The organism is Pseudoalteromonas sp. SaAl2 (assembly GCF_052947895.1).
This window is the reverse complement of the sequence record NZ_CM129605.1, coordinates 346,028-461,370: the sequence shown is the minus strand read 5'-3', so window position 1 is coordinate 461,370 and position 115,343 is coordinate 346,028. Positions and strand designations below refer to the sequence as shown.

Genomic DNA, 115,343 nt, shown 5'->3' with positions numbered 1-115,343 from the left:
TGATGTCAGGCCTTTTAAGCGCCCACTTATACGCCATAAAAAGCCACCACTCACTAACAAGGTTAGCGGTATAAGTGCCACTAACCAGTTAATAAATGAGTTTTGTAATGCCTTTAGTTGCTGTTGATTATCGGTTATTTTTTTTCATTTTGGTCACGTAGCCATAATGTCTGCTGTGCGATAAGCTCACTGACAGGTATAAATAGCTGGGCATCTTGTAAGTTTTCAGTTACCAGCTTTTTGGTGAGCGGTGGTGAGTACATCATACAATTTTTTCCATTGCTGCTTATCGTTTTTTGCTACGCTTAAAAAGATTAACTCATCGACACTTTGTAACGACGATTGCCACTTATCAATTATTAACTCATCTAATGATGCACTTTTAAGCACCCAATTTTGGCGAGTAGCACGTTCGAGGCTATTAAGGTCTTGTTTAAGATCATTAAAAGATTTAGATATTTGGTAGTTATCACTCACTATTTGTTGGGTCACAGCGAGTTGTTTATTAAGCGCATTCAAAAATACGATAACAACTAGCGATAAAGGGAGAAGTGAAAGCAAGGTACTGAATAAAAACTGCCCTATCAAGTTTGGTCGCCACGCTAAAATTGCTTTATATTTTTGTCCAAACGAGGCTGGCATAATTACTCCTAAATTCTAATCTCATCATTATTAACTAGCCTACTTATACACTAGCTGAATCAATATACCCAAGCCATGACAACCTGTCAGTTGCATTGAACTTGACTATAAACATATTGAATAAAGCGATACTGAACCGCTCTATAAGCAATGCCGCTAAATTGAGACAAGCTAATATATTGTTTTTTTTAGTAAAAGCTCCGCTTACCTTCACTGCTGTTGCAAAAAAGACACACAACTAAGTAGATTTTTCTTGCCTACTTCCCTCTAAACAAACTAAACCACTGATTTTAAAGGGCTATAAATTTTGGCACTGATCTTGTTATATCTTAATCAGAGACATTATTAATAAGGAAATCAAATGAAAGTTATTACATCACTAGGAATATATTTAAGTGCATTAATTTGCTGCAATGTATTTGCATTAGACGCACAGGCCACATTTGCAGAGCTAGATAAGGATGGCAATGGTACGTTGAGTGAAAGTGAAGCCTCTGAAGACGCTGTGTTACATGAAAGCTTTGAGCAAATAGATAAAGACCAAAATGGTCAGATTTCATTCGCCGAATTTAAACAATTTCTTCAATAAGGAAAGTTTTATGAAACAAATACTTGCTGCTTTTTCGTTGCTCCTTTTAGCCATCAGTGCTTCAGTCTTAGCGTCTCAATTAAATGTGAGATTCGCACAACTTGATACTGATTCCGATGGTGTAATCTCATTACTTGAAGCTAAACAAAATGATGATTTATTTAAAAAGTTTAGTGATCTTGATGAAAACCAAGATGAAGTACTTTCTGAAAAAGAGTTTACTCAGTTTAAAATTTAAACCGCATTAAAGTATTTGCCATAATCCCGGAGGGAGTGTGTAAATGGATTTATTGTTGGGACTTAAATTATGGCAAATGCTTTACTCTTATTGCTTTACAGCTCAATTAAAGGAATTAATTATGAAAAACATGATGGTTTTTTGTAGTTTGCTAGTAGGGTTCAGCTTCAACGCTTTGGCACTTGACGTGAAGCAAAGGTTTGATCACTTAGATAAAAATAAGGATGGCTTTTTAACACATGCAGAGCTAGAACCTCAGCCGCAACTACTTAACAGCTACTCTAATTGGGATAAAGATCGCGATAACCGAATTTCCTTACTTGAGTTTAAACAATTTTTAACTAACAACTTATATTAACCGCATGAATAATTTTAAATACACTCTTTTAATAGCATTACTCACGACCAGTTGTGGCAGTTTTGCAACAAGTAACCGTATAGCCGAACAATTTAAAGCATTGGACAGAAATGGAGATGGTTTATTAACTCGTTCTGAGTCAGCCAAAGATCCAGCCCTGTGGTCACGGTTTAAAAACTATGATTCAGATAAAGACAACCGACTTTCACTAGCTGAATTTACTGTTTACCTAAACCAATAACACATTTGTTCAAAATAAAGATAACCCACAAAGCAAAAAACTCAGTGGGTTAATCTAGCTTTAACTTAATTTAAAGTATTCCACCTGCTCTAATACAGACTGACTTTGCTGTGCGGTTTTAGTACTTGTTTCTGCTGTTTGCTGAGATATCTCTGCGGTTTGCTCTGTCAATGTATGAATAGTATGCATATTTTGGCTAATATCCGCAGCTACCGCAGATTGCTCTTCTGCAGCAGTAGCAATTTGTTGTGTTTGATCATTTACTTGGTTAATCATTTCCATGATTTCTTTAAGTAAACTATTACTTTCATCCACTTTATCTTCGGCTTGTGCCGCAACACGTGTACTATCAGCCATCATAGTAACTGCATTTTGACTGGCTGAACGTAACTGCCCTAGCATGGTTTCTATTTCATTAACTGAGCTGTGAGAGCGCTGCGCTAAAGTTCGTACTTCATCGGCCACTACCGCAAATCCACGCCCTTGCTCACCAGCTCTAGCCGCTTCGATGGCCGCATTTAGAGCAAGCAAGTTAGTTTGCTCTGAAATATTACGTATTACATCCAAAATGGTTTCAATTTTGCTGGATTCACTTTGTAGTTTATCAACCACTTCTGATGTGTCATTTAAGGTGCCAAGTAAATGACTGACCGCTTCTTTAGTTTGTTCTGATGCCTCTAAGCCACTGCTAGCAAGTTTCATCATGCCATCAGAAGCAGTTGCAGACTCAGCCGTATTAACCGCTATACTTTTACTCGTTACTGATAACTCCTCTATCGCAGTTACCGCTTGAGTTGTATGGTCAGAAACTTCAGATGTAGCGCTTTGAATTTGCGTATTTGCGGTGAGTAACTCACTGCTGTGATTATTTACCTCTCCAACGCTGTGGTAAATACTGATCAAAGTGGTATTTAAATGAGCAATTGTTGCATCAAGTGTTCGACTCAAATCAGCCACCTCATCTTCACCGGCAACCGCTGAGTACTGATCTAACTCACCGCGTTGCAAAGCATGGGCGCTTTGACTTACGACGGTTAAACCTTGCACAACTTTTTGCGACAAAATATGACTAAATAAAGTAGCTAACCCGATAGCAATTACAATTGATAGGTAAAATATATTATTGGCAAAACTAATAGAATCTTGCGCCGCCTGCTGCGACTGATGAACTTGTGCAGTGTTGGCTTGTTCAAAGCGTTCGAAAAATTCAGTCAAAGCTAAATGCGAATCAACAAATTCACGATAAATTGAGTATTCAGCCTTATTATCTGACGATGACTCCATTGCCTGTTTAAAGTTCAGAGCGGCGGCTTCATAGCGTTTTGAATGACTTTTTAATTTCAACAGTAAGCTATGGTCACCTGTATAGGCCTGGCTTACTTTCTCGATTAAAGGCGCGGTTTTCGCAATATTGTTGTCTATGCTAATCAACATTTCGGGGGCTTGCTCGTGTAGCCCTAGTAAATAAATAACTTGTAAACCACGTACTCCAGCTATAACCCCATCTTGGGCTTGCTTTAGCTCTGCGCTGAGCTTAGTCACTTTAAAGTTATGTTGATAAAAACTATCAAACCCATCCGCAATTTGGTTATTAGCAACCTTAATAAATATCATTGCAACTATAAAAATAATGCAAATTATGGCAGATAACAAAATAAATTTACTACGCATTGCCAGTTCGTTGAGTTTCATGCTAGTTCCGACTTATTCATTATTTTAACGTTAATTCATAAGCATAGCTGAAAGATATGAATGTTATATAATAATTTATTAAATATTTTGCTGGTTGTTCATTCTCTGATAGTGTTTATAAATCACTCGTTAAAAAGATAATTAACAATGAAGCACTTACTTGCAATAGTACTTTTTACTCCTCTGTTTGCTTTGGCTGATACGACGGTAATTTATAACGCAAATGGCTATACTCCGACCTACAAAGGTAAATTAAAACAATTTAGTACGCTTGTAATAAAAGATGGCAAGGTTGTTAAAACAGGTAACGATGAACTAAAAAATAGCTTTCCTCGCGCCCGCACGTTTGATGCACAGCAAAAAACATTACTGCCAGGTCTGATAGATGCACATGGCCATGTTATTGGTCTTGGGAAAAACTTGTCGCAACTCGATTTACGCGGTATTGATTCAATTAAAAGTGTTCAAACTAAATTAGCAAGCTTTGCCAAAAATAAGCAAGGCTGGATTATCGGTCGTGGTTGGAATCAAGAACTATGGCTTAACAAGCAATTTCCGACGGCTACTGATTTAGATCAAATAGTTAAAGACAAACCCGTTATACTTTCTCGCGTTGACGGGCACGCAATATGGGTTAATAGTAAAGCCATGGAGCTTGCTGGCATAACAGCTAAGACACTGACACCTGAAGGCGGCGAAATTATCAAAACAGCCACAGGAACGCCAAGTGGTATTTTTATTGATAAAGCTGAAAGTTTAATCAATATAGTCATTCCAAAAAGCTCCGTGCAAGCTACCAATCAAGCCCTAGACATGGCTGGGGAGCACCTTTTAAGCTTAGGTATTACCTCTACTCATGATGCGGGCATCGATAAGCAGACATGGCAGATTTATAAACAACGAGCTGAGCAAGGCACCTTACCACTACGTATTGTGGCTATGTTAAGTGCGGCTTCCCCTGAGCTTGAAACCATGCTTAAAGCTGGACGCTACAAAGACTTGCATGATTACATGTCAATTCGTAGTGTAAAAATATACGCTGATGGCGCCCTTGGTAGCCGGGGTGCGGCGCTACTTACTGATTATGCCGATAGAAAAAACCATCAAGGTTTGATGCTAGAAGATCAAAAAAAAATTAGAGCAGCTTTTTACCTTGAGCTTTGAAAGTGGTTTTAGCGCAAATACCCATGCGATTGGCGACAAGGCGAATCAAATTGTGTTAAATGCCTACGAAAATGTATTTAAAAAAACCGGCGGTATTTTATTACGAAACCGAATTGAGCACGCACAAATAGTGGACCCAACTGATATTCCACGCTTTAAAACACTAAAGATTATCCCTTCAATGCAACCTGTGCATGCCACCTCTGACATGCATATGGCAGAGCAACGGCTAACTGACTCACAACTGGCTGGCGCCTATGCGTGGCGAACTTTTTTAGAAACAGGGCTCTGTAGTCGCCGCTGGCTCAGACTACCCTGTTGAGTTAGCAAACCCGTTTAATGGGCTATATTCAGCTATAACTAGAATGGATCATAATCAATTACCTAAAAATGGTTGGCGTGCAGACGAAACAATAACACGTGAAGAAGCACTTAATGCTTTTACATTAGGTGCTGCATACGCTGCGCATCAAGAATTTAAATTAGGAAGCTTAGAGCAAGGAAAGTGGGCTGACTTTATTTTAATCGATAAAGATTACTTTAAAGTACCGATTGAAGATATATTTAAAATTGAGGTTGATCAAACCTGGATTGCCGGCGAGCTGAAATACAAAAAAACCGATTCAGCAGAATAAAAACTACTCTGCAGGTTTTGACTTTTTGCTGACTCAACTTAACTAAATGGTAAATATTAACAAAAGTAAGTACACCATTTGTAATTGCCACCGGCCAAGCCGAAATCACAATACCGTAAAAAGTAAATGCAACACAGCCAGCTAAATTAAACCAGCGTAGCTTTTACAACATCGCTCATAGTAAGAGAGGCAACAAGCAAAGCCGAGGCAATATAACCTAAATATTCCCAACTCATTTGTTCTCTCCAATACTTTAGGTTAGCATTATAGGTAATGCTATTTTACACTCTATGAAACAGTGTAATCGCGGCATAAAAAAGCTAACTTACTCAAAACCCAAAGTAACCTCAAAAGGCTTACTTTAATAATCATTACACGGGATATAAAGGTATCAAACCTATTTTGGTCATAATGACTCAAAACAGGTTAGTAAGTTAGCGTAAATTCTTAGAGTCTTAATGCTACCGTCATTAAGGTGTAATAAATAGGACAATTGTCCGAAGAGCATACTTGATGTTTCAATATCATTTTTCTAGTTATTTGGTTGATCAACTTTTAACATTTGCAGGTAGTCGCTATCAGCAATCAAAAAAAGAAGTACTGATCCATCAAGATCAACCTCTGAGCAAATTAGTTTTGGTCAGAAGCGGGACTATATCGTTTAGCTACGATGTGGGTAATGGTCGGCGCCTATTATTAGGCCAACTAGATTGTAACAATACTTTGATTGGTGAAATTGAAGCACTGAATAATAATCCATGTATCTATACAGTTACGTGTTTTAGTGATGTTAGCTACAACTTAATTGAGCTTAAACACTGGCGAGCATTGTTGCTCGATAAACCAGAGCTAAGTTTATATACAGCACAAACTATTGCCGCTAAATTTCAAGAAAATCAGAAGATAAACCTTGATAAACTGTTACTACCGCTAGGCTATAATATTGCTAAAGACTGTTTATTACGCGCAGAAAACAATAACCCAACACTACTTAGGGCATACCCTACGGTTAATGCTGAAGCTGAGCGATTTGCCACAACTGAGCGAGCATATCGACGAGTTGTTTCAGAGCTGGTTGAAAAAGGGTTAGTTGAAAGAGCAAATGGCGGTTTAAAAGTAGTAGACCTAGACAAACTAAGTGATTACGTAGAGAGTTTTTCACAAATTTGAGAAAGCTAACTCTTCTTTTATCAAAAAAGGAACGCTTTTTAGCTTAGCTTTTTTAGCTCTACATAGTTTTGCAACATTTATATATCAAAATGGCGATGTTAAGTTTTACATGGTATGCGATTTACATTAGCATATACTTATACGGCGCATAGCAATCGATAACATCGCTATTGCATAGATCAGATTTAAAATAGCGCCGGTTACAAATTTTTTATTTATTTAATGAAAGTATATATAATGTTCACTTGACGTATATATAATGTGCGCTTATCCTTCATTAACTAATTATTGTATCATAGCAAGAGTACCATTTTCAGGAACTTTGAGTGATACATTTAGAACTGCAATTAAGTCTGTTTACTTTAAAGAGAAAGGAAAGAAAGGTAACGATTATGGGAAATAATAAATTCAAGCTAACCAAGCTAGCGCTAGCTCTTGGCCTAACAGCGAGCTTAACAGCTTGTTTCAGTGACAACGATAACAATGATTATGTTGAGCCAGTAATACCTACACCAACACAAGATGTGGCATTACCTCCAACTGACCAAGTTGTTGCACAACAACCAGGTTCATTAACTGTTGTGGTTAGAGATATCAAAGGGGAGCCAGTCGGTACTGAGGAAGCACCTGTAACTATTACACTTTCAGGTAGTAGTTCTGATGTTTTACTTGGCCTGGATGGTGAAGCATTACCAGAATCTCTAACAATTTCTAATGGCTCAGGCTTATTTGCCGCAGCAGTCACTGACATTTCTTCAGAGCTAACTTACAAAGTTAATGTTAAAGCGCCTGGCTACTTTACAAACAATACTGTAATCGTTGTGAATGATGAAGAATCTAATGTAAATGCAACAGTTAAACTTACTCCTCGTGATCTAAATTTAGGTGATGTTGATATTGCTGTTGTTTCTGCTGAAGAAGAACTAACAAGCCTTGCGGCAGATGGAGTAGAAGTAAACTACACTGATGGTACGATTCAAACATCAGACAACATGCCTCTTACATTTACTCGCACTGTCGATAAAGAAGAAGCTAATACAGATGCTGGTGGTGTAACCGTTTCTATTCCTAGTGGTTCTCAAATGCTTGATGCTAATAATGAACCTCTTACTTCAGCTCCTAAACTAGCTGTTAGTTTCTTTAGTAATGAAGCTACAACAACTGCAACGGCAGGAACTTCTGGTGTTGACTCTACTCTTGATTATTTCCCTGGCGGTTTAAACCTAGCTGTTCCGGTTGATGGAAATACAACTCAAGGTGCTTTCACAACAGGCGGTTTTGTTGCAATTGAATTAACTGATGAAGATGGCAACAAAGTTAAGAAGTTTGGTGATGGCAATAGCATTGAAGTAACAATGCAAGTTGACAAAAACACCAATAACGTTTGTCCAATGGTTTACACTGGCGATTTAGAAGACGTTGAAGCATTTGCCACTGCAAGTGCTAATGCTACAAATGGTGCATACTTTCAAGACGGCGCTTGTGTTGCTTCTTCAGCTACTAAATATTCAACTGTTCAAATAGACGAAAATCATATAATTCCAGTTTGGAGTTATGATGAAGATTTAGATGAGTGGACATTTGAAAGTTATGGTGTTACTAAAGAAAATGCCGACAACCCTAAGGTTTGGGATGTTGTAGTAAGTGTTAATCACTTATCATACTGGAACTTGGATTATTTTAACTGGCGTGAGCCTAATTTCGGACAATGTGCTAATAACAAAGCTACTTTTGATATTAAATTTAATGACGGCACATCTAATACGATCCCATTTGACTTGTTAGTTGAATCACAAGCTGGTGGCTACCGTGTATTGAAATCTGGCTATGAGTTTTCATTTTACGATACAAATACCATATATAACCCGCCTGCATTTGCTGTAAATATGCAATTCTTAAATGATGGTGAAAATATTATTGATGGTATTGAAGGCGATGCAAATAATCTTGTAGATAATGAAACATCAACTTTAAAAATTGATGATATTTGCGCACTTGAAGGTAAAACGATTGTTTTAAACACAGCACCTATTTTACCTGTAGCTCAGCCAGTTAAAACTAGCTTAGTATGTAATAACGAAGAAGCTGACGTGTTGCCTGCACCTACAGCAACATCTTCTATCGTTTATTTCTACCAATCTGGTGCTTATAAAGGCTATGCATACACTGATTCAAGCGGTAACGCGTCTAAGAACTTATTACCTGGTGATTACACAGCCAGCGCTTATAACTTCACTACTGGTCAATATAGCAATTTAGATTTTACAGCCTCAGCTTCTGAGACTGTAAATATTGAGTTCCCAGTTACCTGTGAGGTTGTTGAGCAACCAATCACAGGTTCTGGTTCTGGTTCTTAATACAAAATCTGATTAAACAAAAACCGCGCTTTGTCGCGGTTTTTTATTGCCATAATTTGCATTCTACTTCCTGTTCTAAAAGTTTCTTGTTACATTATGAATATTGTGCTCTATGGATTTAAAGCTATGCATTTAAACTACTTGGTTGATAACGTGATAAACAATAAAACAGCTTTCGCAACGGTTTGCGTACTTTCTTCAACTTCATTATTTGCTACAGAGCAAAATATTACTCATGGAGTAGCCTATAATGGATTTACAGGTCTATTTAACACCCCGTCTGCTGAGGTTTTAAAAGCTGGTGAAGCCAATATTGGCTATACTAACCAATTAGAGAAGAGAGGCAGTTATAATGATGGGCATAATTTCACTTTTGCGGCTGGTTTACTGCAAAATTTAGAAGTTGCGGGCAGAATTACTGCTTCGAGTATGAATGACAATTTATTTAGCTATGAAAATAAAGGTCAAATTCGGGATCTTTCTTTTAATGCTAAATATCAAGTGCCCTATATCCCTAAAAACTGGTTTAGTATTGCCCTAGGAGCTAAAGATATTGGAGGGGCAGCAAACAATTATGAGGCCTACTACCTTGTTGCATCTAAAGAATGGTGGGATTTTCGTTTTAGTGCTGGGATTGGTCAGTCAGATACACTAACAGGGCAGCTAGACGGGGCATTTGCAGGTATTGAATATCAGCCTTTGTCTTGGCTAAGTATTTTAGCGGAGCATGATGCTGAAGCATTTAATATGGGCGCCAGAATAACTATTCCTAAAGAATACCTTTACAACTTTGCTTCAATTTCAATAAATAGCCGGTTGTATTCAAATACAGACCTCTCTGAAAAAGACAACTATTGGGGAATTAATATCAATATCCCACTTAGTGATGAAGCGCAAGCAAACTATACTAATCCAAAACCAGCACCAGAGCCCGTGCAAGATATACCTGCAGCTTCTGCAAACATTAAAAGTAAAGCAACTATAACAAAACTACCTTCTAATATAAACGCATCGCCAACACAACAAATACCTTCAGCAAATCAAGTTAACAATTCGAAGCATGTCACAAAATCGATTTCAAACGAGAGTAATAAAAACTATCAACTTCATAGTCTTAAAAATAACTTAATAAATGATGGTTTCGAAAATATTCGTGTCGGGATCAGCGAGACAGATAAAGTTATTGTTGAATTCGAAAACTCTGTATTTAATCGCAATGAAATAGACGCTATTGGTTTAGTTATTGGTCGAATTACTGAACATTTCGCTGAACAAGATAATGAGTTTATTGTTCGTTTATCTAAACTCGATACTGCATTACTTCAAGTCAGGGGTAAAGTAGATAATTATCAACGCTTCTTAGAAGAAAATATTACCCCTGATTTACAAATAAGTAACCAGTTCTCTATTAAAGAAGAAACAAACATCATATGGGCTGAATCAACAGAAAACTCTAGCCCATACCTAGTACCTAGAGTAACATTTTCCCCTTCTTATGCTGCACACTATGCCACAGAGCTTGGCGTATGGGATTATTCACTCGCACTACAAGCTGATTTAAACATACCTATTTGGAAAGGTGCAGGGATCAACTTAACTGGACAAATACATGTTACTGATAGTGATGATTTTGAAGAAGGGGAAGCTTTCAGCTCTCGTAGGAAGGAAACTGGACTGACAAGAGCGATAGCGTACCAAACTTTCGCTCTACCTTATGGCTTCTATAATCAAACTCAGTTCGGGCTATTTCAAGATTACTTCGACTACATAGGTTTAACTAATGAAACTGCTTGGTTGAGCCCAACGGGCCGCCATAAGCTTAAAGCCAAGTTCGCTGTTTTAGAATATAAAGATTATGATACGCGCAAGCGCGACTATGCACTTGCTAGTTACCGCTATTTATGGGCTGAAAAAGATGTTTCATTTCATGTAACAGGTGGCCGATTCTGGAATGATGACAGCGGTTATAAACTTGAAGCTAAATTTTGGTTTGGTGATGCAAACCTATCACTAATATACAGCAATACCGACGTTCAGAAAGTTGGGCTTGGCTTTAGTATTCCGCTAGCTCCTCGCAAGGATATGACTGCCGGTAATTGGCAAATAAAAGGGGATAATAGCTGGAGTCAAACTGTAAGCACCGTAGTTGGGAATGATGTAAACCTGATTAACACTGCAAGTGCAACAACACCGGCTTCTTCTATTGACCTTGATAAAACTTTCTTAAACCAAGATCGTATGTCTAGTAGCTATGTTTATGCTCATCTTGCACGCTTAAAAGAAGCGTTTGAAACTTATAAGTAATAGCGAGTAAGTTTGCTAACTCATAAGTAATAAAAAGGCCTTAACAGGCCTTTTTATTACTTACTCGAGATTCAACCCTAGTTCACGATAGAACGAGCTTAATTTGTAAATGTATTAGAATTACTTATCGAGCAATATGTCATGAATCTTTGCAAGATCAGTCTTACCTTCGATGATCTCATCAGGCGTTAGCCCTGAAAGCTCATGCGGGAATACCAACCACTCATCTGATTCATGAATGTAGTAATCAGGTTTCATATCAACCTTGGTATTCTTAGGCTTATAGTATGGGCATGCAACACGAATATCTTTAGGTAAGTTTAAACGCATAAGCTCAGAAAGCTTTTCTTTCAGAGCGAAAATACTACGGCCTGAATCAAAAACATCATCAACAATCAGTAAAGAATCACCCGCATTAGCTTTTTCAATAATGTAATGTAAGCCATGAACTTTGATTTCTTTTGACTGTTGATTAATACCGTAATACGAAGAAGTACGCACTGCAATATGATCCGTTTCTATACCTTTGTAGTCATAGTATTCTTGCACCGCAATACCAATTGGTGCGCCACCACGCCAAATACCAATTATAAAATCAGGACGGAAACCGTCTTGGTAAACTTGCGCAGCAACGCGAAAAGAATCTTCAAGTAATTGTTGCGCCGTGATGTAAGTCTTATCAGACATAATAGAAACCCCAGTGTAAGTAGTTAAATCAAGTGTAGTCTAAGCAAGACAAAGTTAACCACCTGAAAAGCTGTGGGGCGAGATTTTATACTAATTTGAGCGCAAAATCTTGCTTCTGAATAATTTAATCACTATTAACAGGCTTGGCTTGACCCGTAAGTGATTTAAGTTAGGATAGATTCAAAAGGTTATGAGGGAATCACAATGGATGCATGTATAAATCAACTCACTCAGCAATTACAGCAGCACCAAATACAAGCCATTGTTGATGACTTTCCTAAGTTATCTGCGCAGCAGCAAAGCATGCAACTGCTTCACTTATATCAAAGCGCACAAAGAATGGATGTAAAATATACCTACTTACAAAATATTGCGACCCATATTTTAACTCAACACCCTATTCCAACTTTATTAATAAACCAGTTTAAAGAAACAGATCAGCTAAGCTTTTTTACTCCTGGGCTTAAATTCAATAATGGCTTTGCCCTACAAAATGATTCAAGAAATAATGTCATACACAGTTTATTTAGCCGCTGTGATGCTGAAAAACTGCCATTTAATTATGTGCGCTCGCTCATGTTATTTGAAAGTAACGAGACTCTACTATTGGCATTAACGCAGTATAATAATCAAGCACTGACACCGGTGGCTAGTTATATAACCTGTAACCTTAGCCAAACTAATTTGCCTAAGCATGAATTTTCAGCGCTGCTCGCTTTAATGGAAGTAGAGTTAACACAAAATAAAGAGGTCAACACCACTGCTTTTCTAAAAGCCTTAGTCGCGCTAAAAACCACGTTGCATAACACACTCAATGAATACACTATTTTACTGGCAAGTGCTTATTTACGTTGTAAAACGCAGCAGCTCGAAAGCTATTTAGTCCGATAAATAGTATTCAATAGTGGTTACCACTCGTACTTTTTTAAGTTGTGGTGTGTTTGAATCTCTATTTGAAATACTAAACTGACCTTGTCGAGCTGATTTAATTTTGCCTAATTTAGATTGTGAATCTTTTGCAAATTTAATTGCTACTTCCCGTGCCTTTTCAGTGGCTTCTTGCACCATTGCAGGCTTAACATCATTGAGCCCAGTAAATAAGTATTCAATACGAGTCTCGTAACTATCTTGAACTATCGCGATGCCTTGTTTAGCTAATTGCCCTACATGTGCAAGCGCATTTTGTACTTTACTAGGTTGTGATGAGTAGACGGTTATATTAGCACGGGCAATATAACGAAACTGCTGATTATCACTGGAGTATTCACGAGCTTGTTTATCAACAATCGATTGTGCACCGCGACTTATTTCATCGTCATCAAAACCATGTAACTTTAGAAATGCAGTAACAGCATTATTTTTTCGCTCAATACGCTCAACCAACTTTTCAAGGTTATTGTCTGCATCACTAAATTGCAGCGGCCAAATGACAGTATCTGCAGGCACTTCCATTTCAGCAAGCCCCTTCACTTCAACTGTCCGCTCCATGCTTTTCACATCAAGCGCAGCACTTTTAAGGATCAAACCTAACCCGAGTAGGCCAATCGATATGGCTATCGCAGCGATTACGATATGGGAAGCTTTTGTGTTGATCATGTTTATTCCTTGATATAGATCTACTTAAGTACTCGAAAACTAGTACTAATAAGTGTTAGATTGAAATTTAAATGGTAGAGTTTAAGTGTTTCACCTTAACCGCCACTTTACAGCGAAGGAAAAGCCATGAGTGTAAAGCGCATTAGTCAATTTTTTAACCCTACTTCAGTTGCCGTTATAGGTGCATCAAATAATCCCTCTCGCGCAGGCTTTATTGTAATGCGAAACTTACTCCAAGGTGGTTTTAACGGCCCTATCATGCCCGTCAGCCCAACACATAAAGCGGTGCATGGCGTATTAGCTTACCCCTCTATAACAGCCTTACCTAAAGTGCCTGATTTAGCTGTAATTTGCACCAACAAACATACTGTTACATCAATAATTAAGGAATTGGGCGAATTTGGTTGCAAAAATGCTGTAGTCATCGCTGCAGGACTCAATGTAGAACAAAAAAACGCACTGCAACACGCAGCTAAAGAAGCAAATGTGTCATTACTTGGACCAAACTGCCTAGGTTTGTTAATCCCTCATATTGGCTTGAACGCCAGCTTTTCTCATACGGTAACAACACCTGGAAAAATAGCCTTTGTATCTCAGTCAGCTGCAGTGTGCTCAACTATACTAGACTGGGCGAAAAACAAAGAAATTGGCTTTTCTTATTTTATCTCAGTGGGTGACTGTTTAGATATCGGTTTTGCTGAACTACTGGACTTTTTAGGACGCGATGCCAAAACCAAAGCGATTTTATTGTATATAGATAATATCGAGAATATTCGCAATTTTATATCAGCCGCGCGTGCCGCTGCATTTAGCAAACCTGTCATTGCAATAAAAACAGGAAAAACTGCCGCTGGCGCACTCGCCGCAGAAATTCACACTGGTGGTAAGCAAAGCTCCGACGCTGTTTACGACGCCTTATTTCAGCGTGCGGGTATGCTGAGGGTAAGTGATTTAACGGAGTTATTTGCTGCAACTCAAACGCTAGCAATGCACCCTAAACTACTACAAGTAGAACAACTGACTATCTTAACTAATGGTGGCGGCCCAGGAGTTATGGCTGTAGACAGCTTATTGCAAAGCTCTGGTAAATTAGCACAACTTAGTGACGAAACGCGCGCTGCGCTTAATAAAGTTATTCCGCAATCAGATATGACTTCAAATCCGGTTGATATTTTTGGCGATTCATCGCCAGCACGCTATAAGCAAGCACTCGAAATATTACTGCACGCTAAAGAAGTTAAAAACTTACTAATCATTCATACTCCCTCTGCGATTGCACCGAGTGAAGAATATGCACACATTATAGCGCAAACACTCAGTAAACTCCCTAAGATGGCGCGCCCTTATGTAATTACCAACTTCATGGGGGAAGATGCAGCTTATGCGGCTAGAAAACTTTGTAGCAACTTTGCTATTCCAACTTATCGCACTCCCGAAGGCGCTGTCAGAGCATTTATGCATTTAGTGAGTTACCGTAGAAATCAAAAGCATCTAACACAAACGCCAGAGTCAAATACTGATGATGCAAAAATTAATAAACTTAGCGCTAAAGAACTTGTTAATGAGTTTTTAGCCGAGCAACAAAGCTATCTTTCAACTCATCAAGCGAGCCAGATCCTGACTCATTACGGTATTGAGTGTATTCAAACCGAAGTAGCATACACCCCGACAGAAGCAAAAGAGCAAGCTATTGAGTTAGGGTTTCCGGTTGCGCTTAAATTGATTAGCCCAAGCATTCCTTCTAAATCAGAGGTTGGTGGCGTTGTATTAAACCTCAATGATGCACAAGAAGTTGAGCAAACAGCATTTGCTATGTTGCTACGAATTAAAAATACCTACCCAGATGCGGTAATTGAAGGGTTTTCGCTGCAAAAAATGGCACCGCGCGCAGGAGCTAATGAGCTACGTATCGCCATTAAAACCGAACCAAATTTTGGTCCTGTTATCTTGCTCGGTGAAGCTGGAACGGGGCTTGAATTTGCTCAATCAGCTGTAGCCCTACCGCCATTAAATATGAACTTAGCTAAATACCTAGTTGCTGCAGCGCATGATAAAGGCGTATTAAAAGACCGTGTTTTGCCAGAAAAAGTTGATAAATACCGTCTATGCGCTTTATTAACTCGGATCTCACAGTTAGTTATTGATCAACCGGATATTACATCTGTTGAGCTAAACCCAATACTGGCGAGTAACGGGCAATTTTTGGTACTTGATGCCACTATGACCCTAAGCCGTTATCAAATTCAAAGTAACCGCAAACGTTTATCAATTCGCCCTTATCCTATCGAGCTTGTGAAAAGCGTAACACTAAAAGATAAAAGTCTCGCTATTTTAAGACCAATTAAGCCTGAGGATGAACAAGCACACAAAGCATTTGATCAATCACTCACAAAAGAAGACCGCTACAAACGATTTTTTGGTGAGCTACCTCAGTTTAACCATGATCAGCTTGCTAAAATGACGCAAATTGATTATGACCGTGAAATGGCATTTATCGTGACCCAAGAGCAACAGGATCAACAGCTTACTTTGGGGGTTTCTAGAGTGTTGATGGATCCAGATAAAACCCGTGCAGAATTTGCCATTGTTGTACGCTCTAATTGCCAAGGCCTCGGGCTAGGCGGTATGTTAATGCGTGCTGCTATCGAGTATTGCCAAAGCCAAGGAGTGCAATTTATTGAAGGGATCACCTTACCTGAAAATACCGGTATGATAGAGCTTGCTCGTAAATTAGGTTTTAAAATTAGCCGCGACTTCGAAGAAGGTAGTATAAACATGCTACTTAAATTAACCAAATAGACTTAATACGGATACGACTTTGACTACCTTAAGAAAACGTACAGCTCTACTACTTGAAGGACATGGAGAGTACACCAAAGCCGGACACATTCTAGATATATTTTTAATCACATTAATTATGGTAAACGTAGTTGCTATTGTGCTGGAATCCATCGCGAGCCTTGCGCAAACTTATACTTACGAATTTTTAATGTTGGAAATCGTATCGGTCAGTATTTTTGCTATTGAATATATCCTGCGCTTATGGTCTTGTGTTGATCGCGCTGAGTACAAAAGCATAAAAACGGGGAACCTAAAACGCCGTCTGAAATATATGTTTTCTCCTTTAGCGCTAATCGACTTACTTGCTATCTTGCCGACTCTTTTAATGTTCTTTATTGCTTTTGATTTACGCTTCTTAAGAGTATTCAGATTGCTACGCGTATTCAAATTAACTCGTTACTCCCGCGCAATGCAATTGTTACTAAAATCGTTTCGGGACGAAAGTAGCTCCCTGATGGCTGCTTTTTTTATAATGGCTGTAGTACTTATTTTAGCTTCCTGTGGCATTTACCTCATCGAACATGATATTCAACCAGATAAGTTTGGCTCCATTCCTGCGGCCATGTGGTGGGCGATGGCTACACTCACCACGGTAGGTTATGGCGATGTTGTACCCGTAACCCCCCCTCGGGCGTTTCTTTGGTGGAGTGATCACGTTACTAAGTATGGGCATGGTGGCTATTCCTACTGGTTTACTCGCCTCTAGCTTCTCTGAACAATTACGCAAACGCCGTTTACATTTTAACGATGCGGTTCACGAAAACCTTCATGATGGGCTATTAGAGGACGATCAGCTCGAGCACTTAGAAACTCTGCGAATTAAATTAGGCTTAAATAAGCAAGAAGCGAATAAAATAATTAAAAAGCAACTAAACGCCCGCAGCCAGTACTTATATTGTCGTCATTGTGGCGCTAGGCAAGATTAGGGGCTAGCTAGATTTAATAAGTAAGGGTCATAACGCTATGATAATTTTTTATATCGTTTAGTCACTATCTAAAACAGCGCTCCAATCCTTCGCCAATAATGCAGTTACGTCATCACCTGGGATAGGCTTACTAAATAGATACCCTTGGAACATATTACACCCAAGTGCACGTAGAAAAGTAAGCTGTTGTTTAGTCTCGACGCCTTCTGCAACACACTCCTTCCCTAAACTCTTTGCCAATGTCAAAGTGGATTCGATAATCGCTTCATCGCCATTATCAACCCCGATGTCAGTGACAAAACTTCGATCTATTTTCAATACATCAATAGGGAAACGTTTTAAATAAGTAAAAGACGCATAACCAGTGCCAAAGTCATCCATATAGAGCCGACAACCAAGCTGTTTTAATCTCGCCATACTCTTTAATGCGTACGCGGAGTCATCCATTAGTACCGACTCAGTGATCTCAAACACCACAGTGTTAGGGCGCACTCCCGCAGTGCGCAAAGCTGTATTTATCTCTTCAACTAGCCCTTGATACTCAAAATCTAATGCTGAGAGGTTGATTGATACATATAAATCAGGCGTAATTAGCTGCCACTGCTTCAACTCTATTAATGCTCGTGACAATGTTTGTAGCATAATTTTTGTGATTAAACCTATGCTTTCAGCAACTAATGCAAATTCTTGAGGGTTGTTTACCGTGTTATCCGGCCAACGCAATAACACTTCGAATCCTTCTACTTTTTGCTCTTTTGCATTCACTATGGGCTGATAATGGTTGCAAAACTCATGCTCTTTATAAGCCTTATTTATTTGAGATTCTAAGTGTAGAGCCCGTTGTACATGTTGATTCATTTCTTGTTTATAAAACTGGTAACTGCCCTCTGCACTCTTTTTAGCATGGTATAAAGCAACATCAGCTGCTTTAACTAGGCTTGTGCTTGTCGATGCATCATCCGGGTAAAGCGCCACACCGATGCTTAGGCTGACATTAACAGTTTGCTGAGTCAGTATAATCCCTTCACTAACGCTGTTCATTATTTTGGCACACAGCAATACAACTTCTTCAATCTGCCCTACATCCTCGACCAACAACATAAACTCATCACCATTGAACCGAGCAATGCTGTCATTTGTACGTAACCGTGACTTAATTCGTTTTGCGACCATTTTAATAATGGTATCTGCAGCTTCGTGACCAAGTGAGTCATTAAAGTATTTAAAACGTTTAATATTAATATTTAATAATGCAACTTTGCTGCTATGAGACTCTGCTTGCTCTAGTGCATGTACAACACGGTCATTAAATAGGGTTTTATTAGGTAACCCAGTAAGGCCATCGTAATTAGCCAATAAAAACAACTCACTCTCAGCCATTTTTTGTGCATGAATATCCGTTAGAATGACCACGTAACTTTCGAGTCGGTTATCATTTCCTGCTACCGCGCTTATTTTTATCAGTACATGACGTAATTCACCATTTGCTAATCGCACCGTATCCTGTGCACTATAATGTTCACCGACTTGTTGATTTCTCATAATACGTAGATAGTTCATACGTGCTGTACGACTCATTCCGAGCTTAAGTGAACGACTCGAATGAAACTCAGCGGCAAAATTAAAGGCCGTTTGCAAAGATTGATTTGTAGCTAAAATACGTAAGTTTTTATCGAGTATAAACACCCAGTCACGAGTTTGCTCAAAAGCCGCACCAAATAAACGCGCATGCTCTTCAAAAACTAGTTCTCGGGTCATATTGGTGTATGTGCCCGCGACTTTCTCTGGCGTTCCTCCTTGCCAAGCAACAACTTTGCCAAAGTCTTTATACCAGCGCCAATTCCCGGCTTTATGCCGTAAACGGTAGGTACAATTGAAGTAACCTTTCTCTGTTGATAAAAACTCAAGCCACTCTAGGCGGAATTTTTGCTTGTCTTGAGGATGTATTTTTGCAAGGTAATCATCTAAATTAACCGTATCAACATCATAGCCCAACTCATTTTTTAATCGTGGCTGATAAATGATTGGACTTGATGACTGCCAATCCCATACCCCTGAATGACTTCCTTCTAACGCGAGCTTTAATCTAGCTTCACTTTCTTGGCTTTCTCTATGGGCTGCCAGCAATATTTGCTGTATTCGATTTCGACGCATCACCCACACAGTCACAATAGCCACAAATAGCAATACGTAAAGCACCATAAATATTGGAGAGCGCCAAAGCGGGTATTTTACTTCTATATCTAGCGTTGCGGGGTGAGTAAAGTCACCTGTTAACGGATCTTTTGCCCAAATTTTTAACTGGTATTCTCCTGGGTTCAACTTAGGAAAGAGTACGCGATTATTATTGCGGGTGTAGGATTTTTGTCCATCTGATAGCTGATATTCATAAATAATCCGTTCTTGATAATTGAATGCCATAGCTGAAAAAGCAACTTCAAGTCCAATATCATCGTGCTCTAAAATCACTCTCTCAATTGGCTGTTTTAAATCAACCGCTAATTCACGAGACATAATATCGATACTGGTTACATTTACATGCTTGATGAGGCCATGCTTAGGGCTATTATCTTCAGGGTAAAAATAAGTAAACCCTTTTAGTGTGCCATAAACAATTTGGCCTGTTTCTAAACGGGTAAACGCGCCACTATTGAACTCAGTTGATACAACACCTTCGGAGGTAGTAAATTGCTGAAAATGCTTGTTTTCAGGGTTTAAACGCCAAATTCCTTTATGGCTACTCATCCAAATCATACCAGATTCATCAAGTACCATGTCGTAAAGCAATGTCCCTAATTTATTTTTATCTAAATCAATAGTATGTAGAAGTTTATAGTTGGTTGCATCAAGACCTATCAGTCCAAAGTTAGATAACGAAATCCATAATACATTATTTTTATCAACGACATACGACATTACGTTAACCGCTACATTTTCATGTTGCTCTGGCACAGTATAAATTTTAGTTAAAGCATAAGTATCAGGATTAACGTGATAAAGCACACCTGAATTATAAAATAATGGTGAATCGGGCATGGTCGATAAAGGAGGTAAAAAGCCGTACGCTAAAAATGGCTCGAATTGCTCAAACTCACCAACTAAAGGCGTAATCATTTGTGTATCGATGTTGTAAATAAACATGCCATATTCTGGATGGACATAAAACAGTTGTCCATTTGGCATCAACACCGAGCCATGTACCCAACCATCAATTAGATGTTGCTGACCCGGGTCTCGAACCTTGGCAGGTAATACCTCATAACTATGTGGGTCAAAGCTAAACACCCCGCGATTAGTATGCAACCAAAGCTTATTTTTATACGGTGTTATTTTATAAATACTAAATTCAGTGGTAAATAAATCAACTTGATAATCTTTTAAAAACACCTCACCTTCAAGTGTTGTTAAATCAACGGCAGTGAGGCCGTTATGTGTTGCCAACCAAACACGTTCTTCAAACTCGGTGATCCCCCAAATAGATGGGTGCGACAATCCATCACCAATTATTTTACTCGCATCCAGATTTTCAAAGTGATAATTATCAAGTGGCAAATAAAATGCACCATCGCTTTTGGTCGCAACCCACATAGCTCCATTTTTATCTTTTACTATATCGATAATACTGGTATCTGAGAGTGCATATTCACTTTCTTGGATACGGGTATTTTTAACTAGTTCCCCTGTAGTTGCATCATACTTAAACAGCCCCTTATCCGTCCCTATATTATAAATGCCTTGTTCATTAATAATTTTCCAAATATTTAAATCCGGTAATAAAGTAGTATTTTTGAAGGGTGTATCTGGTCGTTCGAACATACTTGGTAAATTACTTATATCAACTTCATACAAACCACGTACGGCACCAACAAGCAGTTTATTATTATCGCCGAGGGCAAATGACTTAATATAGTTTTGATATATATGTTCAGGTTCAGTACTAAGATGTTCAAGCGGTCTATATTGCCCAGTACTCACATGATAAACATAGGCACCACTACTTGTAGCAATAAAAATATACCCTTGATGATAAAACAAATCTCTAATGACGGTGCTTCGAGTGCGCTCTGGCAACTCAAAAATGGTTTCGATGGCGCCACTTTCGATATCTAAGCGAGCAAAATCCCAGCCTCGACCTATCCAAAGTGATTTATCGTCCGAGGCCACCATACTGAACACAGATTGACTCAGAATCTGCTCTTCACTGGTTGGTTTTGATAAAAATTGCTTGTAGCTATCAGTAACAGGATCATAACGAAATAAACCCGCTAATAACGATGCTATCCATATATAGCCTTCGGGGTCTTGGTAAATGCGATCTATTATGACTTCATCAAGCTCACCATTAGGCCCAGAAATGTGTAGTACTTGATACCCGTCATACCGATTTAAGCCACCTTCTGTAGCCAACCAAAGGTAGCCATTATTATCAATTAACATTTTACTGACGTAACTTTGCGATAAACCTTCACTTGGTGATAAGCGCTTTACTTTGGCATTTATCTGAGCAGTTATTACAGTGCAGCTGGCTAACACCGCAAAAATAAAAATTCTTAACCAGTTACCCATGTAATATCCCAATTATTATTTTGTGTATTCAGGCAGACACTGTAAAGCGACGATATTCCGCCGCTTATAGACTCTAAAAAGTGTCGATATAGGTAGCGGTAATGTTAACACATAGTTAAACCCAATCGAGCGATAAAAATCAATTAAACCTTGGTATGCAAAAGTAAAAACAGCCTCTTGCTGCTTTGATAAGAGCAATAGTAATAACTTTTTAGCAATCCCTTGCTTTCGCCAGCGAGGGGCAACCAATAATGTAGATAAAAATAAATAGCCATCACGGCGTTGAATACGACACGCAGCAATCATTTCTAACTCAGCATAAACTACCCATATAATATCTTGTTTAGTTGCACGCCCTCTCGCCCCATACTTATTGTAAAACTTATTTACTAAAGGCGTTTTAATAGGCTCTAAACACACTATTCGAATCACAAATTAGCTCTGCATTAATGCAAGATACTGTTCAAATTGTTGTTTCAAAAATGCTTGCTCTGCAACAGGACGACTATTAATAGTGCTGTACACGTTCTCACGCGTATTTTTACCACGCTTGATTTGGTATGCCCAAAATGAGGCTTCATAATCGAGTTGAATTTGATATTTTTGCTCACGAGGCAGTGAGCATAAGTTGTATGACATAACTTCCAACTATTTCCAGAACAATACATTAGTCTTAAGTATATCAAACATTTTGTTTTTGTAAGTAAAGTAGTCCCTACTACCCTTGCACTATGTATGATTTATAAGTAAATTAGAGACAATTTCAAGTCCCGTTTTGGAAACAAACTATTGAATAAACTGCTTCTTATTCTTCTTATGACAAGCTTACTACTACCGGTAACTAGTAAGGCAAGCAATCAACATTTACTGTTTAACCGACCTGCTGATACTCCGCAAGCAAGATATGTTATCGATTTAATGTCAATGGCTTACAACCAACTTGGCTACAAGGTGCATATCATAGACTTTAATCATCAAAGTGCATTGGCGGCTGCAAATAACGGTATTTTGGATGGTCAATTAGGTCGTGTTAGCTCAATAACAGAACAATATAAAAATTTAACCATGGTCAACTTTCCATTGTTTGAATTTAATTTAATTTTACTAAAAAATTGCCTCCAATGTAGTTTTGAGCAGTTAGACAGTATCGCAATACAAACAGGTTATCCTGCGGCACAAGAATATTTAGATAATAACCCCTTCATTGGCAATGTTGTTAGGGTAAAGAGCGTCACAGCACAACTAAATTTGCTAACGCAACAAAAAGTAAGTGGTTTAGTATTACTCGATTTTATATTACAGACTAAGCACCCTAGCTTTGATATATCAGCATTTCAAACAGAAATATTAACAGCTATACAAAGCTTTCATTTTTTACATAAACGCCATAGCGCATTAATACCAAAATTAGAAGCTGAACTTATACGATTACACGAAAATGGTACTGTGCAGTTTTTAAGGGAAAAATACCATCTAGATTAAAAATCAAATCCACCTTGCTCTGAATGCTGAGGTTTATTAGTTACAGTATGCTGTTTTTGTAAATATCGTTTATAGCGCTGTTGGCAAAGGCTTAATACCTTCTTTTTTTCTGCGTTTGAAAATGAATTCCAGGCAAAACGCTCTTCGCGGCTGCGATAGCAACCTTTACAATATCCCCGATTATTTACTTCGCATATACTTTTGCAGGGGCTAGGAATTTCAAATATTTCAATTTGTTGCATTAATACTACGCTATTTACTCAACACTACTTTGAGTATAGCCCGTTTTTTCGACAAAAAAAAAGCCGCAATCAATGCGACTTTATTTAAAACACTTTTATCTCAACTTTCATCACTATGTATTTCAGCTTTACGATGAAATGGTTTTGCATACATAGCAGTGACTAAAGGCTTAAGCTCCGGTGGAACATTAGCCATGCGCTGTTCAAATGCTTTAGCATCTTTTTTATCAATCACCGCTTGCTTACAGCCACCAGCAATATAATTTCCTGGGTGCAAAAAGAATGAGTCAACAATTTGCTGATCTATTGTCTTTGCTAACTGCTCAGGTGAATCACATCCAGATTCAATCGGTTGGCCAAAAGCTAAATGTACATGCCCTTTCGCGGCACTAAAACCTTCCACAATACTGGCAATGTCTTCCCCTGCTGACTTCACATATTTACCATGCTGTTGCTTGTGGTAAAGCTCTTTCGCCTTTGCTAAAGCGCAAGGCTCGTACTGGTACGAAATCGACACAGGTACAATTTTTAATTCCCTAACATAGTCAGAAAACTCTTTCTTTTGCTTACGTCCTTGCAGCTGCAACATTTTTAATAAAGCCGGATCTGTTTGGTCAAAGCCATCTTTAGCACGTCCTTCTTTTTGCGCAATCCAAATTGGGTTCCCTTCAATTAATGAGTCATAAATGTAAGCAGATAACTGTGAAAGCGCTTTAAACATTTCTTTAGGTGCTTTAGCTGATCGCTTAACAATAAAGCTTTTATTCAAACGCATTAGCTCTGTAATGTATGGAATTTGCAATAAGTTATCACCAATAGCAATTCGCACAGTTTTCATCTTATGACTAAAGAGACCCCAATTCACTAATGCAGGATCAAGCACAATATCTCGGTGATTAGAAATAAATAAATAAGCTTGATTAGGATCTAGTTGATCAAGCCCTGAAAACGTAACTTCTGATGTAGTACGCTTTACTAACAAGCTAAGGTATTTAGCAACTTCTTGCTGAACTTGTTCAACCGAGCTGATATTCCCCCACTTTTTTTGTAATTGATGTCTGACTAAAAAGCGCGAAAAAAATGGGATGGCGGATATAAATCGCGGTAAGTTATATTTAGCTAACACATCTATAAATGCATTATCATTAATTAAGCGCGTAACCGAAGCGGCTACTTCATCGTCATTATAAGGTCTTATATCGGCGTACTTATCCACTAATTCACTCATTACTGCATCTATAAAGTTAAAAAAACGGCACGTAAAGTACGTACCGTTTATATTCTATCGCCGATTATAACTCAGGCGAGCAAAAATGCGAACTAAGTAGATGAAGTGAAAGCGTTACTTAATGTACATACCATTAAAAAAACACAACTATAACATTACATTACGCAATGCTCTTACCAGTTACTACAGTTCTGCCCCGCACTGCGATGATAACCAAACGTAGCATTAATGCCATTAAAATTAGCCCACAAATCATACTAAACCAATATGGCAGTATCTCATGCTCTTCACCCATTAAAGGACTAACAACAAAACCAAACTCAGCGACTAGAAAATCAGTTAAAAACCCGAACGCTATTGCCACTCCTATCACTGAAGTTAAATAGGCAAACACCGCCCGTTTACCAAGCTCTTTGGCAACAACCCCCAAGGTTGCAATATTCGTAGCAGGCCCAGCGAGCATAAACACTAGTACAGCACCTGGAGCCACGCCACTGAGTAATAAACCTGCCGCGATTGGCGTCGACGCTGTAGCACAAATATACATAGGGATACTTATTAAAATAACTACTGTCATCGCTAAAATGCCACTGCCCCACTGCGTTAAGAACGACTCAGGTACATAAGTTTGTACTAGGGCAGCAAAGAATAAACCAATCATCAGCCACACCATAGTATCTGAAAGTAACTTATTACAGCTAAACGTAACCGCCTGTTGTACTTTTTGCCATTGGGTAGGCTTTTCAAGTTGTTCACTCGCGCAGCAGCTAGCCGATTTAGTTGTTTCAGATTTAACATCAGAACTGCACGCGGTCTTATTAGGCTGTTGTTTTTCATTTTCAGTTGAGCAACAGCTTTCTTCAGCTGCTAAAGGGGGAGTTTCATTAGCGCAGCATGATGTTGCAGCAATTTCGACCTCATCGGCAGAGCAACAACTAGTCTTTTGATGTTGTGATAACTTTGCATCTTCATGTTTATTATCACTTTTAAGAGCGTCGCGCCCAACTAAAACTCCAGCAACAATGGCACTAGAAATTGCTGCAATAGGCCGAATGATAGCCATAAATGGTCCTAGAAGTACATATGACACAGATACAGAGTCGACGCCTGTTTCAGGGGTTGATACTAAAAATGCAGTAGTTGCACTTTTTGAAGCACCTGCTCGGCGTAGCCCTATGGCAGCAGGTATTACTCCACACGAGCACAAAGGCATGGGAGCGCCTATTAAGGCTGCTTTTACTGTGGTCCAAAATCCTTCTTTACCTAAATGTTTATTTAAAAAATTGGCGGGCAAATACACATTTAATAACCCAGCGATTAATAAGCCAAGCATCAACCAAGGAGCAGAAAGTAAAAATAGCTGCCAAAAATTATTGAGTAAGTCCATCTATATCCTCCAGGGTCGTTAAAATAGAACAGTTATCAGCAAGCTCTTCACCACCACAACATTTTTCAGCTAATACTGACAATGATTGATGAAAGCGAGTAAGTTCAGCGACTCTCTGAGCCACCAAATTACGTTTTTGTATAGTTAAGCTTTTAACTTCGTGACATGAATGCTGATGCTTATAAAGTTTTATAGCCAGTAGATCTTTAATTTCGGTCAAGCTAAAACCGACATCCTTAGCACGTAAGATAAACTGCATTTGTTTTAAATCTGACAAACTATAATCTCTATACCCTGCCTCTGTTCGTCTCGAAGGCATTAACAAACCATGCTTTTCATAGTAACGTAAGGTATCTGTAGATACACCAAGTTGAGCTGCAATTTCACCTATTTTCATTATGCTCTCCGATGAGTGTTTGTTAACTGATGCCCAGTATAAACCTTAGAGTACACACCAAGGTCAAGCATTTAAATTTAATTAAGGAAATACATGAACATTACCCTGCTCGATTCAGCCACTTTGGCAAACACTTCATTAGCGCCTTTTGAACAACTTGGTAACTTTAAACACTACACTTTGACTAATGCAGACCAAGTACTTTCCCATAGCAAAGATGCTCAAGTATTAATTACCAATAAAGTCATTTTAAACCGTACTACGCTAACACAATTACCTCAATTAAAACTTATCTGTGTAGCGGCTACCGGCACTAATAATATTGACCTCAAAGCCGCAAAAGAACTCGGTATTGCTGTGACTAATGTGGCTGACTATTCCACAGCTTCTGTTGTTCAACATACTTTCACACTAATAACAAACTTACTTGGCAACACGCATCATTATATTAAGGACGCTCAGCAAGGTATGTGGCAAAAAAGTGCTATGTTTTGCAGGCTTGATTACACCATTAACGAAATTGCAGGTAAAAACTTTGCCATCATTGGCTATGGCTCTCTAGGGAAAGCAGTTGCAGATGTAGCAAAGGCATTTGGCGCTAATGTGATCCTATGTGAACGCAAAGGCCAAGTTCCACGAGAAGGTAGAACTGAATTTACTGATGCAATCGAACAAGCTGACATTATCAGTATTCATTGCCCACTAACAGATGAAAGTCATGATCTGATTGGCACTACCGAGTTAGAACAAATGAAATCAACGGCTATTTTAATAAACACCGCTCGTGGCGGGATCGTTAATGAAGCGCAATTGGCTCAAGCTTTGAGTCAGAATCAGATTGCTGGAGCTGGATTTGATGTTTTAACAAAAGAAACCGGCAGCTGAAGATAACCCGCTTGTGAATTATTCCGGTGCTAACTTAATTTTAACTCCCCATATAGCCTGGGCGAGTGAAGAGTCGATCAACCGTTTAGTTAACCAAGTAAGCTTAAATATCAAAGCGTTTGCTCAAGGTGAGAGTCGAAACAGGTTGGTTTAATTTGCAACTTTTTGGTTATTAACACTAAAACCAGAGTGAAATTAATAACCAGAAAACCTTAAAAAATATAAACCATTGATTATAAACACTTAAAAAACTGGCCAACTATTTGCTATTACTAAACTAATAATTTCACAATTCATTAGAACTTAGGAATAATAAAATGAAAAAATTGATGTTGATTGCAGCACTTAGCACGCCCTTTCTTACTGGTTGTGTCATAGCCGTATCAGATGGTGAAGCGCAAACTCATTGGGCTGGTGACTCATCAACGAGTTGGCAAAAAAAACACAAAAATAATCGCGAAACGATTGCTAATTTAGCGTTAGATACCAATTACCAAGTTGTGTTAAATCGCTTGCAGACGCCTAACTTTACTGAGTTACTAAAAAAAGATGGTAATGTATACCAAGTCCTATTTTACGCGACTCACAGTATTCACTCTGATGGCAAAATGACTAAGGATGAATGTACACCCTTAGTATTTGAAAATGATAAACTAGTTGGTATCGGTGATACCATCTATCTATCACTCAGAGATCAGTAAAGCTCATTACCTTGACACAGACACTGTACGGGCGACGATTTGATCTCGCCCTGAGTCTTTAGCCTGGTATAACCCCAAATCAGCTTCTTCAAGTAACACTTGCTCAGCATAAATCTGCCCAGTTTCAGTCGTTGCAATGCCTAAGCTTATCGTTACATGTTCCGCATTCAGTGATGCTTTATGAGGAATATATAGCGAATTTACTGCATCACGTAACTTATTAGCAAATGCCAATGCTTCTTGCTTGCCCATACCAGGTAATACCGCAGCAAATTCTTCTCCGCCATAACGGGCTACAAAATCACACCCACGCTGACATTCCCCAACTAATGCATGAGCAACGCGCTTTAAACAGTCATCTCCCGCTCTATGCCCGTAGCAATCGTTGTAACGCTTGAAGTGGTCAATATCCATAAGAATAACTGACAATGGTGTTGAGCTTCGACGGCTTCGACGCCACTCTCTTGATAAGTTTTCGTCAAGATAACGTCTATTAGGAATCTCAGTTAAGCCATCTATAGAAGCAAGCATCTCAAGTAAGTCATTTTTCTGCTTAATTAATAATTGATTACGAACCCTTGCTCGTACAATTACCGTACTAAAAGGTTTCGCTATGTAGTCCATCGCGCCCAAATCAAAACCTTTTGCTTCATCATCATGGCTAGTGTTTGCAGAAATAAAAATAACCGGAATGGTTTGTGTAACAGGGTTTTCTTTGAGCTGTACTAAAACTTCATAACCATTAATGCCTGGCATAACTATATCAAGGATGATTAGATCAACTGTTGTCGTTTTTAAAAATGTTAGCGCTTTTTCACCGCTCTCAACGAGGAAAACTTCATGTTCATCGGCTAACGTTTTTTCAAGTACTAATCTGTTTAATGGATCATCATCTACGATCAGTACTTTCGCTTTCTTCAACATCTGCTGGTTCCTTGTATTTGAATAAAAGCAATAACTTGCTCTAATTCAATTATAAGTTGGTTAAAAAGTTGCGGTGCTATATTTTTCGAGCTGCGTATTGCAACCTCGAGCTGTTGTGCAATTAAGGATAGTCTAATAAAACCAAGGTTGCCTGATACACCTTTAATACTATGCACTAAGCGTTCCACAGTTTCAGGCTGCTGTTCTACTTTTAACTTATCACGCTGTGTTACACATAATTCAGCGAATTTACCAACCATTACTAATAGCAAATTATTATCACCTGCAAATTGGGATAATGCAAAGGTTCGATCAAAGAAAGCCGGAGTAATAATTTCAATCTCATTAATTGCTTGTAATAGAGTGTGTGCTACGATCGGTTTTGTCAGATGTTTATTCATCCCGGCAGCAAGCGAGCGCTCTTCATCTTCTTTCTCACAATGAGCGGTAAGCGCAAAAATCGGAAGCTGTTTTGAGCTATATTTCTTTCTCAATATCTTAGCAGCTTGTAGGCCATCGACTTCAGGCATTTGTATATCCATTAAAATTAAATCAGGCATAATTTTTTCAATTAAATTAATTCCCTTCATTGCGCTGTTCGCTACTAACGCATTAATACCAGCTTGAGCCAGCACGTTGCACATAATATCCAGATTAAGCTGGTTATCATCTATTACCAGTACCAATAAGCCACCTAAATCAGTCTTTGGTTGCGTAATAACTTGACTTTGTTGTTGTGTATTATTGGCTTCAATTAATAAACGCTGCGCTAATGCGGACCTACTAACGTAGCTAATATTCAAATTATTAATGTGCTCATTCAAAGCAGCATTGTTAGTTTTGATAACAAATATTTTTGTTTGGCACTTATTTAGAATGTCTTTTGTAGTTTTCTCTGACAGTAATAGATCCAAATCACTGTCATTTACAATAAAGTTATTATGGGGTGCTTCATTGATCCATGGGATCATTTGCGCAACGGTTCTGAATCTAGGCTTTGCCATAACCACACGCATAGTTGGTTCAAGTTGCTTTTGTTCAGCTTCTGATGCAATAACAATAGTGTTTCGCCAATCAAAATCATGTTCTTTTTTATCGCTTACTTCACTAAATGAGATAGTAAAGTAAAACTCGCTCCCCTTATTTTTTCTACTTATCAGCTCTATCTCGGATCCCATTAAATCAAGCTCGTACTTGACGATTGCTAGTCCAAGCCCGACTCCCTGATGCTTACGTGTTAACGATTCATCACCTTGAGTAAAGGCATCAAACAAACGTTTTTGATCATTTCTTTCAATACCAATTCCCGTATCAATAATACGAAAAGTAATAGCCTCAGAATCGTTTTCTGCGTGTTGCGATTTTTCAATTTTTAGGGTGACACCACCGCACTCTGTAAACTTCACTGCGTTTGTCAGTAAATTACCAATCACTTGCTGTAAGCGTATGAAATCTCCGGCTAGGTAGACTGAAATAGTGGGATCGACTTCAATATTAAACCACAAGCCTTTATGTGGGCATAAACCCAATAACAGACTCTCACAGCTATCAACCAGATCCACTAAACTAAAATCGACTAACTCAAGCTGAACTTGATTGCTTTCTATACGAGCAAAATCCAGCATTCGATTAAGCATAGTCAATAAATTTTGGGCAGATTGCTTTGCTTGAGATGCATGAAGCCCCTGCTGTGGCGATAGACCTTGTTGGGCGATCATATCAATTAAGCCCGTTACTGCATTAAGTGGTGTGCGTATTTCGTGGCTTAAATTAGCAATAAAGCGGCTTTTCGCTTGTGTTGCTCTTTCAGCATTCTGTTTAGCTTGCGTTAATGCACTTACATCTTGAATATGAAAAACATAATAGTAAGGTGCTTGTTGCTCATCCCACACTAACGATACACTTAACTGCCACCAGCAATTTGACTGCTGCTGAGCAAGCGTAAGATGATACACCTTTTGTTTTTCTGTTAATAATAGCCCAAGTAATGACTCTACCTCTTGCCACTGTGTAGGTGAAAAAAACGAACTAAACAATTGCGAATGTTGATGTTTATCAATATTAAAAAGATGCCTTGCCGCTTTGTTTAATTGTAAAACAGTATACTTTAACGACAACAACACCACGGCATTTGCAGCATACTCGATGGCGCTACGAAACTTTGACTCTGACGCTTTTAATGCCGTTAAGGCCTCCTGCTGTAGGGTAATATCGCGGCCTACTCCCATGGTACCAAGTAAGTGGTTTTGCTCATTATAAAAAGGGGCTATTGACAGGCGAAATAGTTTTTCACCGCTTTCTATACGCAACTCCGCTTTTGAGCGGCTTTTTAAAACTTGGCGTTCCAGCTCTGCAAGATGACTACTATCATCACTAATATCGCACAACTGCAATCCAACTAACTGCCCTTGCTCAACACCAATATATTGCTCGTAAGCACGATTACAGCCTAAAAAAGAGCCATCAATATTTTTAAAATAGATCAAATCAGGAACACTGTTTAGCATAGTATTTAACAGGGCTAAATGACGCTCTTTTGCTTCATAACTTCGAGCTAATTCTTTGGTTTTAATTTTAACTTGGTTATCAAGTGCTAAGTTAGACTGTTGCAATGAATTAACTAGCTGCTTATTTTTATTAAACACTGTTTTTATTCGGCTAAACCAAGGCTGCCAATTAACAGGTATTTGATAATCTAAAGAGTCAGAATAATACTCATCGTTCTGTTCAAGGTACGCCATTAAGTGTGTGATAGGTTTGACAAAAATGCGGCGGCTTAGCCAAAAAATGCCGCTAAACATCATAATTAAAAATACGCTCAAAAATATAAATTCAATAAAAACTTCATAGCGAATAGGAGATACTAACTGCTGCTGAGACTCATAAAAACCGGCATACACAGGTTGACGTTCAGGGGATTGAAAAATCACTAAGCTATCATCATCCAAGCCCATATTACCTGTGATAGACATGGGCCAGTATTGTTTGAGTTGAGAATATTTATTAATCGCTCCAGATGAGCTGGCAATGACTTGCTGTGAATCGGTTACAAAAATATACTCTCCACTATCTAACGATATTTTTTCTAACCAAGCAGACACGGCCTGCAAATCATATATCAAAATCACATAATCTCGGCTGGTGACACTTCGGCGCTGACCAAGTGCTAAATAATCTTTTCCTTCGAGTTTCACTACATTACTAGAAGCAAGTATGTCACCTCTAAATTTAGGTTCGAACCGATTATCCAAAATTTGCGTAAGAAACAAACTTGCGGTTTCATCGCGGCGTTTAACGTAAGCAAAACCTTGCTCATTAACGTAAGCGACTGCTGATAGCGATTTGATTAAAGAAAGTGCAGTATTAAAAGCAGGCCCTAATGCAATGACTTGCTGCCATTGAGCAATAGCTTGTGGAGTAGAAGAAAATCGTCCTTGGCCTACTATCTCCCCCCTTGCTGAGGGATTTTACGATAGTAATAGTCATTAAATTGATTAACATCATTTAGCCATTGTTGGTCAAAGTGATAATACAAAGGTTGTTCGTACTGTGCTAACAGCGTTTTTACTAAGCTTTCAGCAGCCTCCATTCGAAAGCTCAGTTGTGCGGCTAGATTATCAAAATCAGCATGATGCTTGGTAATTGTGCGCTCTAGTTTAATATTATACAGGTGCAAGCAAAGCACAAAAGCGACCAATAAGGGAACTATCAGTGCAACCGTTAGGGAGCGGTAATAATGCTTTAAAGGTAAAAAGTCCAACCTATGTTCCGTTGTATGGCTCGATAATCTTTTCTTAGACTATCGAGTCATGTAAATTGACGCAAGTTATAAATTTTCCTCAGCAAATGAAGCTAAACGACTGCGTACCACGCCATTTAAATTAACCGTTGCACTGCCTTCAAAATCTTTAAAACGCTCTACGATATAGGTTAAGCCTGATGTAACAGGGGTTAAGTAATTACTGTCTATTTGCGCCAAGTTACCTGAGCAAATAAGTTTAGTACCTTCACCGCAGCGGGTGATAATAGTTTTAAGCTGTGATGCTGTTAAGTTTTGGCTTTCATCGAGAATAACCACCGCATTTTGAATGCTTCGCCCCCGCATAAAGTTAACCGACTTAAACTGCACGTTTGCCTTTTCCATAATATAATTACGGCTTGATATTGGGTTTTCGTCCCCTTTATGTAATACCTCTAAGGTATCTGTTATTGCAGCCAGCCACGGCGCCATTTTCTCTTCTTCCGTACCAGGCAAAAAAGCCTATAGACTCAGCGATTTCGGGGGTATTACGAGTCACAATGACTTTATCGTAAATGCCTTTTTCTATGATCATTTCAAGGGCACTGGCAAGCGCTAGTAGGGTTTTACCACACCCTGCAGGGCCTGTTAGAATAACTAACTCAATGCTGGGGTCGAGTAATGCATCAAGCGCCATACCTTGGTAAATGTTTTTAGGCTTAACCCCCATGCTGATTGATGCATTAAACGCTCAACCCCCATGTCTTTAAGCATGATATTATCATCATCGTAGGATTTAACACGCGCAGCAAAATGACCGCCACTATCCAATAAATATTCATTACAAAATACGTCAGGTATTAAACTCTTTGCTACTTTGTGAAAAGTATCTCGGCCTTGCTGCTGTGTTTCACATTCACCAACATGTTGCCAAAAATCTCCTTCTATTTTTTTATAGCCACTACTTAATAACGCGATATCATCAATAAGCTGATCAGTCCGATAATCTTCAACAAACTTAAGCCCTGCACCTTTAGCCTTTAAACGCATATTTATGTCTTTGGTCACGAGTACAACTTTGGCATCACTGTGCTGTTTTTGTAGATGAACGGCGCAGTTGATTATGCGATGGTCGTTTTCATTTCCAGGTAATCCCGAAATAGAATCTGCAAATAAATGATCATTTACAATAATTAAAGTACCTGTCGAAGATGCCTTTGCCTTTTTATTACTTGGTAATGCCACCCCTTGTAACATTTGCTCTGGTGTTGCGTCTTTAAGAACCTCATCTAAACCACGTATAGCAACTCGTGCATCACGGCTAACGTCGTGTTTACGGTCTTTAATATGGTCTAATTCTTCTAATACCGTCATAGGGATAACAACGTCATGTTCTTGAAAAGATAAATAAGCGAGGGGCTCGTGGAGTAATACATTGGTATCTAGCACATACATTTTACTATCAAGGTTCGAAGCTTTTTCCATAGCACTTTCCTTACGTTTTATGATTTTTATGCTATACCAAACTAATCAAATAAAACGGGCTGATCACTCGCCCTGTAAAATTTGATTGTTAAGGTATATTCTAAGTTTAGCTTAGATGTCATAAAAGTCTGTTTTATGACAAACCTTTTTTTGTTTTGAATTAGTCTTCACAGCAATCGCTGAAATAAGAATAATTCACAGTTATAAAATTAATTAAAAGTGAGCTAGTTAGCGCCTTGCAGTGGTGTTAGGTAACAGGTAACATAGCCGCCTTTTTCTTCATAGACGAGACATACATGAATTTTTCCTTAGGTCAGCGTTGGATCAGTGATACAGAGTCAGATTTAGGATTAGGCACAGTCGTTGCCCTTGAAGGCCGTCAGGTCAGCATATTATTCCCCGCCAGTGGCGAAAACCGCGTTTACTCAATGACTGAAGCGCCGGTTACTCGCGTGGCATTTAATCCTGGCGATGTGATCAAAAGCGTTGAAGAATGGGAACTTGAAGTCGAATCTATTGAAGTTCAAGGTGAACTACTGTGTTATCACGGCACCCGTGTTGATAACGGTGAACAAGCACAATTAAAAGAAACCTTTCTTGATCACTTTATCAAGTTTAACAAACCACAAGACCGCCTTTTTGCAGGCCAGGTAGACCGCTTTGATCGTTACACATTACGTTACCAAACGTGGCAGCATCAGTTTGAACGCCAACAATCGCCCATTAAAGGCTTAATTGGTCAACGTGCTAGCCTTATTCCTCATCAGTTATACATAGCTCAAGAGGTGGGTAAACGTTTCGCCCCTCGTGTATTACTTTCTGATGAGGTTGGCTTAGGTAAAACCATTGAAGCAGGTATGATATTGCACCAACAAATTATCAGCGGCCGCGCCAGCCGTGTTTTAATTGTGGTACCTGAAAACCTACAACATCAGTGGTTAGTTGAAATGCTACGCCGCTTTAACTTACATTTTTCTATTTTTGATGAAGAGCGTTGTGATGAAGCCTTTGCCGACTCGCCAAATGTATTTGAAACAGAGCAGTTAGTGCTTACCAGCCTTGAGTTTATCACCAAGAAAAAACGCTGGTTTGAACAAGCAACACTTGCCGATTGGGACTTATTAATCGTAGATGAAGCGCATCATTTAAGTATCAACAATGGTAAACCAAGTACTGAATACCAACGTATGGCCGAGCTTAGCCAAGATATTCCAGGGCTTATTTTATTAACCGCAACGCCAGACCAGCTTGGTCATCGCAGCCATTTTGCTCGGCTACAGTTACTCGACCCTGATCGTTTTTATGATTACGATGCATTTGTTGAAGAAGAAAGTAATTATAAACAGGTGGCTGAAGCTGCTAACCAGTTGTTACAACATCAAGCTCTTGATGACAGCGCCAAAGCAACCCTTATTGAATTACTAAAAGAAACCGATATTAGCGCTGTCCTTGAGCAAGCTCAAAATGGTGATGACGCAGCGCGCAAAGAAATTCTATCTATGCTGCTTGACCGTCATGGTACTGGTCGTATTTTATTTAGAAATAGCCGCAGCGGTATTGATGGCTACCCAAGCCGTAAATTACACGCCTATTCAATGACAATGCCAAAGCAGTATAAAACGGCTATCTCGGTACTGGGTAATATGAGCGGTATTCAAAGTGCTGAATTAAGTGCACAACGCGCTTTATTTCCAGAAAAAATATTCCAAGAGTTCGAAGGCGAAAGTGCCAGCTGGGGCGCATTTGATCCGCGTGTTGATTGGCTAATTGACACACTTAAAACGCTTAAGCATGAAAAAGTATTATTAATCTGTGCTAAAGCAGAAACTGCGATTAGTCTTGAGCAAATCCTGCGCGAGCGTGAAGCGATTAAAGCCTCTGTATTCCACGAAGGTATGTCAATTATAGAACGCGACCGCGCAGCTGCATTCTTTGCCGACGAATATGACAACGCTCAAATTCTACTTTGCTCTGAAATTGGCTCAGAAGGACGTAACTTCCAGTTTGCTCACCACTTAGTGTTATTTGATTTACCACTTAACCCGGATTTATTAGAACAACGTATCGGTCGTTTAGACCGTATTGGTCAAACGCAAGATGTGAACATTCATGTGCCATACTTTGAAAACACAGCACAAGAAGTACTGCTGCGTTGGTACAATGAAGGCCTAGACGCATTTGAAACAACCTCGACCACAGGGCAATTGCTATATAAAGAATTTAGCGAAGACTTACTTGAATTTATTGCCGCTCATAACTGTGATGAAGACGAGCTAGATCCACTGCTTGAGCAAGTTGCTAGCCAGAATACGAAGTTGCGTAAGCAAATGGAAAGCGGTCGTGACCGTCTACTTGAGCTTCATTCATCAGGTCAAGGCGCAGCGGATTCATTAGTCACTGATATTGAAAAGCTTGATAATCAGTTTGAATTACCAAGCTACATGATCAACGTATTCGATACGTTCGGCGTAAGCCAAGAAGATAAAGGCGAAAACACCATTATTTTGAAGCCAACGGAGCACATGCTAAACCCATCGTTCCCAAGCTTAAAAGATGATGGCATCACCGTTACTTTTGACCGTGACACCGCGCTTTCACAAGAAGACGTGCATTTTATCAGTTGGGATCACCCAATGGTTCAAGGCACGCTCGATATGATTTGCGATGATGACTTTGGTACAGCCTCTGTCGCACTGTTGAAAAACAAAAAGCTACCTGCAGGTACTTTCTTTGTTGAGCTTATTTTTGTTGGTGAAGCCATGGCGCCTAAATCTTTACAGATTGGCCGTTTCTTGCCTCCTACCCCGATCCGCATCTTGCTTGATAAAGCGAGCAATAACCTAGGTGATAATGTCGGTTTTGATGGCTTTAATCAGCAACTTTCAGCGGTGGGGCGTCAAACGGCAAGTAAACTTGCGGGTGCACTGCAAAGCGCGATTCACCCAATGATTAAATCAGCACAAGAGATGGCGCAAGCTAAATTAGAAGTTATTCGCACCGAAGCCCTTGAGCAAATGCAACAGTCGTTAGCACAAGAGCAAGCCCGCTTAGCAGCCTTGAAGCAAATTAACCCTAATATTCGTGAAGAAGAACTGACTTTTTACGATAAGCAGCGCAGTGAATTAACCACGCATATTGAAAAAGCCCAGTTAAAACTCGATGCGATTCGCTTAATTGTGGTATCACACTAGAGGTGTAGCCGTCAGCTATAAGCTTTCAGCCGTTAGTTAGATATTATTAAAAAGCGCGGTATAAACACCGCGCTTTTTATATTTAACTCTTCAATTTGTCTCAAATAATAGAATTACAACCATTCATCAGTATCTTGGCCGCCTAATATTGCCATGATTTCAACATCAGTTTCTTTAATTTTGTAATAAATGCTGTCTGAGCAACAAACAGCGCGCCGATAGCCTGTACGTATATGATCAACTGATTGGTAGGAGTAAGGATTTGCAGCTAGTTTTTCAAACATAGAAAAGAAACTGTAAAAATAAGTATCCGCTTGTTGCTGTGAAAACTCTTGGCAACCGTATTGATAAATACGACGTAAGTCTTCTTTCGCATCAGTTGATAGCTTAAATGTTCGCATTACTTAGTATTTGATTTGAATTCAGCTAACATTTCGTCGGCGGATTGAGCGCTAAAGCCACTTTGTTCTGACTTAGCAAGCTTACTATTTATCGCCTCAGCTCTTCTTGCACGGCGTATTAAATCATTCACAAGTTCACTTTTATTTGCGTAGTCACCGATATTTTCTACCTGATTACGTAGCCATAAATCATTTTTTTCAGTAAGTGAAATACTTTGTCTTGCCATAATAAATTCCTGCAACTTTAACTTGGTGTAATTTTACACCAGATTAAAAAGCATGCAATTAAACTTTTATCTTTTCCCTTGAGCCTAATGTCTCTCTCAACTAAAATACCGCACTTGTGAATCACTAAGGTCTGCCGTGTTAATTAATTACAATCCCCCGCTCGATCCGTATTTAACCATTTTGTATCAAGATGATGATTTATTGATTGTAAATAAACCCAGTGAATTATTAACCGTACCCGGTAAAGATCCGAAACACGCGGATTGTTTAATTGCACGTGTGAATCGTGTTTTTCCTACAGCTAAAATTGTTCACCGTTTAGATATGGCAACCTCAGGAATTATTTGCTTAGCTATGAATAAAGCTGCGCATCGCCACTTAAGTATGCAGTTTCAAGATCGCCAAACTGCAAAACGCTACATTGCGCGCGTTTATGGTAAGTTAGAACAAACAACGGGCTCTGTTGATTTACCGCTTATTTGTGACTGGCCTAATCGCCCAAAACAAATGGTTGATCACGAAAACGGCAAGCCTTCCCTAACGCACTTTAAAGTACTTGAATATGAAAAAAATGCCACTCGTTTAGAGCTAACACCTATTACTGGACGCTCACACCAGTTAAGAGTGCATATGTTGTCGTTAGGCCACCCTATTTTAGGCGATAGACTTTATGCTCACCCTGATGCACTAGCTGGCGCACCGCGCTTACAACTGCATGCACAAATGCTAAAGCTGTCACACCCTAGCAGCGAGCAATCAATGACCTTTGAAGCAGAGCCAGATTTTTAGGCTCTGCAAAATACATTAAACTTTTAGCTCGTATAGCCGATAACTAACTATTAGTTTTTATCGGTGTTATTGTTTATGGTTTTAGCTGCTTTAATTAAGCAACGAACACGCTTAGCTTTATCAATCAGCTTATTGGGTGTTTTACTCATTAGCCAGCAAGCGCGTGCGGCTGAGCATATAGCACCGACTCCTTGGTCAACAATTACAAGTAGCGACATATCTCGTCTAACCCCCCATGGAGAAATAAAACCGCTGCAAGTCGGTGAAGATGAGTTTATTAGCCTATACCGCGAGTATATGAGCGCCGAGCAGCGTGGCGTAGTTCTAATTATTCCAGATTGGCAAAATTTACCAACAAATAACGCTGGGATTAACTTTTTACGCACTCATTTAACTGATTTTGGTTACACAACTATCGCTATGACAGTGCCTGATATCAACTGGCAAGCAAGTACAGAACAAAGAAACCAGCTGAAGATGGTAATAACACTGAAGTGGCTACGGATGAGCAAAAAGAGGTAGCCCCCGAATCAAATTCTGAAGCAGAGAAAGAAGCCGCAGAGACCCAAACTGATACGAGCGAAAACGCGGTTACGCCGAAACACGTTGATGCACTTGCATATATCAATGATGATGTAATAGATGATTATAAAGAAAACTTAGTGGCTCGTTTTGAAGCCCTATACCAAAGCGCGCTTGATGAAGGTGGTAAAATAGTACTTATAGCTCAAGGAGCGAGTGCAGGCGTACTACTGGAGCATTATGCGAGCTTTCCAAATAACAACATTGATGCATTCATTAGTTTGAGTAGCTATTTACCCAACTATGAAAGAAATCAGCAACTAAACACTCTAGTCTCGACCATTAGTCCGCCGCTATTAGATGTTTTTTACAGTAATGATAATCCTGATTTGTTACTTAGTGTGGCAGATAGAAAACGTTGGGTTAAGCGCCACAGTAAATATGATTACCGCCAGCGCGAATTATTTGGCCTACGCTCAGAGCCTCAGCAACATGAGCGCTTAAGTAAGGAGATAGACGGCTTTTTACGCCGCCTTTTTTAAAAACTCGTAGGCTGATTGGATATCTTGGCTCTTTTTAACAGCCAACTCCATCATATGTTTTGGTAACCCTTGAGAAACGAGCTTATCAGGATGATGCTGAGCCATAAGCTTACGGTACGCTACTTTTATATCTCGTGCGCTGGCTTCATTATTGAGCCCTAACAATGCCAATGCTTGAGTGCGATTCATACCATTGTTATTTGGTGGAACATGATGTCCTGAACCTTCTCGATAGCTACTACTTTGTCCTTGTTGGCGCTGCTGTTGCTGCTGGTAACGTTGTTGTTGCTGGCGAAAGTTAAACTCTGCCTGATAACGTTTTAATACAAATGCAAAGTGGGTTTTAGAAATCCCTAACTGCTTACTCACTTCTTGCAATAGCTCTTTTTCTTGAGCTGCTAATACGCCGTCAGAAAAAGCCATTTGAATTTGAATTTCTAAAAATAACTGCAATAAATCATGGCGACGTGCAAATCGCTCTTTAAAATCATATACAGTTTCTTTTAATGAGAAGTCTGCTTCTTTGCCCGCCTTGAATGCATCTTGTGCTTCTTTGCGGTTTTCACCCGACAAGCCCATTTCATCCATAAATAAGCTAGCTGCGCGAATATGTGTTTCACTCACTCGCCCATTTGATTTAGCAATATGCCCCATTACAGCAAAGCAGCTGGTAAAAAACAGCGCTTGGCGTTGGTCAATATCATCATCACCATTAAATAAACTTGAAAAACCACCCGCTTTATCAAAATTTTGCTTGAGGCTTTTATCAAACATATGACCTAGATAAAGACCGATAAATAAACCTATAATTCGGCCAAACATAAAGCCAAAACAGGCCCCTAAAATCTTACCCCACATGAGGCGCTCCTTTTAGTGTTTCGGTTAACTGCTCATTTAACTGTGTTAAACGCTCAGGCGTTCCAATGTCATTCCACATACCAATGTAGAGTTCAGTTGACACATCGGCCGAAGCTAAACGCTCACGTAGAAGAGGCCCCAACGGTAATACACCATCTGGTATGCCTTGGAAAAACGATGCTTTAAACCGGCTGATCCCAGAAAACGTATATTTTTGGCTTTGTGGCCCTAAGTGACGCAACGTGAAGTCACCATTTGGATTATGCCCTGGATTTTCCACAAGGACGATATGCCCTTCTCCCTCATTTAAATGCAGCATTTTTAAAGCACTCACATCATAATCGGTAAATACATCACCATTAATGACAATAAAGTCATCACCTAAAAATGGTAACGCACGAATTATCCCACCGGCAGTTTCAAGGCCTTGCTCGGGCTCTTGGCTATAATAAATATTAACGCCAAATGCTTGGCCATCAGCAAAGTACTCGGTTATCTTGTTTCCGTACCACGCAAGATTTATAACTATTTCTGTAATACCTGCCGCTTTTAACCGTTCAATATGGTATTCAATTAATGGCTTGTCCATTATTGTTAACATAGGTTTAGGCATTGATGCGGTCAATGGCATCATTCGTTGTCCACGTCCAGCTGCTAAAATTATCGCCTTCATGTTAATTGCCTACATGTTCTTTAACAGCAATAAGCGTGGCTGGAATAATTTCTTGCTCTATCCAACAACCCAGTTCAGCCAACGTAGTATGTTCTTTTGAAACATCCACTATATAACGTAGTGTTGGTAATACATTATTCATATAACCAAGTTTGCCATCACGTAAATTAAGTCGACAGAAGATCCCTGCTGCTTTTAAGTGGCGTTGCACGCCAGTTAAATCAAACCACTGGGTAAACTTTGAGAAGCTGACATCACTAATTAAACCTTGTTGTTCAAACTCTTTATATGCATGCTTAAGTAAGAATTCAAGTTCATCATGAGGCAATTTAAAATAACAATCACGCAGTAGCGACACCAAGTCATAACACACAGGACCTTGTACGGCGTCTTGATAATCAATAATGGCCCACTGCTGATTGCTACGCATAATATTACGGCTATGAAAGTCTCGATGAACAGTTACTGTAGGTTGCGCTAAGATGTTTTCAATTAATACTTCACAGCTATTTTTCCATACAGTTTGTGTTGCATCACTTAACTTTAACGATAAAAACCCTTCAACAAGCCATTCTAAGAATATACTTAATTCAAATTCTAAAAAGTTGCGATCAAAATCTTTCATATACTCAACAGCTGGCATTTTTGCCCATTTCGCACTGAGATCTATGAGGTGTTTGTAGTGATTCGTACGTTCTTTATCATCGAGTAAATCTGCAAGGTGTGTGTTACCAAGGTCACTTAGTAAGAAAAAACCTTGTTTTTCGTCGGCGTGGAGAATTTTAGGTAGAGTAAAACCATGTTCTGAAAATACTTTATTAAGTTCTATGTAAGGCGTGTTATCGAGAACTTGAGGATCTGAGTCCATCACGATAAAGCTATCTTGGCCTCTATTTAAGCGAAAATAGCGACGAAAACTGGCATCTCCCGTGATCGCAGCTAACTGATATTCTTCATCATTAAAGTGCGGGGTTAAAAACTGTTGTAAACTTTTAAAACGATTCATTACACTCGATATCTATTTTTCACTAAGTCAAATACTGTATTTGCCATTGTTTTCCTTTATTATGTCAGACCTATATTCAATGACAGCATATTAAGGTTAATAAATGAGCAAAACCTGGGGCATAATGATGCTAAGCGTAATTAGCGCACCATCGCTTGCCGAAACTGAGCTGACACACAACTTTTGTGGCAATTCAATGCAAACCAGAGCTTGGCAACCGCTTGCTGGCCTTGACTTGGGCATGGTCGATATCCGTTCAGATGATATAGAACTGCTTGGTACCCAAAGCGCAGAATTTACCGGTAACGTTGATATTAACACCCTTACTATGAGTTTGTCCGCACAAAGTGCACTTATTGACAAACAGCGTGGGTTACTTAATGCCACAGGCCCAATTACTTACCGCGACACTGTGAGCGAAGTAAATAGTGCTGGATTAAATGCAGATTTAAATAATTCACAAATCAGTTTGCTTGGCGCAGATTACAAACTAACGCAGCAACAAGGTCACGGTGGAGCCGAAAAGCTCACAGTCAACGAGTCTGGCTTAAACCTGCTGAACGCAAGCTTTACTACCTGTCCGGAAGCGGTTCCTCTTTGGGCAATAGAGGCAGATGAAATCGACTTATCTCGAGAAGAAGGTTGGGGTGAAACCCACGATATGGTATTGCGTATAATGGATGCGCCAGTGCTGTACTTACCCTATTTTACATTTCCCATTGATGACCGTCGAAAGTCTGGCTTACTAACACCGAACTTTTCAGCTTCCGACCGTTATGGTATCGAGTCTGTTACTCCTTATTACTGGAACATTGCGCCCAATTACGATGCCACTATAACACCTAGGTATATGTCTAAAAAAGGACTGCAATTAATTACTGAGTTTCGCTATTTGAGTGAAAGCAGTGAAGGTTTATTAGGCTTAGAATATCTAAATAAAGATGATTCAGAGCCTGAATTAGGCGACCGTTACCTTTTTCATTGGCAGCAACAAAGCTACTTTGGTGAAAAGTGGCGTGCCAACATAGACATCACAAACGTTAGTGATGATAACTACCTAACCGATTTGGGTTCAGATTATGCAACCCGTACTGACACCCAGTTGTACCGTACCGGTTCATTATCTTATTTAGGCGAACGCTGGCGTACAGATATAAAAGTGCAAAACTTTGAAGTTCTAGGTAATCACGCTGAATCCTATGCTGCCTGGCCACAAATTAGTTTTTCTCAAACAGCACCGTTTAGTTTCAGTAATATTGAGCTAACTCTAGATGGTGAGTTAAGCCACTTTACCAATAGCTCGGCAATCATTGATAAAGCAACACGTGTGCATATTGAACCAAAAGCAAGTTATGGCTACCAAGAGTACGCATGGTCATTTTTATCTGAGTTTAGTGTGTTACACACTAACTACAAACAAGAAGGTGATTTAGCCGGAAGCGGGTATTCTGAGTCTGTATCCAGAACCTTGCCTAAAGTACGTTTGTATAGCCAACTAAACTTTGAACGTGACACTAAATTAGTAAGTAACGGGATTCAAACTCTTGAACCTCAGGTGCAATATTTATATACACCTGATGAGGATCAATCTGATATTGGTTTATATGATACAACCAAACTTCAAGATGACTTTTTTGGTTTATTTCGCGACAGCCGTTTTTCAAGTATTGACCGTATTGCCGCGGCAAATCAATTTACTTTGGGCGCCACGACCCGATTGTTCAACGATAATAGCGAAGAGCTGTTTAATTTCAGTGCCGGACAAATCTTTTATTTAGAAGATTCAGCCAAGCCGACAGAGCAAGGTTTGAACTCCGACACCAACTATAATGCCTTGTTTGCAGCGCAAAGCATGATACATTGGCACCGTCGCTGGTATTTATCAGGTGGTATTCAATATGACACCGATGGGAAACAAGTTATCCAGTCTAACGTTACTTTAGATTACAAAGGTGATAATAATCAGCTGGTACAATTGAACCATCGCTATGCAAATGATGTCTCAGGCAATACAATCGAACAAGTTGGCTTTTTTTACTAGCTTTCCAATTAGTGAACAATGGCAGTTTGTAAACAGTTACCACCGTGATTTAGAGACGGGGCGTAGTATTGAAATATTTACTGGATTGCAATACGAATCGTGCTGTTGGGCATTCCAATTAACAGCTAGTCGCCAAATTGAAACCGATTTAAACCAGGCTATAGGCCAAGAACAAGCTACATTTGATTCAAGCATTGGGTTTAACATTGTCTTGAAAGGATTAGGTAGTAAAAGCCGTTATGATGCACAAAAATTATTACAACAAGGTATTTTTGGCTATCGTAGACCGTATTTTCTTAATAACTAGTATTACCGTACTATTAGCAAGAGTATTAGAAAAAGTATGAATTTAAAAAAATTATTAGCATCAGCATTTTTAAGCTTTGGGTTATGTCAAAGTGTTATCGCAGCCCCTGTTGAAATAGACAAGGTAGTAGGTATTGTTAACCAGGGTGTTATTTTACAAAGTGAAGTAGACACTATCGTTAACCGTGTTAAAGCACAAGCGAAAGAACAAGGCCAAGAGCTTCCTTCTGATGAAACATTGCGTATCCAAGCAATGGAGCGTCTGGTTAATCAAACCCTAATGATGCAATTGGCTGGACGTATGGGCCTTGAGATCTCAGACAGCCAACTTGATCAAACCTTAATCGGCATGGCGAAAGAGCAAGGCGGTACTATTGCTGATTTACGTCGTACGATTGAGGCCTCAGGTGAGAGCTTTCAATCATACCGTGAAGAGATTCGTAAAGAGATCACCACGCAGCAAGTTATGCGTGCTAACGTCGATCGCCGCATTTATATCAGCCCACAAGAAGTTGATAACTTATTAAAGATTATGGAAAGCCAAGGCCAAAATACGGAAGAATACGACATTGGTCATATCTTAATAGATATCCCAAATAACGCCTCTGCAGATGAAATTGCTAGTGCTAAGACTCGTGCTGATAAAGTCATCGAGTTTTTACGAGACGGTAAAGAGTTTAAGCGTATTGCAATCTCCTCCTCGAGTGGTTCTAAGGCACTTGAAGGCGGCCAGTTAGGTTGGATGAGCATTAACGAAATGCCGTCATTATTTGCAGAAGCTGTAAAAGGGGCGAAAAAAGAGGCGATTATTGGTCCACTTCGCTCAGGTGCAGGTTTCCACATTGTAAAAGTACAAGATATTCGTGGTCGCCAAGTGGTCGAAACAACTGAAGTGCGTTCTCGTCATATTTTGATTAAGCCGTCTATCATTTTAAGTGAAGAAAAAGCACGTACTATGCTAAATGGTTTTGCCAAGGAGCTACGAGCTGGCACAGCTGACTTTGCTGAATTAGCTAAAGAGTATTCAGAGGACCCAGGTTCAGCACTTAAAGGTGGAGAGTACGATTGGACAGATCCAACAACCTACGTACCTGCGTTTAGAGATACTTTGCTATCGCTTGATCAGAATGAAATTAGTGACCCATTTAGAACTACATTTGGTTGGCATATTGTGCAACTGCTTGATAAGCGTGTTGCAGACAAAACTGAGCTAGCAAAACGAAACCGTGCGCACGGCATGTTATTTAACCGTAAGTTTAAAGAAGAAAGTTTTAACTGGCAGCAAGAAATGCGTGAACAAGCCCACGTTGAAATTTTCCCAATTGATGAGTAACAAATGACGTTACGTATAGCGATTACCCCCGGCGAACCTGCTGGGATTGGCCCTGATTTATTACTCAAGTTAGCCCAACATGATTGGCCAGCTCAACTTGTTGTAATTGCAGATGGCCAGTTACTAAAACAGCGTGCTGAGAAGCTAGGTTTAACAATTAATTTAATTGAATTTGATGAATCAGCGCCTGCTGCTACCTGCCCTGCTGGCACTGTGTATCTGCATCAAGTAGATTTAGGTGCACAAGTCGAATTGGGTGTACTCGATGATGCTAACGGTCAATATGTACTCGATACGCTTCGCATAGCATCAGAAAAAAATATGGATGGTACTTTTGATGCTGTGGTAACAGGTCCTGTACATAAGGGCATCATAAATAAAGCGGGCATTTCGTTCAGTGGCCATACCGAATATTTTGCTCAGCAATCGAATACTGCTGACGTGGTAATGATGTTAGCAACTGAAGGCTTACGTGTCGCCCTGGTAACAACACATATTCCTTTGGCCTATGTGTCACGTGCTATAACAGTTGAACGCTTATCAAAAGTAGCCGGCATTTTAAATCATGACTTACAAACTAAGTTTGGTATTGAAAAACCACGTATTCTAGTGTGTGGCTTAAACCCGCACGCTGGTGAAGATGGCCATTTAGGCCGTGAAGAAATTGAAACTATTACGCCTACCCTTGAGTTATTAAACAATCAGGGAATGAATTTAATTGGCCCATTGCCCGCTGATACATTGTTTCAAGATAAATACCTATCTCAAGCAGATGCTGTACTTGCAATGTATCACGATCAGGGGTTACCTGTGCTAAAATACAAAGGATTTGGTAAGTCAGTGAACATTACTTTAGGTTTACCTTTTATTCGCACCTCAGTTGACCATGGGACAGCCTTAGATTTAGCTGGTACTGGTCATGCTGAAGTGGGTAGTTTTGAATTAGCGATCCGCGAAGCAATTAAGCTCGCCCATGAAAAAGCACAGAATCAATGACAGATAAAGTACATTTAGGACACCGCGCCCGTAAACGTTTTGGCCAGAACTTTTTATTTGATGAATCGATCATCGATAAAATCGTTACTGCTATCGACCCAAAACCTGAAGATAACCTAGTAGAAATTGGTCCTGGTCTTGGTGCCATCACTGAGCCTGTAACTGAACTAAGTGGTCATCTAACCGTTGTTGAACTAGATAAAGATCTTGCTCAGCGCTTAACTGAGCACCCATTTTTAGGGCCAAAACTGACCGTGCATCAAGGCGATGCAATGAAATTTGATTTTTCAAGCTTAGTACGCGATGACAAAAAATTAAAAGTGTTTGGCAACTTGCCATACAACATTTCAACACCACTACTTTTTCACCTGTTTGAATTTGCAGATAATGTTGAACACATGCATTTCATGCTACAAAAAAGAAGTTGTAAAGCGCATGGTAGCAGGCCCTGGTAGTAAAACATTTGGTCGCTTAAGTGTTATGACGCAGTATTATTGCAATGCGATGCCTGTGGTTGAAGTTCCACCTGAGTGCTTTAAGCCAGCCCCTAAAGTTGACTCTGCGGTTATTCGCTTGATACCGAAAAAGCCAGAGCAACGTACAGCGAAAAGCGTAAAAATCTTAAACACGGTTTGCCTAGAAGCCTTTAACCAGCGCCGTAAAACTTTGCGTAACAGCTTAGCTAATTTACTGACCGCAGATGAACTCACAAGCATTGGCATTGATATTACTCTTCGTGCTGAAAGCCTTTCGTTACAACAATTTATAGATATAGCTAATTGGATTTATGACAACAAGCAGTAATTTGGGCTCGCCCATTAAAGTATCCGTAGAAACTTTTTACGTAGAAGGTCAATCACAACCTGAACTTGATAAATACGTTTTTGCGTATTCTATTACCATAAAAAACCACAGTTTATGTAGTGCAAAGCTAGTTAGTCGCTACTGGTTGATAACAGACGCCAATGGTAAAGAAGTGGAAGTTCAAGGCGAAGGTGTTGTTGGCGAAAAACCCACTATAGGACCTGGTGAAAGCTATAAATACACCAGTGGTGCTGTGCTGGATACCCCCGTGGGTACGATGCAAGGTTACTACACGTTAAAAAATGAGTTTGGCACTGAGTTTGATGCCCCTATTAATGTGTTTAGATTAGCTCAACCAAACATTTTGCATTAATTTACTATGGCTAACTATGCGATAGGTGATTTACAGGGCTGTTTTGATGAGTTTCAAGCCCTGTTACAACAGGTTGACTTTAATCCGAGTAAAGATCACCTATACTTGGTAGGCGATATTGTGGCACGAGGTCCAAACTCGCTCGCATGTTTAGAATATCTATATCAAAACCAAGATAGCATCACAGTAACACTGGGTAATCATGACCTACACCTCATTGCTTGTTACCTATTGAATAAACCAATAAACCCTAAAGATAAACTACAAGAGGTTTTTGCCTCTACAGCACTCCCCCGCTTATATAGACTTATTATTAGAACAACCTTTAGCTTTATGGCTTGAACACGAAAATGTGTTTATGTCTCATGCAGGGCTAAACCCAGATTGGTCAATAAACAAAGCACTCGAACACGCTCAATTTGCACAAAAATGTTATCAAGGTGATCAGGCCAGGGTATTTTTCCAGCGCATGTATGATCAGCACCCGACTCTTTGGCATGAGCAATTAACTGACTATGAGCAGTTTCGCTATATCGTTAATTACTTTACCCGAATGCGATACCTAACTGTCGATGGCCAGTTAGACCTTAAATGTAAGGGGGCGACTGCTGACTCAAACACAATAATACCTTGGTTTTCCCACTCTCGTTTTAGCACATTTAAAAATCATATTGTATTTGGCCACTGGGCATCTTTAGAGGGAAAAACAGGCCTTAAAAATATTCATGCACTTGATACTGGCTGTGTGTGGGGAGGCTCTATGACTTTGATGGAGCTAAAAAATAAACAATGCTTTAGTGTTATTTCTGCCAAATCTAATTAAATTTAACTGAAAAAAAGGCGTTCTTCTGTTAGATTTAGTATAATAATTGTTAAAAGTAATTAAATTTAATTACTTAACTTATCTGCAATTAAGCCGATAAAGTCTAATTACTACTCTTTTATGGAAATTCATATGAACTTAACTGTTAGCCAGCGTATTTGGGGTGGGTTTATCTGCATCACTCTATTGCTTCTTTTGATTGGGGGTAACTCACTGTTCAGAATTGCAAATATTAACAATTCTTCACAACAGGTAAACCAGTTATCATTACCCGCATTAGAAGAAAGTTCAGACCTTCAAGTTGAATTTATATTAATGAGTAAAGCTGCACAAGCCAGCTTTTATACTACTTCAACAGCAGAGCTAGCGCCTATCAAAACCGCGATTACAGAACGTAAACAACGCTTTGCTAAATCGAAGGCACAGTTACAAAGCATTGTGGGTGATCACCCGCAATTAAACCGCAACAGCCAAGATGTACAAAAACATACAGCAGCTTTATCAAAGCTGTTGATGGCTTATTGAACGACAAAGCTGATGAGCTTGAAATTAACAAAACACTCCGAACTCAGCTTGAAACAATAGAGTTGGCCGCAGAAGATGCAAATTCAGTGGTGCTAGATATTATTGATATAGATGGCCTTGAAGAAAATGATGCTCGCGCCTATCAAGCCGCTAATATGCTAGAGAATAACTTTTTATCTCTAGTGACCAACAGTACAGATATGCTAACAGTTCAAACTCAAAATACATTAGATATCGTTAAAAACGAACAACTCTATTATTTAGAAGAGGTCGAGCGTAGTATTAGTTTATTAAAACCTGCTGTAGAGGCCGATAACCCTGACTTATTTGCTGATTTAAATAATTACTTAGTGATTATCCGCGAAAACATACAAGGCACCAACAGCCTATCGGCTAACAAAAAGCGCTTAATAGACGTAATCGCGATGACAAAGTCAGAGCTTGCACAAGCTGATGAAGCCACCACCACCGCGCTGAAACAACTCAATGAACTTGTAGAAACAAGCTAGTAACGTGGCATTTGAGCTGCAAAAAGGTGTAAGTAACGATGTTAATTCTGCCAATTTATGGACATGGATTGGTATGATTACTGCAACTTTACTAGCTATTGTGGTTGCCTTTATCACCGTAAATCGGATAACAACACCATTAGCTGAAGTTAATCGCATTTTAGATATCGTTGCCAGTGGGGATATGACACAGCGCTTAGATGATTCAGCTAAAGATGAGTTTGGTGAATTATCACGTAGTTGTAATACCCTAATAGACAGTTTAAGAAGCTTGATCCAAGGAATTATTTCGCGCTCGACACAACTTGCTGCTGCATCAGAGCAAACATCGGCAATCACCGGTGAGTCAAGCCAAGCAATTCGCAACCAACAAGCTCAAGTGGAGCAAGCTGCAACTGCAACCACCGAAATGAGCAGTACTTCACAAACGGTTAGCAACAGTGCGCAACAAGCACTGAAAGAAATTAAAAATGCCGATAAAGAAGCGGATCGGGTTAAAGGTATTTCAAGCCAAAACAAAGCAACTATTGAACAACTCGCCCGCGAAGTTGACGACGCATCACAAGTGATCAATAAATTACATCAGGATAGCGCCTCTATCGGCAGTATACTTGATGTTATTCGTGGTATCGCAGATCAAACTAACTTACTCGCACTTAATGCCGCAATTGAAGCTGCCCGTGCAGGTGAACAAGGTCGAGGTTTTGCCGTAGTTGCTGATGAAGTGCGTTCTCTTGCCAGCAAGACACAAGAATCAACACAAGAAATTCAAGCAATGATCGAATCACTGCAAAGTGGTGCTGAAGCAGCAGTATCTGCTATGTCCAAAGGCAAACAACAAGCTGAATCGTGTGTTGAGCAATCAGATTTAGCCAATACTGCTCTTGATTCTATCACTACTGCTGTCGCGCAAGCTCATGATGTGAGTGAAGAGATATCAACTGCAGCACAAGAGCAACAGCAAGTGTCTCAAGAAATTAGCGAACGCCTTGAGTCAATCGTAGCTATTGCCGAGCAAACAGCTGAAGGAGCGAACCAAACTAATATTTCAAGCTCTGAAGTTGCAAAGCTCGCTGAGGAATTACGTTTGTCAGTCGATGAGTTTAAAGTTTAAATTCATAAAACAATATTAAAAAGCCCCGTTGATTGCTCAACGGGGCTTTTTCTTTACCTATCATTAGGTTTTAAAGCGCCTAAACTTGTTGCAGTACTTAAATTAATCTCTAAAGTTTTTAAACTGAAATGGCTGCCCCAAGTCAGCACTACGAACGACTTGCATTGCTTCTTGTAAGTCATCGCGCTTTTTACCTGTCACTCGTATTTCTTCGCCCTGAATCGCAGCTTGCACTTTCACTTTTGAATCTTTAATTGCTTTAACCACTTTTTTAGCAACGTCTTTTTCAATACCTTGCTTAAGAGCGACGTTACGAAAAACATTTTTTCCTGCACGAGAGATATCTTGCAATTCAAGGCTAGATACATCCATGCCACGTTTTGATATTTTGTTTGCTAAAATATCAAATAATTGCAGCACTTGAGCGTCAGCTTCTGCTTTAAGTTTTATGGTTTTATCGTTTAGCTCAATTGATGCATCAACACCTCTAAAATCAAAACGAGTGTCTAGTTCACGCTTTGCATTATCAACAGCGTTTTGTGCTTCATTCATTTCTACTTCAGATACAATATCAAAAGAAGGCATTAGTCTCTCCTAACAAGATTTTTTAATTTCTATATTATACCGCCTATTTTATAAATCTTTACATATTTCTGTGTTTCGTTCAGGTGCGATACTAAATTTGTTTGATATACTATGGCTCTATTTTTAAACGATTCAGGATATATCGTGACTAGGCGTGTTTACCAAGCTGTTTTTTTAGTCAGTATAGTGGCCTTTACCTTTTTATTTGCCAAGGAAATCAAAGGCGCTGCCAATCTGTTCCCACATGTTGATAAAGTTGCCCACTTTGGCATTTTTTTTGCCCTTGCCGTTGTGATGGACAAAGCATTTAAAATTCCATTATGGGTGCAAATCTTAACGCTAGCAGGCTACGGTGCCGCCATTGAGGTAATGCAAGATATGCTGCCCTACCGCCAAGCATCTGTGGCTGACTTTATTGCTGACTTTGCTGGTGCTGCCAGTTACTTTATAGTCAAATTTGCTTTTCATATTGGAAAAAAGCCCAATCATGGATAATATTGTTATTGTAGGTGATGGAGCAATAGGTTTACTTTACAGTCACTTTTTAAGCGCTAACAATCATATCAACTTAATTTCTCGCAAAGCTAAACCTGCTAATCAATATTATTATCAAAGCCCCGAACAACGTAAAATCATTAATGTTAACGTTCTGAGTAATAAAAATTTAGGGCAATTAAAACCTGTAAGCATAGTTATATTTGCGGTCAAAGCGTATCAAGTAAATGAGGCTTTAGCACAGTTACTTCCCTATTTAAGTCCATCATGTCAGCTAGTTTTATCGCATAATGGCATGAGTGATCTGCAACCTATTTTAGCTAAATTACAAAATCAACAAGCTCTCTATTTTTTAACCACCCGCTTGGCAGGCTTTAAATCAGACTCTAACACAGTAGTCCATACTGGTGATGGCGAGAGTATTTTAGGCAGCTGCAATGATATCGCAACCCAAGGTTTACCACATTTAATTAAAGCGTTGTCCGCAATCCCCCGTTTTCGTTATAGTGAAAAAATTGCTTTGCTCCGTTGGCATAAATTACTCATAAATATAGCAATTAACCCGTTAAGTGCACACTACAATGTTAAAAATGGGGATCTAGCAGCACCTAGATTCAGTACTGAAATATTTAATTTGCTCAGTGAGTCATGTTACATTGCGACTAAGCTAGGTATCAATATCAATCTAGCAGATGCACTAGCAACAGCATACCAAGTGATGACAGATACTGCATTTAACTACTCATCAATGCAGCAGGATATTACCCATAACCGCCTAACTGAAATCGATGCTATGTGTGGCTACATTTGCCAACAGGGAGCAAAAGTTGGCGTTAAAACGCCTTACAATCAGTATTTTCTAGATATGATAAGGCATAAAAAAAGCGCGAATTAATCGCGCTTTCTACCTATCAACTAAACTATTATGGGCGATATACCTTCACATTGGCAAACCCATTTTCATGTAAAATAAGCGCCTGCAATTGACTCATCACCCCTTTCGCGCAATATAAATAGTAGTCTTTATCTTGTGGTAAATCCCCAAACTTAGTCGCTAAACGGAAGAATGGTAAATGCACAACCTCAGTACCATTGATTTCTAACGGGTTAGCATCTTCTTCTTCCGGTGAACGAATATCAACAACCACTGCACCGACGGGTAAATCAGAAACCGATTCAGCCTCTTTAAGCTCTTGTTTTGCTTCTACGTCAATATCACGCACGTCCATCATACGCGCATTAGCAACAACCGTATCGAGCACATCAAAGTCAAACTTTTGCTCTTCGGCTTCAATAACTTGAATTTTTGCTTTAACAGTTGGCTTTTTCGAAATTACGCCGCAGTACTCAGGCATAGTTTCAGCCATTTCTGCTGTGCCAATTTTACGGGCGATGTTAATAATTTCTTGTTTGTCATGCTGAATGAGTGGGCGCAAAATAAGGGTTTCAGTTACACGATCAATCACGCTTAAATTAGCTAATGTTTGACTTGAAACTTGCCCAATACTTTCACCAGTAACTAAAGCTTGAACCCCCATTTTCTCCGCTATTTGGCTACCAGCACGCATCATCATACGTTTAAGCACCACACCCATTTGGCTGTTTTCAACGTTTTCAAGAATTTCAGCAACAACAGGTTCAAAATCCACACTTATAAATTTAACTTTATGTGTAGAGCTAAACTGTTTCCAAATATAGTAGCTGGCTTGCTTTACACCAATCTCATGAGCCGCCCCACCGAGGTTAAAGAATAAAAAATGAGTACGTGCACCTTTACGGATCATTTGGTAGCTAGCAACACCAGAATCAAACCCACCAGACATAAGAGAAAGTACATCCTCTTGTGTTGGTAATGGGAAGCCAGCCATACCAAAATGAGTTTGCGTAACTATATAGGCTTTATCATCTTTTATTTCGATACGAACAGTCACTTCAGGGCGGCTAAGTTGTACACGCGCACCCTCAACATGCTGGTTCAGGCCGCCCCCCACATAACGCTCTACATCTGTGGAGGTAAAATCATGCTTACCTTGTCGTTTACAGCGAACACAAAAGGTTTTACCTGCAATGGTATGGCCGATAAGATCTAAGGCAATCTCATAGATGTCGTGAAGGTTTTCGTAGGTTGTTTCGGTTACCTCAATAAATTGCACAATGCCAGGTATACGCTGTAGAGAATCAATAAAATCAAGACGCATCTGTGCGTCGTCACTGAGCGTGACCACTGAAATATTATCCCAGTTGTTTTTAACTTGTACTTTCTCGTCTAGCTTACGCAGCACGATTTTAATGTTATTTTCTAACACTTTAGTAAAACGTTTACGTACCGAACGGCTTTTAATGGCTATTTCAGGATGAAGTTTGACGATAAATTTAAGCATAGTTTACTCGTTTGGCAATTTAAGAATTCACGCACCCAAGTGCTGGGCGCGCGATTATAGCAAAAAATCTAACGTCTAGGAAATAAACAAATATAGCTAAAATCTATTACCGTTTAAGCAGGCTCAACCTGTAGTGATAATTGTGTGTACTTTTCTTTTAACTCGACAAGTTTAGGTAGACTTTGCTCTGCAGCATAAGCTTTAAATAAAGCCAACACTTTTAAAATTCCTTTATAGATATCTTGCTGTAATAGCTCACCGCTTAAACGCCGCGCTTTTATATAAGGAGTCCAAAAACTAACCGTCAGCTTTAGCATGTGCGCCAACTCTGTTGCATCATCGTCATCAAGTTCCATTAAGCCACTGTCACGTAAGCTGATAATTATCCCTCTCACTTGCGTGAGTAAAGCTGACTGAAATTCTATATAGTCTTTTTTTAGTACTTCATCACGAGACAGAATATCGCCTAAATTGTCGTAGAAAAAATGAAAACGCCACATTAATTCAAACAACGCATCTAAATAGCCGCTGAGCTGAACAAAGCCATCACTATCGTTGCTTACTGGTGTAAATTGGGTATGCAAATGTTCACTGTAAAGCGCAAAAATATGACGAAGAATGTCTTCTTTATTTTTAAAGTGATAATAAAGATTGCCAGGGCTAATCCCCATATGAGAAGCAATATGGTTAGTTGTAATCGCACGTTCCCCGTGCTGGTTAAACAGCTCTATGCTGGTCTTAATTATTTTATCCTTGGTACTCATGTATTCTGCTACTCTAGGTTGTTAGTAAAGTAAATGCTCAAAGTTTATGCAAATAATATTAGCCGCGCAGTATATACAAATCCAATCGAATAAAACACCACCTTGAAAATTTCTATCCTAAATCTAACTGATACAATACTCACCTTGAATAATACTAACGTTAAGTAATAACAAGTGATTACCTTAACAAGGCTGATTTGCAGCAAAAACACTGATAATATAACCACAAAAATAACACTAAGCTAAATCATATGAAAGTTACAGCTATTTACCCTGGTACCTTTGATCCACTCACTAACGGCCACACAGACTTGATTCAACGTGCAGCTAAAATGTTTGATACCGTTATTGTTGCTATTGCACATAACCCAAGCAAAAAGCCCTGCTTTAGCTTAGATGAGCGTGTAGAAATTGCAAATAGCCTACTGAATCATATTGATAATGTCTGTGTCATTGGTTTTTCTGGTTTGCTGGCAGACCTTGCTCGTGACCATAAAGCCAATGTATTAATTCGAGGTATTCGTGCGGTCTCTGATTTTGATTACGAGTTCCAACTGGCTAATATGAACCGACGTTTAAACCCCGATTTAGAGAGCGTATTTTTAACACCAGCAGAGAAAAATTCATTTATTTCGTCAACATTAGTTAAAGAAGTTGCCCGTCACAAAGGTGATGTCAGTGAATTTGTCAGTCCAATTGTTGTTAAAGCTTTAGAGGAAAAATTGCACGGATGAAGTTAACTAAGCTTGCAAGTTTTGCCGTATTACTCTCGCTACCTTTACCGACTCTAGCCGGACCTTGGATTGAAAGTGATGATCCACTCTTACGTGCTTCAATTGAACTGCTCTTTAATCAAGGTGTGATTAAACAACCAATTAATAGCTACCCGTTGATGTGGCAAGGTATTGCTCGAGACCTAAAGAACCTTGATCGCGATAAGCTATCAGTGCAAAGTCAATTTGCCTTACAACATGTAAAACATGCCCTAGCAAATGCTAAGCGCAGCACTAGCTCAGGTATTAGAGCAAACTACAATAGCGATGCAAACTTGCAACAGAGTTTTGGCAGCCGTGATCAACAAAAAAGCGGAATAAACAGTTACGGCTCTATTACAGGAAAGAGAGTCAGTGCCAAGGTCAGTGTTAATTATGCAGATGAAGCGCTAGATGATAAGTACACAAATTATCAGGGAAGTTATTTAGCGGTACTGATTGCCGATTGGTCTATTAGCGCAGAACAAATAAGCCACTGGTGGGGGCCAAGTAATGATAATGCCCTACTCCTATCAAATAACGCTGCGCCAATGAAAGGCATTAGAGTAAACCGCGCCAATACGCAATACGATGGACCGAGCTTTTTTTCATTTATTGGTAACTGGCAACTTACCGGTATTTACGCTAAACAAAAACCGACTCTTACTAATAATGATGAAGGTGATTATTGGGCAATGCGTTTTGCCAGTACACCGCTGCCTGGGCTTGAAATTGCGTTCAGCACATCAGGATCAGATTTCTTAACTAGCTCTTATATTGATACCACAACATTAGAAGCTGACAATAAAAAGCAGCAGCTTACCAGCCTAGATGCCAAATATTCTACGCAAATAGCAGGTCAACCGCTTGGGCTTTACGCTGAGATAATGGGCCGTAATGACAGCGGCTTTACACCTAGTGATCCATTTTATACTGTTGGCATTGAAAGTTTTTTTGGCGATCAACAACAACTACTAAAAACTTACCTTGAGTATACCAATACCCAACAAGAGTGTGTGTCGGCAATGGATTGCACTTATGGCAATGATACCTTAACTAATATCAGCGCAGGCTATATTCATAAAGACCGCTTAATGGGCAGCTCAACACCTTATAACAGTAAATCTGCAGTCATAGGCGCCCAATATCACACAATGAATGGTTATGCTGGTTTTGCTAAGCTACGCTGGTTAAGTGGGGAATCACTCATAACAGCCCCTGCACAAGAGATAGGCTCATTTAAACGAGTACAGTTAGAGCTTGGTTATCAGCAAGCACTATTTAGCGGCCTTTGGCAAGTAACTGGCTCCGTATTCAAAGATGAGCTGAATAATGATTCAGACACAAACACCGCGGTTAAAACCAGTTGGGAATACCGCTTCTAGAGTTTATTAGAATAGAATTATACAGGGTTAGGCTGCTTGTTTGATCTTGTATAATTTTCATAGTCTGATATCAGTGAGACTAAATAGAAGCTCACCTAATACTTGACTACCGACAAACAGTTCATTTTTTCGTTAGAGTGAGCGAGTCGGTAGATATTACTTTGTCTAAAAATAAAAAATCCTTCTCAGTAACAAGCACTGCTATCATTAATAAATCAATGGTATTCACCCCATAAGAATAAGCAGTCCATAGCCACCACTCTTCGCGATTGTACAATACATAAATATCATAATGTATTACTGCCATCAGTAAAGCATTCAAACCTAGACCTATTAGAATATAATAAAGTAAGAGGAATTGATGTTTTTTTATGACAAGGAACCATACCAACAAAACAACGATAGTTATTAAATCGTAAATAAACCAGTTCATATAATTACTTAATGACAAACGCACAATATCACTAAGTATGTACGAAAAAGCCATTAAAAAGCATAGTTGAACTACTGATTTTTCAGGGTTATTTAGCCGTGAAACTAATTTGAAAAGGAAAGCCATCAAAAAGCCCCATTCGATAAACACACCGATATAAGGGCCTATTACATCATTTATGTACATAATTACTACAGAGAATGGCTAAGGTTACGTGTTTTAAATATTGCTTTAATTCCGTTTTTAAGCCTAATTAACCCCAAAATGTCTCTATCAACAATTAAGGCAACTATCATGGTGAAGTCGATGATATTCACACCGAAAGAATAGATATCCCAAAGGATCCAAGGCTCTTTATTATACAAAATGTATATATCATAATAAATCAACAAAAATAATGAACTGTTAATTATCAAGCCAACACAGAGGTATAAAAATGAAGAAGGAGTAGTAGAGTTTGTAAATTTCCAAATCCCTATTAATATAGCGATTGTTACAAAATCCCATACAGCCCAGTGTAGATATGTTTCAGTAGTAGAAAACCAAGAAAAAAAATAGTCACTGCTAAAATATGATAGAAATAAAATAAACGAACTAAGTAATAAAGTTAAGTTTTTTTTAGGTGTTGCAAGGTAAAGAAATATATTAAAAAAAAAGGCCATCATGAAGCCCCATATAACTAGGGCTCCTAAGGATAAACCAAAATGTTCAGTCAAGTACATTCATATTCCAATAGCTATTGAGGTCGCTTATCTGGATCAATGATAATCCCGCCACCGCGTTGAATTTCCGCGCCGCCAGCTGCTGCCAGAGCTTCTTGTGATATAGACACTGTATCAGATTGTAGGGTTTTATTACTAGTGCTTTGTTCTAAAGCTGGCTTTGATTGTTGCATAGAGTTGTATGCTTGCATTTGTAGTTGGCTGTTACCTGTAACTTGCATGAGAGTGTTCCTTTCATTAATTGTTGAATTTTACTTAAGCTATTTAAGTGTTTACTGCATAACGCTATAATATTTTTTTGGCGTATTGCATAGGTGAACTCAAACTGAGTCATCTAATGAATATAAAGCAAATAGCGATCCAACTTTTCAATGATTTTAGATCTTTTAATACTTTTACTAGCACTTCTAGAAATGAAAATGGAGAAAAGAGGTCATACCAGATAGTAAAGGCCATAAAAAAACGCACAGGGGTAACCGTACGTCTTTTACATCCAGGGATTTTAAGCTACGTTTTTACACGGGATCTCCGTGTTTCGACTTGGCTTCAAAATAAATTCCATTGCGACTTCGTCACAATTGTCTTTGCGTAAACAAAGTTCACAGTCTTTCATTACCTTTTCCGGTAAGCTTTCTTTAGTACAGAATGTAAAACCTTGCTTTTCAAAAAAATCGGGGACTCGCGTCAATACAATGATGCGATTGAGTGCCAATTTTTTGGCTTTGCCAAGTAAGTGCTCAACAAGTTGCCGCCCTTGCCCTGTTACGCCAGTTTGAGGATCAATTCCTAGTGAGCGTATTTCGGCAAGTCCAGTATCATAAATATACAAAGAGGCACAGCCTGCAACCGTTGAGTTCACCTCAGTGACTGCAAATTCATTAATTGAATGTACCATATCACTTTTAGCTCGCGGTAAGTTTTCACCTACTGTTGCCCAGTGCTGAATAAGCTTAGCAATAGACTCAACATCATCTAGGTTTGCATCACGTACCGTTATTTGCTGTTTTTTTTTGGCATCTTTCACAGCATTGGTTACTTGCTCTAATGATGTGCCACCAAGTGCTTGACGCGCTTTAATACAAGCGTCTATTTCTAATACAGGATATACATCTTGTTCAAAAATACTATGCACAGACTTAAATTGTTCTAAACTTAAATCTTCTAAGTTATTACCTTGCGCAATAGCCATTTGTACTAGCACACCCACAATGTGGTGACCTTCTCTAAATGGGATACCTTTCGCAACTAAGTAATCGGCTAATTCCGTCGCATTCGAGTGTCCGCCTTTAGCTGCTGCTAATGTGCGCTCAGCATTGACCTTCACACCTTTAATACACGCTTGTGCCATATGAATACAGGCAAGCCAAGTAGGCATTGCATCAAATAAGCCTTCTTTGTCTTCTTGCATATCTTTGTTATAAGCAAGTGGCAAGGCTTTAAGGGTCATCATCATGGCACTAAACGAGCCAAACACACGGCCAGTTTTACCACGAATAAGCTCAAGTGCATCTGGGTTTTTCTTTTGCGGCATTAAAGATGAGCCAGATGTCACGTTATCTGCCAACTCAATAAACCCAGCTTCACCTGAGTTATAAAAGATTAAATCTTCAGCCATGCGTGATAAGTGAATCATTGAAATAGACGCGCAGCTTAATAGCTCAACTACAAAGTCACGATCAGAGACCGAGTCTAAACTATTTTTAGTTGCAGCGGTAAAACCTAGCCCCGTGGCAAGTGCTTGCCTATCTATTGGGTACGCAGTCCCCGCAAGTGCACCACTGCCTAATGGGCAAAAGTTCATTCGTGCTTTAGCGTCACTTAAACGACTTTCATCACGTTCCAGCATTTCCACATACGCCATACACCAGTGACTAAACAGTAGTGGTTGGGCACGTTGTAAGTGCGTGTAGCCGGGTAAAATAGTACCCAGTTCACGTTCTGCTAGGGCAATAAACTCAGCTTTAAGTTGCCCTAATGCTTCAAGTAAGTGATCGGCAGTATCACGACACCACAATCTAAAATCTGTCGCTACTTGGTCATTACGGCTACGTCCTGTGTGTAGCTTTTTAGCCAAGTCACCAACCTTTTCAATCAGTGCAGCTTCAACATGTGAATGAATATCTTCAGCGCCCGACGTCGCCACAGCTTGTGGGTCTGCTTTAACTTCATCGAGTAATTCATATAATGCAGCAACAAGCGTTTCATGCTCGTCGCTAGTTAGTACATCAACTTGCTTTAGGGCACCCGCCCATGCCACAGAGCCAACAATATCTTGCTCTGCGAGTTGATAATCGAAGGGAAGTGAATCGTTAAATTGTTTAAACGCTTCATCTGGACCCGTAGAAAAACGTCCGCCCCATAATGCCATGAAATATCTCCAAACCCTGAAACTGCCCCGTAAAACGGGGCCTATTAAATTACTTCTTCGCTAATGCTGAGATTCTGCTTGAAAGCGAGAATAAACGAATAAACCCTTCAGCATGCGATTGGTCGTACACATCATCTTCACCAAAGGTTGCGAAATCTTCGCTATATAAGCTGTTTGGTGATTTTTTCTGCACAGCTGTTACTTGACCTTTATAAAGCTTAAGAACAACTTCACCTGTCGCCAGTGTTGATAATGCTTCGGCGCCCGCTAAGATTGAATCTTTAAGCGGTGTGAACCAACGACCATCATAAACTAGGTGTGAAAACTCACCGCCCAGAACTTCTTTCCATTTACGGCTTGATTTATCAAGCACTAGCTCATCAATTGCTTGCAGTGCAGCCATGATCACCGTGCCACCAGGTGTTTCATAACAGCCACGTGACTTCATGCCTACTAAACGATTTTCAACAATATCAACCCGCCCAACACCATGTGGTGCAGCAATATCATTAAGCTTCACTAAACAGCCGTAAGGTTTTAGCTGCTCGCCATTTACCGCAACAACTTCACCTTCGACAACATTTAAGGTAACTAACTCTGGCTCATTAGGCGCTTGCTCAGGAGAGTTCGTCCATGTCCATACTTGGTCACTTGGTTGGCACCATGGATCTTCAAGCTCACCACCTTCGTGAGAAATATGCCATGCGTTTGCATCACGACTGTAAATTTTGGTTGCAGACGCTGAACAAGGAATATCACGCTCAGCTAAGTAATCTAATAGCGATTCACGGCTTGATAAGTCCCACTCACGCCATGGAGCAATCACTTTTAAGTCCGGTGCTAAGGCTGCAAAACACGATTCAAAACGAACCTGGTCATTACCTTTACCTGTACAACCATGAGAAAGCGCATCTGCACCTACTTTACGCGCAATTTCAACTTGCGCTTTAGCAATGATTGGGCGTGCCATCGAAGTACCTAACAAATAAGTACCTTCGTAGATTGAGCCAGTTTTTAACGTTGGGTAAATGTAATCACTTACCATCTCATCTTTTAAATCAACTACATAACATTCTGATGCGCCTGATGCGATAGCTTTTTCTTCCACGCCTTCAAGTTCTTCAGCGCCTTGGCCGACATCAGCCACAAACGCGATAACTTCACAACCATAGTTTTCTTTTAACCATGGCACGATAGCCGATGTATCTAAACCACCAGAATAGGCTAATACGACTTTTTTAATTGAACTCATTGGTATACCTTAAACAAAATTTGGATTTAATAATGTAACAAGCAGTGCGTTTTGCGCGTGCATACGGTTTTCTGCTTGCTGTATAATTTTTGACGCCGGACCATCCATTACCTCAGAAGTAATTTCAAATTCACGGTGTGCTGGCTGGCAATGTAGTACAGTGTCAGCCCCTGTTTGCTCAAGTAATGCTGCATTTAACTGATACGGCATGTACTTTTCTTTAACTTGTTCAAGCGGTGTGTCATCGCCCATTGATACCCAGGTATCGGCATAAACAACATTAGCACCTACCGCAGCTTCAACACGGTCACTCACCATTACCGACGCACCATTCATTGCAGCTATTTGCTCTGCTTGTTTTAATATTTGCGAATCCGGTGAACTTCCCTTCGGACAAACCGCAACAAAATCAGTGCCAAGTGTTGCTGCCAGTAACATGAGTGAATGCGTAACATTATTACCTTCACCTAAATAGGCTAGTTTAAGCTGGCTTACATCACCATACACTTCTTGCAGCGTTAAGAAATCAGCCAAGGCTTGGCATGGGTGATATAAATCACACAAACTATTTACCACTGGCACACTAGAGAACCCAGCCAATGTAGTCAGCGTTTTGTGTTGATTAACACGTGCGACTATTCCGTCTGCCCAACTAGCAATATTTAATGCAAAATCTTTTACTGACTCACGGGCGCCCATAGCGCCATTTTGTGAATCCAAATACACTGCATGACCACCTAATTTATTAATGCCAATATCAAACGATAAGCGAGTACGTAGACTTGGCTTTTCAAATAAGGTGACGACTGATTTACCCGCGAGCGCTTGGCTAAAATCAGCGGGGTTTGCTTTTATTTTTTGCGCAAGATTAAGTAATTTAAGTGCGCCTTTTTGGTCTAATTCAAGACCGGATAAAAAATGATTAAACATGTAAAAACCTATGGTGTAATTTTTGTTCCGACGTGCTCACCGTTAAGTAAAGCAATTAAGTTATCTGGCTTTTGCCAGCTCGAAATATACACACCTCGTCGTAAATGTTGGGCAGCGTGAAGACTGGTCTTAACTTTGACCTCCATCCCGCCCACAATTACTCCTTCTTCAATCAAAGTATTGATCTGATTTGTGTCAAGTTGATGTAACGGCTGTTTATTTGCATCAAGTACCGCTTCTACATCCGTCATAAAAATAATTTCTGCATCAAGCTCTTTTGCTATTGCAGCAGCGGCTTCATCAGCATTAACGTTATACCAAAGACCGTCCTCACCAAACCCTATCGAACTGACTAGCGGTAAACGACCCTGCTTTAAAAGCTCAGGTAATACACTTTGTACGCCACTTTGACACTGACCAACCTGACCTAATGCTTTTAGCTTTTGCGTAGAAATAATACCGGCTTCATACAAGCTAAGCCCTACAGGCATATGACCTGCCACAATGGCTTGGCTCATTAACTGCTTGTTTGCGCAACCTGCTAGCGCGCCGACAATATAAGGCATTTGCTCTTTTGGACTAATACGTAAACCTTGGTGTTTAGCACTGGCAAAACCAGCCTCTTTTAACCAGCTATCTACTAATGCCCCACCACCATGCACTATGACATACTGCGCCTGAGTTTGTGAGGCAAGCGCAGCAAACAATGCTTTTGCGGCATCTTCAGTATTAAGTACTGCACCACCTAACTTAATTACCCATGTTTGCATTACTTAACTACCCTTTTAAACCTGTGCTATGAGGTAACCCCATAACTAAATTAATACATTGTAGCGCTTGACCAGCAGCGCCTTTTAATAAGTTATCAATGGCTGCCATTACAATAAGCTGGCAGCCTTGTTGTTGCCATGCAATATCGACATAAGGCTGTTTTGCAACCCCTTTGATGGACGGGATCTTACTACCAAGCAAACGAATTAGCGGCTCGTCGGCTAAGACCTGATAAGCACCTGTTACTTGCTCTGGCGTTACATCTGCTTTTAATTGCACGTAGATGGTTTCTAAAATACCGCGAGGAAAATTACCTAAATGCGGTGTAAATAAAACCTCATGATCCAAGTGTAATTCTATCTCAGGGCTGTGCCTGTGATTAAATAAACCGTAAGGAGCAAGTGACACTTCACAAAAGTGGGTACCAACACTTGCTTTACGCCCAGCGCCTGTTACACCTGATACAGCATTTATAATCACTGGCTGATCAGCTAATAAACCCGCTTGCTGTAATGGCTTTAATGCATTCAATGCCGCCGTTGGGTAGCAACCCGCAACCGCAACAAGTTGCGCCGCTTTAATTGCTTCGCCATTCCACTCAGCCAAGCCATAAGCAGCTTGAGCTAATAAGTCTGTGTGCTGGTGTTCAAAGCCATAATAAGTTTGATAATCTTCATTACTACTTAAACGGTAACCACCGGATAAATCAAAGACCTTTTTACCCATAGCTAAAAAACGAGGCGCTAACTCAACACTCACTTTGTGATCTGTACATAAACAAACAAAGTCAGCGCTGCTGCCAATATCTTTATAAGCAGCTTCGCTTAACGGTAATAAAGGTGTGTCCAGTAAACCTAAATGCTCTGGGTATAAATCACTCAACAACTTGCCTTTATCTAAGCTTTGCTCAGATACATAACAACCTGTTAAGGTTAATTGAGGATGCTTAACTATTAAGCTGGCTAACTCAGCACCGCTATAACCACTTGCGCCAATAATGACTACTTTCATTCGTTACTCTTTTAATCGTTAATACTGTTATTCATATAGGTGTTCAGTGCAGATCAATGCACTATTAATTAGGAATGAAATTTCGTTATCGTCGTATAATGATCATAGCTCTACTTAAATATATTTATGCTTAAAAAGTGAATTGATATTCATCATAAATACTTTTATATTGTTATGCAATTAGATTGAATAATTATTTTGGATTTTTTTATGCCTTTACCGTCGTTTTTATCTATGTATCAGCAATTAATTGCTGCGCCTTCAATTAGTGCCATGGACGAGTCTTTGTCTATGAGTAATAAAGGCGTTATCGACTTACTCGCAAACTGGTGCAAAGAGTTGGGGTTTGACTGTGAAATAACTGAACTTTCAGGACCTAAGGGTCGCTTTAACTTATTAGCAAAGCGTGGCGAAGGCGATGGTGGTTTAATGCTCGCAGGCCATACCGATACGGTCCCTTTTGACGACAGCCGTTGGAATTATGATCCGTTTAAATTAAGCGAACATGACAACAAACTTTATGGTTTAGGTAGCATTGATATGAAAGGTTTTTTTCGCTTTCGTATTGCAAGCGATTAGCGAACTGGACGAGAGTCAGCAGAACCAACCTATATTAATTTTAGCAACCGCGGATGAAGAAACCACAATGGCTGGGGCGCAACAAATTTGCAAACACCCAAATTTAAAACCAGCACGCTGTATTATTGGTGAACCGACAGATATGACCCCAGTATTTACTCACAAGGGGCATATGAGCACAGCAATTAGAGTAATAGGTCGCTCAGGCCACAGCTCAGACCCTGAGCGTGGTTTAAATGCTATTGAAGTAATGCATCAAGTTACTTCAAGGCTCTTAGTATTAAAGCAAGAATTAAAGAATAAATATTCAGTAGAGCACTTTGTCATCCCTTATCCTACTCTTAACCTTGGTCATATCCATGGTGGTGACAATGCTAATCGCATTTGTGGCTGCTGTGAAATGCATATTGATATGCGTCCATTACCGGGTTTAAGCGTACAAGAATTACAAGCTATGCTGCTAACAATCGCGTCAGATATAAATGACCAATACCCTAATGCTGTCAGTGTAGTTGATATGCATGAACCCATTCCTGCATTCACAGGCAGTACTGATTCAGCCCTTGTCAAACTAGCAGAAAAAATCTCAGGCGAACAAGCTGTAGCAGTAAACTACTGTACTGAAGCGCCGTTTATTCAACAACTTGGTTGTGAAACTATCGTGATGGGGCCTGGCTCAATTAATCAAGCCCACCAACCAGATGAGTTTTTAGCGATGGAGAAAATTAAGCCATCACAACATATTATCAGTGAGATGATTAAAGCGAGTTGTTTTAGCTAAACAGTAAAAAGCTGTGGTGTTTCTTTTTAGTAAAGTAACACCACTATGCTACTAATCCATATATTTAGCTAAAAACTTTTTAAATACGGGGTCTGTTTTGGCGAGTTCTTTCTGCTCGGCTAAAATTTCTTTTAAAATAGCTTCGGATGTTAGTGGATTAGCCAGCACAACCCGAAAAACCACGGTTGGTTGATGGTCGTACTTTGCAGGAGTGAGACGAGTACGTGATACAAAAGAGCGCCCAGCTTCACGTTGACGTTTTTGCATACTTGCAGTAAATCGATTTAACGAGGCATAAATTTCTAAGCGAGTCTGTTCATCAGCTTGTGCGATCTTTTGCTGAATTTGCTTAGGTACGTAACGGTATGTCAGCAAACACAATTCAGGTGCTGATATTAACTCAAAATCTTCATCAGCATTTACTAGATCAGCAAAGTAACGTGCTTTTTCAATCCCTTTATCTATCAATATCTCATAGCCTTTACGCCCAATAACACGTAAGCAAGCATGTACTAACATGGCCATACCTGGTCGGCTGCCTTCGAGCGTATGACTGCCTAAGTCTTTTGAGCCTTTACGTAAAATGTACTCTGCATGATGCTCAATTGCATCGGTTGCCGCAGGGTCCTTAAATAAAACCAATCCGGCTCCCATTGGCACATACATTTGCTTATGGGCATCAATGGTGATTGAGTCAGCCCGTTCAATTCCTCTGAGTAAAGGACGGTACGTATCAGATAATAAAGTGGCTCCGCCCCACGCAGCATCAACATGAAAATGACAACCAAGCTCTTGACTTAAATCTGCCATATCATTGAGCGGGTCAATGCTACCGGTCTCAGTCGTGCCAGCTACACCGACAATCGCCATCACTTTAATACCTTGTGCTTCAAGCTCATTCGCTTTGTCGCGCATTGCCCCTATATCAACCTTATTATTATTAGCTGTTTTAATAGCGATAAAGTTGTCACGACCAATCCCCAATAAATCAGCTGATTTACCTAACGAATAATGGCCACGTTCAGAAACCAGTACAGCAAGGCCTTTATAGCCATAATGTAGCATGGCACTAATTAAACCTTGTGCACCAATACCTTTAAACTCACCGTCGGCCTTCAACAGTCGATTTCGAGCAATCCATAAAGCAGTAATATTCGCAACCGTACCACCAGAGCAAAACGCACCCAATGAGGTTTTTGCGCTGTGCATCCACTTACTATAAAAAGCATCATTTTGGCCATACGCAAGATGATGCATCATGCCAAGTACTTGACGCTCTAATGGGGTAAATGCTTTTGACGTTTCTATTTTTACTAGGTTTTGGTTAAGGCCAACCATGAGCTTTGATAGCGGTAATACAAAGTGTGGTAAAGCAGACGTCATATGCCCGATAAAGCTAGGCGCAGCAGTATGCACCGAATGAGCAACAAGTTGATCCATAATGTCCTGCGCATAAGCAGAAACAAACGTTGGATCTTCAGGGATCACCGCCGATTGAAAATCTTTTTCAATTTCATGCAATGGCTTTTCTATTGCTGCTATATTTTCATTCAAAAAGCCAGCCAAGTTACTCGAAATCTCAAGCTCGATTTTACTCAGTGTTGAGTCAGGGGCTTCTGGTACAGTAAATATACGCATCAGCGTTTCTTTAGAGGCGACGGCACTACGCTTTTGATCCATCTTGATACCCAGTAAATGCAGTTTTTCACAATCTTAATACCTAAATAGACTAACATTCGATAAGTAAGGCAAACTGCAGTGTTGCTACGAAATGCGCTAACTTTACTGCAATATAGTATAAATGTCTCGCATTAAGCCATAAAAGCCAACAATTGCATGACAGATTAATGATAAATTGATTAATTATTTACCTCGCTAAAGATTAATTATATAGTCGCCGGCAAATTTTTTTGTATAATGTCCACGTCAGTATATAAGGGACTAACATGATAAGTGCAAGTTTAAGGACAAACTGGATAATTGCGGGCTTTTTGGTTTTTCTAATTAGTTTGCTTAGCTATGTTTATTATACTTATCATACTACGCGTGCAGATATCATGCGCCAAGTTGATGCTCGTTTACTCAATGCTGCAGTCAGCGTAAAGCACATATTAGGAAATGAGTACCACGACCAAATAAACGCAGGGGCCTTAATCCCTCATTCAATGTATCAACTAAAAAGCCGTCAATTGTCTGAGTTTGCCAACGCACTGGATGTTGCCTATGTGTATTCAATGGTATTAAAAGATTCCAATGTACACTTCAGCGCGTCTAGCTATACACAAGAAGACCAAAACAGCGGTAAAGTAACACAGTTCTTTGATTTATACCCAGAAGCCACCAAAGCTAATATAAGCGCTTTTTATTCCACTGAACCGGTGTTTGAAACATCCAAAGATCAATGGGGTCATTTCAAAAGTATATTCGTACCATACGTTGCTAAAAACGGTAATACCTATTTAACAGGTGCTGATATTACTATCTACGATTTAAACGAGCAACTAAACGAGAGTGTTTCTAAAGCGGCAGCCCTTGCTAGCTTCTTCTTTTTTATTGCGTTGCTGGTAGCAGGCATTTATATCTATTTACTTAAACGTGCTTTATCTACTGATAGCAGCAGCGGTTACGCAAATCACATAGCACTTGATTACTATATAAAAAAATCATCTACCTCCCACATGCAAGTTGCAGTTATTTGGGTTAATGAGATAGAAGACATCAATAGCTTCTATGGTACAGAAGTGGGTGACAAAGTGATGAAATGTCTCCTCGAACACTTTGCATTACGTCGCCCTACTAGCAGTAAAATCTTTCGCTTAGCGACGAATAAAATAGTCTTGATTGCCCCTTTCGATGAAGAGCACACAGGCTTTAGCGATCTTATTCAAAATTATAATTGTAGCACTCCATTACTAACCGACCCCTTTATTTACATTACATTATGTGCAGGTATAGCCAGTGGTAATAAAGCCATGCTTCTTGAGAATGCGCACATTGCAGCGTTACAAGCTAAGCAAGGCCGATTCAATGTTGTAAACTACTCAATCGCATTACATGATGTTAAAAATCAATATCAATATAATGTAGAAATGGCGAAGGATGTACGAGAAGCATTTGAAAATAATCGCATAGTGCCTTATTTTCAGCCTGTCTATGACTATGAAAACAACTCAATTGTGCAGTACGAGTGCCTAGCACGTATGATCACTTGTCATGGTGAGATACTACTACCCGATGCATTTTTAAACGTAGTGAACCGCTCTCGTATGGATGGTATGTTAACCAGAACCATGCTTAGTCAATGCTTTGAGCGATTTAGAAAAACAAGTATCTGCTGGAGTATAAATATCACAGCACAAGACATGCTAGATCCAAGCTTAACAGAGGTTCTTAGCAGACGAGCTTAAACGCTACCCACAGCCAAGCAATATTACTCTCGAGTTATTAGAAACCGAAGCCATTGCAAACTTCTCCGAAGTGAAAACATTTATAAGTATGGTTAAACAGCGTGGTGTAAAGGTGATCATTGATGATTTTGGTACTGGTTACTCTAATATCTCCAATGTTTTAAAGCTCGACGTAGATGGTATAAAGTTAGATGGTTCTTTAATACGACAAATCATTAACGACCAAGATATTTACCTTTATATTGAACATATTGCTAGTTTCGCAAAACAACTAAATCTACATGTTATTGCAGAGTGCGTTGAAAGTAAGCCAATAGTCAACGCACTAATAAAAGCAAAGGTAAACTTAATGCAAGGGCACTACTTTGCCTGTGCGGCTCCGCAGATATCTCCCCACACGCAGGTCGTTAATCCAAATCGATTACTAGCCGGTGACTCTGTTGACCACTCGCCCAATATTTACGCTCAAACGGAGTGATTGCTTCTTCGTTTTCATACAGTTCAACCTGTGTCTCTTGCCCTGCCAAATGAAGAGCCTGAGCGAATTCTTTGACATATATATCCCAATTACTGCGTACTTCTAATCGACCACCTAATTTAACAATAAATGGAAATATTGCAGCACCATGCCAACGACGCTGAATATGTTTCGCTTTAGGCCAAGGGTTTGGATAAAGTAAATAGTGATGTGTGGGCTGCCAATTAGCTGCCACAGCTAAACGCCAAAAATCGTTTAAGTCAGCCTGGACTAAAATATATTGGCCAGAGTCAGTCTGCTTGTATTCAACTTCATGTTTATCCAAACGATGTGATGATTTGTCTATACCAATAACTAACGCATCTGGGTGACGCTTAGCTAAGTTAGCTGTGCTCTCACCCACCCCACAACAAGAATCTAAAATAAGCGGGCCTGTAAAAGCCTGTACCTTTTCATTTACTTTATCAAATGCTGTTTGTGTATGTGCTGCAATCGGTTTTTTAAACTGCGCTGTTAAATGCTTATTGACTATTTCATCCAGCTTTTCATGTAAGCCATCTTGGTTTGATACAATACTACGTGAATTTGCATCACTCATCAGTGTCTAAGCCCCACACCTTTTTTAATTAGCGTCAATGCTAATGTAAATAAGGCTGTAATAAATAAAAATAACACACCAAATGCAACTGATAAATCAACATCTGACACACCTAAAAAACCATACCTAAAGGCATTAACCATGTAAATTATTGGATTAACCTGCGATACACCTTGCCAAAAATCAGGCAACAAGGTAATTGAATAAAACACCCCTCCCAAGTAGGTCAGTGGCGTTAAAATAAACGTAGGAATAATGCTTATATCATCAAAGCTATTTGCATAAATTGCATTTATTAATCCACCTAATGCAAACACTGCTGAGGTTAAAATTACAGTCGCGATAATAACAAAAATGTTATGAATTTGAATATCAACAAACAATAGCGAAACACAGGTTACAATTAGCCCCACTAACATGCCCCGTGTCATCCCGCCCCCCATATAACCAAGTACAATAATATAATTAGGTACAGGTGCAACGAGTAGCTCTTCAATACTTTTTTTGGAATTTGGTAGAGTAAAAGCTTGATGCCACATTAGAATATGAATTAGTGATCACCGACATCATAATAAGGCCAGGTACAATGAACTCCATATAACTAAACCCACCCATATCACCAATACGTGAGCCAATTAAGTTACCAAAAATAACAAAATACAAACTCATAGTAATTGCCGGTGGTACTAAGGTTTGCACCCAAATACGCAAAAAACGAATACACTCTTTGATCCATAAACTTTTTAAGGCTACGCCATATTTAAACATCTACTTGCCCCGCCCTTGCTCTAGTAAACCAACAAACAATTCTTCTAACCTATTTGCCTTATTTCGCATACTTAATACTGTATTACCTTGCTCAGTAAGTGCTGAAAATACGGCATTTAAGCCCTGTGCTTTTGCAACTTCAACTTCAATTGTATGATCATCAACCATAGAGAACTGATAGCCATCTAGGGTCACCGCCTGCACAGGCTGTTTTAAGTCCAGAATAAAGGTTTCTTTATCCAGTTTGGCTAACAGGGCTTTAATTGTGGTATTTTCTACGATGATTCCCGAATCAATAATCGCGATGTTTTTACACAATAATTCAGCTTCTTCAAGGTAATGAGTAGTCAGTATAATCGTCACCCCTTGCTCGTTAATTTGCCTTAAAAAATCCCACATGGAGCGGCGAAGCTCAATATCAACACCAGCCGTCGGTTCATCTAAAATAAGTAACTTAGGTTCGTGCATTAATGCGCGAGCAATCATTAAGCGACGTTTCATCCCACCCGATAATGTGCGCGCTTGTTTGTCTTTTTTATCAAGTAAGCCCAGCTGCGTCAGGTATTTATCGGCTCGCTTATGGGCTAATTTACGAGGAACGCCGTAATAACCCGCTTGATTTACCAATATTTGAGTCAAGGTTTCAAATTGGCTAAAATTAAACTCTTGTGGCACTAAACCTAGCTCTGATTTAGCCGCTTCTAAATGGGTATCAATATTATGACCAAATACTTCAACTTGACCTGCGGTTTTATTTACTAATGAAGAAATAACCCCTATTGTTGTTGATTTACCAGCGCCATTGGGACCAAGCAGTGCAAAAAAGTCGCCTTTTTGTACTTCTAAATCAATGTTTTTTACCGCTTCTACACCATTTTTATAAACCTTATTCAGGCCTTTAATGTTTAACGCTATTGTCTGTTCGCTCACTTTTTACCTTCCCCATAACCCCAGCGTTTAGTGAGGGTATGCTCAATGTTTAAATGATCTAAAATGCGTGCCACCATAAAATCAACTAAGTCGCTTATTGACTCAGGTTGATGATAAAAACCCGGCGCTGCTGGCATAATTGTAACCCCTAACCGAGCAAGTTTAAGCATATTCTCTAAATGAATTTCACTAAATGGGGTTTCTCGTGGCACTAAAATAAGCTGTCCACGCTCTTTAATCACTACATCAGCTGCACGCTCTAGTAAATTATCAGATGCACCTACTGCAATCGCTGAAACCGAGCCTGCGCTACATGGACACACTATCATTTTTTTAGGTGCCGCAGAGCCTGACGCAACCGGGCTAAACCAGTTATCTTTACCAAATACTTGAAGTTGCTCCGGTAGCGCATTAAAAAGTGTGCATAACTGCTCGGTGGCTTTGTCTTCATTAGCTGAGAGCTTAATATTTGACTCAGTATCAAGCACCACACGTGCTGCACTTGATATCAATACATACACTCTAAATTGTTGTGCTAAAAGCACTTCAAGCAACCGTAAGCCATAAGGTGCACCTGACGCCCCGCTAAACGCAAGGGTGATGGTTTCTTTATATTGCACTGTGGCTCTCTCTTTAAATTTAATTAAACTTATCTGTTAAATGGCTAATCAATAGCTCGTGTAAACCATTAAACCCACCATTACTCATAATTAAAATATGCTGATGCGGGCGCACTTTATCAACTACTTGAGTCACTATTTCGTCAGTACTGGATAAGCAATTCATTCCCGCTTGCTGAGCTTGCTCATTCAAAGACCAGCTCAAGTTGTCAGGTTCAAATAAATAAACCTCATCGGCATCAACTAATGACGCTAATAATGTATGTTGATGAACGCCCATTTTCATTGTGTTAGACCGCGGCTCTAAAATAGCGATAATTTTATCATCACCTACTTTAGCACGCAGACCCGCAAGCGTGGTTTTAATTGCCGTTGGGTGGTGGGCAAAATCGTCATAAACCTTAATATCAGCAATATTCGCTTTAAGTTCCATTCGCCTTTTTGGACTAATAAACTGTGCTAAAGCTGCAATACTGTGCTCTATTGCAATGCCCACGTGACGCGCCGCAGCAATAGCCATAATGGCATTTTTAACATTATGCACACCAATTGCTTGCCACTTAACAGTCCCTACAGACTCGCCATTGAGCAAAACGCTAAACTCACTGCCATCAGACTTAAGTAAATTATAATTCCAATCACTACCAAGCGTTTCACTTTCGCTCCAACAGCCTTGATTAATGACCTCAGTTAAAGCCTGTTCATCATTGGGCCAAATTACTTTGCCTGTACTTGGTAATGTACGCATCAAATGATGAAATTGTTTTATTATTGCATTTAAATCGTCGAATATGTCAGCGTGATCAAACTCTAAATTATTCAAAATCAGTGTACGCGGCAGGTAATGAACAAACTTACTGCGTTTATCAAAAAATGCAGTGTCGTATTCATCCGCTTCAATCACGAAAAACGGGGTGTCGCCGACTTGGGCTGACACTCCAAAATTTTGTACAATTCCACCAATTAAAAACCCCGGCTTCAAACCGGCATATTCGAGTATCCAAGCAAGCATACTTGCTGTTGTAGTTTTACCATGAGTCCCCGCCACAGCTAACACCCATGAATCTTGTAGTAAGTTATGTTTTAACCACTCTGGACCTGATGTATAAGGTAAGCCTTTATCTAACACATACTCTACACACGGATTACCACGACTCATCGCATTACCAATGACAACCATATCTGGCGCAGGCTCTAGTTGAGAAATCTCATAGCCTTGAGTAAGTGTGATACCAAGCTCTTCAAGCTGGGTACTCATTGGGGGATATACGTTTTGATCAGACCCAGTAACTGTGTGACCTAATGATTTAGCTATCGCGGCAATACCACCCATAAAAGTGCCGCAAATACCTAAAATATGAATATGCATGTCTATTCCTTTGCTGCACTAGTTATAAGCAGCATTGTTTTTATTACCTGCCATAATGCCAAAATTAGTAGCTAGTTGCCATTGCCATATAGCATTACAGTTTTGCCAAAAACCACCTAATTAAGCAACTTATTGCAAAAAGTTCCATGCCACTCGTCTAACTGGCGATAAAATAAACATCACTTTTTATACAAAATTAACATTAGTGCCGATTTAAACCACTAAAATATTTATATTTAATTTAAATAAAGTTAATAACAGGAATAAAAAACACTAAAAAACAATCCAAATAGGACATCGTAAATATATAATTACATAATTTAGCCTTAAATATCAGATTGATACCAATATATATTCAAAACAAAAACAAAGTACACATTATTGAAACAATATACACATTACCATTTTTTAAGACTCTTATTAGGTACTATGTTAAAACGTAGCGCTAAATTACATCTGGTTACATTGTCTGCCATTTATTTAACTTCTTAAGTTTAAAATGCCTACCTTGATAACTAGTTAGTTCAATCATGCTTTAACTCCTAGTTGAAGCTTGTCGAAATTAAAGGTGTTATGTTGAAAAAATTAAATCTTATCGCAACAGCTGTAAACGCAGTTTTAGTAACAACTGCATTTAGTGCATTAAATACATTTGCGCAGTCAACGACTGAAACTAAACCTGTTGAACGTATTCAAGTTACTGGCTCAAAAATCAAACGCTTTAACCTAACGTCACCAACGCCTGTTACTGTGATAAGCGGTGTTGAGATGGAAAACCAAGGTATTACTAACGTCAATGATTTGCTTGCAGAAATGCCACAAGCAACAGTTGGCCTTTCTCCTGAAACAACAACCAACACTATTTATGCGTCAGGCCTTAACACTACGGACCTTCGTGGTTTAGGCTCAGAACGCACATTAGTGCTTGTAAATGGACGTCGTTTTGTGCCTGGTTCTGTGGGTGATACTGCAGTTGATTTAAACAACATTCCTACCACAATGATTGAACGTATCGAGATAGCTACTGGTGGTGCAGCAGCCGTTTACGGCGCAGATGCAGTAGCAGGTGTGGTAAATATCATTACTAAAAAATCAATGGATGGAATTGAACTTGATGTTTCTACCGTACGTCCAGAGCAAAGTGGTGGCGAGCAAAACAACTTCTCGATTACTGGCGGTATGGAAGGCGATAAACTCTCTTTTATTGCCTCATTTAATTACACTGAAAACAAAAGCTATGGCAAGCTGAGCCGTGATTTCTACCGCAACCCTGTGACTCATACGCAAACCCGGCAAATACAAGTGGTAGTGATGGTATCCCTTCACGGGTTGTTTTAGGTCAGCCGACAGGCCTTGCTTATTACTCAGAGGGTGGCGACTTCTTCGCTAAAGACTCACTTAAAGATAATGGTTACGACAATCACCACTATACCTTTGATGCAAATGGTAACCTAAAACCGTTTGACTATGGCTTGGGACGCATTCCTAATCCAGGTGTTGGAAGCGATGCGTCAAACTACTTTCAAGATAATCAAAATCAAGGTGATGGTGTTTTTGGCCAAGGCTATAAAGATTACTTTCAAACGCCATTAGAAAGAATAATTGCTTCTGCGTACGGCACATATGAACTCAATGACGACCACGCTTTAACTTTTGATTTCACCTATTCAAATACAGAAGCTACAACAGAGAGCTCACCTTCTTTCTTTCGCCATACTATACGTCGCGATAATGCGTTTATTAAAGACGATATGGCTAAAGTAATGGACGACAATGAGCTTACAGAGGTAACACTTCGCCAAGCTAATGAAAACTTATGGGGCGACCGTGCATATAACCAAGAGCGTGAGGTATTTCGTACTTCAATCGGCGCTGAAGGTATTATAAGTGATGACTGGGGCTACTCTGCTTACGCACAATTTGGCCGCATCGAGCAAGATACTCTTTGGACTGGCGAAGTATTAACACAAAACTTAGCTAACTCTATTGATGCCGTTGAATACCAAGGTAATGTAGTGTGTGCCAAGCGTAATGCAAACGGCGATGTTATAGGTGCTATTGAAGGTTGTACACCATTTAACACTATGGGCGCGACGTCAGCAACACAAGCACAATTAGACTATATAGCGACTGATGCAACACGTTTTGCTAAGCACGACCAAGCCGTGTTTGCTGTTACTGTAGATGGTGCCTTATTTGAGTTACCAGCAGGTTACGTTGCTGCGGCTTTCACTGCTGAACACCGCAGAGAATCAGCAATCACTAGACCATCTGAAAACATGGAAAAAGGCCTGATCTTTGGTAACTCAAGCTCACCAATGGATGGAGAAATCGATGTAAATGAGCTTTCAGCTGAAATCTCAATCCCATTATTAGAAGATGCCTTTTTAGCGACCGATTTAACCCTTGAAACAGCGTTCCGTTATATGGATTACTCGGTTACAGGTGAAGATAATGCCTGGAAGATAGCCTTAAATTGGGGCGTCACTGATGAGTTACGCGTACGTTTAAATCGTTCAAAATCAGTACGAGCACCAAATCTAGGTGATTTATTTACTCCTAATTCAAAAACGTTCAGCTCAGGACGTGCTGATGTATGTAGAGCCGACTCTATCGCTGAGTCAGGCAGTAAATATAAAGATAACGTAATCAAAAACTGCCAAGCTGCCGGCCTGCCTCAAGGTTGGATGCCTTCTGATGAATGGTTAGCAGGCGGTAGTTTACCGGGTTATATTCAAGGTAACCAAGACCTTAAAAATGAAACGTCAAACGATTACACAATCGGTGTTATTTACACTCCAGAGTTTATTGAAGGATTAGATTTAACACTTGATTATTGGTCATTTGAAATTGATGATGCTATTGAATATTATGGCCGAGATAATGTTAAGCTTTGTTATGAATCAACATCACTAGACAATCTATTCTGTAACAACGTGGAGCGAGACTCTAAAACAGGAGAGATCACAAATTTCTACAATCGACCTATCAATGCTGCAACTGTAGCAATCAAAGGTATCGATGTTGAATCTGCATACCGTACTGAGTTGTTCTCTGGTGATTTGGCATTAAAACTAACAGCAACTTACTTAATAGAGGACAATAACAACTCTACAGGTCGTGCTGAAGATTTTCGCTCTGATGTAGGCGAAACAGCTTCACCTCGCTGGAAAGGCCGCTTTAATGCTGTTTATTCTCACGATGATTCAGCCTATGTGCTAACCATGAACTACCGTCATGCAACTGTTAATGACAACGACTGGACCATTGAAGACAATAACTACAATGATATCCCGTCTTACACAACATTTGATTTCATGTACAAAACTTATCTAATGGATGAGCTACAGTTACGTGTTGGTGTTAACAACATATTCGACCGTGAGCCGCCACGTAACCCGTTCACGTACGACGATGGTGAGTTCTTTGATGTTAAAGGCCGTCGCTTATCGTTAGGCGCTAAATACACTTTCTAATTAAAGCTTGTATTTAACTGCTTATAAAACGGCTCAGTTCATTGAACTGAGCCGTTTATTTTTAACCAGCGACTAGAACAGCCAATTTACCTGCATATTTAACGATAATTGCATCGCTTTATTTGGGTTCAACTTATCCATCGCCATTTCAAGTTTAAAAAAATCAATTTCATAACCTAACTGAGGCGTCAAATTAATTGGATCAAGCATTAATGCAAACATACCTTTTCTGTATGCAAACTGAGCACCTATTTGCATAAAGTTGATATCACCTTGACGCAATAAGTTTAAAGCATAATCAATTTTTTCATGATGGTAGGTAAGCGTTAAAGCTATTTGTTCCGGTAGTTTAAATTTATGCTTGCTTTGCCCTTCAAAGCCTTTGAGCAAAGGTCTAAAGCTATTAAATCCTTGATTATCAATAAAGCTACCCTGAGTATTTATATCTGCTGATGTATAACCTACATTATCGACACTAAAGCGATTGTAAATATCTATCAAATCAGCACGTACAATTAGGTTATCTAATACACTCATTTCAGCAAATAAGTCGACTGAATACCCCCTGCCTTTACTATCCCAATCACCTTCATTAGGGCGTTTTAAAAAGTTGTTATGCGTGTAGTACTCTTCATAATTCAGGTCGCCTAGCAAACTGTTATCGGCTCTTCCTTGTACATTGCCAGAAACAACTGAGTGGCGAAAATAGTTAACTCGCCAATAGCTACCTTTTGCGCCAATCAATAAAGCATCACTAAACTCATAGTTATAACCTACAGCAAACCCTTTACTTCTATTGGCAAAGTAATCAAGCTTTACTTTGTAGTTCTCTTTATCAAGTAATGGAATATCATTCTGTTCTTGGTAATAACCTAAGGCAGTATCAGCATGACTTTTAACAAAGTAATCTAAGCGTTGTTCGATATGAAAGGTAAAGCCTTCAAGGCTTGAGTGTTGATAACTTATGCCTAGCTTTGTTTGCGAGAACCCCTTATCTGCATCCGACAGAGGTGGACTTTGCCAGTCATCGTCAACTAACTCCAGTACTGGTGAGATATTACTAAAACTGTTTGAATCAACATAAAAAGACACTTGCTGCTGAGCATCACAATGCAGTGCCATTAAACCCAAACAGCCTATAAGGGTGTTTTTTATCATTTATTAATTCTTTTTATAAAAAAGGCCTGCAAGCGCAGGCCTAGAACTTCATGCAAAATTATAATGTTTCAACTGTGCCATTTTCATAAACAATGAGCACCAACGAATCACGCTTAACAATTTCAGCGGCTTTTTCATCACCGACCATAATTGTGCCGAGCACTTGCTGCTCTGCTTCTTCATCATCTGACTCAGCTAAAACTAGCTTAACGTTTTCAGCATTCGTCGCTGATAAAGTTTCAAGTTTAGTGTCATAGCTTACAATAAAGCTGCGTTGTTTATCACTGTCTGGCAGTAAATATTTAACATCAAGTGCTAATTTACCTTGCTCAAGTTCAGTACGTTCACCTGTTAAATTTAGCTCAAGGTTGTATTCTCCCACCTCAACCTGTACATTTAACGCCGCATTTACGTCTAAGAAAGTTTCTTCATTTTCAACATTAGAACCAAGTTCTGGTTGGGCTAAATACATATCAATCGTATAAGTACCATCAGCAGACCATTGCATGTGCTCAGGTTGTGTAAAATCAGCAGCAACACGGCCTAAACCATCAACGTAACTGTAAAAAGTCCGTGCTTTAAACTGCTGTGAAGGCTCCTCCCCGGGTTAATAGGCACAGGGTTATCACTTCGATAACTATTCAAACCAGATATAAATGCATCATCAACAGTAAAACTATCGATGCTCTCACTCGTTATACCAAAACGCGAAAAATCCCACGATGTATCGATAAAATCATCAACAGTAGAGTAGCTTCCACAATCATACCCTTGTTCTTCAATGCTAATTACTGAACCATCGTAATCCAAATACTCACCAGCTCCATTAATTCTAAAAAAATCAATCTGCTTACAGGCAAGGTAATCAACTAGAGAATCATTGTCAGAGTCGATAGGCATCAAGCTTACAAAATTTCCCCAATTCCAATCATCAGCCTGATGGTAATATTCAGCATTTAAATTTTGTCCCAGTGCTACCTCATGACTGCTGACCTTGAGAGTTTGACGCTCATCGAGCTCTCCACTATTATCTTTTATCTCATTACTTACAGTAAAATGATCATTACTTACTCTATCAATACTAATAGTTTGAGTAGAGCCATTTTCAACAGCCGCTTGTAAAACCATAGCGTTATCACTAACAGTTAGAACTAAGTTTTCAGCTAAAATTGGCGACACCAAGTAACCATCTAAATTTATATTCGCCCCGGCTGTAACTTCTTTGATAGTACTTTCATCAGTAATAAGACGGTAATCACCACTGCCTCCAACAGCAACACTAAAACCGCTACTTAGTGCGTCGTTGAAGTAATCACTCACATTTTGAATATCTACAGGTTCAGCGTAAATCCCAATACTGAGATTATTAACAGCCTCATCGTAACTATAAAATTCACTTCGACTGTAAAAGTCCAGTGCCATTACACTTATTTGCTCACCATCTTCAGTGGTCAATAATCCATTATTGTAATCAGAGAAATATTGATCAATACGTTTGATCACAAATGGTTGGTAATATTCGTCATCTACAGATTGCTCAATATACTCTATATAACCATAAGTAATATCGTTATTCATATTATGATAACTGTATAGGTAGTACTGATTACCTTCAATAAAGAATACTTCACGGCTAAATGAACCTTGAAAATACCCCTCAATATCAGTTGTTCTTTGCGCTTTTACTTCCCAATTACCCAGCTGCTCAGCAGTTTCTCTATAGGTATAAGTCGTTTGCGTTTCATCATTATTAACTGAAAGTGATAACTGCGTGTCCTCCTCATTGACGACTATACTAGCAACTGCCTCCCTTAATTCACCAAAGCCCTTAAGCTCTGGCGGTACATATGATTCAAGATCTTTAATATTAACGGTTGCAGTCGCTTTAACTAACTCGCCTTCTAGAGACGAAAACTCACCACTTAAGCTCGCCATTTTAGGTAGCACTAGCGTATCTTGTTCGAGCGTGTAATCCCATGCAGTTTGTTCCCAACCATTTAATGACTCTGCACTATAAACTTTTAACGGCAATAATTCAGCAGTTAGAGCACCTGTAAAACTAATAGGGTTTACTACAGTGTCTGTTGCCTTTTGCGCGAGTGTAACGCTCAGCTTCAGCTCCCCTTTGGTTGGCTCTGCACTAACATCATCACTTTCAATTTGGCTTCGCGTAACAGCACGATCTAAGTTAAGTGTTGCGTGACTACCTTCTCCAATTGTTAATGCTACAGCGTCATTCTCTGCCATACCTGATAACAACAATTGATACTGCGTATTTTCTGCTAAGGCGTTAATAGCAACATCAAGGGTTAACTTTTCGGCTCCAGCTTGCGCATCAACACTAAAAACAAGGTTTTCTTCATCGATAGTAACGCTACCCGTACCTGCTGTGCTTAAGTAATCTGCTAAATCAAATACCGTACCTGTTACTTCTTCGTTTTCAAGCTGTTGATGAATATCTGTCACGGCTTCAATAACATCACTTAACAGAGCAAAACTATCCGCTTGCTCTGCAACCATATCACCGGCAGCTTCGACGAGATTTACAAATTGCTCCCCCTGCGACTCAAACTGTTCTCCCGATGAATTTGTTACATCAAATAAATTAGCAAATAAGCGAATGTCATTCACCATAGCACTTGCTTTTGCTATCGCATCACCTTGAGTTTCATCGCTAACATTACCTTTAATACGACCGTCATCACCCGCTTGGGTTATTTTCACTTGAATTTCGTTAGCTATATTAGTCGCAATTTGCTCCAAATCATCTAAGTGTTCAACTAACAGAGGATCCTCTGCAATAACGTCTATAAGCTGCGTTAATGCCTGCTCAGAGCCATTGAGAACATCTTCAATTGAAAGTTCAAATTCATCGTCATCATCTGCATCAGCAGAAACTAACATTCCGCCATTTGCTGCAACCATATCTATAATCGCGGAATTAAGTTTCGCGCTAAGCGCAAGCTCTGGCTCTTCAATGTATAAAGCATGAGCAATACCTGCGTTGATTAAGGCATAGCGCATTGCGTTTGTATTTTCTTGCTCAAATAAAGAAGAAGGCGTTTCCATCGCACCCGGTGTAAGCGAGTTCAAAGCCCCAATTAAACCAAAGGTATTAGCTATTTCTGATTGTGCATCTGAAATTGTTTGTTCTGATACATCACCACGGCTTTCAGCTAACGCAGTTGCCATATGAGTTAATGGCGTTATATTTGCTGTATCTTGGGTATCGGCTGAATCACTGCTAACAGATAAGATACTGGTTAACGAAAACTCAGGATCTTGTAGTGTAAGATTAACGTTTTCACCGAATTTAATGGCAACGTCATCAGCACCAACCCCACAACCTGTTGGTGCATCACACACCATGATTGTCGGCGAGTCTGCATCGCCACTTACAGAGAGTTCAACCTTAACAACGCCCTGAATATCATTAAGCGTAACTTGGTATTGTCCGTTTTCATTAGTAACTAAGCTTGAATCCCCTAACTCATCGTCAGTCAACTCAACAGCGCTGCCTTCTACGTACTTATAGAAAGTAAGCTGTGCATTTTTTAATGTGCCTTTAGATGCCACCCCATTAATTTTCGCCTCACTGACCGTTGGTGTTTCAGGATCAGTTACTACAGGGGGAGTGTTTTTAACTTCATCAGCATCATCTGACGAGCCGCAACCGGCTAAAAATGTAAGTATGCTTAATGCAAGTATTGATTTTTTTGAATTCCATCTTTATCCCTTTAATCCAATTATTATTTTTTAAACCCAAATAATCATAGCGGGAAAAAAACAATAAAAACAGCGACGCTTTGCTTTAACGCCAACTGAGTAAGGGGAAAAATGGTTGAAATAAGCTAGTTTGCGTGAAGTTTTTTTTAGCTAAATACAGCTGGAGAACCAATGAAATAAAGGCTTCAAGAAAATCTGCTAGTATAATCTTGAAACCCAACCACATAATGAGTGAGTATTAGTACGTAATTTAACTATTTTTTTCTCATTTAATTTGAAATTTACTTAAATTATTTTTAGAAGCTCAAGAAAATAATCAATCCGGCACCTAATAATAAGCGGTAAATGACAAATGGCATCATACCCATGCGTTCAATGATTTTTAAGAAAAAGTAAATACACGCATAGGCAGATACAAAAGATAAGCCTGCACCTAACAAAATAGCTTGCCAGTCAATTGCTTCACCTGCAGAGAATAGTTTGTAGGTATAGTAAGAGCCAGCCGCAGCAATAACAGGAATAGACATTAAAAATGAAAAACGTGCTGCACTTTGCTTATTTAATCCTAATAATAAACCAACCGTTATTGTTATTCCTGAGCGTGATGTGCCAGGAAAAACCATCGCAATAACTTGTGAAAAGCCCAATAACAAAGCGCTCATTAAATTGAGTTGGTAGATGTTTTTAATTTGTTTCGCTTTTGCGTCTGCATACCAAAGTAATAAACCAAATACGATCGTAGAAGTGGCAATTACCCATGCATTTCGAGAGTAACTTTCTACAAAGTCTTTAAAGAAGTAGCCAATAATAAGCGCTGGAATAGTCGCTGCAATAATCCACCAGCCTAGTTTACTGTCATCTGTTGCACCTTGTGCGCCAAACGATTTAAACCACGCACCAAGTATATCCACAACTTCTTTTCTAAAATAAATGACAACAGCTATTAATGTACCAACGTGTACTGCGACATCAAATGCCAAACCTTGGTCTTGCCAGCCTAAGATTTGTGAAGGAAGAATTAAGTGGGCCGAACCTGAAATAGGTAAGAACTCAGTCAATCCTTGGATCAGGGCTAAAACAATTATTTCTATAATACTCATGGGTTAGTAAACTCCACCTTCCATAGTTTTTGATTAGGGTTATTGTATTCATTCCATAGCTGAGCAATCGTCTTCTTTGCAACAGGGTGAATAAAATTAGGGGCGATTTCTGCTAACGGCTGCAGCACAAATGCATTTTTTGTTATTTCATCTCGCGGTAACTGTGCAGGAGAGTCGCAAATTACATCATTATAAAATAATAAATCTAAATCTAAGGTGCGCGGACTAAACTTTTTTATCGTTGACCTTGCGACCATTATCTCGCTCAATATTCTTTAATAACAGGCACAAATGTTCAAGTGGCATATCTGTTTGCGCACCGACAACCGAGTTATAAAAATTACTACCAACAAACCCTACAGCTTCACTTTCAAAAACTGTAGAGTGCTCAAGGTTTGTAAACTCTTTTTGTAAGTTAAGTAGTGCCTGGCGTATATAATGTTCTTTATTAACATTGGAACCCAAGCTTATATAAATTTGTGCCATACTAGCCAAGCACCTTTTACGGGTAATTTGCACACCTACTGTCTGCGCTTGCGTCACGGCTGCAGGCTTACTCACCTTTATAGTAACCTCAGAGGTATTGAACTCGGCTAAAATAATGGCTGCAAGTTGTTCGACTAGTGTTTCCAAAAGCTCAACGGGTTTTGCTGTTGTATGAGCGATAACCCGTTCACTTACTTGGGCATAATCTAGTGCTAAATTGATATTATCACTTTGAGCTGCAGGTTTTATATCGCAAAGCATTTCTATATCGAAATATAAACTCTGTTTGGTTTCTTTTTCAAAATCGTACACACCAATGATAGTGTCAACATGTAGTTGCGATATAAAAACTTTATCCATAACTGCTCCAACTTGAAAATTTAAACTCAATTGACGAGTTCTACCCACTATAATTAATTTTTATAGTGTTTATACACTTTAACAGTGTTTTATTATGTAAAAATTAACCATACAATAGTCAGTAGGTACAAAAATAACTGCTCTATTGTTGAACATAAATGTATGCAATGTTACTTTGCGGTCGATATTTGCGGCCAATGATAGCCGAAAAAGCGCGATTAAAAAATAAGGAAGCGTGTGATAGCCGTTTTAATGTTAGTTTTAGCCTACTTACTAGGGTCGATTTCATCGGCTATTCTAGTGTCACGGCTGTTTAAACTGCCAGATCCACGCTCAAACGGTTCAAATAACCCTGGCGCTACGAATGTCTACCGTTTAGGAGGTGGTTTTCCTGCTTGTTTAGTCCTAGTATTCGATATTCTTAAAGGCACTATACCTGTATGGGGCGCTTACTTTTTAAAACTTGACCCGCTTATGCTCGGTTTGATAGGTGTAGCCGCTTGTTTAGGCCATATGTTCCCGGTGTTTTTTCGCTTTAAAGGCGGTAAAGCCGTTGCCACTGCATTTGGAACTTTGTTACCAATTGGCCTTTCTTTAGGTGGACTCCTAATATCGACTTGGGTGGCAGTTGTTGCAATTACTCGCTACTCGTCGCTCGGGGCGCTGATTGCAGTTTCCTTAGCGCCTTTGTACACATGGTGGATTAAGCCACTCTATACCTTGCCAGTGACATTTTTAACTGTACTTATAATTATTCGCCATCATGGTAATATAAAACGTCTTTTCAGTGGAGATGAACCCAAAGTTGGTGACAAAAAGAAACCACCAACTCAGGATAACAATAGCACTAGTTAAATCGCTTCTAAGCTATCTATAGGCCAACGCGGTTTTGTTTTCATATCGAGACTAGCAAATTGTCCAGCTTTTAAGCGCTGCATACCGGCATAAGCTATCATCGCGCCATTATCAGTACAAAACTCTGTGCGCGGATAATATACTCGCCCCTTCATACCTTGCATTACCCGCTCAAGCTGTGCGCGTAGCTCAACGTTTGCGCTTACACCACCTGCGATCACAAGACGCTTAATTCCTGTTTGTTTCAGCGCTCGTTTACATTTGATCACTAACGTATCAATCACGGCGGTTTGAAATGCATGGGCTATATCGGCTTTAGTTTGCTCATCGCTATCATTATCACGAATCGTGATAGCCGCAGCCGTTTTTAAACCACTAAAGCTAAAATCTAGCCCTGGCTTGTCTGTCATAGGGCGTGGGAAAATAAATCGTTTAGGTTCGCCTTGTTCAGCAAGCTTAGCTAAACGAGGACCACCAGGATAATCCAAACCAAGTAGTTTTGCTGTTTTATCAAATGCTTCACCTGCGGCATCATCAACAGACTCTCCAAGTACTTCATATTGACCTATACCTTCGACTTTAACCATCATGGTATGACCGCCTGAGACTAACAGTGCAATAAAGGGAAAGTCTGGCACATCCTCTTCAAGCATCGGTGCCAGTAGATGCCCTTCCATATGATGCACAGCAACAGCTGGAATATTCCAACCATAAGCAAGTGAACGTCCAATAGAAGTGCCAACCAACAGAGCCCCCACCAGCCCAGGCCCAGCTGTGTAGGCTATCCCATCAATATCTTCTGCAGTACAGTCCGCTTGTGCAAATGCAGCATCAATCAATGGTAGGGTTTTACGAACATGATCGCGTGACGCAAGTTCAGGAACCACCCCACCATAATCAGCGTGCACTTTTACCTGACTATACAACTGGTGCGCCAGCAATCCTTGTTCGTCATCATAGATTGCAATACCTGTTTCATCACATGATGACTCAATGCCTAAAATTCGCACTGCTTTTTCTCCTACCGATAAATTCGTTTTATAGCGCTAAACCAATATTCGTTTGACCATCTGCAATAGCGTGTTGCTTAAGTTCTTTAACACTCTGTGATGTCACACGGCCCATTTGCTCAACAAAATCGATCATTTCACTAAGCACTTCAATTTCATATTGCATTAAAGGGTGTTCGCGTACTGTTTTATTATCGGCAACTACCCCCTCAACTGTCAGTTGATATTCAATAAAACGAGCTACGGTTGCTTGTGATATCTTGCTTATACTGACAAATTCACTATCATCTTGGGCAATTAAACCGTGCATTAACCCAAGTAAAGCCGTTGCCGCATCAATCGCGGGATATGTACCAAACATATCAAAATCGGCAAGCTCGGGTACATTAGGTTCAATTTTTTCGATTTGTTTTTCTAAATCAATTTTACTTTTTGGCAGTAAAATTTTTTCCCAGCACACATTCAATGCACTACGAAGCGTCGCTTCATCACCAAATCCAGTCGCTTCACTAAACAAACCATAGTTTGGTAGCATGCGCTCAATCAATGCAGCCGCTAATACAGCTTGTTGTAAATAATTAAGCTCTCGAATTCGCTGAAAATTATTCGCTTTAGTCATTCTTAGGAGTCCTACAAGACCAACAAATTTCAAATGTTGGCCCATTATGCTCATTACAGTTGGGGCACACCCAATCTAGAGCAGATTGCTGTTCTTGGTTATAGTTTACCAATATTTCACGCGCATGGCGCTCTTTTATCGCATAAACCTGTACACGGACCTCTGTTTGAGCGACAGGAATTTCGCCCACCGCACTTTGCAATGACTCGCCAAGCAACTGGCAATTTATTTCGTTCCCTATTAGCAGCCCTTTCACTATATTTGCTTCAACAGCATCTGCAGCGCTATAAACCGTTACCCAACGAAATGGTTCATTGTTCATAATTTCATTTCCTATTTATTATATGAATGAACTCTTTTACTTTGTAATTAAATTCCCCTAATCTACTCTAAGCGAAGTATTTGTTATTTAGGAATAATCATGACACTCACTACTCCGGGCTTACTTTTTCCTGCTATCTCATTATTACTATTGGCTTATACAAACCGATTTTTAGTATTAGCGCAATTAATTCGGGAATTAAATGCGCGAGAGGGTGAAACTATACGGCCACTGGTTGTTGCGCAGATCACCAACTTAAGAAAGCGTATAAAACTCATTAGAACCATGCAAGTATATGGCGTTGCGTCATTTTTAATGTGTACCATTTCAATGTTTGCATTATTTATTGAGTTTAAAACCACTGGCGTTATTTTATTTGGTATCAGCCTTGGCTGTTTAGCTTTATCGCTTTTAACTTCTTTATATGAAATCCACATATCATGCGATGCCATAGAAATTGAACTTAAAAACATTGAAAAAAAACCATTAAGTAATAAAGCAGACTAACTAACAGGCAATAACCCTTTAGGTGAAGTATTAAACTAAAGGGGGTTTATGCGACAGACTTTTTATTTTCTGACGAGACTGTAATTGAGCCGCAAGCGAATACGCAACAGTCATTTTGGCATATTCTTATTGTCGGCAATGGCGAAGGTATAGCCAACAAGTCACCAAGTTAGTTTTATCTGGGTTTAAATTTGAGAGCGGACCACTTCGCTTTCACCAAGCCCAAAATTAAAAGAATTATTACAACAACATAATGACATCTCTTTAGGGTTAATTGATGCTGTGATAGAAAAAACCATCAAGGACTCGCTCTGAAAAAGTTCATTCTCGATGACAGCAATAATCATTAAAGTGTCTTTGATGTATGAATCAGTGATCGTTACTATCGCGCTTTCATTGATAAAAGAGCAACGCACAAAGCAGCTCGCCACTAAAATTGTTGATATATCCATCAACAACTTAGCACTTTTTTTTGAGTTTAATCAACGTTAACCTGACTAAAGTTGTAACATTTGTGTAAAAAGAGACTTTTCAAATTAGGTACAATGCATTACTATCTGTTAAGATAATTTCAATTATGCTCGCACTCGTGCGACTTACTTATACAAAGGACTATAAAAGTGAGATTTGAACAATTAGAACAGTTTGTTGCACTAGGCCAACTTAGACACTTTCGCCAAGCGGCGGAGACCACCAAAATAAGTACTTCAGCGCTAACACGTAGCATTCAGACCCTTGAAGATGAAGTTGGCTATCAATTAGTTAAACGCTCTACTCGCTCAGTTAAACTTACTGCCGAGGGTGAGTTATTTTTAGATTATGCACAAAATACCCTAACAGCTTTAGAAGCGACCAAAAAAAGCTTATTTCAATCATTCAACGGCTGCTCAAGCGAGAAGTTGATAATTGGTTATACGACTAAGGCAAGCGCAATTGTACCTGTATCATGTGGCCAATTTTTAGCACAATACCCACACGTTAAAATAGAAATGCAGCTACAAGAACAAAGTGAGTTACTTCGTAAGCTGCAACTAGGTGAAATTGATATTAGTGTTTGCTCACAAGCTATAAATAGTATTGGTACTGATATACACCTACCTGATCAACTCATTTTATTTGTGGCTAAAAGCCATCCATTAGCCAAAAAAAGTGATATCAGTAAGCAAGACCTTATCGACTTCCCAATGTATGGCTGTTTTTCGCAATCAAAGCAAATTCAAACTATGCTTAACGAAGCAATTGATGGTTTAAATAAAGCTTCAAGTATTAAAGTTGGTAGTATTGAACAAGTAATGGACGGCTTGTGCAAATCGAACCACTTTGCCATTGCAAGCATTGAACATGCAAATACAGTTGCTGAGCATTCAGAGCTAGTGCAGTTAAAAACAAATAAAGACTTAGCTCATGAGCAGCTGATTGTGCAAACTAGCCAACAAGTATCCCCCGGTGACCACATAAACCAGCTCCTATCCTTAATAGAAAAGACAGCGCTGTCAGTTAATGAGTAAGATTGATATTGAAAGCCTGATTTATTCAGGCTTTTGATTTGCAATACGTTATAAAAAGCTCGCTTTAAATGAGTTTTAAGCTAAACTAGCGCACCTCCCTACATTTAGTATATAAAATGAACGCTCATTTCATTTCTGAAATTTATTTAGATGATATTGAAAGCCGTGGCTATACCGTTATAAATAATGCTCTATCTAAAAGCCTAACTGCAAAATTAATGCTTGATTGCTACCGTATCAACCCTGAATTTAGTGTCGCTGGCATTGGCCGTAAACATGATTTACACATAAATAAAACCATTCGCAAAGACAAAACATTTTGGTTTGATGGCAGTAGCCAAGCACAACTAGACTATTTAGCACTAATGGCACAGATGAGAGTCGTACTTAACCGGAATTTCTTTTTTAGGTTTATTTGATTACGAATGCCATTATGCTAAATACCAACAAGGTGATTTTTATAAAAAACACTATGATGCCTTTAAAGGCCGCTCTAACCGAGTTTTTACCACAGTATTTTATTTGAATACACCTGACTCTGGTGGTGAATTAATAATATACAAACCTAAGAGTAAACAAGTCGAAGTGTGTATTAAGCCACAGGCTGGCACACTTGTTATGTTTGAAAGCGAGCGCTTTATGCATGAAGTGTCACCTGCAGGTGATGATCGCTATTCCATAGCTGGTTGGTTCAGGATGAATGCCTCTATTAGTGGCGTGATTGATCCGCCGCGCTAGTAAACTAAACACAAGCGATGAAATTTACAAGTTTAGGGGTAAGGACGCCACTAAACCAACAAAAATGACTAAACCAACGTAATGGTTATTTAAAAATGCCTTAAAGCATTGAGCACGTTCACGAGAATGAATCAAAACCTGCTGATAAGCTAAAAATCCAGATGCGATCACTATGCTAAGCCAATACGGTGTATCAAGTTGTTCACTTAAGCCAATATAGCAAAGCAATGCTATAAAACAGCTATTTAGACACAATATGATTACTCTATCTGCGCGACCAAACAAAATTGCCGTCGATTTTACGCCTATTTTTAAATCATCATCCCTATCCACCATGGCATACATTGTATCGTATGCGACAGTCCAAATAACATTTGCCATAAACAATAACCAAGCAGTTAAAGGCACCTGGCCGCTTGCCGCCATGAACGCCATTGGAATAGCCCAACTAAATGCAGCACCTAACACTACTTGCGGTAAATTAGTAAAACGCTTCATAAACGGGTAACTAAAAGCTAAAAACAATGCTCCCACAGATAGCACTATCGTTTGCCAGCTGAGTAATAACACAAGTCCAAATGCAATTAATATCAAAAATACAAATAGGCTAAGAGCTTCTCCACTAGTAACAAGTCCTGCAGCCAATGGCCGCTGTGCAGTGCGTTTAACAGAGCCATCAATTTTACGATCGGCATAATCATTGATCACACACCCTGCACTGCGCATAACAAACACACCCAAGCTAAACACTATAAAGTTTAATAAGCTTGGTACACCACCACTTGCGAGCCATAAAGCCCAGTAAGTTGGCCACAACAACAAAAGCGTGCCAATTGGCTTATCGGTGCGCATTAGTTGTTTGTAGTGTGCAATGTTCGCAGTTTTTAATGCAGCTAATGTCATTGGTAAATAAACGCCTTAGGTAAAAAGATTTCACACACTAAAAAGCGACTTTGCGCTAAAGAAAATATACTACGCCGCCCCCATAATGGACTTACACAATCAAGAGGTTGCTCAGCCAACTGTTGTACTGGGTGAGACTGATCAAAACATGCAATTTCAATCTCCGTGCGTTTTAAATCAGGGTGTTGAAAAATCACATCACCTAATGGCTTATTGCCAAGCTCAAGTAATTGTTGTTGTTGCATACTTTGAGAAACAGGTAACCAACTTTGAGCATAAACCATAGGGTGGCCATTACACCAAAGTAACACTTCACGGTTAATACCTTGCGATAAATGACAATCAAGTAATTGCTGTTGCTGTAGGCTTAAAATAAAACGCTTTTCACTCAATACTTGAACAGAGAAATCACGACCATGGCTTTTAAGTTTAGCCGTCAGAGAATTTGGCTCAAGCAGCCAGTTTTGTTCTTGCTGTGAAAGTGAGGTAACCGTATTACCACGTTGCCAATTAGCTGTTAGAGAAAGAGGAAATGTAATCACAATAGCTCTATTTAATAAAAACCGAGTAAATGATAACACTGCCTAAGCTATGGAAAAAGTAATTGAAGATATTCAATAACAAATAGCTGATTCAGCCTGTATATTAATCAGTATTACGTATAAACTGTTAACATGAAATATGGATCACCCCACTTACTTATGAAAAAAGCGCTTTACTCAGGTATCTTAATAGTTACATTGTCATTTAGTTTATTAGCAAGCTTTAGCAGTCGTGCAGAGTCTACCGTGGGCTACTTTGGTTTTGAGCCCGATATAATTGCCAATTACATCGCGCAAAATAACAAAAAGTTAGGGTATGTCCGTGTAACTGTAGATTTAATGCTGACAGACATGGCAAACATTGCAGTTGTTGAACATCATACACCACTGCTACGCGATGCGCTGGTAGAGATTTTATCGAAAGAGCCTGAAGAAAATATTAAATCACTCACAGGGCGTGAAGAGATTCGTAAACGCTGTGCTGAGCGATTAAAAACCCTGCTAAAACAAGAAACAGGGCAAGAAATCATTCGCGAAGTATTATTTACTAAATACCTTTATCACTAGCGTTAAAAAACTGTGCGGTATAAGCGTAAGCCATGCCGCTAAGTAAACCACCTAAATGCGCCCAATTAGCCATATTAACAGGTAGCATATTACCAAACCCTAAAATAACCCAAATAAGCATAAAACCAATGACCGCATTACTCACCAAAGCAGGCTGCTGTGGATTGAGCGTTCTGTAAATCCAACAGTAACCCAGCAAACCATAAACTACACCACTCAAACCACCAAAGTTAGGGCCTACCATTAAATACTCAGCCCAATTACTAAACAAGGCTGTGGTTAAAAACAAACCTATTAATGTGCTTTTACCAGCAAGCTTTTCAATACCATCTCCCAGTGAGATCCACCAGATAATATTAAAAATTAAATGAATCGCACTAAAGTGCACTATCGCAGGCGTCAACCAAGTTAAAGGTTGATTGGGATTAAATTGTAAAACACCATAAATTGACTCAAAACCACCGAGTAAGAAGGCGATATAAATTCCTACACATAATAAGGTAACGGTTTGATTTAGCCAACTGAGTGCTTTAAAACGCTCTTTTAAATTAAGTGACTGACCTTGGTAACTAAGAGGAGATTGCGTATTACCAACTTGCCACGATGCATCTTGATAACGTACATGGTTAGGATTTTCAACAAACGCTTGCCACAAAGGTTGAGCTTGGTGAAAATGCTCAGGGGCAATACAAATAATCACATTTTGGCCATCACTTGAGCGCAATTCGCCGCTAAGCCCTTGGCTTTTTATATAGTCGATAAAACCTTGTGCCGCACGAGGATTATTAATACTGCCAAGCTCTATCATTTTTCAACTAGCTCCGGTAACTGTACTTCCCACTGTGTAAAACCGCCATCCATACTATACACGTCTTCAAACCCCTGCTCAGATAAGTAATTAGCAGCACCTTGCGAACTCATACCATGATAGCAAACAATAATGATTGGCTGATCAAACTCTTTGTTCATCATAAATTCGCCAATATTCGTATTTGATAAATGCTCAGAGCCGGGAATGTGGCCTGCTTGATATGAATTAGGATCTCGAATATCTGCAATCACCACATCTTTTTTATTAAGTAGTTCTTGAGTTTGGGCGATTGAAATATGTTTAAATGCCATTGCTGCCTCTTAAAAAATTAAATAAATCAATAAAAAAGGCGGCTATAGGGCCGCCTTTTTCTATATTAGAAAAGTTAGTCCCAATTAAGGATAACTTTACCTGATTGGCCTGAAATCATCATATCAAAGCCAGCTTGGAAGTCATCAACTGAATACTGATGAGTAATGATTGGGTTTAGGTCTAAGCCTGACTGAATAAGGCTGGCCATTTTATACCAAGTCTCAAACATTTCACGACCGTAAATACCTTTGATCACTAAGCCTTTAAAAATAACTTGGTTCCAATCAACCGCCATATCTGATGGTGGAATACCGAGCATGGCAATCTTACCACCATGGTTCATATTATTTAGCATGGCATTAAATGCCGATGGCACTCCTGACATTTCAAGACCAATATCAAACCCTTCGGTCATACCCAGATCAGTCATTACATCTTCTAGCTTTTCGCTTGCAACATTAACGGCACGAGTTGCACCCATTTTGCGAGCTAACTCTAAGCGGTACTCATTTACATCTGTGATTACTACGTGGCGAGCACCTACGTGCTTAGCGACAGCAGCCGCCATGATCCCAATTGGACCTGCACCTGTTATAAGTACGTCTTCACCCACTAAATCGAATGACAACGCAGTATGAACAGCGTTACCAAACGGGTCGAAAATTGATGCAAGCTCGTCGCTAATGTTATCTGGAATTTTAAATGCATTGAATGCTGGGATCACTAAGTACTCAGCGAATGCCCCTTCTCTATTCACACCTACACCGGTGGTGTTACGGCATAAATGAACACGCCCAGCGCGACAGTTACGACAATGGCCACAGGTAATATGCCCTTCGCCCGATACTCGGTCACCAACACTAAAACCACGGACTTCTTGACCCATATCAACTACTTCACCGACATATTCATGACCTACGACCATAGGCGTAGGAATCGTGTTTTGCGCCCACTCATCCCATTTATAAATATGTACGTCGGTACCACAAATAGCCGTTTTACGAATCTTAATTAATAAATCGTTATGGCCTACTTCTGGCTTTGGTGCATCTGTCATCCAAATGCCCGGTTCTGCTTTTAATTTTGATAATGCTTTCATGATCACACACTCAATAAAAACCGCGGACATACCACGGTTTAATAATTAATTAGATAACACCCATTTCTTTACCAATGCGGGTAAAGGCTGAAATTGCCGTATCTAGCTGTTCAGTACTGTGTGCTGCTGAAATTTGCGTACGAATACGAGCCTGACCTTTTGGCACAACAGGGAATGAGAAACCAGTAACGTAAATACCCTCAGCAAGGAGTTTATCAGCCATGGCTGATGCAACTTTTGCGTCCCCTAGCATAACAGGGATGATCGCGTGGTCTTTACCTGCGCAGGTAAAGCCTACCGCTTCCATTTGTTCGCGGAAGTACTTCGCGTTTGACCATAATTTAGCACGCAGTTCACTGCCATCAGCTAGCATTTCAAGCACTTTAATTGAAGCTGTCACAATTGACGGCGCAAGCGAATTTGAGAACAAGTAAGGGCGAGAGCGTTGACGTAACCATTCAACAATTTCTTTTTTACCTGAAGTATAACCACCTGATGCTCCACCAAGGGCTTTACCTAAAGTACCTGTAATAATATCAACACGATCTAACACGCCGCAGTACTCTGGCGTGCCTTTACCGTTTTCACCGACAAAGCCCACAGCGTGAGAGTCATCAACCATCACTAATGCGTCATATTTATCCGCTAAGTCACACACAGCTTCTAAATTACAAATAACGCCATCCATTGAGAACACGCCATCTGTTGCGATGAACTTAGTTTTAGCACCCGCTTCATCCGCTGCAATTAATTGCTTTTCAAGATCGGCCATATCGTTGTTAGCATAACGGAAACGTTTGGCTTTACATAAACGCACACCATCAATGATTGAAGCATGGTTTAAAGAGTCTGAGATGATAGCGTCTTCTGGGCCTAAGATAGTTTCAAATAAGCCTGCATTGGCATCAAAACAAGATGAATATAAAATCGTGTCTTCGGTTTCAAGAAACTCACTGATTTTTTGTTCCAGCGTTTTGTGGATATCTTGAGTTCCACAGATGAAACGTACTGACGCAACTCCAAAACCATGCTCATCAAGACCATGTTGTGCGGCAGCAATTAGTTCAGGGCTGTTAGCTAAGCCTAAGTAGTTATTCGCACAAAAGTTAATAACTTTATCACCAGAGGCAACTTGAATTTGTGCTTGTTGTTGCGAGGTGATCACTCGCTCACTTTTATATAGACCTTCGGCTTTTACTTCATCAATTTGTTGCTGAAGTTGGCTAAAAAATGCAGATGCTCTCATCTGAAATCTCCAAATAATTGAACGGGTAATCAAGCGTAAATTTAATCGCCGATCACGAATTGTGGCTATTGTAAAAGTTTAGCCAACTAAATGCACTGTTTGTAGTTCATCGTATAAATTGAGACTGACAACTTAAGCTGCCAGTTTATATTTAGCTACAACAATAATGCAGGTAAATCAGCTAAAGAGTCACAGATATGATCTGCCGCTGCTAGAGCGCAGGTATCAAATGCTTGGCCTGAACGGACAAGTACTTTAGTTGCAATATTCGCATTACTTGCGGCTTGCATATCACTGAGCTTATCACCCACCATAATACTTTGCGTAGCATCAATATGGTGCTCATCAATACCTTGTAGCAACATCCCAGGTGCTGGCTTGCGGCACTGACATTCCTTTAGATATTCAGGAAGTGCTTTTTTGGGTGATGAGGGCAAAAATAAATCCCACTGACAGTGACATCATGCTCTGCAAATTGCGCTACGACCCAGTTGCTTAGCGCATGAAAATCAGCCTCTGTATAATAACCTCGCCCTATTCCTGATTGATTGGTCACAATAATTAATTTATAGCCTGCATCAACAAACGCCTTACAGGCAGAAAATACGCCATCGACAAATTCAAACTTCTCAGGTTCATACACATAACCATGATCAACATTAACAACACCATCACGATCTAAAAAAAGCGCTTTATTTAACATTAGCAAACCTTAGCTGCGAGCAACTGCTCTTTTTAACGACTAGATCAAACATTAATGTTACGTCTGCAACGGTTATCTGGGCCATTAAATCACTCCCTTTAACCCGCATCCCCCAAGCCACTTGCTCAGCTGTTTTGCCAGTTTGCTGTAATAAATTTTGGTGATAAACCTCAACCACATAATTTTGGTACAAATATGGTCCCGTTCGTTTTGGATTAGAGTGGGCATACAAACCAATAACAGGCGTACCAACTGTAACCGCCATATGAGCAGGCCCGGTATCAGGCGCTAGCACCAATGCAGCACGCTTAAGCACACACAGTAACTGTTTGAGCTTAGTTTTACCGACTAAATTTAATATAGGTGCGTTAGCGTAGCTAATAATTTGCTCACTCAGCTCAACTTCAAGTTCTGTTGGGCCACCGGTGATCACGACTTCAAACCCTTGACTATGTGCATGATCTGCAAGGGCTGCATATCGCTCAGGTAACCAATTACGTTCTTTTTTACTCGCAGCTGGCGATATCACAAAAATAGGGTTGGTAAGACGCTCTGCCCCGAGTAACTCATCAGCTACGGTTTGATCTTGTTCTGTCACCGGCATAGCCCAGCTAGGTTGGTAGTCAGGTACTCCTATTGCTTGTGCAAACCCTTTAAATCCCTCTAACACATGTGCTTGTGGTTGTGCCTCTATTCGTTTGTTTATAAATAAGCTGTGGAGCTCTTTAGCACGCGCCCAGTCAAATCCAACTTTAACCTTTGCCGGAATACAGCGTGCAACAAGGTTTGCACGTAACGCGACTTGCATGTGTAAAAGCACATCAAACTTGCGGCCTTTAAATTGCTGTTTTAGCTGCTCAAACGCTTGCTTGCCCTGTTTTTTATCAAACACAACAAGCTCTACGCCTGGTAAATCGGCCAATAGCATGGCTTCGGCTTTGCCCATCACCCAGGTAATTTTAGCATTAGGATGTGCTTTTTGAATTGCTTGGACCGCAGAAACCGCATGGCATACATCACCAATTGCTGAAAGTCGTAAAATACAGATATCTGAATAGTTTGCAGTCTGGCTCACAGGCATTGTTCACTTTATTATTAACTAGAGCTTGATCTTAAATTAACCACTCACTATTGCAAGTACTTATGCTTGGCATTAAAACGCGTTAAGATACCGTTATTGCCTGTTACAAAGTATATTTGCCATGTTTAATCAACAAATAATCAACCAACACATTATTCTGAGCCACCCTGCGTACAGCGCTCAAATTAGCCTAAATTGGTTTGATGCAGAATATTGGCAACAGCAAGAAAAGATAGTCGGCAGTAAAAAGGCCGAGCTACCGCATGGTTTTTTTGTCATAACGAAATAACAGCCGTGCTAAGACACTATTGGCGCGGCGGTTTAATAGGTAAAGTTTTAAACGATCAATACTTATACCTTGGCCTTGAAAAGACCCGTGTTTATCAAGAGTTTGCTTTGATGATGAAGCTTTGTGAAATGGGCCTCAACGTACCAAAACCCATTACTGCAAAAGTTACTCAGCACGGTTTAATCTACCGCGGCGATATTATCACCCAAGCAATAGAGGGTGCACAAAGCTTACTAGATGTATTAAAAAAGCGTGCTTTAACAGCTGATGAGTTAACAATGATTGGCAACACCATCGCACAGTTCCATAACTTAGGTGTTTATCATGCAGATTTAAACATTAATAACATCTTATTCGACAATACGGGCGCTGTGTATATTATTGATTTCGATAGAGGTGAGATAAAACCCGTTCAAAAGCAGTGGCAGCAAGCAAATATATCGCGCTTACTACGCTCGTTTGAAAAAGAGCTTGGTCGCAACCCAGTAATGCATTGGCAGAAAAGTGACTGGCAGCAGCTACACGCAACGTACCAGTCAGCTCTAAAGGTATAATTAAGCTTTAATTTTGCTGATCACTTTAGAGGTTGAACAACCGTCTAAAAACTCCAGTACTTCGACCTTACCACCGTGGCGTAATACGTGCTCAGCACCCGCGATTTGCTCAACGGTGTAATCCCCGCCTTTAACCAAAATATCAGGGCTGATCTTTTCAATTAATTTTGCCGGCGTGTCATCTTCATCAATGCTGCCAAACGGAATAACCCAATCGACAGAAGCTAATGCACTCAGTACCATTGCACGCTCATCAAGCGGGTTAATAGGTCTTTGTGGACCTTTCAAACGCGCAATCGACTCGTCATTATTTAAACCAACCACTAAACGATCGCCTCGTGCTTTTGCTTGCGCTAAGTAGCGGACATGACCTGCATGTAAAATATCAAAACAGCCATTGGTAAATACAATTGTTTCACCATTTTGTTTTGCAAACTCTATATGCTGCAATACATCATCAAATGGTGTTTGGTAATGCTCACCATTTTTTTGTAAGTACTGACCAAGGTTACGACTCAACTCTTCAGGGGAAACCGTTGCCGCGCCAAGCTTACTAACAGCAATGCCTGCTGCAAGATTAGCAACTTCAACCGCATCTTTTGGCTGCATACCCGCCCCTAGCATGACCGCAAGTGTTGCGATAACGGTATCACCTGCGCCGGTCACATCACTGACTTCAAGCTGTTGCGCCGAATAATCGTACTTTTCATCGGCACTTATCAAAGACATACCTTGCTCAGAGCGAGTCAATAGCATTGCCTCTATACCCGCATCTTTAATGAGTTGTCTAGCACTATCCGTTAGACTTTGCTCTGAATCGGTTTGCCCACCAGCAAGTTTAAACTCGTTTAAGTTAGGAGTAATATAATCAGCACCACGATACTGATTTAAATCTGATGATTTAGGATCAATAAGAACCGTTTTCCCCGCAGCTTTAGCCACTTGAATCATTTTTTGAATTAAACTCAACGAACCTTTATCGTAATCTGAAAACAGTACAAAATCATACTGCTCTAAAACAAGTTCTAAGCGATTTAATAATAATTGGCTGTGCTGCTCGGTAAATTTTTCTTCTAAATCTAAGCGAACAACTTGTTGGTGGCGGCTGATAACACGCATTTTAGATATAGTCGGTAAATCACACACACTGACAAGCTGCGAATCGATACGCTCATCATTTAAAATGTTTTCGAGAATTTGACCACTTTCATCTTCGCCAATTAAACCAAGCAAACCAACTTTGCCATCTAGCCGAGCAATATTTTTCGCCACATTGGCTGCGCCACCGGCTTTGTCTTCAAACTTACTCACCTTAACAATCGGCACAGGTGCTTCTGGCGATATACGTCCTGAATCACCATGCCAATAGCGGTCAAGCATAACATCGCCAACAACGAGTATCTTAGCGTTAGATAGATTTTTCAGTAGCCCTAGATCCATTATTCTTGCCCCGCTACAACCATATCAATAGCTTCGCATAACCAATGGCCAATAAACATGTGCGCCTCTTGGATACGCGCAGTTTCATTATCTTTAATAATAATGGGTAATTTCGCAATATCTTTTACTTTACCGCCATCACGCCCCGTTAAAGCAACAGTGTAAGCACCTATTTCATTTGCTGCTGCCAATGCCAAATTAATATTAGCGCTGGTACCTGACGTTGTTAAACCAATCACTAAATCTTCAGGCTTGCAGAGTGCTTGTACTTGGCGTTCAAACACGGTATCAAAATGGTAATCATTGCTATGCGCCGTCAAAATCGAAGTGTCTGTTGTCAGTGCAATGGATGCCAAAGGGCCACGCTCTAATTTATAACGCACAACAAACTCTGCAGCTAAATGCTGAGCATCAGCTGCACTTCCCCCATTACCAAACCACACGACTTTACCACCGGCTTGCAATACGCTATGACACACTTCAAGCAACTGCATCACTTGTGGGTGATACGTTTCCATTGTTTCAAACAAAGCTTGATGACGTGTTAAGCTTTCAAGGTAGCTATCTGCTACTGAGTCAGTGTTAGACATAATTATTTCTCTCAAATTTGTTACGGTATTTTAATTACTTAAAGATATTTAAGACCATTAATTACCAAAAAAGTGCAACCGATAACCAAGCATAATCATCACCAAATACATCTTCACCATACGTCAGTGTGGTTTCTATATTATACTCTTTCCATTGACGGTTATTACTAAGTTGTAGTTCAATAGCTTTATCATAATCGGCGGTTGTCTGGCCAAACTCATTTAGATAATTACTTTCATTTTCTATGCTGGTTAACTTTGCACGCCAAAGAGAACTGTAATTATCATTATACATTAACTCAACTGAGTGAACTTGTGTTGGAGGTGCATCAGCGTAGACGTGTGTAGTACTGCCTGAATGCTGTTCTAGGTAGCGTTGATCCGCTGCGAAGTGACCCGTGCTAAATCCACCTTTAGTATTCCCATAAACTGGATACACTTGATTCACATACCAAAGACTATGCATATTTGTATATTCGTACCTAAATGATAATTCTTTGGTGAGTTGAGGTAAAAATAAACCAACATTCGCTACGGTATTACCAAACTGGTAATTTTTATGGTTTTTAGTATCTTCTCCGCCATACTCGAAGTAAAACTCCGCAGGCATCCCCCAATTAAAGTTTATGCTATTTGTGATAGTGACATACTGATCACCTAACTCATTATCCCTACCACCTTCAACCATGGCTGCGTTATCGTTGCCTGCGGGGTCAAAAAAGCCTTAACAACATCAGAAAAGTCAACTTCACGGGGGCCACCACCAAACTGCATCATGCGGTTTAAACCGATTTTCCAACCGCTTACAGGTTCAATACTAATATGTGTACCAGCTAGTTTTGGCGTTCCATCATGTAGTTCACCTTGATATAAAATACCTTTTTCTACATGCTCAAGCTCAGAGTAATAAAGCTCAAAATCAAAGTTCCACCAATTATGCGCTGGCGCCACCATACCTAATGAAATTGATGGCGAAGTACGGGCATTAGTTGAGATAATTTGCGCTGATTGCTTAAACGGTGAAAACCAATGCTCCTTATAGCCAATATTTAGCTGTAGGTCGTCACCGGCAAAGCTAATAAAACTATTATAGTTGGTAAATTTGTTCTGTTTGGCGCGGTAATCGGCGCCAACTTGCATTAGCATGTAATCATTCGGTCGCCAAATACCTTCAAAAAATACCTGCCCCCATTCATCAGAGCTAACTCCACGTTGATTGGCAAGTTTTACTGTTTTATCAGTATCAACTGTGAGTTTTGCACCGACACGGGTGATATTATCAGTGCCTTGGTAAGGCTTTATTTTAGCACGAATTGCACTTACTAAAGCCGGCTGTGTAGCTTGTAATTTACTTAACGCAGCCTCAACTTCTGTAAGGCGATATGGCTTAGCCATCGGCGTGCCCGATGTTAATGCAAATAAGGTATCAAGTTGGTGATCAAGCTGCGCATCCATGCCAATTGGTAAATAAGCAGTGGGGCTAGCAAGAGCTGGAAACGCACCCGCTAAAAAACTGGCTACTACTGCAGCTTTTATAAATTTGAATTCCATAACATCACACATTTTCTAATAAGTGGCCAAATATTACCAAATTAGGGCAAACTAAACACTCAAAACTCTCTCAAATAACGCTTTTTAACAATTTCATATTTAGCTTATTAGGTATCCACGTTATTATGACCCTTTATTATTTGAGGCTTAAAAATGGCACGCTTTTTGTTATTCGCTTATTCTTTATCTATTAAGCCCACTGATTATTTTTTATCTATATGCAATAAGAGGTAAAAAAAATCAGGCGTATCGCCATCAATTTACTGAACGCTTTGGGTTTGTAAAAGCTAACAAGGCTTCTCCTTTGCTCATTCACTGTGCCTCGGTGGGTGAAGTACTTGCTGCGACACCTTTAATAAAGCAACTACAATCGCAGCACCCTGAGTTAGCAATTATTATCACCTGTAATACTCCTACAGGCCGTGAGCAGATAAAAAATAACTTTAAAGACTCCGTACAAGCACTTTACTTGCCGCTTGACTTTCCATCAGCAACGGCTCGGTTCTTAAAAATCATACAACCACAAGCGCTGTGTATTTTAGAAACCGAACTTTGGCCTAATTTAATGGCGCAGTGCCAAAAAAGCACATTCCGGTGCTAGTATTAAACGCACGTTTATCAGCAAAATCACAGCAAGGCTATAATAAAGTAAAGCCACTGACCCATGTGATAATGAACTCAATAACACGTCTGGCAAGTCATAACCAAGAAGACGCACAACGCTTTATTGAACTGGGCTTAGCGCCTGATAAAGTAGCAGTAACTGGCTCAATTAAATTTGATATTCAGCCAAACACTGAGCAGCTTAAAATAGTGTCTGAATTAAAGTCACTTTATAATCAGCAACGCTTTATCTGGGTCGCAGGCTCAACTCACCCTATTGAACATGAACTTATTTTAAATGTTCACCAACGTTTACTGAAAAAAGTGCCGGATGCATTACTGGTTATAGCTCCCCGCCACCCAGAACAATTTAATAACGTTGCCGACCTACTCACTGATTCAGCTCTTACATTTAGCCGTAGGAGCGATGACAATTATGCTAATGAGCAAGTATTATTAGCGGATACCCTAGGTGAATTACAATACCTATATGGTATGGCTAATGTAAGTTATATCGGGGGTAGTTTAATTGAACGTGGTGGTCATAACCCACTCGAAGCAGCTGCATTTTCTGTAGGGGCATTAACCGGTCCGCACACTTATAATTTTAATCATGTTTACCCAGAACTAGTAGAACTTGGGGGCTGTAAGCAAGTTAAAAATAGCGACGAACTCTACAAACAACTTTGCCTATATGAAAACGAACCAGAATTATGTAAAGCACTAGGCATACAAGCCAATAAATGCCTAATGAGTAACCAAGGCGCTATTGCAAATACACTCACCATAATTAATCAGTATATTAAATCATGAACAATCAAACCGTCACGTTAGCAGAACTACAAACTCGTCAGTGGGTCTCAAATGTCATCGTCAAATACAACTTCTGCCCGTTTGCTCGTAAAGAAGTTGAGAATAACTGTATTCATTATTATACCAGCCAAAGTGTCAGCATCGATGATGCGGTAATGGAAATGCTTGAACAGTGCAATCAACTTAATTCCTTAGCTGAACGTGAAACAACACTTATCATGTTTGAACAAGGCTTTAGTGATTTTGCAGAGTTTTTAGATTTAGTTGATTTAGCCAACGCTTTACTAGCCGCACAAGGGTTTGAAGGTAAATACCAAATAGCGAACTTTCATCCTGATTATGTATTCGCTGATAGCGATAAAAGCGATGCAGCAAATTACACAAATAGGTCGCCTTTCCCCACTTTGCATTTAATCCGTGAAGCCAGTATGAGCGCGGCGTTAGATGAATATAATGAGCCAGAATCAATTCCTGAACACAATATCAACTTAGCGCGCCGTAAAGGCATCGATTTTTGGCAAACCTTATTGGCCAATTGCAAAAAGCCGAAAGTATAAACTTTCGGCTTTCTTAGTTATCAACCTATTAGTTACTTTTTAACCCACTCACCATTTACTTCAACGAAGTGCCCTGCTTGGGTTTTTTCAATGGTTTTCGCCGCTGCCAATGCCTCTACTTGAGCAAGCGACAAATTGTTCTTTTTCGCCAATTTTAAATACTGAGCTTTCCGTTTAGCGTTTATTTTATCAACAACTGCTTTAGCGTCTGCATTTTGCACCACTAAACCTAAATAACCTGAACTATCTTCACCAACTAGCCCTTGATTTTTTGCATCATCTAACGTGAGTGCCCAAGCAGAAAATGACAAGAAAACGGCACTTAAAAGTGTGACCACATTTAACTTTTTATTTTTTAATAAACTCATAATTGCTCCTTAGAATAATTCACTGTCATCGCCAAATAGATCATCCAGCTCTTTATCAACTTTCACTCGAATTTCATGATCAACCTTAACATTTAAGTTAATGGTGATAGGCTCTTTCGCCGCCACTTCAACACGGTGCGTACATGCACTAAGTAACCCCAGCGCTGTAAGTATTACCAGCCATTTAGTCATTTTTAGTTCCTTTTGTTGAATACTCTTGTTCAACTTTTTGAGTAATCTCATCACTTAAGCGTAGTGCTCTTAAGAGTGTAAATACATTTTCTTCATGGTTGTAATTAAAGTTAACCTGCTGCGCTTGCGCCTCATTGTAACCTTTTAGATTAACACCTAAATATAGCCAACCATCTGGCTTTAAATCGACACTGCTTTTTAAACCTTGAATGTCTAAGTCTTCCAATAAGCTTAAAATAGGGCTCAGCTCTTGTTGCTGTGCTTTAACTGCATCAAAAGCAGCGTTATCAGTAATAATTAGTTTACCTGTCCCTTGGTTTGATAACTCACCCGACCTTACTGAAACACCTTGTTGATCCAAGTAAACAGGTAAACGCCCATTCACTCTACCAGTTAATGTAATACCTGATTTATCATCTAAGGTTATTAATTTACTGGCATCAATATTTTCAAATGTGACCAGAGACTGCTGAGCTTCTTTAGTCACTCTGTAGCTATCCAAAGTAAAGCGACCATCTAACACATCACCACTTATTTGATAAGCGCGTGCAACTGAGTTATCAACGCTTAGATTACCTGCCACGTTACTCACAACAGCACCTGCACGTAACTCGTTTAGTTCAAATGTAGTGGGAGCCACATTAAGCTGACCTGAATCGTAACTACCGGTTAGGTGGCTGCTAAAGTGCTTCGCTAAATAATCGTTGTATAAGCCACTTAGCTGCTCTACTTGTAATATAAAGTCTGCCTGCTGCAAATTCACATCTCCGCGAACAACGCCATTAAAGCTACCGTCGGTCAGCGTTGCTAGTGGCTCAAACTGCTGTAAAACAGGGTTAAGTTTAGTCACCGCTTGCTCTGCAATTGTTATCTCAAATGGATGCTCCACAGCAGATACATTGTGACTAGCTACCAATTCGATACCATCAATAAATACATGATGTGAGGCTTGCAATGCCCGACTTTGCAGGCCTTTTGAGCTTATGCGAATATTACTCAGGTTTAAAAAATCACTGTTAAATTGAGTAAGTTTAGTTTCACTGTTTAAATCCACAAATAATTCGCCAACAGCCAAACTAGAAGATGCTGATAATTGATTCTTTACACCAAGCAGTTGATATTGATCATAAGTAACTGAGCGTAATTGGCTATTTAAACTTGCGTTTATATTTTGTTTATCATCAAGTTCAGTCGTAAACTGTGCCTTGTAATCCTTTGCTGTTAATTTATCAAACTTAAGCTCAGCAAAAGCAATCTCGCTGGTTATATTCGCATTTTGCTGAAGTTGTAAAACATTCGCTATTTTAAATTGACCTGTGCTTGTTAACTTTTGAGCTGATGCGGGTAAAAAACCAGGGAGTTCATCAACGCTTAATTGGTAATCCCCATTTATAGCCAAGTTATTCAAAGCTGCATTTACTGCTATATGTTCAATGTCTTCACTGATAAACAACAGCTTAATATCGCCTTTGACTTGCTCTAATGGCTGCTGAATATTGATTGCTAGGTTGGTCAGGCTGAGCTTCGCGTCACTATTTTTAGCGTTAAATAACATTGACGGCATAACAAGTTGTTCATTTTCAAACTTCACTGTATCACTCAGCATGATTTGCCACTTTAAAGGTAGCTGCTTAGCTATAAATTCACGCTGTGCTGGATTATTTACTAGCGCCAAACAGTCACTGTCAAACGTTACCCAACTCGTTAATTGCTGCGCATTTAACGACGCTTTCCTATCATTTAAATGGTAGTGAGTATTTACATCACCAAAAGCATTTAGCATCACAGGGCATTGACTAAACTCTTGACTAAACTCAGTATCTATACTTGATTTTATATCAACAGATAATCCGTCAAAGGTGAATGCATGCTCACTGTTTAGTGTAAGCGCGGGTATAGGTTTTATCTTTGTTAGTAATCCATCAGTTAGATTAAAACGGCCAGTAACTTTATGATTGTTGACCGCTACCTCGGCTGTAACATCACCTGAAATCACAAATGTATTTAGCTTTTCTTCAACAACGCTAACCGCCAGTTCATCATGAAGTTGTGGGTGGGTAATTAACAGCCTTTTGATCTCAATTTTAGGCCGCCCTTTGGGTAAGTTAAGTGCCAGCTTTTTGAAGGGGTCATTACTTGATGAATCGCTCTCGCTATCATTTAAACGAAGGTTAGCACGACCAACGGTTACTTTTTTTGTATCAACCACAATACCGCCAAGTTCAATTTGATGGCCTTGGTAAGTCAGACATACTCGAGATACGTTTAAGCTAACATTTGAATTTAGTGACCAATCTAAACAATGTAACTCAACGCCAGATTGACTCAAAGAGGGGGCTATAGCCCATTGAGTTATAGACATACGAAATACATAACCCAGTGTTAAAACACTCAGTAATAAAAACACGATTCCCCATGCAATGCGTTTGATCATACTATCCTTAACTTGAACCTTGAACCTTGAACCTTGAACCTTGAACCTTGAACAGTGTAGACAAAAAAGGCTGCACAATGCAGCCTTTTATTTTACAACTAGATTCTGAATCTAGTGTGTATAAATGTAGCTTAACCTACATTTTTACGCGCATTTCTAAACATACGCATCCATGGGCTATCCTCTTTCCACTCATCTGGGTGCCAAGAGTTAGCAACTGCACGGAATACACGTTCAGGGTGTGGCATCATAACTGTTGCACGACCATCTGCCGATGTAATACCGGTAATACCTTCAGGCGAACCATTCGGGTTATTAGGGTATTGCGTTGTTGGGTTACCGTGGTTATCTACAAACTTAACCGCAACAGTGCCTGAATCAACGGCTGCTTTAACAGCTGCATCATTGGCAAACTCTGCATGGCCTTCACCGTGAGAAACCGCGATTGGCATACGAGAACCCGCCATACCTTTGAAGAATACAGATGGACTCTCTTGTACTTCAACTAAACTAAAGCGTGCTTCAAAGCGCTCTGATTTATTGGTCACAAAACGTGGCCAATGCTCAGTACCAGGGATCAACTCTTTCAATGTTGATAACATCTGACAACCATTACATACACCTAAACTAAATGAATCTGAACGTTCAAAGAAGCTTTGGAATTGGTCACGAGCCATATCATTAAATAAAATTGATTTAGCCCAACCTTCACCTGCACCTAATACGTCACCGTAAGAGAAGCCACCACATGCTACTAAGCCTTTAAATTCTTCAAGGCTTAAGCGCCCTTCAAGAATATCGCTCATGTGCACATCAACCGCAGCAAAACCGGCACGGTTAAACGCCGCAGCCATTTCTAGGTGTGAGTTAACACCTTGCTCACGCAAGATAGCCATTTTAGGCTTAGCGCCAGTGGCAATGTACGGTGCTGCAACATCTTCGTTTAAGTCAAAGTTGAGTTTAACGTTCAGACCAGGGTCTTTTGCATCAAATTTGGCATCAAACTCTTGCTTAGCACAGTCTGGGTTATCACGACGCGCTTGCATTTGATAGGTTGTCTCAGCCCAAATAGTACGGAGCTCAGTGCGTGTATTACTCAGCACTGTGTTACCTTCGCGATTAAATACCACAGTATCATCGTTATTAAGTGTACCAATTTCATGGCTGATAGCAGCAATACCGTGCTCAGCAAATACCGCATTCACAGCCACTAAATCGCTATTAGCAACTTGGATAACAGCACCGAGCTCTTCGTTATAAAGTGCTTCGATATCAGAGCCCGTTAAACCATCAAGATCTACAGTTACACCGGTATGACCCGCAAATGCCATTTCAGCAACTGTGGTAAATAAGCCACCGTCTGATCGGTCATGATAAGCAAGTAACTTATTGTCAGCGACAAGTGCTTGCATTGCATTGTAGAAGCCTTTTAATAACTCAGGGCTGTCAACATCTGGGGTTACATCACCAAGTTGCTTATAAACTTGCGCTAAGCTTGATGCGCCCATGCGGTTTTTACCCGCACCTAAGTCAACTAAGATTAGTGATGTTTCACCTTTATCAGTACGTAATTGTGGAGTCACAGTTTTACGTACATCATCAACGCGACCAAACGCAGTGATGATCAAAGATAGCGGCGCCGTAACTGATTTCTGCTCGCCATTTTCATCCCACTGGGTTTTCATCGACATTGAGTCTTTACCCACTGGAATCGTTAAGCCAAGCGCAGGGCAAAGCTCTTCACCCACCGCTTTAACTGCTTCATAAAGGCCCGCATCTTCACCAGGGTGACCTGCTGCAGCCATCCAGTTTGCTGATAACTTAATATTCTCAAGACCACCAATATTAGCACATGCAATATTAGTCAATGATTCAGCTACAGCTAAACGTGCTGATGCACCGTAATTAAGTAATGCTGCTGGTGTACGCTCACCAAGCGACATTGCCTCACCGTGGTAAGTGTCATACGTTGCTGCAGTAACGGCACAGTTAGCAACTGGCACCTGCCAAGGGCCAACCATTTGGTCGCGGGCAACAAGTCCTGTTACAGAGCGGTCACCAATGGTGATCAAGAAGGTTTTTTCTGCAATCGTAGGCAAACGTAATAAACGAGTTGCAGCTTCAGCTATGTCAATCTTGCTCGTATCAAGCGCTTCACTCACTGCTTTTTGCGTGTTCGCTTCACGGTGCATTTTAGGCGCTTTACCTAATAACACATCTAGCGGTAAATCAACTGGATTGTTGTCAAAGTGACTATCAGCAACCGTTAAGTGACGCTCTTCAGTCGCTTCACCGATCACAGCGTACTGCGCACGTTCGCGCTTACAAATTGCTTCAAAACGGTCAAAATCTTCAACCGCTACAGCAAGCACATAACGCTCTTGAGATTCATTACACCAAATTTCGTGTGGTGCCATGCCTGGCTCATCATTTGGAATATCGCGTAGTTGGAATTTACCACCACGTCCACCATCATTTACAAGCTCAGGGAATGCATTTGATAAACCGCCAGCACCCACATCGTGGATAAATGCAATTGGGTTAGCATCACCTAGTTGCCAGCATTTATCGATAACTTCTTGGCAACGACGTTCCATCTCTGGGTTTTCACGTTGTACTGAGGCAAAGTCTAAATCTTCGTTAGATTGACCAGATGCCATTGATGAAGCGGCACCGCCACCTAAACCAATGTTCATTGCAGGGCCACCTAAAGCGATTAACTTAGCACCAACTGGAATATCCCCTTTTTGCACATGGTCGGTACGAATATTACCTAAACCACCGGCAAGCATAATTGGCTTGTGGTAACCACGTACTTCAAATCCATTATGGCTGGTTACTTGCTCTTCATAAGTACGGAAATAACCAACTAAATTTGGACGACCAAATTCGTTATTAAATGCAGCACCACCTAATGGGCCTTCAGTCATAATATCAAGGGCATTAACAATACGAGCAGGCTTACCAAAATCAGTTTCCCAAGGTTGTTCATAACCAGGGATACGTAAGTTAGATACGGTAAAACCAACTAAACCAGCTTTTGGCTTAGAACCTCGGCCCGTCGCACCTTCATCACGAATTTCACCGCCAGAGCCCGTAGCAGCACCTGAGAATGGGGCTATTGCTGTTGGGTGGTTATGGGTTTCAACTTTCATCAAGATTTCAATGTTTTCTTGATGGTAAGCGTATTCACCTTCAGCATTGGGGAAGAAGCGGCCTGCTTTTGAGCCCGTCATTACTGCTGCGTTATCTTTATAAGCTGATAACACATTTTCAGGGTTTTTCTCGTAGGTATTTTTAATCATTTTGAACAATGATTTAGGCTGTTCTACGCCATCAATTGTCCAATCAGCATTAAATATTTTATGACGACAATGCTCTGAGTTTGCTTGTGCAAACATAAATAATTCGATGTCGTTCGGGTTACGCCCTAACTTTTGGAAGTTTTCTACCAAGTAGTCAATTTCGTCATCCGCTAATGCAAAACCTTGCTCAACGTTTGCATTGGCAAGTGCTTCACGACCACCACCTAAAATGTCAACAGATGACATTTCACTAGGTGCATCAGTGCGGAATAATTGAGCCGCAGCATCAAGCGAGCTATGCGTTGCTTCAGTCATACGGTCGTGCAGCAGTGCCGCAACTTGAGCAACTTGCTCAGCGTTCAAATCACCTTCAACATAGTAAGCAATACCACGCTCTACACGGTGAACTTGCGTTAAACCACAGTTATGCGCAATATCCGTTGCTTTTGAAGCCCATGGCGAGATAGTGCCAGGGCGTGGCGTTACTAACACCAAAGTGCCTGCGGGTGTATGTTCTGCAATCGTTGGGCCGTAGGTAAGTAACTTCTCAAGCTTAGTTTGCTCGTCACTTGACAGCTGTGCGGTTAGATCTGCAAAGTGTGCATACTCAGCGTATACATTAGTGACTGGAAGTTGCGCCTGTTGGCAACGGGCTAAAATTTTCTGAACTCTAAAATCGGAAAGTGCTGGTGCACCACGAAGGATCAACATAGGTATTTTCATCCGGGGTTAGGGATTGAACGATATTTTAGATGGCTATTATAGTGCAAATAGCGCTTAGATTTAACTCAAAATTACGCTTTTCGTAAAATTATCTTTTCTTATATCTATGAACATGAATAAACACTATAAAACTAATCGCCAAGTGACGACCGGTTAAAGTTTTGTTATAAGAGTACTATTGGATATAAGGGGCGCATTATGATTAAACAAAAGCTAATAACAATCATTACGTTAGTAATGCTTTTGTGTGCCTGTGATATGCAACAGCAAGAATCTCAGTTAAGCCAAATAAAAACACAGAATAAAATAAGGGTTGGTACTTTAGCTGGTGCAAGCAACTATTATCAGGCAGTTCAAGGCGAGCAAGGCTTTGAGTATGAATTAGCACAAGAGTTCGCCGATCACTTAGGTGTTGAGCTTGTAATGGTGCCGTTTTTTAATTTATCTGACATGTTTTCTCGACTAGATAATGGCGATTTAGATTTAATTGCTTCAGGTTTAACTTACGATAAAACTCGTGCTCAGCGCTATCGGTTCGGACCAACTTATCGCACGATCAGCCAAAAACTTGTATATAAGCAAGGTCGAATTCGCCCAAGAGACTTTGATGACTTAACAGGTAATTTAACCGTTCTAGCTAAAAGTAGTCACTCATTAACCCTGCAACAGTTAAAACAAACTAATCCTAATTTAAAGTGGCATGAAACCGAAGACCTTGATGAAGAAGAATTATTACAAGCTGTGATTGATGGTGAGATTGATTATACACTCGCCGATTCGCACACCTTATCGCTATTTCGTCGCTACCACCCAAATTTAAGTATTGGCTTTTCCGTTACTCGCAACGACCCTATTGCTTGGCTAATGCGAAAAGACGGCGATGACTCCTTATATGCGCTGATGGTGCCTTTTTTTGGCGATGTAAAACAAAATAACCAGCTTTATGTGCTAGAAGAAAAGTACTTCGGTCATGTTCGTCAATTCAATTATGTAAACACCCTTGCCTATATTGAAGCAATAAAAGAGACTTTACCTAAATACCAACCTTGGTTTGAACAGTATGCCGGCAGTTTGGATTGGCGCTTACTTGCTGCGTTAAGTTACCAAGAGTCAATGTGGAACCCAAAAGCAAAGTCTCCCACAGGCGTACGTGGGATAATGATGCTTACTCGCAATACAGCAAAACAAGTTGGAGTTACAAACCGATTAGCGCCAGAGCAAAATATTAAAGGGGGAGCTGAGTATTTAGAAAAGCTAGTTAAACGTATTCCAGAGCGTGTTCCACAACCCGATAGAACTTGGCTTGCGCTAGCATCTTATAATATTGGTTGGGGCCATGTGAACGACGCACGTATTATTACACAACAACAAGGTGCCAGCCCCGATAAATGGGCTGATGTGAAAAAACGTTTGCCTCTATTAATCAAAAAACGTTATTACCGTAAAACTAAATATGGTTATTCTCGTGGTGATGTCGCCGTGAAATACGTTGATAACATTCGTCGTTACTATGACGCTCTAGTCTGGCTTGATGAAAATGATGCTATTAGTGAACCTGAACCGACTAAAGCGAACAGCGATATGGAACCGCCCTCTGTAACTGAGCAACAGCCCCCTACAGAAGACGACAAGGTTAAATCAACTGACAAAACAGACAGCCAAAATCAAACAAACCAGTAATAACACTAAAACAGGTAAAATATCTATTTACTTGTCATCAATTGATCACTAATGTGTGCTATCAATAAGTTATCTAAATTAACTATTTCTCACTCTCACGTATTTAGGAGAAAACATGCTTAAGCGTAGGCGTACACATTCATTTAAACGTAACGTTATTTTTTCAACCGCGACCCGCCGTAGAATTATGCTGCGCAATTTGCATAAAAAAGTTATTTGGCGACGCCGTATGTTCGCAATGCAGCAAATGTCAGAGCTAAGTGACTCAACACCTTCAAGTTAGGATTGCTGCTCTCGCTTTGCTTGCTTTAGCGCTTTAATCTCCTGACGGCGGCGTTTGAAGAACACGGAGATAGTGTCTCCGCACCTATCAGCTAATATCCCTGCGGTTATCTCTACTTGATGATTTAATTTAGGTTCTTGCAATAAGTTCATAATGGAACCCGCAGATCCTGTTTTCGCATCAAAGGCCCCAAACACCAGTCGTTTTATTCGGCTATGTACCAAAAGCCCAGCACACATTGAACAAGGCTCTAACGTTACATAAAGCGTGCAATCAATTAAGCGGTAATTCTGAAGTGCCTTACCTGCTTCACGTATTGCAATCATTTCTGCATGAGCAGAGGGATCATTATCAGTGATCGAACGGTTATAACCAGCCCCAATGAGTTCGTTACCTTTAACAAGTACAGCTCCAACAGGGATTTCATTGAGCTTTTCGGCCTCTTTTGCGTACTCTAACGCTTTTTCCATCCAATACTGATCACTAAATTGCTCGTTCATTTTATTTAATCTTTCACTAATTATTGTTTTATTATACTCACTTAGAACACAAAAATGACTACCAAGCTGATTAATGACAAAAATAAAACAAATTAAAACCGCTTAACCATGGCTCAGCCTGTGTGATTTGCGCTATAATCTCCCGCTTTTTTTATTTAGCTCACAACACACGGGTAGCAAATGAAATTTCCTGGACGCCGCAGGCATAAACATTATTTTCCGGTGGAAGCCAAAGATCCACTAACGAATCAACTCAACGCCAGTGATAAGTTGCAGCGCAGCTACATCACAGGTATCGATCAAATTGTAGTTGATATCGAAGCAAAAGTTGATCAAGCTTTCCTCGATGAGTTTCAGCTGCGCCGAGGTATGTCGCAAGTAATTGATAGTGAAATCACCAATGCACTTTATGACCGCTTAAAGCTCAACGACATGATCGATTATGAGTTTGCCGGCGGTACAATTGGTAACACTATGCACAACTATTCAGTGCTTGCTGATGACCGCTCAGTACTACTGGGTGTCATGAGCGAAAACATTAAGATTGGTAGTTATGCCTATCGCTTCCTTTGTAACACCTCAAGTCGCGTCGATCTTGATTACTTGCAACCTGTTGATGGTCCAATCGGTCGCTGTTTCACTTTAATTGATGACAGCGGTGAGCGTACCTTTGCAATCAGTGCAGGATTGATGAATCACTTACGACCTGAATCTATCGATAAAGAGCTAATAGAAAACTCATCAGCTCTTGTTATCAGCGCATACTTAATGCGTACTCAAGGTAGCGAAACAATGACCGAAGCTACCATGCAAGCGGTTAAATACGCAAACGACGCTGATGTACCAGTAGTGCTAACCCTTGGTACAAAATTCTTAATTGAACAAGATCCAACTTGGTGGGCTAACTTTGTTGCTGAGCATGTTGATATTCTTGCCATGAATGAAGAAGAAGGCTTTGCGATCACAGGATTTGAAGATCCACTCCTTGCTGCTGATAAAGCACTTGACTGGGTTGATCTCGTTATTTGTACCGCAGGAGAAAAAGGCCTATTTATGGCCGGCCACGTTGACGACAAATTCAAGCGAGAAACTGAATACCCACTTTTACCTGGCGCTATAGCTGATTTTAACCGCTATGAATTTTCACGGGCAATGCGAAAAATTGACTGTGAAAATCCAATGCGAGCATACAGCCACACAGCACCATTTATGGGTGGTCCTGATAGCATTAAAAATACTAATGGTGCCGGTGATTGTGCACTAGCTGCCGTGCTTCATGATTTATCAGCAAATGTCTATCATAAGCTTAATGTGGGTAACTCAGCGAAACACCAGCAACCTGCCATAACATATTCATCGCTAGCACAAATTAGTAAGTATGCTAACCGTGCCAGCTATGAAGTATTAGTACAGCACTCTCCTCGCTTGTCACGCGGCTTGCCA

The 115,343-nt window shown here is 39.8% G+C and carries 89 protein-coding genes and 20 pseudogenes (2 of these 109 running past the window's edge); 45 read left to right on the top strand and 64 right to left on the bottom strand.

All coding sequences use genetic code 11. The features are described 5' to 3' along the window. Positions 1 to 642: pseudogene (locus tag ACU8V8_RS02195) on the bottom strand (sensor histidine kinase); it reaches 816 nt to the left of the window's first position. A gap of 361 nt (positions 643 to 1,003) precedes the next feature. Here ACU8V8_RS02195 and ACU8V8_RS02190 point away from each other — a divergent pair. The 4 genes from ACU8V8_RS02190 (at position 1,004) to ACU8V8_RS02175 (ending at position 2,068) form a co-directional block, all read left to right on the top strand. Beyond that, on the top strand, positions 1,004 to 1,231 hold the full coding sequence (locus ACU8V8_RS02190) for an EF-hand domain-containing protein (protein WP_446888695.1): 228 nt from the start codon (positions 1,004 to 1,006) through the stop codon (positions 1,229 to 1,231). A gap of 10 nt (positions 1,232 to 1,241) precedes the next feature. After that, positions 1,242 to 1,469, top strand: a complete 228-nt coding sequence (locus ACU8V8_RS02185; RefSeq protein WP_446888694.1) for a hypothetical protein — start codon at positions 1,242 to 1,244, stop codon at positions 1,467 to 1,469. 121 nt (positions 1,470 to 1,590) lie between these two features. Continuing rightward, positions 1,591 to 1,827: an EF-hand domain-containing protein gene (locus ACU8V8_RS02180; protein WP_446888693.1), complete on the top strand. Its 237-nt coding sequence runs from the start codon at positions 1,591 to 1,593 to the stop codon at positions 1,825 to 1,827. 4 nt (positions 1,828 to 1,831) lie between these two features. Continuing rightward, on the top strand, positions 1,832 to 2,068 hold the full coding sequence (locus tag ACU8V8_RS02175; protein WP_446888692.1) for an EF-hand domain-containing protein: 237 nt from the start codon (positions 1,832 to 1,834) through the stop codon (positions 2,066 to 2,068). A gap of 60 nt (positions 2,069 to 2,128) precedes the next feature. Here the strand turns inward: ACU8V8_RS02175 and ACU8V8_RS02170 are convergent, their stop codons facing one another. After that, positions 2,129 to 3,760, bottom strand: coding sequence for a methyl-accepting chemotaxis protein (locus ACU8V8_RS02170; RefSeq protein WP_446888691.1), 1,632 nt, complete (start codon positions 3,758 to 3,760; stop codon positions 2,129 to 2,131). Between the two features lie 147 nt (positions 3,761 to 3,907). Between ACU8V8_RS02170 and ACU8V8_RS02165 the strand changes: the two are divergent. Next, positions 3,908 to 5,559: pseudogene (locus ACU8V8_RS02165) on the top strand (amidohydrolase). On the opposite strand, the pseudogene ACU8V8_RS02160 reads toward ACU8V8_RS02165, so the two are convergent. Next, positions 5,489 to 5,795 (bottom strand): annotated as a pseudogene (locus ACU8V8_RS02160) (uroporphyrinogen decarboxylase). The pseudogenes ACU8V8_RS02165 and ACU8V8_RS02160 overlap by 71 nt on opposite strands. Before the next feature lie 277 nt (positions 5,796 to 6,072). Here ACU8V8_RS02160 and ACU8V8_RS02155 point away from each other — a divergent pair. From ACU8V8_RS02155 to ACU8V8_RS02145, 3 genes are all read left to right on the top strand, one after another. Beyond that, positions 6,073 to 6,729 (top strand): Crp/Fnr family transcriptional regulator, encoded by a 657-nt coding sequence (locus ACU8V8_RS02155; RefSeq protein WP_087532800.1) that lies wholly within the window; start codon positions 6,073 to 6,075, stop codon positions 6,727 to 6,729. A 392-nt stretch (positions 6,730 to 7,121) separates the two neighbouring features. After that, positions 7,122 to 9,086: a hypothetical protein gene (locus tag ACU8V8_RS02150; RefSeq protein WP_446888690.1), complete on the top strand. Its 1,965-nt coding sequence runs from the start codon at positions 7,122 to 7,124 to the stop codon at positions 9,084 to 9,086. Positions 9,087 to 9,212: 126 nt separating this feature from the next. Further along, positions 9,213 to 11,390, top strand: a complete 2,178-nt coding sequence (locus ACU8V8_RS02145; RefSeq protein WP_446888689.1) for a YjbH domain-containing protein — start codon at positions 9,213 to 9,215, stop codon at positions 11,388 to 11,390. Positions 11,391 to 11,510: 120 nt separating this feature from the next. Here ACU8V8_RS02145 and ACU8V8_RS02140 read toward each other — a convergent pair whose 3' ends face one another. Then, entirely contained in the window at positions 11,511 to 12,077 is a 567-nt protein-coding gene (locus tag ACU8V8_RS02140; RefSeq protein WP_087533541.1) for a phosphoribosyltransferase, read from the bottom strand. Positions 12,078 to 12,281: 204 nt separating this feature from the next. Here ACU8V8_RS02140 and ACU8V8_RS02135 point away from each other — a divergent pair, with 204 nt between their 5' ends. Then, positions 12,282 to 12,968, top strand: a complete 687-nt coding sequence (locus tag ACU8V8_RS02135; protein WP_446888688.1) for a hypothetical protein — start codon at positions 12,282 to 12,284, stop codon at positions 12,966 to 12,968. On the opposite strand, the gene ACU8V8_RS02130 is transcribed toward ACU8V8_RS02135, so the two are convergent. Then, complete coding sequence (locus ACU8V8_RS02130) at positions 12,957 to 13,673, bottom strand: SIMPL domain-containing protein (protein WP_446888687.1); 717 nt, start codon at positions 13,671 to 13,673, stop codon at positions 12,957 to 12,959. The genes ACU8V8_RS02135 and ACU8V8_RS02130 overlap by 12 nt on opposite strands. 126 nt (positions 13,674 to 13,799) lie before the next feature. Here ACU8V8_RS02130 and ACU8V8_RS02125 point away from each other — a divergent pair, with 126 nt between their 5' ends. Then, complete coding sequence (locus ACU8V8_RS02125; protein ID WP_446888686.1) at positions 13,800 to 16,472, top strand: bifunctional acetate--CoA ligase family protein/GNAT family N-acetyltransferase; 2,673 nt, start codon at positions 13,800 to 13,802, stop codon at positions 16,470 to 16,472. 19 nt (positions 16,473 to 16,491) lie between these two features. Beyond that, positions 16,492 to 17,440, top strand: a pseudogene (locus tag ACU8V8_RS02120) (ion transporter). 57 nt (positions 17,441 to 17,497) lie between these two features. On the opposite strand, the gene ACU8V8_RS02115 reads toward ACU8V8_RS02120, so the two are convergent. From ACU8V8_RS02115 to ACU8V8_RS02105, 3 genes are read right to left on the bottom strand one after another with little or no spacing between them, the layout of a single operon-like run. Continuing rightward, positions 17,498 to 22,006: an EAL domain-containing protein gene (locus ACU8V8_RS02115; protein ID WP_446888685.1), complete on the bottom strand. Its 4,509-nt coding sequence runs from the start codon at positions 22,004 to 22,006 to the stop codon at positions 17,498 to 17,500. A 15-nt stretch (positions 22,007 to 22,021) separates the two neighbouring features. Further along, positions 22,022 to 22,438 (bottom strand): GNAT family N-acetyltransferase, encoded by a 417-nt coding sequence (locus ACU8V8_RS02110; protein ID WP_446888684.1) that lies wholly within the window; start codon positions 22,436 to 22,438, stop codon positions 22,022 to 22,024. 3 nt (positions 22,439 to 22,441) lie between these two features. Next, positions 22,442 to 22,645 (bottom strand): DUF3283 family protein, encoded by a 204-nt coding sequence (locus tag ACU8V8_RS02105; RefSeq protein WP_087533547.1) that lies wholly within the window; start codon positions 22,643 to 22,645, stop codon positions 22,442 to 22,444. Between the two features lie 150 nt (positions 22,646 to 22,795). On the opposite strand from ACU8V8_RS02105, the gene ACU8V8_RS02100 reads away from it, so the two are divergent. Beyond that, a complete protein-coding gene (locus tag ACU8V8_RS02100; RefSeq protein ID WP_446888683.1) occupies positions 22,796 to 23,488 on the top strand; it encodes a hypothetical protein in 693 nt (230 codons plus the stop codon). Here ACU8V8_RS02100 and ACU8V8_RS02095 read toward each other — a convergent pair. The 4 genes from ACU8V8_RS02095 to zntR all read right to left on the bottom strand — a co-directional run bounded on the left by ACU8V8_RS02095 (position 23,485) and on the right by zntR (position 26,742). Continuing rightward, positions 23,485 to 23,730, bottom strand: coding sequence for a DUF1289 domain-containing protein (locus tag ACU8V8_RS02095; RefSeq protein ID WP_446888682.1), 246 nt, complete (start codon positions 23,728 to 23,730; stop codon positions 23,485 to 23,487). The two genes, ACU8V8_RS02100 and ACU8V8_RS02095, sit on opposite strands and share 4 nt — an antisense overlap. A gap of 100 nt (positions 23,731 to 23,830) precedes the next feature. Continuing rightward, positions 23,831 to 24,958 (bottom strand): 1-acyl-sn-glycerol-3-phosphate acyltransferase, encoded by a 1,128-nt coding sequence (locus tag ACU8V8_RS02090; protein WP_446888681.1) that lies wholly within the window; start codon positions 24,956 to 24,958, stop codon positions 23,831 to 23,833. A 160-nt stretch (positions 24,959 to 25,118) separates the two neighbouring features. Then, positions 25,119 to 26,345, bottom strand: coding sequence for an SO_0444 family Cu/Zn efflux transporter (locus tag ACU8V8_RS02085; RefSeq protein WP_446888680.1), 1,227 nt, complete (start codon positions 26,343 to 26,345; stop codon positions 25,119 to 25,121). Beyond that, positions 26,329 to 26,742: a Zn(2+)-responsive transcriptional regulator gene (gene zntR / locus ACU8V8_RS02080; RefSeq protein WP_446888679.1), complete on the bottom strand. Its 414-nt coding sequence runs from the start codon at positions 26,740 to 26,742 to the stop codon at positions 26,329 to 26,331. Before zntR ends, ACU8V8_RS02085 begins: the two co-directional genes overlap by 17 nt. Positions 26,743 to 26,835: 93 nt before the next feature. On the opposite strand from zntR, the pseudogene ACU8V8_RS02075 reads away from it, so the two are divergent. Both ACU8V8_RS02075 and ACU8V8_RS02070 read left to right on the top strand, forming a co-directional pair. After that, positions 26,836 to 27,781: pseudogene (locus ACU8V8_RS02075) on the top strand (D-2-hydroxyacid dehydrogenase). 163 nt (positions 27,782 to 27,944) lie between these two features. After that, positions 27,945 to 28,328, top strand: a complete 384-nt coding sequence (locus ACU8V8_RS02070) for a DUF3192 domain-containing protein (protein WP_446888678.1) — start codon at positions 27,945 to 27,947, stop codon at positions 28,326 to 28,328. A gap of 6 nt (positions 28,329 to 28,334) precedes the next feature. On the opposite strand, the gene ACU8V8_RS02065 is transcribed toward ACU8V8_RS02070, so the two are convergent. The 4 genes and pseudogenes from ACU8V8_RS02065 to ACU8V8_RS02050 form a co-directional block, all read right to left on the bottom strand. After that, positions 28,335 to 29,252 carry a diguanylate cyclase gene (locus ACU8V8_RS02065; RefSeq protein WP_446888677.1) on the bottom strand — a complete coding sequence of 306 codons (918 nt, stop codon included), beginning with the start codon at positions 29,250 to 29,252 and terminating at the stop codon, positions 28,335 to 28,337. Then, positions 29,246 to 32,446 (bottom strand): ATP-binding protein, encoded by a 3,201-nt coding sequence (locus tag ACU8V8_RS02060; protein WP_446888676.1) that lies wholly within the window; start codon positions 32,444 to 32,446, stop codon positions 29,246 to 29,248. The genes ACU8V8_RS02065 and ACU8V8_RS02060 overlap by 7 nt, the downstream gene beginning before the upstream one ends. A 248-nt stretch (positions 32,447 to 32,694) precedes the next feature. Beyond that, positions 32,695 to 32,928 carry a hypothetical protein gene (locus ACU8V8_RS02055; protein ID WP_446888675.1) on the bottom strand — a complete coding sequence of 78 codons (234 nt, stop codon included), beginning with the start codon at positions 32,926 to 32,928 and terminating at the stop codon, positions 32,695 to 32,697. Positions 32,929 to 33,078: 150 nt separating this feature from the next. Continuing rightward, positions 33,079 to 34,476, bottom strand: a pseudogene (locus ACU8V8_RS02050) (PhoH family protein). Between the two features lie 296 nt (positions 34,477 to 34,772). On the opposite strand from ACU8V8_RS02050, the gene rapA reads away from it, so the two are divergent. Beyond that, the gene (rapA, locus tag ACU8V8_RS02045; RefSeq protein WP_446888674.1) at positions 34,773 to 37,667 is read left to right on the top strand and encodes an RNA polymerase-associated protein RapA; all 2,895 of its coding nucleotides are present in this window, start codon (positions 34,773 to 34,775) and stop codon (positions 37,665 to 37,667) included. Positions 37,668 to 37,780: 113 nt separating this feature from the next. Here rapA and ACU8V8_RS02040 read toward each other — a convergent pair whose 3' ends face one another. Next, positions 37,781 to 38,068, bottom strand: a complete 288-nt coding sequence (locus ACU8V8_RS02040; protein WP_446888673.1) for a type II toxin-antitoxin system RelE/ParE family toxin — start codon at positions 38,066 to 38,068, stop codon at positions 37,781 to 37,783. Continuing rightward, positions 38,068 to 38,295, bottom strand: coding sequence for a ribbon-helix-helix domain-containing protein (locus ACU8V8_RS02035; RefSeq protein ID WP_446888672.1), 228 nt, complete (start codon positions 38,293 to 38,295; stop codon positions 38,068 to 38,070). The genes ACU8V8_RS02040 and ACU8V8_RS02035 overlap by 1 nt, the downstream gene beginning before the upstream one ends. Positions 38,296 to 38,431: 136 nt before the next feature. On the opposite strand from ACU8V8_RS02035, the gene rluA reads away from it, so the two are divergent. The 3 genes from rluA (at position 38,432) to ACU8V8_RS02020 (ending at position 40,149) form a co-directional block, all read left to right on the top strand. Further along, positions 38,432 to 39,085: a bifunctional tRNA pseudouridine(32) synthase/23S rRNA pseudouridine(746) synthase RluA gene (gene rluA, locus ACU8V8_RS02030; protein WP_446888671.1), complete on the top strand. Its 654-nt coding sequence runs from the start codon at positions 38,432 to 38,434 to the stop codon at positions 39,083 to 39,085. A 75-nt stretch (positions 39,086 to 39,160) separates the two neighbouring features. Then, positions 39,161 to 39,607, top strand: a complete 447-nt coding sequence (locus ACU8V8_RS02025; RefSeq protein WP_446888670.1) for a DUF3530 family protein — start codon at positions 39,161 to 39,163, stop codon at positions 39,605 to 39,607. After that, entirely contained in the window at positions 39,580 to 40,149 is a 570-nt protein-coding gene (locus ACU8V8_RS02020) for a DUF3530 family protein (RefSeq protein ID WP_446888669.1), read from the top strand. The genes ACU8V8_RS02025 and ACU8V8_RS02020 overlap by 28 nt, the downstream gene beginning before the upstream one ends. On the opposite strand, the gene djlA is transcribed toward ACU8V8_RS02020, so the two are convergent. From djlA to ACU8V8_RS02005, 3 genes are read right to left on the bottom strand one after another with little or no spacing between them, the layout of a single operon-like run. Continuing rightward, positions 40,132 to 41,007 (bottom strand): co-chaperone DjlA, encoded by an 876-nt coding sequence (gene djlA / locus ACU8V8_RS02015; RefSeq protein WP_446888668.1) that lies wholly within the window; start codon positions 41,005 to 41,007, stop codon positions 40,132 to 40,134. The two genes, ACU8V8_RS02020 and djlA, sit on opposite strands and share 18 nt — an antisense overlap. Beyond that, complete coding sequence (gene murU / locus ACU8V8_RS02010; RefSeq protein WP_446888667.1) at positions 40,997 to 41,680, bottom strand: N-acetylmuramate alpha-1-phosphate uridylyltransferase MurU; 684 nt, start codon at positions 41,678 to 41,680, stop codon at positions 40,997 to 40,999. Before murU ends, djlA begins: the two co-directional genes overlap by 11 nt. Before the next feature lies 1 nt (position 41,681). Next, positions 41,682 to 42,686 (bottom strand): aminoglycoside phosphotransferase family protein, encoded by a 1,005-nt coding sequence (locus ACU8V8_RS02005; protein WP_446888666.1) that lies wholly within the window; start codon positions 42,684 to 42,686, stop codon positions 41,682 to 41,684. A 103-nt stretch (positions 42,687 to 42,789) separates the two neighbouring features. On the opposite strand from ACU8V8_RS02005, the pseudogene lptD reads away from it, so the two are divergent. From lptD to ACU8V8_RS01970, 7 genes and pseudogenes are all read left to right on the top strand, one after another. Beyond that, positions 42,790 to 45,034 (top strand): annotated as a pseudogene (lptD, locus tag ACU8V8_RS02000) (LPS assembly protein LptD). A 36-nt stretch (positions 45,035 to 45,070) separates the two neighbouring features. Next, complete coding sequence (gene surA, locus ACU8V8_RS01995; protein WP_446888665.1) at positions 45,071 to 46,366, top strand: peptidylprolyl isomerase SurA; 1,296 nt, start codon at positions 45,071 to 45,073, stop codon at positions 46,364 to 46,366. 3 nt (positions 46,367 to 46,369) lie between these two features. Then, on the top strand, positions 46,370 to 47,362 hold the full coding sequence (gene pdxA / locus ACU8V8_RS01990; RefSeq protein WP_446888664.1) for a 4-hydroxythreonine-4-phosphate dehydrogenase PdxA: 993 nt from the start codon (positions 46,370 to 46,372) through the stop codon (positions 47,360 to 47,362). Continuing rightward, positions 47,359 to 48,166 (top strand): annotated as a pseudogene (gene rsmA, locus ACU8V8_RS01985) (16S rRNA (adenine(1518)-N(6)/adenine(1519)-N(6))-dimethyltransferase RsmA). The gene pdxA and the pseudogene rsmA overlap by 4 nt, the downstream one beginning before the upstream one ends. Next, complete coding sequence (apaG, locus tag ACU8V8_RS01980; RefSeq protein ID WP_087533512.1) at positions 48,150 to 48,539, top strand: Co2+/Mg2+ efflux protein ApaG; 390 nt, start codon at positions 48,150 to 48,152, stop codon at positions 48,537 to 48,539. The pseudogene rsmA and the gene apaG overlap by 17 nt, the downstream one beginning before the upstream one ends. Positions 48,540 to 48,545: 6 nt before the next feature. Continuing rightward, positions 48,546 to 49,362 (top strand): annotated as a pseudogene (locus ACU8V8_RS01975) (symmetrical bis(5'-nucleosyl)-tetraphosphatase). Positions 49,363 to 49,494: 132 nt separating this feature from the next. Next, positions 49,495 to 51,510 (top strand): annotated as a pseudogene (locus ACU8V8_RS01970) (methyl-accepting chemotaxis protein). Positions 51,511 to 51,612: 102 nt separating this feature from the next. Here ACU8V8_RS01970 and ACU8V8_RS01965 read toward each other — a convergent pair. Further along, entirely contained in the window at positions 51,613 to 52,095 is a 483-nt protein-coding gene (locus ACU8V8_RS01965) for a YajQ family cyclic di-GMP-binding protein (RefSeq protein ID WP_446888663.1), read from the bottom strand. 144 nt (positions 52,096 to 52,239) lie between these two features. Between ACU8V8_RS01965 and ACU8V8_RS01960 the strand changes: the two genes are divergently transcribed. Then, positions 52,240 to 52,590: a VanZ family protein gene (locus ACU8V8_RS01960; protein ID WP_446888662.1), complete on the top strand. Its 351-nt coding sequence runs from the start codon at positions 52,240 to 52,242 to the stop codon at positions 52,588 to 52,590. Beyond that, entirely contained in the window at positions 52,583 to 53,485 is a 903-nt protein-coding gene (locus ACU8V8_RS01955) for a ketopantoate reductase family protein (protein WP_446888661.1), read from the top strand. Before ACU8V8_RS01960 ends, ACU8V8_RS01955 begins: the two co-directional genes overlap by 8 nt. Before the next feature lie 28 nt (positions 53,486 to 53,513). Here ACU8V8_RS01955 and thiI read toward each other — a convergent pair whose 3' ends face one another. Beyond that, entirely contained in the window at positions 53,514 to 54,971 is a 1,458-nt protein-coding gene (gene thiI / locus ACU8V8_RS01950) for a tRNA uracil 4-sulfurtransferase ThiI (protein WP_446888660.1), read from the bottom strand. A gap of 113 nt (positions 54,972 to 55,084) precedes the next feature. Beyond that, positions 55,085 to 55,735: a TetR/AcrR family transcriptional regulator gene (locus tag ACU8V8_RS01945; protein ID WP_446888659.1), complete on the bottom strand. Its 651-nt coding sequence runs from the start codon at positions 55,733 to 55,735 to the stop codon at positions 55,085 to 55,087. A gap of 251 nt (positions 55,736 to 55,986) precedes the next feature. Between ACU8V8_RS01945 and coaD the strand changes: the two genes are divergently transcribed. Next, complete coding sequence (gene coaD / locus ACU8V8_RS01940; protein ID WP_446888658.1) at positions 55,987 to 56,469, top strand: pantetheine-phosphate adenylyltransferase; 483 nt, start codon at positions 55,987 to 55,989, stop codon at positions 56,467 to 56,469. Further along, positions 56,466 to 57,872, top strand: a complete 1,407-nt coding sequence (locus ACU8V8_RS01935; RefSeq protein ID WP_446888657.1) for a capsule assembly Wzi family protein — start codon at positions 56,466 to 56,468, stop codon at positions 57,870 to 57,872. The genes coaD and ACU8V8_RS01935 overlap by 4 nt, the downstream gene beginning before the upstream one ends. A 121-nt stretch (positions 57,873 to 57,993) precedes the next feature. On the opposite strand, the gene ACU8V8_RS01930 is transcribed toward ACU8V8_RS01935, so the two are convergent. The 8 genes from ACU8V8_RS01930 to argC all read right to left on the bottom strand — a co-directional run bounded on the left by ACU8V8_RS01930 (position 57,994) and on the right by argC (position 65,359). Then, entirely contained in the window at positions 57,994 to 58,491 is a 498-nt protein-coding gene (locus ACU8V8_RS01930) for a hypothetical protein (protein WP_446888656.1), read from the bottom strand. A 5-nt stretch (positions 58,492 to 58,496) separates the two neighbouring features. Further along, positions 58,497 to 58,970 (bottom strand): hypothetical protein, encoded by a 474-nt coding sequence (locus ACU8V8_RS01925; RefSeq protein ID WP_446888655.1) that lies wholly within the window; start codon positions 58,968 to 58,970, stop codon positions 58,497 to 58,499. Positions 58,971 to 59,041: 71 nt separating this feature from the next. Beyond that, complete coding sequence (locus ACU8V8_RS01920) at positions 59,042 to 59,248, bottom strand: hypothetical protein (protein ID WP_421959923.1); 207 nt, start codon at positions 59,246 to 59,248, stop codon at positions 59,042 to 59,044. Positions 59,249 to 59,529: 281 nt separating this feature from the next. Then, positions 59,530 to 61,395, bottom strand: coding sequence for an argininosuccinate lyase (gene argH / locus ACU8V8_RS01915; RefSeq protein WP_446888654.1), 1,866 nt, complete (start codon positions 61,393 to 61,395; stop codon positions 59,530 to 59,532). A gap of 49 nt (positions 61,396 to 61,444) precedes the next feature. Beyond that, a complete protein-coding gene (locus ACU8V8_RS01910) occupies positions 61,445 to 62,647 on the bottom strand; it encodes an argininosuccinate synthase (protein ID WP_446888653.1) in 1,203 nt (400 codons plus the stop codon). A gap of 9 nt (positions 62,648 to 62,656) precedes the next feature. Continuing rightward, positions 62,657 to 63,577, bottom strand: a complete 921-nt coding sequence (locus tag ACU8V8_RS01905; RefSeq protein WP_446888652.1) for an ornithine carbamoyltransferase — start codon at positions 63,575 to 63,577, stop codon at positions 62,657 to 62,659. Between the two features lie 8 nt (positions 63,578 to 63,585). Continuing rightward, positions 63,586 to 64,347, bottom strand: a complete 762-nt coding sequence (gene argB, locus ACU8V8_RS01900) for an acetylglutamate kinase (protein WP_446888651.1) — start codon at positions 64,345 to 64,347, stop codon at positions 63,586 to 63,588. Positions 64,348 to 64,354: 7 nt separating this feature from the next. After that, on the bottom strand, positions 64,355 to 65,359 hold the full coding sequence (gene argC / locus ACU8V8_RS01895) for an N-acetyl-gamma-glutamyl-phosphate reductase (protein ID WP_446888650.1): 1,005 nt from the start codon (positions 65,357 to 65,359) through the stop codon (positions 64,355 to 64,357). Between the two features lie 210 nt (positions 65,360 to 65,569). Between argC and argE the strand changes: the two are divergent. After that, positions 65,570 to 66,719 (top strand): annotated as a pseudogene (gene argE, locus ACU8V8_RS01890) (acetylornithine deacetylase). 51 nt (positions 66,720 to 66,770) lie between these two features. Here the strand turns inward: argE and panP are convergent. After that, complete coding sequence (gene panP / locus ACU8V8_RS01885) at positions 66,771 to 68,399, bottom strand: pyridoxal-dependent aspartate 1-decarboxylase PanP (RefSeq protein WP_446888649.1); 1,629 nt, start codon at positions 68,397 to 68,399, stop codon at positions 66,771 to 66,773. A 266-nt stretch (positions 68,400 to 68,665) separates the two neighbouring features. Here panP and ACU8V8_RS01880 point away from each other — a divergent pair. Continuing rightward, a pseudogene (locus ACU8V8_RS01880) lies at positions 68,666 to 70,604 on the top strand (EAL domain-containing protein). Here the strand turns inward: ACU8V8_RS01880 and trmB are convergent. The 5 genes and pseudogenes from trmB to mpl form a co-directional block, all read right to left on the bottom strand. Further along, complete coding sequence (trmB, locus tag ACU8V8_RS01875) at positions 70,534 to 71,202, bottom strand: tRNA (guanine(46)-N(7))-methyltransferase TrmB (protein ID WP_446888648.1); 669 nt, start codon at positions 71,200 to 71,202, stop codon at positions 70,534 to 70,536. The pseudogene ACU8V8_RS01880 and the gene trmB overlap by 71 nt on opposite strands. Then, positions 71,202 to 71,970, bottom strand: a pseudogene (locus ACU8V8_RS01870) (ABC transporter permease). Before ACU8V8_RS01870 ends, trmB begins: the two are co-directional and overlap by 1 nt. After that, positions 71,971 to 72,900, bottom strand: coding sequence for an ABC transporter ATP-binding protein (locus ACU8V8_RS01865; RefSeq protein WP_446888647.1), 930 nt, complete (start codon positions 72,898 to 72,900; stop codon positions 71,971 to 71,973). Further along, a complete protein-coding gene (locus ACU8V8_RS01860; RefSeq protein WP_421959912.1) occupies positions 72,897 to 73,520 on the bottom strand; it encodes a flavin prenyltransferase UbiX in 624 nt (207 codons plus the stop codon). Before ACU8V8_RS01860 ends, ACU8V8_RS01865 begins: the two co-directional genes overlap by 4 nt. 19 nt (positions 73,521 to 73,539) lie before the next feature. Beyond that, positions 73,540 to 74,889: a UDP-N-acetylmuramate:L-alanyl-gamma-D-glutamyl-meso-diaminopimelate ligase gene (gene mpl / locus ACU8V8_RS01855; RefSeq protein ID WP_446888646.1), complete on the bottom strand. Its 1,350-nt coding sequence runs from the start codon at positions 74,887 to 74,889 to the stop codon at positions 73,540 to 73,542. Positions 74,890 to 75,462: 573 nt separating this feature from the next. Here mpl and ACU8V8_RS01850 point away from each other — a divergent pair. After that, positions 75,463 to 78,365, top strand: a pseudogene (locus tag ACU8V8_RS01850) (TonB-dependent receptor plug domain-containing protein). Between the two features lie 72 nt (positions 78,366 to 78,437). On the opposite strand, the gene ACU8V8_RS01845 reads toward ACU8V8_RS01850, so the two are convergent. From ACU8V8_RS01845 to ACU8V8_RS01835, 3 genes are read right to left on the bottom strand one after another with little or no spacing between them, the layout of a single operon-like run. After that, positions 78,438 to 79,523: a hypothetical protein gene (locus ACU8V8_RS01845; protein ID WP_446888645.1), complete on the bottom strand. Its 1,086-nt coding sequence runs from the start codon at positions 79,521 to 79,523 to the stop codon at positions 78,438 to 78,440. Between the two features lie 58 nt (positions 79,524 to 79,581). Continuing rightward, entirely contained in the window at positions 79,582 to 80,031 is a 450-nt protein-coding gene (locus tag ACU8V8_RS01840; protein WP_446888644.1) for a hypothetical protein, read from the bottom strand. 35 nt (positions 80,032 to 80,066) lie between these two features. After that, a complete protein-coding gene (locus tag ACU8V8_RS01835) occupies positions 80,067 to 83,099 on the bottom strand; it encodes a hypothetical protein (protein ID WP_446888643.1) in 3,033 nt (1,010 codons plus the stop codon). Here ACU8V8_RS01835 and ACU8V8_RS01830 point away from each other — a divergent pair. Further along, complete coding sequence (locus tag ACU8V8_RS01830; RefSeq protein ID WP_446888642.1) at positions 83,083 to 83,283, top strand: hypothetical protein; 201 nt, start codon at positions 83,083 to 83,085, stop codon at positions 83,281 to 83,283. The genes ACU8V8_RS01835 and ACU8V8_RS01830 overlap by 17 nt on opposite strands. Positions 83,284 to 83,545: 262 nt before the next feature. On the opposite strand, the gene ACU8V8_RS01825 is transcribed toward ACU8V8_RS01830, so the two are convergent. The 3 genes and pseudogenes from ACU8V8_RS01825 to folB all read right to left on the bottom strand — a co-directional run. Next, positions 83,546 to 84,349, bottom strand: a complete 804-nt coding sequence (locus ACU8V8_RS01825) for an undecaprenyl-diphosphate phosphatase (protein WP_446888641.1) — start codon at positions 84,347 to 84,349, stop codon at positions 83,546 to 83,548. After that, a pseudogene (gene folK / locus ACU8V8_RS01820) lies at positions 84,346 to 84,835 on the bottom strand (2-amino-4-hydroxy-6-hydroxymethyldihydropteridine diphosphokinase). The gene ACU8V8_RS01825 and the pseudogene folK overlap by 4 nt, the downstream one beginning before the upstream one ends. A 12-nt stretch (positions 84,836 to 84,847) precedes the next feature. Further along, positions 84,848 to 85,195, bottom strand: a pseudogene (gene folB / locus ACU8V8_RS01815) (dihydroneopterin aldolase); the annotation flags it as partial. A gap of 237 nt (positions 85,196 to 85,432) precedes the next feature. Here folB and plsY point away from each other — a divergent pair. Beyond that, on the top strand, positions 85,433 to 86,050 hold the full coding sequence (plsY, locus tag ACU8V8_RS01810) for a glycerol-3-phosphate 1-O-acyltransferase PlsY (protein ID WP_446888640.1): 618 nt from the start codon (positions 85,433 to 85,435) through the stop codon (positions 86,048 to 86,050). On the opposite strand, the gene tsaD is transcribed toward plsY, so the two are convergent. The 3 genes from tsaD to ACU8V8_RS01795 are packed head-to-tail and all read right to left on the bottom strand — an operon-like array spanning position 86,047 to position 88,001. After that, positions 86,047 to 87,060, bottom strand: coding sequence for a tRNA (adenosine(37)-N6)-threonylcarbamoyltransferase complex transferase subunit TsaD (gene tsaD / locus ACU8V8_RS01805; protein WP_446888639.1), 1,014 nt, complete (start codon positions 87,058 to 87,060; stop codon positions 86,047 to 86,049). The genes plsY and tsaD overlap by 4 nt on opposite strands. Positions 87,061 to 87,088: 28 nt before the next feature. After that, a complete protein-coding gene (locus ACU8V8_RS01800; RefSeq protein WP_446888638.1) occupies positions 87,089 to 87,679 on the bottom strand; it encodes a YjaG family protein in 591 nt (196 codons plus the stop codon). Further along, positions 87,672 to 88,001: a putative signal transducing protein gene (locus tag ACU8V8_RS01795; RefSeq protein WP_446888637.1), complete on the bottom strand. Its 330-nt coding sequence runs from the start codon at positions 87,999 to 88,001 to the stop codon at positions 87,672 to 87,674. Before ACU8V8_RS01795 ends, ACU8V8_RS01800 begins: the two co-directional genes overlap by 8 nt. 99 nt (positions 88,002 to 88,100) lie before the next feature. Here ACU8V8_RS01795 and ACU8V8_RS01790 point away from each other — a divergent pair, with 99 nt between their 5' ends. The 4 genes and pseudogenes from ACU8V8_RS01790 to ACU8V8_RS01775 all read left to right on the top strand — a co-directional run bounded on the left by ACU8V8_RS01790 (position 88,101) and on the right by ACU8V8_RS01775 (position 90,754). After that, positions 88,101 to 88,508, top strand: coding sequence for a DUF2721 domain-containing protein (locus tag ACU8V8_RS01790; protein ID WP_446888636.1), 408 nt, complete (start codon positions 88,101 to 88,103; stop codon positions 88,506 to 88,508). 330 nt (positions 88,509 to 88,838) lie between these two features. Next, complete coding sequence (locus ACU8V8_RS01785) at positions 88,839 to 89,000, top strand: hypothetical protein (RefSeq protein WP_446888635.1); 162 nt, start codon at positions 88,839 to 88,841, stop codon at positions 88,998 to 89,000. Between the two features lie 128 nt (positions 89,001 to 89,128). Beyond that, complete coding sequence (locus ACU8V8_RS01780; RefSeq protein WP_446888634.1) at positions 89,129 to 90,016, top strand: LysR family transcriptional regulator; 888 nt, start codon at positions 89,129 to 89,131, stop codon at positions 90,014 to 90,016. 116 nt (positions 90,017 to 90,132) lie between these two features. Beyond that, positions 90,133 to 90,754, top strand: a pseudogene (locus tag ACU8V8_RS01775) (2OG-Fe(II) oxygenase). A gap of 24 nt (positions 90,755 to 90,778) precedes the next feature. On the opposite strand, the gene ubiA reads toward ACU8V8_RS01775, so the two are convergent. After that, positions 90,779 to 91,657: a 4-hydroxybenzoate octaprenyltransferase gene (gene ubiA / locus ACU8V8_RS01770; protein WP_446888633.1), complete on the bottom strand. Its 879-nt coding sequence runs from the start codon at positions 91,655 to 91,657 to the stop codon at positions 90,779 to 90,781. After that, positions 91,654 to 92,199, bottom strand: coding sequence for a chorismate--pyruvate lyase family protein (locus ACU8V8_RS01765; RefSeq protein WP_446888632.1), 546 nt, complete (start codon positions 92,197 to 92,199; stop codon positions 91,654 to 91,656). Before ACU8V8_RS01765 ends, ubiA begins: the two co-directional genes overlap by 4 nt. A 159-nt stretch (positions 92,200 to 92,358) precedes the next feature. Between ACU8V8_RS01765 and ACU8V8_RS01760 the strand changes: the two genes are divergently transcribed. After that, entirely contained in the window at positions 92,359 to 92,766 is a 408-nt protein-coding gene (locus tag ACU8V8_RS01760) for a flagellar basal body-associated protein FliL (protein WP_087533472.1), read from the top strand. On the opposite strand, the gene glpG is transcribed toward ACU8V8_RS01760, so the two are convergent. The 6 genes and pseudogenes from glpG to ACU8V8_RS01730 all read right to left on the bottom strand — a co-directional run bounded on the left by glpG (position 92,747) and on the right by ACU8V8_RS01730 (position 98,012). After that, positions 92,747 to 93,574, bottom strand: coding sequence for a rhomboid family intramembrane serine protease GlpG (gene glpG, locus ACU8V8_RS01755; RefSeq protein ID WP_087533471.1), 828 nt, complete (start codon positions 93,572 to 93,574; stop codon positions 92,747 to 92,749). The two genes, ACU8V8_RS01760 and glpG, sit on opposite strands and share 20 nt — an antisense overlap. Continuing rightward, the gene (glpE, locus tag ACU8V8_RS01750; RefSeq protein ID WP_087533470.1) at positions 93,571 to 93,888 is read right to left on the bottom strand and encodes a thiosulfate sulfurtransferase GlpE; all 318 of its coding nucleotides are present in this window, start codon (positions 93,886 to 93,888) and stop codon (positions 93,571 to 93,573) included. The genes glpG and glpE overlap by 4 nt, the downstream gene beginning before the upstream one ends. 74 nt (positions 93,889 to 93,962) lie before the next feature. After that, complete coding sequence (tdh, locus tag ACU8V8_RS01745; protein ID WP_446888631.1) at positions 93,963 to 94,988, bottom strand: L-threonine 3-dehydrogenase; 1,026 nt, start codon at positions 94,986 to 94,988, stop codon at positions 93,963 to 93,965. A gap of 49 nt (positions 94,989 to 95,037) precedes the next feature. Next, positions 95,038 to 96,234, bottom strand: coding sequence for a glycine C-acetyltransferase (locus tag ACU8V8_RS01740; RefSeq protein ID WP_446888630.1), 1,197 nt, complete (start codon positions 96,232 to 96,234; stop codon positions 95,038 to 95,040). 155 nt (positions 96,235 to 96,389) lie between these two features. After that, positions 96,390 to 96,937 (bottom strand): annotated as a pseudogene (gmhB, locus tag ACU8V8_RS01735) (D-glycero-beta-D-manno-heptose 1,7-bisphosphate 7-phosphatase). Beyond that, on the bottom strand, positions 96,927 to 98,012 hold the full coding sequence (locus tag ACU8V8_RS01730; protein ID WP_446889563.1) for a glycosyltransferase family 9 protein: 1,086 nt from the start codon (positions 98,010 to 98,012) through the stop codon (positions 96,927 to 96,929). Before ACU8V8_RS01730 ends, gmhB begins: the two are co-directional and overlap by 11 nt. Before the next feature lie 127 nt (positions 98,013 to 98,139). On the opposite strand from ACU8V8_RS01730, the pseudogene ACU8V8_RS01725 reads away from it, so the two are divergent. After that, a pseudogene (locus ACU8V8_RS01725) lies at positions 98,140 to 98,861 on the top strand (3-deoxy-D-manno-octulosonic acid kinase). On the opposite strand, the gene hldE reads toward ACU8V8_RS01725, so the two are convergent. From hldE to ACU8V8_RS01705, 4 genes are all read right to left on the bottom strand, one after another. Beyond that, complete coding sequence (hldE, locus tag ACU8V8_RS01720) at positions 98,862 to 100,301, bottom strand: bifunctional D-glycero-beta-D-manno-heptose-7-phosphate kinase/D-glycero-beta-D-manno-heptose 1-phosphate adenylyltransferase HldE (protein ID WP_446888629.1); 1,440 nt, start codon at positions 100,299 to 100,301, stop codon at positions 98,862 to 98,864. Beyond that, entirely contained in the window at positions 100,301 to 100,891 is a 591-nt protein-coding gene (locus tag ACU8V8_RS01715) for an SIS domain-containing protein (RefSeq protein WP_446888628.1), read from the bottom strand. Before ACU8V8_RS01715 ends, hldE begins: the two co-directional genes overlap by 1 nt. Positions 100,892 to 100,952: 61 nt before the next feature. Beyond that, a complete protein-coding gene (locus ACU8V8_RS01710; RefSeq protein ID WP_446888627.1) occupies positions 100,953 to 101,579 on the bottom strand; it encodes a hypothetical protein in 627 nt (208 codons plus the stop codon). Beyond that, positions 101,549 to 102,442 (bottom strand): capsule assembly Wzi family protein, encoded by an 894-nt coding sequence (locus ACU8V8_RS01705; protein ID WP_446888626.1) that lies wholly within the window; start codon positions 102,440 to 102,442, stop codon positions 101,549 to 101,551. Before ACU8V8_RS01705 ends, ACU8V8_RS01710 begins: the two co-directional genes overlap by 31 nt. Positions 102,443 to 102,620: 178 nt before the next feature. On the opposite strand from ACU8V8_RS01705, the pseudogene waaA reads away from it, so the two are divergent. Both waaA and ACU8V8_RS01695 read left to right on the top strand, forming a co-directional pair. Continuing rightward, positions 102,621 to 103,858: pseudogene (gene waaA, locus ACU8V8_RS01700) on the top strand (lipid IV(A) 3-deoxy-D-manno-octulosonic acid transferase). Continuing rightward, positions 103,855 to 104,415 carry a DUF1415 domain-containing protein gene (locus ACU8V8_RS01695; protein ID WP_446888625.1) on the top strand — a complete coding sequence of 187 codons (561 nt, stop codon included), beginning with the start codon at positions 103,855 to 103,857 and terminating at the stop codon, positions 104,413 to 104,415. The pseudogene waaA and the gene ACU8V8_RS01695 overlap by 4 nt, the downstream one beginning before the upstream one ends. Positions 104,416 to 104,447: 32 nt before the next feature. Here the strand turns inward: ACU8V8_RS01695 and ACU8V8_RS01690 are convergent, their stop codons facing one another. The 4 genes from ACU8V8_RS01690 to purL form a co-directional block, all read right to left on the bottom strand. Next, a complete protein-coding gene (locus tag ACU8V8_RS01690; RefSeq protein ID WP_446888624.1) occupies positions 104,448 to 104,783 on the bottom strand; it encodes a YdbL family protein in 336 nt (111 codons plus the stop codon). A gap of 9 nt (positions 104,784 to 104,792) precedes the next feature. Then, on the bottom strand, positions 104,793 to 104,975 hold the full coding sequence (locus tag ACU8V8_RS01685) for a YnbE family lipoprotein (protein ID WP_087533459.1): 183 nt from the start codon (positions 104,973 to 104,975) through the stop codon (positions 104,793 to 104,795). After that, a complete protein-coding gene (locus ACU8V8_RS01680) occupies positions 104,968 to 107,409 on the bottom strand; it encodes a YdbH domain-containing protein (protein WP_446888623.1) in 2,442 nt (813 codons plus the stop codon). Before ACU8V8_RS01680 ends, ACU8V8_RS01685 begins: the two co-directional genes overlap by 8 nt. Before the next feature lie 131 nt (positions 107,410 to 107,540). After that, on the bottom strand, positions 107,541 to 111,425 hold the full coding sequence (purL, locus tag ACU8V8_RS01675; RefSeq protein ID WP_446888622.1) for a phosphoribosylformylglycinamidine synthase: 3,885 nt from the start codon (positions 111,423 to 111,425) through the stop codon (positions 107,541 to 107,543). A gap of 210 nt (positions 111,426 to 111,635) precedes the next feature. Between purL and mltF the strand changes: the two genes are divergently transcribed. Then, a complete protein-coding gene (gene mltF / locus ACU8V8_RS01670) occupies positions 111,636 to 113,117 on the top strand; it encodes a membrane-bound lytic murein transglycosylase MltF (protein ID WP_087533457.1) in 1,482 nt (493 codons plus the stop codon). Between the two features lie 115 nt (positions 113,118 to 113,232). Next, positions 113,233 to 113,400, top strand: a complete 168-nt coding sequence (locus ACU8V8_RS01665; RefSeq protein ID WP_176372560.1) for a hypothetical protein — start codon at positions 113,233 to 113,235, stop codon at positions 113,398 to 113,400. On the opposite strand, the gene tadA is transcribed toward ACU8V8_RS01665, so the two are convergent. After that, positions 113,397 to 113,900 (bottom strand): tRNA adenosine(34) deaminase TadA, encoded by a 504-nt coding sequence (gene tadA / locus ACU8V8_RS01660; protein WP_446888621.1) that lies wholly within the window; start codon positions 113,898 to 113,900, stop codon positions 113,397 to 113,399. The genes ACU8V8_RS01665 and tadA overlap by 4 nt on opposite strands. A 180-nt stretch (positions 113,901 to 114,080) precedes the next feature. Here tadA and ACU8V8_RS01655 point away from each other — a divergent pair, with 180 nt between their 5' ends. Beyond that, a protein-coding gene (locus ACU8V8_RS01655) for an inosine/guanosine kinase (protein WP_446888620.1) crosses the window boundary here: on the top strand, positions 114,081 to 115,343 show its 5' portion. 42 nt of this gene lie beyond the right edge of the window; the window shows 1,263 of its 1,305 coding nt (coding positions 1–1,263); the start codon lies at positions 114,081 to 114,083; its stop codon lies beyond the right edge, outside the window.

Coding starts and splice junctions, on each gene's coding strand:
- ACU8V8_RS01680 (WP_446888623.1), bottom strand. CDS start 107,409: ATGATCAAACGCATTGCATGGGGAATCGTGTTTTTATTACTGAGTGTT.
- ACU8V8_RS02175 (WP_446888692.1), top strand. CDS start 1,832: ATGAATAATTTTAAATACACTCTTTTAATAGCATTACTCACGACCAGT.
- mpl (WP_446888646.1), bottom strand. CDS start 74,889: ATGCATATTCATATTTTAGGTATTTGCGGCACTTTTATGGGTGGTATT.
- coaD (WP_446888658.1), top strand. CDS start 55,987: ATGAAAGTTACAGCTATTTACCCTGGTACCTTTGATCCACTCACTAAC.
- ACU8V8_RS02070 (WP_446888678.1), top strand. CDS start 27,945: ATGAAAAAATTGATGTTGATTGCAGCACTTAGCACGCCCTTTCTTACT.
- ACU8V8_RS02090 (WP_446888681.1), bottom strand. CDS start 24,958: ATGAGTGAATTAGTGGATAAGTACGCCGATATAAGACCTTATAATGAC.
- ACU8V8_RS01800 (WP_446888638.1), bottom strand. CDS start 87,679: ATGACTAAAGCGAATAATTTTCAGCGAATTCGAGAGCTTAATTATTTA.
- ACU8V8_RS02035 (WP_446888672.1), bottom strand. CDS start 38,295: ATGGCAAGACAAAGTATTTCACTTACTGAAAAAAATGATTTATGGCTA.
- ACU8V8_RS02150 (WP_446888690.1), top strand. CDS start 7,122: ATGGGAAATAATAAATTCAAGCTAACCAAGCTAGCGCTAGCTCTTGGC.
- ACU8V8_RS01785 (WP_446888635.1), top strand. CDS start 88,839: ATGACAGCAATAATCATTAAAGTGTCTTTGATGTATGAATCAGTGATC.
- zntR (WP_446888679.1), bottom strand. CDS start 26,742: ATGAAAATAGGTGAAATTGCAGCTCAACTTGGTGTATCTACAGATACC.
- glpE (WP_087533470.1), bottom strand. CDS start 93,888: ATGGCATTTAAACATATTTCAATCGCCCAAACTCAAGAACTACTTAAT.
- trmB (WP_446888648.1), bottom strand. CDS start 71,202: ATGAGTGATGCAAATTCACGTAGTATTGTATCAAACCAAGATGGCTTA.
- tdh (WP_446888631.1), bottom strand. CDS start 94,988: ATGAAAGCATTATCAAAATTAAAAGCAGAACCGGGCATTTGGATGACA.
- ACU8V8_RS01965 (WP_446888663.1), bottom strand. CDS start 52,095: ATGCCTTCTTTTGATATTGTATCTGAAGTAGAAATGAATGAAGCACAA.
- tadA (WP_446888621.1), bottom strand. CDS start 113,900: ATGAACGAGCAATTTAGTGATCAGTATTGGATGGAAAAAGCGTTAGAG.
- ACU8V8_RS01840 (WP_446888644.1), bottom strand. CDS start 80,031: ATGCAATGGTCTGCTGATGGTACTTATACGATTGATATGTATTTAGCC.
- ACU8V8_RS01905 (WP_446888652.1), bottom strand. CDS start 63,577: ATGTTTAATCATTTTTTATCCGGTCTTGAATTAGACCAAAAAGGCGCA.
- ACU8V8_RS02125 (WP_446888686.1), top strand. CDS start 13,800: ATGAGTGTAAAGCGCATTAGTCAATTTTTTAACCCTACTTCAGTTGCC.
- ACU8V8_RS01710 (WP_446888627.1), bottom strand. CDS start 101,579: ATGGTTGAAGGTGGTAGGGATAATGAGTTAGGTGATCAGTATGTCACT.
- ACU8V8_RS02170 (WP_446888691.1), bottom strand. CDS start 3,760: ATGAAACTCAACGAACTGGCAATGCGTAGTAAATTTATTTTGTTATCT.
- argB (WP_446888651.1), bottom strand. CDS start 64,347: ATGCAAACATGGGTAATTAAGTTAGGTGGTGCAGTACTTAATACTGAA.
- thiI (WP_446888660.1), bottom strand. CDS start 54,971: ATGCTTAAATTTATCGTCAAACTTCATCCTGAAATAGCCATTAAAAGC.
- mltF (WP_087533457.1), top strand. CDS start 111,636: ATGATTAAACAAAAGCTAATAACAATCATTACGTTAGTAATGCTTTTG.
- ACU8V8_RS02040 (WP_446888673.1), bottom strand. CDS start 38,068: ATGCGAACATTTAAGCTATCAACTGATGCGAAAGAAGACTTACGTCGT.
- ACU8V8_RS02085 (WP_446888680.1), bottom strand. CDS start 26,345: ATGGACTTACTCAATAATTTTTGGCAGCTATTTTTACTTTCTGCTCCT.
- ACU8V8_RS01795 (WP_446888637.1), bottom strand. CDS start 88,001: ATGAACAATGAACCATTTCGTTGGGTAACGGTTTATAGCGCTGCAGAT.
- ACU8V8_RS02145 (WP_446888689.1), top strand. CDS start 9,213: ATGCATTTAAACTACTTGGTTGATAACGTGATAAACAATAAAACAGCT.
- ACU8V8_RS01845 (WP_446888645.1), bottom strand. CDS start 79,523: ATGATAAAAAACACCCTTATAGGCTGTTTGGGTTTAATGGCACTGCAT.
- ACU8V8_RS01930 (WP_446888656.1), bottom strand. CDS start 58,491: ATGTACATAAATGATGTAATAGGCCCTTATATCGGTGTGTTTATCGAA.
- rapA (WP_446888674.1), top strand. CDS start 34,773: ATGAATTTTTCCTTAGGTCAGCGTTGGATCAGTGATACAGAGTCAGAT.
- ACU8V8_RS01695 (WP_446888625.1), top strand. CDS start 103,855: ATGAACAATCAAACCGTCACGTTAGCAGAACTACAAACTCGTCAGTGG.
- ACU8V8_RS01825 (WP_446888641.1), bottom strand. CDS start 84,349: ATGAGTATTATAGAAATAATTGTTTTAGCCCTGATCCAAGGATTGACT.
- murU (WP_446888667.1), bottom strand. CDS start 41,680: ATGAAGGCGATAATTTTAGCAGCTGGACGTGGACAACGAATGATGCCA.
- ACU8V8_RS02115 (WP_446888685.1), bottom strand. CDS start 22,006: ATGGGTAACTGGTTAAGAATTTTTATTTTTGCGGTGTTAGCCAGCTGC.
- argC (WP_446888650.1), bottom strand. CDS start 65,359: ATGAAAGTAGTCATTATTGGCGCAAGTGGTTATAGCGGTGCTGAGTTA.
- ACU8V8_RS01920 (WP_421959923.1), bottom strand. CDS start 59,248: ATGCAAGTTACAGGTAACAGCCAACTACAAATGCAAGCATACAACTCT.
- ACU8V8_RS02130 (WP_446888687.1), bottom strand. CDS start 13,673: ATGATCAACACAAAAGCTTCCCATATCGTAATCGCTGCGATAGCCATA.
- argH (WP_446888654.1), bottom strand. CDS start 61,395: ATGGCATTATGGGGCGGACGTTTTTCTACGGGTCCAGATGAAGCGTTT.
- ACU8V8_RS01760 (WP_087533472.1), top strand. CDS start 92,359: ATGAAAAAAGCGCTTTACTCAGGTATCTTAATAGTTACATTGTCATTT.
- surA (WP_446888665.1), top strand. CDS start 45,071: ATGAATTTAAAAAAATTATTAGCATCAGCATTTTTAAGCTTTGGGTTA.
- ACU8V8_RS02185 (WP_446888694.1), top strand. CDS start 1,242: ATGAAACAAATACTTGCTGCTTTTTCGTTGCTCCTTTTAGCCATCAGT.
- djlA (WP_446888668.1), bottom strand. CDS start 41,007: ATGTGGGGTAAGATTTTAGGGGCCTGTTTTGGCTTTATGTTTGGCCGA.
- ACU8V8_RS02180 (WP_446888693.1), top strand. CDS start 1,591: ATGAAAAACATGATGGTTTTTTGTAGTTTGCTAGTAGGGTTCAGCTTC.
- ACU8V8_RS02095 (WP_446888682.1), bottom strand. CDS start 23,730: ATGCAACAAATTGAAATATTTGAAATTCCTAGCCCCTGCAAAAGTATA.
- ACU8V8_RS02025 (WP_446888670.1), top strand. CDS start 39,161: ATGGTTTTAGCTGCTTTAATTAAGCAACGAACACGCTTAGCTTTATCA.
- ACU8V8_RS02155 (WP_087532800.1), top strand. CDS start 6,073: ATGTTTCAATATCATTTTTCTAGTTATTTGGTTGATCAACTTTTAACA.
- ACU8V8_RS01910 (WP_446888653.1), bottom strand. CDS start 62,647: ATGAGTTCAATTAAAAAAGTCGTATTAGCCTATTCTGGTGGTTTAGAT.
- ACU8V8_RS01935 (WP_446888657.1), top strand. CDS start 56,466: ATGAAGTTAACTAAGCTTGCAAGTTTTGCCGTATTACTCTCGCTACCT.
- ACU8V8_RS01945 (WP_446888659.1), bottom strand. CDS start 55,735: ATGAGTACCAAGGATAAAATAATTAAGACCAGCATAGAGCTGTTTAAC.
- ACU8V8_RS01925 (WP_446888655.1), bottom strand. CDS start 58,970: ATGATGGCCTTTTTTTTTAATATATTTCTTTACCTTGCAACACCTAAA.
- ACU8V8_RS01685 (WP_087533459.1), bottom strand. CDS start 104,975: ATGACTAAATGGCTGGTAATACTTACAGCGCTGGGGTTACTTAGTGCA.
- apaG (WP_087533512.1), top strand. CDS start 48,150: ATGACAACAAGCAGTAATTTGGGCTCGCCCATTAAAGTATCCGTAGAA.
- purL (WP_446888622.1), bottom strand. CDS start 111,425: ATGTTGATCCTTCGTGGTGCACCAGCACTTTCCGATTTTAGAGTTCAG.
- ACU8V8_RS02005 (WP_446888666.1), bottom strand. CDS start 42,686: ATGAATCGTTTTAAAAGTTTACAACAGTTTTTAACCCCGCACTTTAAT.
- ACU8V8_RS01790 (WP_446888636.1), top strand. CDS start 88,101: ATGACACTCACTACTCCGGGCTTACTTTTTCCTGCTATCTCATTATTA.
- panP (WP_446888649.1), bottom strand. CDS start 68,399: ATGGATCAAAAGCGTAGTGCCGTCGCCTCTAAAGAAACGCTGATGCGT.
- glpG (WP_087533471.1), bottom strand. CDS start 93,574: ATGATAGAGCTTGGCAGTATTAATAATCCTCGTGCGGCACAAGGTTTT.
- ACU8V8_RS02135 (WP_446888688.1), top strand. CDS start 12,282: ATGGATGCATGTATAAATCAACTCACTCAGCAATTACAGCAGCACCAA.
- ACU8V8_RS02140 (WP_087533541.1), bottom strand. CDS start 12,077: ATGTCTGATAAGACTTACATCACGGCGCAACAATTACTTGAAGATTCT.
- ACU8V8_RS01715 (WP_446888628.1), bottom strand. CDS start 100,891: ATGTCTAACACTGACTCAGTAGCAGATAGCTACCTTGAAAGCTTAACA.
- hldE (WP_446888629.1), bottom strand. CDS start 100,301: ATGGATCTAGGGCTACTGAAAAATCTATCTAACGCTAAGATACTCGTT.
- ACU8V8_RS01705 (WP_446888626.1), bottom strand. CDS start 102,442: ATGGAATTCAAATTTATAAAAGCTGCAGTAGTAGCCAGTTTTTTAGCG.
- ubiA (WP_446888633.1), bottom strand. CDS start 91,657: ATGACATTAGCTGCATTAAAAACTGCGAACATTGCACACTACAAACAA.
- ACU8V8_RS01665 (WP_176372560.1), top strand. CDS start 113,233: ATGCTTAAGCGTAGGCGTACACATTCATTTAAACGTAACGTTATTTTT.
- pdxA (WP_446888664.1), top strand. CDS start 46,370: ATGACGTTACGTATAGCGATTACCCCCGGCGAACCTGCTGGGATTGGC.
- ACU8V8_RS01955 (WP_446888661.1), top strand. CDS start 52,583: ATGGATAATATTGTTATTGTAGGTGATGGAGCAATAGGTTTACTTTAC.
- ACU8V8_RS02065 (WP_446888677.1), bottom strand. CDS start 29,252: ATGTTGAAGAAAGCGAAAGTACTGATCGTAGATGATGATCCATTAAAC.
- ACU8V8_RS02105 (WP_087533547.1), bottom strand. CDS start 22,645: ATGTCATACAACTTATGCTCACTGCCTCGTGAGCAAAAATATCAAATT.
- ACU8V8_RS01690 (WP_446888624.1), bottom strand. CDS start 104,783: ATGAGTTTATTAAAAAATAAAAAGTTAAATGTGGTCACACTTTTAAGT.
- ACU8V8_RS02190 (WP_446888695.1), top strand. CDS start 1,004: ATGAAAGTTATTACATCACTAGGAATATATTTAAGTGCATTAATTTGC.
- ACU8V8_RS01740 (WP_446888630.1), bottom strand. CDS start 96,234: ATGAGAGCATCTGCATTTTTTAGCCAACTTCAGCAACAAATTGATGAA.